This is a genomic window from Leptolyngbya sp. GB1-A1, assembly GCF_039962475.1.
In the GTDB taxonomy this organism is placed as follows: domain Bacteria; phylum Cyanobacteriota; class Cyanobacteriia; order Elainellales; family Elainellaceae; genus Leptolyngbya_A.
This window is the reverse complement of record NZ_JAMPLI010000005.1, coordinates 173,015-287,784: the sequence shown is the minus strand read 5'-3', so window position 1 is coordinate 287,784 and position 114,770 is coordinate 173,015. Positions and strand designations below refer to the sequence as shown.

At 52.3% G+C, this 114,770-nt stretch carries 102 protein-coding genes, 1 tRNA gene, 1 other RNA gene and 1 pseudogene (2 of these 105 running past the window's edge); 58 read left to right on the top strand and 47 right to left on the bottom strand.

Annotated features, from left to right (window positions below; all coding sequences use genetic code 11):
• The 6 genes in view from NDI45_RS08120 to NDI45_RS08095 are tightly spaced (at most 14 nt apart) and all read left to right on the top strand, a layout consistent with a single transcriptional unit that may run on beyond the window.
• A protein-coding gene (locus NDI45_RS08120) for a hypothetical protein (protein WP_348246984.1) crosses the window boundary here: on the top strand, positions 1–641 show its 3' portion. It extends 172 nt beyond the left edge of the window; only the last 641 of its 813 coding nucleotides appear in the window; the start codon falls outside the window, past its left edge; it ends in the stop codon at positions 639–641.
• Positions 628–774, top strand: a complete 147-nt coding sequence (locus NDI45_RS08115; protein WP_348246983.1) for a hypothetical protein — start codon at positions 628–630, stop codon at positions 772–774. The genes NDI45_RS08120 and NDI45_RS08115 overlap by 14 nt, the downstream gene beginning before the upstream one ends.
• A gap of 14 nt (positions 775–788) precedes the next feature.
• On the top strand, positions 789–1,496 hold the full coding sequence (locus tag NDI45_RS08110; RefSeq protein ID WP_348246982.1) for a hypothetical protein: 708 nt from the start codon (positions 789–791) through the stop codon (positions 1,494–1,496).
• Positions 1,493–1,984 (top strand): ASCH domain-containing protein, encoded by a 492-nt coding sequence (locus tag NDI45_RS08105; protein ID WP_348246981.1) that lies wholly within the window; start codon positions 1,493–1,495, stop codon positions 1,982–1,984. The genes NDI45_RS08110 and NDI45_RS08105 overlap by 4 nt, the downstream gene beginning before the upstream one ends.
• On the top strand, positions 1,981–2,505 hold the full coding sequence (locus NDI45_RS08100) for a hypothetical protein (RefSeq protein ID WP_348246980.1): 525 nt from the start codon (positions 1,981–1,983) through the stop codon (positions 2,503–2,505). Before NDI45_RS08105 ends, NDI45_RS08100 begins: the two co-directional genes overlap by 4 nt.
• Positions 2,498–2,857, top strand: coding sequence for a helix-turn-helix domain-containing protein (locus tag NDI45_RS08095; RefSeq protein WP_348246979.1), 360 nt, complete (start codon positions 2,498–2,500; stop codon positions 2,855–2,857). The genes NDI45_RS08100 and NDI45_RS08095 overlap by 8 nt, the downstream gene beginning before the upstream one ends.
• Before the next feature lie 3 nt (positions 2,858–2,860).
• On the opposite strand, the gene NDI45_RS08090 is transcribed toward NDI45_RS08095, so the two are convergent.
• Both NDI45_RS08090 and NDI45_RS08085 read right to left on the bottom strand, forming a co-directional pair.
• Positions 2,861–3,961, bottom strand: coding sequence for a tyrosine-type recombinase/integrase (locus NDI45_RS08090; RefSeq protein ID WP_348246978.1), 1,101 nt, complete (start codon positions 3,959–3,961; stop codon positions 2,861–2,863).
• A 170-nt stretch (positions 3,962–4,131) separates the two neighbouring features.
• Positions 4,132–4,205: transfer RNA gene (locus tag NDI45_RS08085), tRNA-Val, on the bottom strand.
• 787 nt (positions 4,206–4,992) lie between these two features.
• Between NDI45_RS08085 and speY the strand changes: the two genes are divergently transcribed.
• A complete protein-coding gene (speY, locus tag NDI45_RS08080; protein ID WP_348246977.1) occupies positions 4,993–6,231 on the top strand; it encodes a deoxyhypusine synthase in 1,239 nt (412 codons plus the stop codon).
• Positions 6,232–6,251: 20 nt separating this feature from the next.
• Here the strand turns inward: speY and NDI45_RS08075 are convergent, their stop codons facing one another.
• Positions 6,252–7,601, bottom strand: coding sequence for an ATP-binding cassette domain-containing protein (locus NDI45_RS08075; protein WP_190790977.1), 1,350 nt, complete (start codon positions 7,599–7,601; stop codon positions 6,252–6,254).
• Between the two features lie 269 nt (positions 7,602–7,870).
• Here NDI45_RS08075 and NDI45_RS08070 point away from each other — a divergent pair, with 269 nt between their 5' ends.
• Together NDI45_RS08070 and NDI45_RS08065 are read left to right on the top strand one after the other, a co-directional pair.
• A complete protein-coding gene (locus NDI45_RS08070; RefSeq protein ID WP_190790990.1) occupies positions 7,871–8,689 on the top strand; it encodes a dienelactone hydrolase family protein in 819 nt (272 codons plus the stop codon).
• Between the two features lie 34 nt (positions 8,690–8,723).
• Positions 8,724–9,131 carry a PPC domain-containing DNA-binding protein gene (locus NDI45_RS08065; protein WP_242067220.1) on the top strand — a complete coding sequence of 136 codons (408 nt, stop codon included), beginning with the start codon at positions 8,724–8,726 and terminating at the stop codon, positions 9,129–9,131.
• A 324-nt stretch (positions 9,132–9,455) separates the two neighbouring features.
• Here NDI45_RS08065 and mtnA read toward each other — a convergent pair whose 3' ends face one another.
• The 5 genes from mtnA to efp form a co-directional block, all read right to left on the bottom strand.
• On the bottom strand, positions 9,456–10,514 hold the full coding sequence (gene mtnA / locus NDI45_RS08060) for an S-methyl-5-thioribose-1-phosphate isomerase (RefSeq protein WP_190790976.1): 1,059 nt from the start codon (positions 10,512–10,514) through the stop codon (positions 9,456–9,458).
• A 64-nt stretch (positions 10,515–10,578) separates the two neighbouring features.
• Positions 10,579–11,583 carry a hypothetical protein gene (locus NDI45_RS08055; protein WP_348246976.1) on the bottom strand — a complete coding sequence of 335 codons (1,005 nt, stop codon included), beginning with the start codon at positions 11,581–11,583 and terminating at the stop codon, positions 10,579–10,581.
• A 112-nt stretch (positions 11,584–11,695) separates the two neighbouring features.
• Positions 11,696–11,983 (bottom strand): hypothetical protein, encoded by a 288-nt coding sequence (locus NDI45_RS08050; RefSeq protein WP_348246975.1) that lies wholly within the window; start codon positions 11,981–11,983, stop codon positions 11,696–11,698.
• A gap of 124 nt (positions 11,984–12,107) precedes the next feature.
• The gene (gene accB / locus NDI45_RS08045) at positions 12,108–12,608 is read right to left on the bottom strand and encodes an acetyl-CoA carboxylase biotin carboxyl carrier protein (protein WP_190790974.1); all 501 of its coding nucleotides are present in this window, start codon (positions 12,606–12,608) and stop codon (positions 12,108–12,110) included.
• Between the two features lie 222 nt (positions 12,609–12,830).
• The gene (gene efp / locus NDI45_RS08040) at positions 12,831–13,388 is read right to left on the bottom strand and encodes an elongation factor P (protein WP_190790973.1); all 558 of its coding nucleotides are present in this window, start codon (positions 13,386–13,388) and stop codon (positions 12,831–12,833) included.
• A gap of 261 nt (positions 13,389–13,649) precedes the next feature.
• Here efp and NDI45_RS08035 point away from each other — a divergent pair, with 261 nt between their 5' ends.
• Together NDI45_RS08035 and thiL are read left to right on the top strand one after the other, a co-directional pair.
• Complete coding sequence (locus NDI45_RS08035) at positions 13,650–14,846, top strand: peptidylprolyl isomerase (RefSeq protein WP_348246974.1); 1,197 nt, start codon at positions 13,650–13,652, stop codon at positions 14,844–14,846.
• A 15-nt stretch (positions 14,847–14,861) separates the two neighbouring features.
• Complete coding sequence (gene thiL, locus NDI45_RS08030) at positions 14,862–15,869, top strand: thiamine-phosphate kinase (protein ID WP_348246973.1); 1,008 nt, start codon at positions 14,862–14,864, stop codon at positions 15,867–15,869.
• A 148-nt stretch (positions 15,870–16,017) separates the two neighbouring features.
• Here thiL and NDI45_RS08025 read toward each other — a convergent pair whose 3' ends face one another.
• Positions 16,018–17,007, bottom strand: coding sequence for a ribose-phosphate pyrophosphokinase (locus NDI45_RS08025; protein WP_190790969.1), 990 nt, complete (start codon positions 17,005–17,007; stop codon positions 16,018–16,020).
• Positions 17,008–17,614: 607 nt separating this feature from the next.
• Positions 17,615–17,746 carry a photosystem II reaction center protein Ycf12 gene (locus tag NDI45_RS08020; protein WP_190790968.1) on the bottom strand — a complete coding sequence of 44 codons (132 nt, stop codon included), beginning with the start codon at positions 17,744–17,746 and terminating at the stop codon, positions 17,615–17,617.
• Positions 17,747–17,958: 212 nt separating this feature from the next.
• On the opposite strand from NDI45_RS08020, the gene NDI45_RS08015 reads away from it, so the two are divergent.
• The 11 genes from NDI45_RS08015 to NDI45_RS07965 all read left to right on the top strand — a co-directional run bounded on the left by NDI45_RS08015 (position 17,959) and on the right by NDI45_RS07965 (position 27,664).
• Complete coding sequence (locus tag NDI45_RS08015; RefSeq protein WP_190791973.1) at positions 17,959–18,312, top strand: YkgJ family cysteine cluster protein; 354 nt, start codon at positions 17,959–17,961, stop codon at positions 18,310–18,312.
• Between the two features lie 99 nt (positions 18,313–18,411).
• On the top strand, positions 18,412–18,882 hold the full coding sequence (locus tag NDI45_RS08010; protein WP_348246972.1) for a TMEM165/GDT1 family protein: 471 nt from the start codon (positions 18,412–18,414) through the stop codon (positions 18,880–18,882).
• 49 nt (positions 18,883–18,931) lie between these two features.
• Positions 18,932–19,249 carry a TMEM165/GDT1 family protein gene (locus NDI45_RS08005; RefSeq protein ID WP_348247027.1) on the top strand — a complete coding sequence of 106 codons (318 nt, stop codon included), beginning with the start codon at positions 18,932–18,934 and terminating at the stop codon, positions 19,247–19,249.
• A 174-nt stretch (positions 19,250–19,423) separates the two neighbouring features.
• Positions 19,424–20,128 (top strand): HAD family hydrolase, encoded by a 705-nt coding sequence (locus NDI45_RS08000; RefSeq protein ID WP_348246971.1) that lies wholly within the window; start codon positions 19,424–19,426, stop codon positions 20,126–20,128.
• A 75-nt stretch (positions 20,129–20,203) separates the two neighbouring features.
• The gene (gene corA, locus NDI45_RS07995) at positions 20,204–21,400 is read left to right on the top strand and encodes a magnesium/cobalt transporter CorA (protein ID WP_348246970.1); all 1,197 of its coding nucleotides are present in this window, start codon (positions 20,204–20,206) and stop codon (positions 21,398–21,400) included.
• A gap of 166 nt (positions 21,401–21,566) precedes the next feature.
• Complete coding sequence (locus tag NDI45_RS07990; protein ID WP_190791841.1) at positions 21,567–22,079, top strand: adenine phosphoribosyltransferase; 513 nt, start codon at positions 21,567–21,569, stop codon at positions 22,077–22,079.
• 75 nt (positions 22,080–22,154) lie between these two features.
• The gene (locus tag NDI45_RS07985) at positions 22,155–23,210 is read left to right on the top strand and encodes an ABC transporter permease (protein ID WP_348246969.1); all 1,056 of its coding nucleotides are present in this window, start codon (positions 22,155–22,157) and stop codon (positions 23,208–23,210) included.
• A gap of 300 nt (positions 23,211–23,510) precedes the next feature.
• On the top strand, positions 23,511–23,756 hold the full coding sequence (acpP, locus tag NDI45_RS07980) for an acyl carrier protein (RefSeq protein ID WP_190791843.1): 246 nt from the start codon (positions 23,511–23,513) through the stop codon (positions 23,754–23,756).
• 224 nt (positions 23,757–23,980) lie between these two features.
• The gene (fabF, locus tag NDI45_RS07975; RefSeq protein WP_190791844.1) at positions 23,981–25,240 is read left to right on the top strand and encodes a beta-ketoacyl-ACP synthase II; all 1,260 of its coding nucleotides are present in this window, start codon (positions 23,981–23,983) and stop codon (positions 25,238–25,240) included.
• A 253-nt stretch (positions 25,241–25,493) separates the two neighbouring features.
• Positions 25,494–27,398, top strand: coding sequence for a transketolase C-terminal domain-containing protein (locus tag NDI45_RS07970; protein WP_190791845.1), 1,905 nt, complete (start codon positions 25,494–25,496; stop codon positions 27,396–27,398).
• Between the two features lie 32 nt (positions 27,399–27,430).
• Positions 27,431–27,664 (top strand): hypothetical protein, encoded by a 234-nt coding sequence (locus NDI45_RS07965; protein WP_348246968.1) that lies wholly within the window; start codon positions 27,431–27,433, stop codon positions 27,662–27,664.
• 53 nt (positions 27,665–27,717) lie between these two features.
• On the opposite strand, the gene NDI45_RS07960 is transcribed toward NDI45_RS07965, so the two are convergent.
• Positions 27,718–28,179, bottom strand: a complete 462-nt coding sequence (locus NDI45_RS07960; RefSeq protein ID WP_348246967.1) for a helix-turn-helix domain-containing protein — start codon at positions 28,177–28,179, stop codon at positions 27,718–27,720.
• Positions 28,180–28,226: 47 nt separating this feature from the next.
• Here NDI45_RS07960 and NDI45_RS07955 point away from each other — a divergent pair, with 47 nt between their 5' ends.
• Positions 28,227–28,649 carry a nuclear transport factor 2 family protein gene (locus NDI45_RS07955; RefSeq protein ID WP_190794711.1) on the top strand — a complete coding sequence of 141 codons (423 nt, stop codon included), beginning with the start codon at positions 28,227–28,229 and terminating at the stop codon, positions 28,647–28,649.
• The gene (locus NDI45_RS07950) at positions 28,624–29,094 is read left to right on the top strand and encodes a cupin domain-containing protein (RefSeq protein ID WP_348246966.1); all 471 of its coding nucleotides are present in this window, start codon (positions 28,624–28,626) and stop codon (positions 29,092–29,094) included. Before NDI45_RS07955 ends, NDI45_RS07950 begins: the two co-directional genes overlap by 26 nt.
• Before the next feature lie 670 nt (positions 29,095–29,764).
• Here NDI45_RS07950 and NDI45_RS07945 read toward each other — a convergent pair.
• Positions 29,765–32,143: a S8 family serine peptidase gene (locus tag NDI45_RS07945; protein WP_348246965.1), complete on the bottom strand. Its 2,379-nt coding sequence runs from the start codon at positions 32,141–32,143 to the stop codon at positions 29,765–29,767.
• Positions 32,144–33,210: 1,067 nt separating this feature from the next.
• Between NDI45_RS07945 and NDI45_RS07940 the strand changes: the two genes are divergently transcribed.
• The 3 genes and pseudogenes from NDI45_RS07940 to NDI45_RS07930 all read left to right on the top strand — a co-directional run bounded on the left by NDI45_RS07940 (position 33,211) and on the right by NDI45_RS07930 (position 35,170).
• Complete coding sequence (locus NDI45_RS07940) at positions 33,211–33,585, top strand: hypothetical protein (protein ID WP_348246964.1); 375 nt, start codon at positions 33,211–33,213, stop codon at positions 33,583–33,585.
• Between the two features lie 232 nt (positions 33,586–33,817).
• A pseudogene (locus NDI45_RS07935) lies at positions 33,818–33,903 on the top strand (nucleotidyltransferase); the annotation flags it as partial.
• A gap of 124 nt (positions 33,904–34,027) precedes the next feature.
• Positions 34,028–35,170 carry an alpha/beta hydrolase gene (locus NDI45_RS07930; RefSeq protein ID WP_348246963.1) on the top strand — a complete coding sequence of 381 codons (1,143 nt, stop codon included), beginning with the start codon at positions 34,028–34,030 and terminating at the stop codon, positions 35,168–35,170.
• Positions 35,171–35,186: 16 nt separating this feature from the next.
• Here the strand turns inward: NDI45_RS07930 and NDI45_RS07925 are convergent, their stop codons facing one another.
• Complete coding sequence (locus NDI45_RS07925) at positions 35,187–36,299, bottom strand: pentapeptide repeat-containing protein (protein ID WP_348247026.1); 1,113 nt, start codon at positions 36,297–36,299, stop codon at positions 35,187–35,189.
• Between the two features lie 178 nt (positions 36,300–36,477).
• Between NDI45_RS07925 and ybaK the strand changes: the two genes are divergently transcribed.
• The gene (ybaK, locus tag NDI45_RS07920; RefSeq protein WP_348247025.1) at positions 36,478–36,954 is read left to right on the top strand and encodes a Cys-tRNA(Pro) deacylase; all 477 of its coding nucleotides are present in this window, start codon (positions 36,478–36,480) and stop codon (positions 36,952–36,954) included.
• A gap of 27 nt (positions 36,955–36,981) precedes the next feature.
• On the opposite strand, the gene NDI45_RS07915 is transcribed toward ybaK, so the two are convergent.
• Positions 36,982–37,350, bottom strand: a complete 369-nt coding sequence (locus NDI45_RS07915; protein ID WP_348246962.1) for a hypothetical protein — start codon at positions 37,348–37,350, stop codon at positions 36,982–36,984.
• Positions 37,351–37,374: 24 nt separating this feature from the next.
• The gene (locus NDI45_RS07910; protein ID WP_348246961.1) at positions 37,375–38,091 is read right to left on the bottom strand and encodes a DJ-1/PfpI family protein; all 717 of its coding nucleotides are present in this window, start codon (positions 38,089–38,091) and stop codon (positions 37,375–37,377) included.
• A gap of 135 nt (positions 38,092–38,226) precedes the next feature.
• On the opposite strand from NDI45_RS07910, the gene NDI45_RS07905 reads away from it, so the two are divergent.
• Together NDI45_RS07905 and NDI45_RS07900 are read left to right on the top strand one after the other, a co-directional pair.
• Positions 38,227–38,943 (top strand): LuxR C-terminal-related transcriptional regulator, encoded by a 717-nt coding sequence (locus NDI45_RS07905; RefSeq protein ID WP_348246960.1) that lies wholly within the window; start codon positions 38,227–38,229, stop codon positions 38,941–38,943.
• A 131-nt stretch (positions 38,944–39,074) separates the two neighbouring features.
• Positions 39,075–40,025: a DMT family transporter gene (locus NDI45_RS07900; RefSeq protein ID WP_190792134.1), complete on the top strand. Its 951-nt coding sequence runs from the start codon at positions 39,075–39,077 to the stop codon at positions 40,023–40,025.
• Between the two features lie 7 nt (positions 40,026–40,032).
• On the opposite strand, the gene recG is transcribed toward NDI45_RS07900, so the two are convergent.
• The 4 genes from recG to rpsB all read right to left on the bottom strand — a co-directional run bounded on the left by recG (position 40,033) and on the right by rpsB (position 45,648).
• The gene (gene recG / locus NDI45_RS07895) at positions 40,033–42,582 is read right to left on the bottom strand and encodes an ATP-dependent DNA helicase RecG (RefSeq protein ID WP_348246959.1); all 2,550 of its coding nucleotides are present in this window, start codon (positions 42,580–42,582) and stop codon (positions 40,033–40,035) included.
• A 20-nt stretch (positions 42,583–42,602) separates the two neighbouring features.
• Positions 42,603–43,685 carry a hypothetical protein gene (locus NDI45_RS07890; protein ID WP_348246958.1) on the bottom strand — a complete coding sequence of 361 codons (1,083 nt, stop codon included), beginning with the start codon at positions 43,683–43,685 and terminating at the stop codon, positions 42,603–42,605.
• A 184-nt stretch (positions 43,686–43,869) separates the two neighbouring features.
• The gene (gene tsf / locus NDI45_RS07885) at positions 43,870–44,532 is read right to left on the bottom strand and encodes a translation elongation factor Ts (RefSeq protein WP_190792131.1); all 663 of its coding nucleotides are present in this window, start codon (positions 44,530–44,532) and stop codon (positions 43,870–43,872) included.
• A 330-nt stretch (positions 44,533–44,862) separates the two neighbouring features.
• Entirely contained in the window at positions 44,863–45,648 is a 786-nt protein-coding gene (rpsB, locus tag NDI45_RS07880) for a 30S ribosomal protein S2 (protein ID WP_190792130.1), read from the bottom strand.
• Positions 45,649–46,221: 573 nt separating this feature from the next.
• Here rpsB and NDI45_RS07875 point away from each other — a divergent pair.
• Positions 46,222–48,081, top strand: a complete 1,860-nt coding sequence (locus NDI45_RS07875) for a chloride channel protein (protein WP_242067346.1) — start codon at positions 46,222–46,224, stop codon at positions 48,079–48,081.
• A gap of 9 nt (positions 48,082–48,090) precedes the next feature.
• Here NDI45_RS07875 and NDI45_RS07870 read toward each other — a convergent pair whose 3' ends face one another.
• Positions 48,091–48,531: a secondary thiamine-phosphate synthase enzyme YjbQ gene (locus tag NDI45_RS07870; RefSeq protein WP_190792128.1), complete on the bottom strand. Its 441-nt coding sequence runs from the start codon at positions 48,529–48,531 to the stop codon at positions 48,091–48,093.
• Positions 48,532–48,829: 298 nt separating this feature from the next.
• Between NDI45_RS07870 and NDI45_RS07865 the strand changes: the two genes are divergently transcribed.
• Entirely contained in the window at positions 48,830–49,168 is a 339-nt protein-coding gene (locus NDI45_RS07865; protein ID WP_190792127.1) for a P-II family nitrogen regulator, read from the top strand.
• On the opposite strand, the gene rdgB is transcribed toward NDI45_RS07865, so the two are convergent.
• Positions 49,165–49,779, bottom strand: a complete 615-nt coding sequence (gene rdgB / locus NDI45_RS07860; RefSeq protein WP_348246957.1) for an RdgB/HAM1 family non-canonical purine NTP pyrophosphatase — start codon at positions 49,777–49,779, stop codon at positions 49,165–49,167. The two genes, NDI45_RS07865 and rdgB, sit on opposite strands and share 4 nt — an antisense overlap.
• A gap of 602 nt (positions 49,780–50,381) precedes the next feature.
• On the opposite strand from rdgB, the gene NDI45_RS07855 reads away from it, so the two are divergent.
• Both NDI45_RS07855 and NDI45_RS07850 read left to right on the top strand, forming a co-directional pair.
• Entirely contained in the window at positions 50,382–51,014 is a 633-nt protein-coding gene (locus NDI45_RS07855; RefSeq protein WP_348246956.1) for an NAAT family transporter, read from the top strand.
• Between the two features lie 15 nt (positions 51,015–51,029).
• The gene (locus tag NDI45_RS07850; protein WP_190793304.1) at positions 51,030–51,818 is read left to right on the top strand and encodes an SAM-dependent chlorinase/fluorinase; all 789 of its coding nucleotides are present in this window, start codon (positions 51,030–51,032) and stop codon (positions 51,816–51,818) included.
• Positions 51,819–52,030: 212 nt separating this feature from the next.
• Here NDI45_RS07850 and NDI45_RS07845 read toward each other — a convergent pair whose 3' ends face one another.
• Positions 52,031–52,711, bottom strand: a complete 681-nt coding sequence (locus tag NDI45_RS07845) for an SDR family oxidoreductase (RefSeq protein WP_190793305.1) — start codon at positions 52,709–52,711, stop codon at positions 52,031–52,033.
• Positions 52,712–52,958: 247 nt separating this feature from the next.
• Here NDI45_RS07845 and NDI45_RS07840 point away from each other — a divergent pair, with 247 nt between their 5' ends.
• The 8 genes from NDI45_RS07840 (at position 52,959) to NDI45_RS07805 (ending at position 61,406) form a co-directional block, all read left to right on the top strand.
• Complete coding sequence (locus NDI45_RS07840) at positions 52,959–53,456, top strand: DUF2231 domain-containing protein (protein WP_190793306.1); 498 nt, start codon at positions 52,959–52,961, stop codon at positions 53,454–53,456.
• Positions 53,453–54,076, top strand: coding sequence for a DUF2231 domain-containing protein (locus NDI45_RS07835; RefSeq protein ID WP_190793307.1), 624 nt, complete (start codon positions 53,453–53,455; stop codon positions 54,074–54,076). Before NDI45_RS07840 ends, NDI45_RS07835 begins: the two co-directional genes overlap by 4 nt.
• 117 nt (positions 54,077–54,193) lie before the next feature.
• Complete coding sequence (locus NDI45_RS07830; protein ID WP_190793308.1) at positions 54,194–55,252, top strand: cytochrome c oxidase subunit II; 1,059 nt, start codon at positions 54,194–54,196, stop codon at positions 55,250–55,252.
• Positions 55,253–55,342: 90 nt separating this feature from the next.
• Positions 55,343–57,037 (top strand): cytochrome c oxidase subunit I, encoded by a 1,695-nt coding sequence (gene ctaD, locus NDI45_RS07825; protein ID WP_190793309.1) that lies wholly within the window; start codon positions 55,343–55,345, stop codon positions 57,035–57,037.
• 73 nt (positions 57,038–57,110) lie between these two features.
• Entirely contained in the window at positions 57,111–57,722 is a 612-nt protein-coding gene (locus NDI45_RS07820; protein WP_190793310.1) for a heme-copper oxidase subunit III, read from the top strand.
• A gap of 9 nt (positions 57,723–57,731) precedes the next feature.
• Positions 57,732–59,237: a GMC family oxidoreductase gene (locus NDI45_RS07815; RefSeq protein ID WP_348246955.1), complete on the top strand. Its 1,506-nt coding sequence runs from the start codon at positions 57,732–57,734 to the stop codon at positions 59,235–59,237.
• A 222-nt stretch (positions 59,238–59,459) separates the two neighbouring features.
• Positions 59,460–61,010 (top strand): peptide ligase PGM1-related protein, encoded by a 1,551-nt coding sequence (locus NDI45_RS07810; protein ID WP_190793316.1) that lies wholly within the window; start codon positions 59,460–59,462, stop codon positions 61,008–61,010.
• Positions 61,011–61,211: 201 nt separating this feature from the next.
• The gene (locus NDI45_RS07805; RefSeq protein ID WP_190793312.1) at positions 61,212–61,406 is read left to right on the top strand and encodes a hypothetical protein; all 195 of its coding nucleotides are present in this window, start codon (positions 61,212–61,214) and stop codon (positions 61,404–61,406) included.
• Here NDI45_RS07805 and NDI45_RS07800 read toward each other — a convergent pair.
• Positions 61,403–62,284 carry a hypothetical protein gene (locus NDI45_RS07800; RefSeq protein WP_190793313.1) on the bottom strand — a complete coding sequence of 294 codons (882 nt, stop codon included), beginning with the start codon at positions 62,282–62,284 and terminating at the stop codon, positions 61,403–61,405. The genes NDI45_RS07805 and NDI45_RS07800 overlap by 4 nt on opposite strands.
• Before the next feature lie 319 nt (positions 62,285–62,603).
• Here NDI45_RS07800 and NDI45_RS07795 point away from each other — a divergent pair, with 319 nt between their 5' ends.
• The 5 genes from NDI45_RS07795 (at position 62,604) to NDI45_RS07775 (ending at position 73,845) form a co-directional block, all read left to right on the top strand.
• Complete coding sequence (locus tag NDI45_RS07795) at positions 62,604–62,888, top strand: helix-turn-helix transcriptional regulator (protein WP_190793314.1); 285 nt, start codon at positions 62,604–62,606, stop codon at positions 62,886–62,888.
• Positions 62,889–63,136: 248 nt separating this feature from the next.
• Positions 63,137–63,583 (top strand): hypothetical protein, encoded by a 447-nt coding sequence (locus NDI45_RS07790; protein ID WP_190793315.1) that lies wholly within the window; start codon positions 63,137–63,139, stop codon positions 63,581–63,583.
• 49 nt (positions 63,584–63,632) lie between these two features.
• Positions 63,633–67,298, top strand: a complete 3,666-nt coding sequence (locus tag NDI45_RS07785) for a response regulator (protein ID WP_348246954.1) — start codon at positions 63,633–63,635, stop codon at positions 67,296–67,298.
• Between the two features lie 214 nt (positions 67,299–67,512).
• Positions 67,513–69,705 carry a response regulator gene (locus NDI45_RS07780; protein WP_348246953.1) on the top strand — a complete coding sequence of 731 codons (2,193 nt, stop codon included), beginning with the start codon at positions 67,513–67,515 and terminating at the stop codon, positions 69,703–69,705.
• Between the two features lie 318 nt (positions 69,706–70,023).
• Positions 70,024–73,845 (top strand): response regulator, encoded by a 3,822-nt coding sequence (locus NDI45_RS07775; protein WP_348246952.1) that lies wholly within the window; start codon positions 70,024–70,026, stop codon positions 73,843–73,845.
• A gap of 102 nt (positions 73,846–73,947) precedes the next feature.
• Here the strand turns inward: NDI45_RS07775 and NDI45_RS07770 are convergent, their stop codons facing one another.
• The 9 genes from NDI45_RS07770 to hetZ all read right to left on the bottom strand — a co-directional run bounded on the left by NDI45_RS07770 (position 73,948) and on the right by hetZ (position 82,023).
• The gene (locus tag NDI45_RS07770; protein ID WP_348246951.1) at positions 73,948–74,721 is read right to left on the bottom strand and encodes an MBL fold metallo-hydrolase; all 774 of its coding nucleotides are present in this window, start codon (positions 74,719–74,721) and stop codon (positions 73,948–73,950) included.
• Between the two features lie 119 nt (positions 74,722–74,840).
• Complete coding sequence (locus NDI45_RS07765) at positions 74,841–75,449, bottom strand: aminodeoxychorismate/anthranilate synthase component II (RefSeq protein WP_190791619.1); 609 nt, start codon at positions 75,447–75,449, stop codon at positions 74,841–74,843.
• 39 nt (positions 75,450–75,488) lie between these two features.
• On the bottom strand, positions 75,489–75,962 hold the full coding sequence (locus NDI45_RS07760) for a diacylglycerol kinase family protein (protein ID WP_190791618.1): 474 nt from the start codon (positions 75,960–75,962) through the stop codon (positions 75,489–75,491).
• A 174-nt stretch (positions 75,963–76,136) separates the two neighbouring features.
• Positions 76,137–76,664 carry an rRNA maturation RNase YbeY gene (ybeY, locus tag NDI45_RS07755; protein WP_190791622.1) on the bottom strand — a complete coding sequence of 176 codons (528 nt, stop codon included), beginning with the start codon at positions 76,662–76,664 and terminating at the stop codon, positions 76,137–76,139.
• Positions 76,665–76,736: 72 nt separating this feature from the next.
• Positions 76,737–76,952 carry a DUF3285 domain-containing protein gene (locus tag NDI45_RS07750; protein WP_190791617.1) on the bottom strand — a complete coding sequence of 72 codons (216 nt, stop codon included), beginning with the start codon at positions 76,950–76,952 and terminating at the stop codon, positions 76,737–76,739.
• A 3-nt stretch (positions 76,953–76,955) separates the two neighbouring features.
• The gene (locus tag NDI45_RS07745; protein WP_190791616.1) at positions 76,956–77,222 is read right to left on the bottom strand and encodes a hypothetical protein; all 267 of its coding nucleotides are present in this window, start codon (positions 77,220–77,222) and stop codon (positions 76,956–76,958) included.
• A 17-nt stretch (positions 77,223–77,239) separates the two neighbouring features.
• A complete protein-coding gene (locus NDI45_RS07740) occupies positions 77,240–79,558 on the bottom strand; it encodes a transglutaminaseTgpA domain-containing protein (protein WP_348246950.1) in 2,319 nt (772 codons plus the stop codon).
• A gap of 121 nt (positions 79,559–79,679) precedes the next feature.
• Entirely contained in the window at positions 79,680–80,825 is a 1,146-nt protein-coding gene (locus NDI45_RS07735; protein WP_190791614.1) for a hypothetical protein, read from the bottom strand.
• Entirely contained in the window at positions 80,818–82,023 is a 1,206-nt protein-coding gene (gene hetZ / locus NDI45_RS07730) for a heterocyst differentiation protein HetZ (RefSeq protein ID WP_190791613.1), read from the bottom strand. Before hetZ ends, NDI45_RS07735 begins: the two co-directional genes overlap by 8 nt.
• A gap of 295 nt (positions 82,024–82,318) precedes the next feature.
• On the opposite strand from hetZ, the gene NDI45_RS07725 reads away from it, so the two are divergent.
• Complete coding sequence (locus tag NDI45_RS07725) at positions 82,319–82,789, top strand: hypothetical protein (RefSeq protein ID WP_190791612.1); 471 nt, start codon at positions 82,319–82,321, stop codon at positions 82,787–82,789.
• Between the two features lie 55 nt (positions 82,790–82,844).
• Here NDI45_RS07725 and rnc read toward each other — a convergent pair whose 3' ends face one another.
• The 5 genes from rnc to NDI45_RS07700 all read right to left on the bottom strand — a co-directional run bounded on the left by rnc (position 82,845) and on the right by NDI45_RS07700 (position 87,183).
• Positions 82,845–83,573 carry a ribonuclease III gene (gene rnc / locus NDI45_RS07720; RefSeq protein ID WP_348246949.1) on the bottom strand — a complete coding sequence of 243 codons (729 nt, stop codon included), beginning with the start codon at positions 83,571–83,573 and terminating at the stop codon, positions 82,845–82,847.
• 30 nt (positions 83,574–83,603) lie between these two features.
• An RNA gene (gene rnpB, locus NDI45_RS07715) (RNase P RNA component class A) lies at positions 83,604–84,003 on the bottom strand.
• A gap of 48 nt (positions 84,004–84,051) precedes the next feature.
• Positions 84,052–84,744: a hypothetical protein gene (locus NDI45_RS07710; protein ID WP_348246948.1), complete on the bottom strand. Its 693-nt coding sequence runs from the start codon at positions 84,742–84,744 to the stop codon at positions 84,052–84,054.
• Positions 84,741–85,211, bottom strand: coding sequence for a nitrate reductase associated protein (locus NDI45_RS07705; RefSeq protein ID WP_348246947.1), 471 nt, complete (start codon positions 85,209–85,211; stop codon positions 84,741–84,743). Before NDI45_RS07705 ends, NDI45_RS07710 begins: the two co-directional genes overlap by 4 nt.
• A 130-nt stretch (positions 85,212–85,341) precedes the next feature.
• Positions 85,342–87,183 carry a PPC domain-containing protein gene (locus tag NDI45_RS07700; protein ID WP_348246946.1) on the bottom strand — a complete coding sequence of 614 codons (1,842 nt, stop codon included), beginning with the start codon at positions 87,181–87,183 and terminating at the stop codon, positions 85,342–85,344.
• 293 nt (positions 87,184–87,476) lie between these two features.
• Here NDI45_RS07700 and NDI45_RS07695 point away from each other — a divergent pair, with 293 nt between their 5' ends.
• From NDI45_RS07695 to NDI45_RS07685, 3 genes are all read left to right on the top strand, one after another.
• Complete coding sequence (locus tag NDI45_RS07695; protein WP_190791608.1) at positions 87,477–89,123, top strand: CTP synthase; 1,647 nt, start codon at positions 87,477–87,479, stop codon at positions 89,121–89,123.
• A gap of 191 nt (positions 89,124–89,314) precedes the next feature.
• Positions 89,315–90,559: an ABC transporter substrate-binding protein gene (locus tag NDI45_RS07690; protein ID WP_348246945.1), complete on the top strand. Its 1,245-nt coding sequence runs from the start codon at positions 89,315–89,317 to the stop codon at positions 90,557–90,559.
• A 43-nt stretch (positions 90,560–90,602) separates the two neighbouring features.
• The gene (locus tag NDI45_RS07685; RefSeq protein ID WP_190789613.1) at positions 90,603–91,097 is read left to right on the top strand and encodes a glutathione peroxidase; all 495 of its coding nucleotides are present in this window, start codon (positions 90,603–90,605) and stop codon (positions 91,095–91,097) included.
• A gap of 54 nt (positions 91,098–91,151) precedes the next feature.
• On the opposite strand, the gene NDI45_RS07680 is transcribed toward NDI45_RS07685, so the two are convergent.
• The gene (locus NDI45_RS07680) at positions 91,152–92,207 is read right to left on the bottom strand and encodes a glucokinase (RefSeq protein ID WP_348246944.1); all 1,056 of its coding nucleotides are present in this window, start codon (positions 92,205–92,207) and stop codon (positions 91,152–91,154) included.
• A 159-nt stretch (positions 92,208–92,366) separates the two neighbouring features.
• Between NDI45_RS07680 and NDI45_RS07675 the strand changes: the two genes are divergently transcribed.
• Positions 92,367–93,083 (top strand): N-acetylmannosamine-6-phosphate 2-epimerase, encoded by a 717-nt coding sequence (locus NDI45_RS07675; RefSeq protein WP_348246943.1) that lies wholly within the window; start codon positions 92,367–92,369, stop codon positions 93,081–93,083.
• 400 nt (positions 93,084–93,483) lie between these two features.
• On the top strand, positions 93,484–95,970 hold the full coding sequence (locus NDI45_RS07670) for an EAL domain-containing protein (protein WP_348246942.1): 2,487 nt from the start codon (positions 93,484–93,486) through the stop codon (positions 95,968–95,970).
• 41 nt (positions 95,971–96,011) lie between these two features.
• Here the strand turns inward: NDI45_RS07670 and NDI45_RS07665 are convergent, their stop codons facing one another.
• Entirely contained in the window at positions 96,012–96,776 is a 765-nt protein-coding gene (locus NDI45_RS07665) for a sirohydrochlorin chelatase (RefSeq protein WP_348246941.1), read from the bottom strand.
• Between the two features lie 3 nt (positions 96,777–96,779).
• Positions 96,780–99,653: an isoleucine--tRNA ligase gene (ileS, locus tag NDI45_RS07660; protein WP_348247024.1), complete on the bottom strand. Its 2,874-nt coding sequence runs from the start codon at positions 99,651–99,653 to the stop codon at positions 96,780–96,782.
• A 164-nt stretch (positions 99,654–99,817) separates the two neighbouring features.
• Between ileS and NDI45_RS07655 the strand changes: the two genes are divergently transcribed.
• Together NDI45_RS07655 and NDI45_RS07650 are read left to right on the top strand one after the other, a co-directional pair.
• Positions 99,818–101,371 (top strand): S8 family peptidase, encoded by a 1,554-nt coding sequence (locus NDI45_RS07655; RefSeq protein WP_348246940.1) that lies wholly within the window; start codon positions 99,818–99,820, stop codon positions 101,369–101,371.
• Between the two features lie 218 nt (positions 101,372–101,589).
• Entirely contained in the window at positions 101,590–103,566 is a 1,977-nt protein-coding gene (locus NDI45_RS07650) for a S8 family serine peptidase (protein WP_348246939.1), read from the top strand.
• Positions 103,567–103,626: 60 nt separating this feature from the next.
• Here the strand turns inward: NDI45_RS07650 and NDI45_RS07645 are convergent, their stop codons facing one another.
• Positions 103,627–104,484 carry a Ycf66 family protein gene (locus NDI45_RS07645; RefSeq protein ID WP_190791814.1) on the bottom strand — a complete coding sequence of 286 codons (858 nt, stop codon included), beginning with the start codon at positions 104,482–104,484 and terminating at the stop codon, positions 103,627–103,629.
• A 233-nt stretch (positions 104,485–104,717) separates the two neighbouring features.
• On the opposite strand from NDI45_RS07645, the gene NDI45_RS07640 reads away from it, so the two are divergent.
• A complete protein-coding gene (locus NDI45_RS07640; protein ID WP_348246938.1) occupies positions 104,718–104,930 on the top strand; it encodes a hypothetical protein in 213 nt (70 codons plus the stop codon).
• Here the strand turns inward: NDI45_RS07640 and NDI45_RS07635 are convergent.
• The 3 genes from NDI45_RS07635 to NDI45_RS07625 are packed head-to-tail and all read right to left on the bottom strand — an operon-like array spanning position 104,915 to position 109,235.
• Positions 104,915–106,534, bottom strand: coding sequence for a glycosyltransferase family 39 protein (locus tag NDI45_RS07635; RefSeq protein WP_348246937.1), 1,620 nt, complete (start codon positions 106,532–106,534; stop codon positions 104,915–104,917). The genes NDI45_RS07640 and NDI45_RS07635 overlap by 16 nt on opposite strands.
• Positions 106,531–108,321, bottom strand: coding sequence for a glycosyltransferase family 39 protein (locus NDI45_RS07630; RefSeq protein WP_348246936.1), 1,791 nt, complete (start codon positions 108,319–108,321; stop codon positions 106,531–106,533). Before NDI45_RS07630 ends, NDI45_RS07635 begins: the two co-directional genes overlap by 4 nt.
• Positions 108,322–108,344: 23 nt before the next feature.
• Positions 108,345–109,235, bottom strand: a complete 891-nt coding sequence (locus NDI45_RS07625) for an alpha/beta hydrolase (protein ID WP_348246935.1) — start codon at positions 109,233–109,235, stop codon at positions 108,345–108,347.
• Between the two features lie 337 nt (positions 109,236–109,572).
• Between NDI45_RS07625 and NDI45_RS07620 the strand changes: the two genes are divergently transcribed.
• Complete coding sequence (locus NDI45_RS07620) at positions 109,573–110,220, top strand: metalloregulator ArsR/SmtB family transcription factor (RefSeq protein WP_190791810.1); 648 nt, start codon at positions 109,573–109,575, stop codon at positions 110,218–110,220.
• Between the two features lie 15 nt (positions 110,221–110,235).
• On the opposite strand, the gene NDI45_RS07615 is transcribed toward NDI45_RS07620, so the two are convergent.
• Entirely contained in the window at positions 110,236–110,553 is a 318-nt protein-coding gene (locus tag NDI45_RS07615) for a hypothetical protein (protein ID WP_348246934.1), read from the bottom strand.
• Positions 110,554–110,771: 218 nt separating this feature from the next.
• Here NDI45_RS07615 and NDI45_RS07610 point away from each other — a divergent pair, with 218 nt between their 5' ends.
• Positions 110,772–111,731, top strand: coding sequence for a methyltransferase domain-containing protein (locus NDI45_RS07610; protein ID WP_348246933.1), 960 nt, complete (start codon positions 110,772–110,774; stop codon positions 111,729–111,731).
• 75 nt (positions 111,732–111,806) lie between these two features.
• On the opposite strand, the gene NDI45_RS07605 is transcribed toward NDI45_RS07610, so the two are convergent.
• Together NDI45_RS07605 and NDI45_RS07600 are read right to left on the bottom strand one after the other, a co-directional pair.
• A complete protein-coding gene (locus NDI45_RS07605; protein ID WP_348246932.1) occupies positions 111,807–113,672 on the bottom strand; it encodes a beta-ketoacyl synthase N-terminal-like domain-containing protein in 1,866 nt (621 codons plus the stop codon).
• Positions 113,673–113,674: 2 nt separating this feature from the next.
• Positions 113,675–114,770, bottom strand: the 3' portion of a protein-coding gene (locus tag NDI45_RS07600) for an SDR family NAD(P)-dependent oxidoreductase (RefSeq protein ID WP_348246931.1). 8,036 nt of this gene lie beyond the right edge of the window; 1,096 of the gene's 9,132 nt are visible here — the last part of the coding sequence; its start codon lies off the right edge, out of view; its stop codon occupies positions 113,675–113,677.

Sequence of the window (114,770 nt, the reverse complement as noted above, 5' to 3'; positions counted from 1 at the left end):
GGATAGGGCGATCGACCTTCTACAAAGCGAAAGCTGCCTTAATCGCCGGAGGCTGGCTGCAAGAAGAGATTATCGGTTCGCTTGATTTGTGGGTTCCAACTGATAAGGGTGTGACGGTCGAAGATGCACCTGTGCCAGTGTCTACGAATGGACGCACACTGTCTACGAATGGATGCACGTTGTCCACGATCGGAAACACACAGTCTACGAATGGACGCACAGACACCCCTCAAACGCAAACAGAGCAAGCGTCCTGCAACTCTACAGATCTTTTCTCTGATCCTTTCTCTGATCTCTCACTCTCCCCGCCGCCCACCCCAGAGAGAGAGCTTTTGGATTTTGTGATCCGGAGGCTTAAAGGGACGGAATTAATTCGCAACGAGCGAGCCTACGCCCTCAAAGTGATCGAGCGGGATAGAGCGCATTGGGAAGAAGAATATCGGAAGCACCAGCAGCGCACGGCACAGACTGATCTTCCACCGCCCGTTCCGCCGCCTGAAATTTTTGATGAACGAGAAAGCCTGATGGGTTTAATCAGGCACTACCAGGACCAGCAGAAGCCAGTCTCTGCTGTGGTAAAACAACGCGCCCAGGAATTAGGAATTCGCCTTACAGGAGCATCTACCGATGGAAATGATTAGCATCATCGCCGAGATACCAGCCCCTCTCTACAGGCTGCTACGCAAGGCACTAGACGAGAATCCAGAGCTGAACTACGATCGCCTCATCTCTGAAGGCATCGCCCACTGTCTCAACCTAAATCAGCAAAATTAGGGAGAGCAGTACCAATGGAACTATTTGACACAAGCCAATATGTGACAGCCAAGCCTCCTGGCCTGGAAGGATACGATCCGGACTGGGACAAACCTTCTCTCACGATTGTTATCCCCAGAACAACCACACCGACTCCAGAACCAGGAACTACGATCGCCACCCGCTCAGGATCAGCAGTAGTGACCCGAACCGAGGTTCTGGGGATAGAGCCTGTGATCTGGGCGAACTATGGTGGAGCAGGGGTAGAGCAGCCCCATACGATTGAAGATTTATTGCCGTTTCAGGTTGGTGATGTGGTTCAGTATCACTCTGGCGGAACTACACACCAGGGCACGATCGATCGCCTTCTGGGCAGCGGAGCCAGTATCAACGAGGGACATTCCTACAAAACCTGGGTGGAGTTCAAGCACCTGAAGCTCGTCCAGCGATTATCCCCAGAACAACCGCAGCAGGGAGACGGGAAGCGAAAGCGGCGATACTCCCCTAAAGGAAAAGCGGTGGGCTGGATCGAGGAACGAAAGGGGAATCTCAAGCGCAAGAATCCCTCACTGTCCTATTACTACTGCTGGATGGACGATGGCAGGAAGCGATCCACTTACATTCCAGTCAGTCAAATTCACCGAATTCGAGCAATGGTGGACGATCGCTGTTCTGGGGATGACATTCTAGCAGCGATTACGAAGCAGCCCAAGCCTCACTGCACGGAGACTTCAAAGCCATGAAGATCATCACACTCCATCAACCCTGGGCTTCACTTATTGCGTTGGGGCTAAAGAGATACGAAACCCGGCACTGGTCAACGGATTATCGGGGAGAGCTACTGATCCATGCAGCCAAGACCAAAGCAACCGTTGAGACAATGGCTGTTTTTTGGAATGCACTGGTACTGGCAGGCGTTGATCGGAATCAGTTTCTCGCCTTTGATTCCTCTGACAAAGCAGGAAGGGATGTTCACCCCCTACACCCACAGCACACCTATGGGCAAATCATCGCAGCATCTAATCTGACAGGCTGCCTGAAGATGACCGATCGCTTTATCGAGGAACAGACCGAGCTAGAACGATCGGTTGGCTTTTGGGAAGTTGGACGCTTTGCCCTACGGCTAGACGATGTTAGACCACTGCCCAGCCCAATTCCCTTCAAGTCGCGCCAAGGGAAGCTGCTGGACGCATCGGGGGAAATCATTGAACAGCTAGGGAGGACAGTATGAGTGACAAGGATGGATGGATCAAGCTATCGGCTAAAACAACCTGGGACCAGGAGCAGCCAGAGCAGCCGCCCACGTTAAAACTACGAGTTGAGTTGACGCAGTACACCTCCCGCTCTCAGATGGCAGACACGATGCGGCGATTAGCGAACTGTCTAGACGAGGGACTGACCCATCCTTTGATATATCGACTGAAGATGCAACTTATCGCGGTAAGTGGAATGACGAGGAGAACGTCTTTCGGGTTTACCGGGAAGACAATGAGGAGGGCGATCGCCATGCCTAAACATCAACTCAGCAAGCAGGAGAAGCAATGGTACTGCTCTGTCTGTTACCAAGGCTGGAAAGGTAAGCCAAGAGCGGAGGTCTTGAAGTTCTCTGATATGCCAAGAAGCCAGCCAATCTTCATACTGAGTTTGAGCTACAGAAAGCAGATTTTCAATTGTTCAAGAGAGCTGGAGCTAATCGGATTTATGGAGCGCAGCACGGGAAGTTTTGCAGCATCAGGAGGCGATCGTGATTGACCCATCCCCTAACCTCGCTGATGCTCTCCTCAAGCTTGCCGCTTCACAGGAGCGGATTGCAGATGTACTAGAACAGATTAATCAAAAACTTGATGTTGCACTGCCAGAAACTGGAAGTAAGCAGGATGCAGCCAATCTTTTGGGTATCTCTATCAGAACCCTCGATCGCCGTATGGATCAGTTTCAGGAGGGCATCCACTACTGGGGGGAAGGCAGTAAGCTAATCTTTGACCTGGAGTTACTGCGCGATTGGCAGCGCAACCGTCACAATCCTGCAGCCCATCAACGAGCGATCGAGCTACGTCGCAAACAGCTTCTCAGCCAGCAAAAGCAGCAGCGCAAAAGCAGTTAGGCTCTACTCCCACAGTTCAGGCAGTTGAGCCTTGCCTGCTACTCCCAAATAGTTTTGCATTAAAGTTTTTGGCGAATTGCCCACAATCTCTGCCACTTCTGCCGGGTTATGCCCCTCTGCAATAGCCCGACTAATAAACGAATGGCGAGAATTACGCGGCATCCGATATTCCACTCCAACCTGCTTCAAAATAGGCTTCCACGCTCGATTTCTGAAGTTGTGGTCATCGATTGCCCCTCCCCTGGGAGCTGGGAACACGTAATCTGTTAACTCTACACCCTCCGGCTTCCGTTCCAACAGCATTTGTTGAATCCGTGGAGAGAGTTTGAAAGCTCTGGATCGGTTCGTTTTCGTTGCCTTCTGCTTGCCCCGACTCCAAGTTTCACCAATCCAGAGAGAGCTGCAATCTTCACTCAGATGCCCCCATTTCAAGCCTGCCGCTTCTCCAATCCGACAACCTAGCGCCAGTAAAAACTCTACAAAATCGGCATAGTAACTGTAGGTTGAATCGCTTCTAAAACCCTCCAAAATTTTCTGGCACTCCGTCTTACTAAATGGGCGAGGTCGCTGCTTTGGTGGTACTTTCAGCTTTACGTCTAACCAGGGATTGACCTGCACTAAGCGCCGCTTTTGTCCCCAGGTCCAGCAAGCTCGCAGCAGTCCCAGTCGCTCAGAAACCGTCACGGGCTGAATTGATTTGAGCAGTCGATCGCGAAACTGAAATGCCTGATCTTCGGTGATCTGATCGGCAAATTGGTTTCTAAAAAACTGCTTTATGTACCCCATCAGCCCCACATACTTTGCCAGCGTTGCCGGGTCAATTTGCCGTCGCTTGTGTTCAGTGAACTGCTCAAACAACGCAACTGCTGTTACTCGCTCAGCCTGAGAAGGTTGCGATCGGTATTTGGAAAGCGTTTCGTCAAACTGCTCCAGTCGAATGTCTGACTGAATAATTTCCGCTTTGCGTTGAGCGATCGACCGATTCGTTGAGTCGTCCGGAAGTCCCAGTGCCAATGTGAACCGCTTGCCGCTCCAACTCCACCTGAGACGCAACCAGCCTTTGTCTGATTCAATTTTGACTGCGCCCTTTTTAGACCGCTCCATACCCAAACTGATCGAAATCTGGTCTACCACTGGTCTACCAATTCTCTACCAGTTGTGACGTGATTTGGCGTAAAAATGGCATGATTTGGCGTAACCAGAGCCGAGCGAATCTTCATTTCGTCGCCCCCTTTAAAAGCCGAAAACCCTCATAGAAACAAGGGTTTAGGTGATGGACACAACTGGACTCGAACCAGTGACCCCTACGATGTCAACGTAGTGCTCTAACCAACTGAGCTATGCGTCCGAACAGTATCAGACTATAGCATAGATATTGTAGAAGACGCAAATATTGCCTCGATCGTTCACCCAGCCTCTAATTCTAGAGAAAACCCTTCCTACTTTGGATTAAAGTCTCCCAATTTCGTTTTGTGGGATTTAGGGAACTGTAAAACTGCTCACACTGATCAAACCATCCCAAGAAAAACTTCACCCGATCGCCAACAGGGAGGAAATCACTCCGCAATCTTACAGAAGCCATACCATAAATTAGTGTTAAGGTAATAGGGTTAAACCATTAATTCTTCCCTAGACGGGTTGTAGTGCGTTGAAACAGTTTTCATTTACTGGAAACCCCAGGAAGCCCTTGTGGTGTCTGGAAGTGAAATTACAGCGCAGACGGTTGACTGACCCGGCTCTCTCCTGGGCAGACCGCTGTGAAGGACCTAGTATGAGCTGATCGACCTGTAACTGTAGGTTTGTGGGTTGGGGGCAAAATTGCCCGCGAAGTAGCTAGTTGGGTTTAGACCCGGAACTAGCGACCTGACAAACTCGGTCGATCGAGACTCGCTTTAGAGTTTTTGCAAATCGATTTAATGCAACAGGAAAACTGCGTCTGCGGTAGCCTGCTGATTTCTCTCATGTCATGGCTGAAGGAAGTCAGGGCGATCGGAGTTGGTTCAGTTTTCTAGTGAGACATGTGCAGAGGGTGGGAACCCTTCTAGCAGTCTTTCGCATCGGTTTGCAGCTTCACGCTTTTGGGTCTGCATTAATTTCTTTTTCACCGAAATTCCAGCGAATTTGGAGAGCGAGCAATGTCGAAAATTCTCAGCCATAAGATTTCCCCTGCACCGATGCCTGCTGAAATTAGCGTCGTCGATTTGATCGACGGGTATTTCACCGCGTATAACTCCGCCCGCTTACGCGAAATTTGCCACCTGTTGAGCCGTGAAGTCATGCAGGAAGGCGTTACCGTTGCCGTCAGTTTGTCTGGTGCGCTGACTCCTGCCGGATTGGGTGGCTCTGTGCTGGCTCCGCTGATGCAGCACGGCATGATCGATTGGATGATCAGCACCGGAGCGAACCTGTATCACGACATTCACTACGGACTCGGACTGGATCTGTATGCCAGCCATCCGTTTGTCGATGACGTGAAACTGCGCCAGGAAGGGCGGATTCGCATCTACGATATTGTGTTTGGCTATGATGTGCTGCTCGAAACCGATGCGTTTATTCGCGAACTGCTGAAGGCAGAACCCTTCCAGAAGCGCATGAGCACGGCAGAGTTTCACCATTTACTGGGCCAATATCTGTACGAAGTCGAGCAGCAGTTAGGCTTAAAGCACTCCTGCCTGCTGTCTATGGCTTACCAGTGCGGCGTCCCAATCTACACCTCCTCGCCTGGAGATAGTTCGATTGGCATGAATGTGGCAGCTCTGGCACTGGAAGGCTATCAGCTCATGATCGACCCGTCACTGGACGTGAACGAAACCGCAGCGATCGCCTACGCAGCCCGTCAAACCTCCTCTGGTGAAGAAGCCAAGAGCGCAGCAGTGATCCTGGGCGGCGGCAGTCCCAAAAACTTCCTGCTGCAAACCCAGCCCCAGATTCACGAAGTCCTGGGACTCGAAGAGCGCGGACACGATTACTTTGTGCAAATCACCGATGCCCGTCCCGATACAGGCGGACTGTCTGGTGCAACCCCCTCCGAAGCCGTAAGCTGGGGCAAAGTCGACCCCGAAGAGCTACCCAGCACGATCGTCTGCTATACCGACAGCACGATCGCTCTCCCAATCCTCTCTGCCTACATCCTCAGCCAGTGTGAGCCGCGTCCGCTGAAGCGATTGTACGATCGCCGCGAGGAAATGCTCGAAACCCTGCGTCGGGATTATCTGACCGCCCAGGCACAGCAGCCAGCCCAACCGACGATCGCGATCGCCCAAACCGTGAAGCAAGCCGTCACTGCTCCACAGCCGATTGCAACTTATCCCTGTGGCACTCCGATTCGCAAAGAGCACCGCAACGGATATCGGCGGGAGTCGATCGAGGTTTAGCAGGGGTTTGAGCAACCTGATTAAACGATCGCCCGCCCTGTACTGTCATCAAACAGATGAATTTTGTCGGGCGCGATCGTCAGCCAGAGTTCCTCTCCCACAAAAACCGGGCGATCGGGTTCGATTCTCACCTGGAGGGGCAAGATTTCACCGGAGCGGTCTGGAGTCACCAGACTGACGCTGAGATAAGTTTCGCTGCCCAGTGCCTCGACGCGCTCGACCCGGACAGGGATATTTTTGGGCGCAGGCAAACCAACGCTGAGATGCTCTGGACGGATGCCTAGGGTAATCGATCGCCCGTCATAAAGCCGCAGCCGCGCTTCCCAGTCGTGGGGCAGAGTGAGGCGAAATTGAGGGTGCTGAATCAGCAGGGGAGCTTTGACCTGAACCGGAATAAAGTTCATGGGCGGTGAACCGATGAACTCCGCCACAAAGCGATTTGCCGGACGGTTGTAAAGATCGAGCGGACGCGCCACCTGCTGAATTTGTCCGGCATTCATCACCGCAATGCGATCGCCCATGGTCATGGCTTCGGTCTGATCATGGGTGACGTAGATTGTGGTCGTGCCCAGCTTGCGCTGAAGGTTAACAATCTGGCCGCGGGTTTCAGTCCGCAGTTTGGCATCCAGGTTCGAGAGCGGCTCATCCATCAGAAACACCTGGGGATTGCGTGCCATTGCCCGACCCAGCGCGACTCTTTGCTTTTGTCCGCCCGAAAGCTGTTTGGGCAGGCGATCGATCAGCGATTCGATCTGGAGCATCTGAGCCACCGTTTTGACGCGGCGATCGATCAGCTTTTCTTCGGCTGACCAGTAGCGCAAACCGCGCGGCAGCGATCGGGTGGCACTGACGAAAAGTCGCTCCATCCATTCTGGGCGATTAGAAGGCTTTGCCTCGCTTTCATCGATCGTCCAGGTGCGCCGCAGCCCAAACGCCAGATTTTCATACACCGTCATGTGTGGATAAAGCGCGTAGCTCTGAAACACCATCGCGATATCGCGGGCTTTGGGTGGCAGATCGTTGACGAGGCGATCGCCCACAGAAATATTGCCGCCTGTGAGGGCTTCCAGTCCGGCAATCAGGCGCAGCAGCGTACTTTTACCGCAGCCCGATGGACCCACCAGCACCATAAATTCACCGTCGTGAATCGTCAGGTTGATTCGCCGTAGTACGCTCACGCTCTGAGCTGTGCCAGTTTCCGTTTCGGGGTCAATTGCCAGTGCGGTTGCTCCTACGGAGGCGGCGTTTGGAGCGATTCCCCCCGCAGAACGCTTCTGGATGGAGTGACCGGAGGACTGACCGGAGGAACTGGCTTTACCCGTGCGGTGAGGAAAACTTTTGTAGATGTTTTCGAGTACAACTTGCGCCACAGTGGTTTGAAATGAGTTCTGCTAAATGAATGTTGAGCGTGACTCCCAAAATCAATTCAGGGAGAATGGCAGGCTAACCTGTCGTAAGCTTCCCCAAATTCTACCAAGCTTGTTTGCGATCGACCGCGCCTCATCAGCAGGATTGCAGCAACATAGCTTGATCGAAGTGATTGCGATATCTTAATACTGTTTAACCTTTTGCAATCATTCTTTTGCGAAAGCATCTTCAATCGTTCGGGTTAACGGAGGTCAACATGGCAGACGGCAGTATGAAACGACGGCATTTTGTGATGGCAACGCTAGCCGCCGGATTTGCAATGGCAGTTCGCCCTGTTTCTGCTGAAACGATCATCACGGATACAGAGGGATTGATGGTAGGGGCGATCGAGATTCCGACACAAGATGGAGTCATTCCCGGCTATCACGCGATGCCTGAAACGGGAACTGATTTTCCGGTCGTCCTGGTGGTGCAGGAAATCTTTGGCGTTCACGAATATATCCAGGATATGTGTCGGCGGTTTGCTCAGTTGGGCTATCTAGCAATCGCACCCGAACTGTTTGTGCGGCAGGGGGATGTGTCGAAGTTGAGCAGCATCGACGAGATTCGCCCGATCGTCTCCAGCGTGCCCGATGCTCAGGTGATGTCCGATCTGGATGCGGCGGTCAACTGGGCGAAAAATTCCGGGAAGGGCGATGTCGATCGGGTTGGGATTACAGGCTTTTGCTGGGGCGGTCGAATTGTTTGGCTTTATGCCGCGCACAATCCTCAGCTCAAGGCGGGGGTGGCCTGGTATGGACGCCTGGTTGGGCAATCAACCGAACTCCAGCCCAAGTTTCCGATCGATGTGGCAGGCACGCTCAAAGCCCCCGTTCTGGGACTGTACGGCGGTAAGGATGATGGCATTCCGCTCACTAGCGTTGACCAGATGAAGCAAGCCCTCGCTGCCGCCAATAGTCCCTCGGAAATCATCGTCTATCCCGATGCGCCCCACGGTTTCCACGCCGACTATCGACCCTCTTATCGGCAGGTAGATGCAGAGGATGGCTGGGAGAAGCTTCAGGCTTGGTTTAAGCAATATGGAGTCTAGGGATAGGAAGATGAGGACATAGGGAGATAAGGGAATGTTTTCTTCAATGCAGGTGGCAGCTTTACGGTTGAAGCCAGGGCAAGACTTGAAGCTTGAGCTGGAGCAGTTTGTCCAGGATCACCGTTTGGAAGCTGCCTGCATTGTCACCTGTGTTGGCAGTCTCACTCAGGCAATGCTACGGCTGGCAAATCAATCTGAAGGAACGATCTATCAGGGACATCTTGAGATTGTGTCGCTGATGGGCGTAATGTCCTGTCACGGGTCGCACTATCATCTGTCAATCGCCGAGCGGACAGGGCAAACCTTTGGCGGTCATTTGCTGGAGGGCTGCCGCATCTACACCACCGCAGAAATTGTGATTGGCATTATGCCAGAACTGCGCTTTCGACGAGAGCATGATCTCGATTCGGGCTATCGGGAATTGACGATCGAGGATTTTTGAAAGTCGATTTCCCCAGAAGGAGAATAGCCCGGCATCAAGAAACCAGCTTTTGTTTTCGGTTATTGATACTGGAGTTGCATCACCGCCACTGATCTGAACCGTCTATTCCAGCCGTTTGAGCAGCGAGAAAGCAGACTCGATCGCCGTCATGAAGGCATAGGACTGGGGCTGGCTTTATCCCACCGCTTTGCTGCCCTAATGAGCGGCGAAATTATCGTTGTGTCCAAACATCAGACAGGAAGGCTGTTTTAGGCTGGGCTGACCGATTGCCCCCTAAAGGGAACTGATTTACACCGCCGATTGCCGCTAACGCCGCAAATTTGTCTAAACCACCTGCTTAAACTGAAGCTGAATCAGCTCCTCCGGTCGGACTGCCCCATGCTCGGTGATGATGGCAGTAATGAGCTCGGCAGGCGTTACATCAAACGCCGGATTGTAAAATTCAACGCCCGGCGGACAAATGCGCGTATCGCCAATCTGGTAAACCTCTTCGGGGTCGCGTTCCTCGATCGGAATCTGGCTACCGGTCGAGAGGGAAAAATCGATTGTTGAAAGCGGAGCTGCCACATAAAAAGGAATATTGTGTGCTCTGGCAATCAGCGCAACGCTATAAGTGCCAATTTTGTTCGCCGCATCTCCGTTTGCCGCAATTCGATCGGCTCCCACCACGACCGCATCAATCATGCCCTGCTTCATACAGTGCGCCGCCATATTGTCAGTAATCAGCGTCACGGGAATGCCTTCCTGCACACATTCCCAGGTAGTGAGCTTTGCGCCCTGCATCCGGGGACGAGTTTCGTCGGCATAGACTCGCTCTAGTCGTCCTTCGCGCCAAGCCGATCGCACTACACCCAGAGCCGTACCGTAGCCTGCAGTTGCCAGTGCGCCTGCATTGCAGTGGGTTAAAAGCCGCAACTGACCCGGCGGCTGGGGCAGAACGGTCAAGCCCGCTTCGCCAATCGCCTGACAAGTTTCAATGTCTTCCTCGCGAATTGTATGGGCTGCCTGCAAAATAGCTTCTTTGATATAATCCACGCTGCCCAGGGTTTGCCGCGCTATCTTCAGGGTTCGATCGATCGCCCAGAACAAATTCACAGCAGTGGGGCGAGTTGCCTTGAGCTTTTGCGCCACCTGCTCTAGCTGAGCTAAAAACGGCTCTCGCTGGGTTGCCTCAATTTCGCGCGCACCCAGATATAGCCCATACGCTGCCGCTACGCCGATCGCAGGCGCACCTCGCACAATCATGGTTTTGATCGCCAGTGCCATATCGTCTGAGCGGCTAATTTCTACCACGCCGTACTCCTGCGGCAATCGCGTTTGGTCAATCAGCCGCACATGGTCTTGATACCAATAAACCGGAAATACTTGAGAAGAGAATGACATGACGCACGCTCACCAGCAGAACAAGGATCTAGTCTACTCTATATAGCTGATCGAGCTATAGGGCTTATCGAACTCTATCACCTCGACAAGGTGATCCAGTTAGCGAATCAGCCCCGGCAGCATACACCCTAACCGATTGGGGATCGATCGTGTCGCGCTCCATGCCGTAATCCTGTAGGGCATATTCAAGCTGCAAAATCAGGCGATCGTGTTTTTGAGGCGGGCTTGCCCGATGAAAGCAGAACGTATCTTCGGCAAAGCCAAAGCCTGATTCGCCGCAAACTGTGATCACATTTGCCGAACCATAGGCACGCTCGATCGCTGCTTCAGAAAACTTTTTGCCAAACCATTCATGAAACCAGCGTTTGTGCAGATGCGTGCCGCGAACGCAAATATGCGGACCCGCCCACTCATCGACATCAGTGAGATAGAAAAAGAATTTGAGAAACCCGTAATCGTCCAGATCATAGTGAAACATCTGGGCAGATTTTCGCCGATCGCGCACGGTTGCCCGACTGGGAAAACTCCACCACAGGCGACTGCTAATCAAAACGGGTTCTGCCCCCAAATAGCGAGCCGCGATCGATCGCAAGACTGGATCTTGTCCCAGTTTGGCGATTGCTGGACAGGTCAAAGCGGTATTAAAGTAGCTCGCCGTCACAAATGCGGTTTGATAGTGTGCCTCTGCCTGTGCTTTTTCGGCGTAATAAAAGCCTGTGTCGGGATAGCGATTTCCTAGGCAGGGCTGCTGATTCGCAAAGTCAAGGATTGATCGCACAATCGACAAGGGAAGCTGTAGACCCAGAAAATATCCGTCTTGCTGAATCGACTGCACAACCTGATCGATCGCCACATCAGGAAAAATAGACCGATCGATCGCTGTTTCACAAGGCTCAGCACAGAGAGCAAGCCGCTGTTTTACCACTGACTGCTTTATCCAACAGCGAATCTTCGTAAAGCGACTGAGCTGCCGCATTAGCAGCCATTTCCGGTTATGCGTCAGTCCCCGATACCAAGCATGGGCAGTCTCGTAGCCCTCGTAGTACAGATCACGCAGAAAACTGACCATTTTTCCCAGCACGATTTTAGCAACTGTTTAGAGACGGACAGACTAGACACGGACAAATACTACCCAGTTTCCATACCCAGCTACCATGCGAAACACTTCCCCTCTAGGGGGATCAAACTCCTGTTGCTACGAGTTCAATCCGACAAAATGCCTTGCGTTTTCTTGCCGGAAAGGGACATTTCCCTGATGCATCTGAATTGAAATGCTGACTGATCCAGCTTTTGGGAGTTCTTTCCCTATCTTCGGAGGATTCTGAACCCATCAGGAGAAGCTGACAGGAATGTCTGATATTGAGCTGATCGAATCCTTCGGGTCGAGTTTGAGTTTGTAAAGCGGGCGATCGGGCTTCGACAGCGTTTAGCCCTTCAACATTCCAGCACTCTGTCTGGGAGCCCGTCATTTTGATTGGCGGGGTGCAAGGGTTCAGCCCTACCGGAGGCAACGCCCCCACATTCCCCCTTACCCGTCAGAATTTGCTTCACAAAACACTAGCTTGATGGATTGCCTGGATGAATTGGCTTTGACTATGCTGGATTCACCCGCATCAAGGGCTGACCAAACTCAACAGGCTCGCCGTTTTGAACCAGGATTTCGACAATTTCGCCGCTGATTTCTGCCTCGATTTCATTCATCAGCTTCATGGCTTCAATAATGCAGACTGTCTGACCATTTCGGACTCGATCGCCCACATTTACAAACGCAGCTTCATCAGGAGCCGGAGCACGATAAAAGGTGCCGACCATTGGCGAGACGATTTCGACAAACTTCTCGGTCGAGCGGGGTGGCGGGGTTGGCGTTGGGGGAACGACGATCGGTGTGGCAGACGCGCTGGGCAGGGAGGGAATCGGAGCCAGGGCAACGGCAGTATCCGTCGATGGAGCCGGAGAAGTCGCCGGAGTATCACCGGGTTGAACGCCCTTACGAATTACCAGTTCAAAATCGCCGCTTTTGAGCGTAAATTCTGCAATATCAGTTTGATTAATAACTGTTAATAAATCTCGGAGTTCGCTAAAGTTCAGTTCCACGCTTGTTTTAACCGTTCTAGTCGAATGATTTTAAATGAGATGGCGTAGCGACTAACAGTTGCGGAAAAGCAGGAGTGGAAAGGAATGTAAAGGCACGAGAAGTCCTGCATCACCACAATCGAACGATCGCGACATTTGACCTCAAGTTGCCTTCAATCTGCCTTGAAACTGATAGCTGGCTAACTGTTAATCGCTAAACGGATCGCGACGACGATCGCCAAACTACTCCCGTCCCAGGTAGGTATCTGTGCGAGTATCAACTTTGATGCGTTCGCCTATCGAAATAAACAGAGGAACCATGACTTGCGCCCCGGTTTCGACGATCGCAGGTTTGGTACCACCCGTTGCCGTATCGCCCTTTACGCCGGGGTCGGCTTGCACGACTTCCAGTACAACTGAGTTGGGCAGTTCAACGTCAAGCACCTGGTTATTCCAGCGCACCACGTTGACTTCCATCCCTTCTTTTAGGTACTTCACGCGATCGCCAATTTGCTTGGCATTCAGGCGACCTTCTTCGTAAGTTTCCATGTCCATAAAGACGTAATCGTCGCCGTCCTTATAGGTGTGCTGCATCGTATTCTTTTCGATGACTGCCTGCGGGACAGTCTCTCCTGCCCGGAACGTTCGCTCAACTACGTTCCCGTTCTGCATATTTTTGAGCTTGGTTCGCACGAAAGCGGAGCCTTTACCAGGTTTCACATGGAGGAATTCCACAACCCGCCAGACGTTTCCGTCAAGCTCAATACTGACCCCGGGGCGAAAATCATTACTGGAAATCATGAATCTTGCTGTGTTGGCAAAACGATCGGCAATTTATTTTACCGCTCCGAGGGAGACATATCACGAAAGGCAGAAGGAATTTGTTCACGCGCGATCGAAATCCTGCTGGGTTCGGCTCGGCAGGTCGAGATGAAATCCCTTCCATCGTTATGGGAAGATGATGAGTGAAGTTTCTGGCTTGTGCGAATTTGAGTTCTGCAAACAGAAACCTCTTCAACGCAGTCCTGCTGAGCTATTTTGTTGAGCTTTTTAAAAATTTTCATGAGTAGAACGCTTGCCCCTCTCAAAACCCTGATCGAGCGTCCGTCCTCCCAGTGCGGCAAAGGGTTTGCTTTCATTAGCCGTCTATTGAAAACAGGCATATCGCTGGTGCTGCTGATCGGGTTGCTCTGGAGCAGTGGAATCATCCTGCCGCCCGGAAGCCTGTTTGGTCTGGAGTGGAATCAATCTGCGCTGGCACTGCCACCCGGAAATGCAATCACCGACGGTAAAGCTCTCCTGCGCTACGCCCTGCCGATCGACAATAAGCCCGTGCGCGATTTGCAGGTCAGCCTGGAGAGTATGTCGGAAGCACTGCGGGGTCGGCGGAAGGTGAGCGCGATCAATCGCAATCTGGATACTGCCGATCGCATCCTGAACATCAAACGTGATCCCCTGCTGGCAAGCGTCCCTGATGAGCATAAAGCAGAAGCAGAAGCCGCGATCGATCGGCTCAAGGCAGGCGTTACCGACATACGATCGGCTGTCGAAAAGCAGGACAAGGAAGCAATCTGGACAAAGCGCGGTCAGCTTCTCGATCAGGTGGGACAGCTAGAAGAACTGATGGTTGCCCAGTTTCCCTATGAAGTGCCAGAGGAATACAGCAATCTGCCGCAGCTTAAAGGACGGGCAACCGTTGAGGTGCAAACCACTAAGGGTGATATGACACTGGTGGTCGACGGCTACAATGCGCCCATTACAGCAGGAAACTTTGTCGATCTGGTGCAGCGCGGCTTTTATAACGGACTGGAGTTCGTTCGCGCTGAAGACTTTTATGTAGCGCAGATCGGTGATCCCCCCGGCAAGGAAGAGGGCTTTGTCGATCCGAAAACGGGCAACTATCGGGCTGTTCCCCTGGAAATTATGGTGCAGGGCGACAAGGAACCGACTTACGGGGTCACGCTGGAAGAAGCCGGACGCTATCTCGACCAGCCTGTGCTGCCTTTCTCGGCTTATGGCACGCTGGGCATGGCACGACCGGGAGAAGATAACAACGGCGGCTCATCGCAGTTCTTCTTCTTCCTGTTTGAGCCGGAACTCACTCCCGCCGGACTTAATCTGCTGGACGGTCGCTATGCTGTCTTTGGTTATGTGACGGAAAACAAAGAAGTGCTGGATAAAATTCGGGCAGGCGACAAAATTGTTTCTGCCAGAGTCGTGAAAGGCGCGGAAAATCTGGTTGAGCCAGAGTCGGCTTGATCGATCCCGTCAATCATGACCAAGGAAATTCGCGTACAGGATATCGGCGAACAGGGACTTTTGCAAAGACTGCAAAGCTTCTGTCCGCCGGATTTAATCGGGGATGACGCAGCCCTGCTCTCGATCGCCGCAGGACATTCGCTGGTCGTCACAACCGATACGCTGGTAGACGGCGTTCACTTTAGTGACCGAACCACCTCCCCTGCAGATGTAGGTTGGCGCGCTGTTGCTGCAAATTTGTCTGACCTAGCCGCAATGGGCGCAGAGCCGATCGCCCTCACCGTCGGGCTGAGCCTGCCGGGAAGCGTAACTGTGAACTGGGTTGAGCAGCTTTATCAAGGCATGATTGACGGTTTGCAGCCCTTTCAAACCCCGATTGTCGGAGGCGATATTTGTCGATCGTCCGTGATTAGTCTGGCAATCACCGCATTAGGACAGGTCAGACCCGCAGAAGCAATTCGGCGATCGATCGCCCAACCGGGAGATGCAATTCTGATCACCGGATACCATGGAGCTTCCAGAGCCGGACTAGAGCTGCTGCTGAATTCCGAATTGGGCAATGCCCTGGAAAAAACGGCTTTCGATCGATTGGTTCAAGCCCATCAGCGTCCAATTCCGCGTTTGGATGTTGTTACCCTGCTCACAGACCTGCGAACCCAATATCCCGATCTGCGGGTTGCAGGTATGGACAGCAGTGATGGTTTAGCCGATGCGATCGTGCAAATTTGCCGCGCTAGCAGAGTGGGAGCCACGGTGAAGCGGGATCAAATTCCTGTTCCGCCTGAATTCACTCCTTGGGTCAGCAATGCTCAGGCGATCGAGTGGATGCTTTACGGCGGTGAAGATTTTGAACTCGTGCTGTGTCTGCCGATCGAGATTGCAGAAAAGCTGCTGGTGCAATTAGGAGATGGGGCAGCGATCGTGGGAAAGATTACTGCTGAGCAAACGGTTTCACTGCAAAACAAGGATGCGATCGTTGAGCTTTCCCTTAATAGAGGATTTCAGCATTTTTCCGTCCGCTAGCTGCTTCAAAAGATTTAAACCTGCTGTCCTTGCCCGAACCTATCCGCCAATCTAATTTATTCTGATTTACAAAAAGGTCTGCAATAAAAAAGGGGCTTTTGCCCCCGATTGTCTCTATCTTTTCAAGCAGTAGAACTGACGCTAAAGCCTAGCGAAACATACTGCTTACCGAACTGTCTTCATGAATCCGCCAGATTGCCTCACCCAGCAAATTTGCCACCGAAAGCACAGTAAGCTGCGGGAAGCGTCGGTCTTCAGTGACCGGAATTGTGTTGGTGACAATGATTTCTTCAAATAGTCCTGCCGAAAGTCGATCGATGGCTGGAGGCGAGAACACGGCATGAGTAGCACAGGCATAAACCTGGCTTGCGCCCTGCTGTCGCAGAATTCTTGCGCCCTCGCAAATCGTTCCTGCCGTATCAATCATGTCGTCTACCAAGATTGCCGTTTTGCCAGCGACATCCCCGATCACGTTCATGACTTCAGCAACGTTATGAGCTTGACGGCGTTTATCAATAATGGCAAGCGGGGCATCATTCAGCTTTTTGGCAAAGGCTCTTGCCCGTGCCACACCGCCCACGTCTGGCGAAACGACTACCACATCGCTCAGATTCTTGGCGTTCAGGTAATCCAGAATCACCGGAGAACCGTAAACGTGATCAAAGGGAATGTCAAAGTAGCCCTGGATTTGGGCTGAGTGCAGATCCATTGCCAGAATTCGGTTTGCGCCTGCCTGGGTAATCAAATTGGCAACCAGTTTGGCTGTGATCGATTCTCGTCCGGCAGTTTTGCGATCGGCTCTCGCATAGCCGTAGTAAGGAATGACGGCCGTAATTTGACGCGCCGAAGCACGACGGCAGGCATCAATCATAATGAGCAACTCCATCAGGTGATCGTTCACCGGACAGCAGCTGGGTTGCATCAAGTAGACATCACAGCCGCGAATCGACTCTTGGATCTGGATATAGATTTCGCCGTCTGCAAACCGTTTGCGAACCATCGGACCCAAATCCATCCCCAAGTAATGGGCAACTTCATGGGCTAGCGGCAAATTAGCAGATCCAGAAAACAACCGAAGGCGATGATCTGAGAGATCAATACGAGGATGCTGAAGGGTAAGAGTTGCAGTGCTGATCACGACAGTTCCTCAGGCGACAGTCAGGGAAATATTAGCATCATCGGAGCAGTATCATCTCTTGGTAGTTGTACGGATACTAAAAAGTGAATTGACACTAGCACTGTACTTTGATTGCTGCAGGCGGCTAAAGATTCCGCAATCAACAAGATTGAAGTTATCTTCCAGGCTTCTGCTGCCAAATCGTTTGACATTCGTAAAAACTGACCTTCTTAAGCTGAAAGCCAGAGTAGTAACGCCTTGAAAAGAAACAATCGAATCCTGCTATAACCAAATCTCGCGCTAAGCCTAATACAGACCAGTTTAAAACTCTAAAGAAACAATAAAACTGCTTTGAAGATTTTAAGTGAACTGAATCACTCTTTTACTTTACCAACTCAACCTTCTGAATGGGAGAAGGCAAACAATTTATATAGAATTTATAATGCTGAGCAGCAATTCTATAGAGTATGAGAGGAATAACGAAACAGATCGTGACGCAAAAACTGGATTGCCGTTACTTATCGGTCCGCAATCCCTCTCAACCCACCAAACTGAGCTTGTTGCGTGACTTACTCGGTTTAACCCGATCGTCTTAGCTTGATCAAACGACCTTGATCACTCGATCAACTTACAGATCGCCGCCCCGAAAAGCCAGCACAAAAATCACTGCCGGACCTGCAATCACAATCAGCGCTAGCATGGTGAGCTGCGCGATCGTCTCAAAGTTAATGTTGCCAAGAACACTCGTAATGAAATCCATTGCTCCTCCCGACTAACCCGAATAATTGATTGTTATTTGAACAGCTTATCTGGATTGTATTTTACACGGTTCTTGCCCTCTTGCAGGTAGAGAATTCTGATCGAGCTAACTTCAGGCAAATTGCCACAAACCATGAGCAGCAATCTAATGGCAGACTCACACTCAGAACCGCTAAGCTCGAATAGAGATATTCAATGGGGTAGACCAGAGCAATGGCGACTTGGCAATGTGTAAAGCAGTGTGGTGCGTGCTGCCAGCTTGATCCAGACGATCGACCCGATTTAGAAACATACCTTGCGCCAGAAGAACTCCTGCTCTATATGAGTTTGGTCGGTGAAGACGGCTGGTGCATTCACTTTGATCATGCGCTGCGCGAATGCCGTATTTACGCCGATCGTCCCCGTTTCTGCCGGGTGCAGCCGGATGTATTTCAAGATCTCTACGACGTGGAGCCAGAGGAATTAAGCGATTTTGCGATCGACTGCTGCGTTCAGCAAATTGAAGCAGTATATGGTGATAGAAGTCTAGAGCTGCTGCGGTTTGAGCGATCGATCGAGCAGGACTGAGCTGTAAAGAAATGAGGGAAAAGTTCAGCGGGGGATTGCTTTTCTAGTCACAGTCAGACAAAATGAAAAGAAAATGAAATGGCTGAGGTGTACTGACTCGTGCAATCTCTCTCTGTCCCTTCCACCACCGCTGAAACCTCTTTGGATCGTTTAGAAGCTGCGCTTTCTCACTCTGAGGCGATTGTTATTGAGTCTGATGCCGAGTCGAGTTTGACAGAATCTGCTGCAAACCAGTCGGAGAGCCGGTCTAACCCAGTCATTGCTGATTCCGCTGAAGAACCCGCCTGGAAACTGCACCTGAAAGTTTTTACCTCCACCTTTTTTACGATCTTCCTGGCTGAACTGGGCGACAAAACTCAGGTGACAACCCTGCTGATGGCGGCAGAATCTCACTCGCCCTGGATTGTGTTTGCCGGAGCAGGCGCGGCACTGGTTGCAACGAGCGCGATCGGAGTTTGCCTGGGTTGCTGGTTGGCAAAGCGCGTTGCGCCCCGCGTGCTAGAGCGATCGGTCGGCATCCTGCTGCTGGGAATTTCGGCGCTGCTGATATTGGATGTCGTCCAGGGTTAAGGCAAGAGGCGAAGCACACACAGGCGAAGCACACACAGGCGAAGCAAAAATGGAATGGCACTTGCTGGGATTGAGCTTTATTACCGTGTTTTTGTCGGAGCTGGGCGATAAAAGCCAGCTTGCTGCAATTGCGCTGAGCGGTCGATCGCGATCAATCAAAGCAGTCTTTCTGGGAACTGTTGCGGCTCTGGTACTGGCGAGTTTCCTGGGGGTGCTGCTGGGTGGCGGACTGTCTCAGCTTTTGCCTGTGCGGTGGGTTAAAGCAGTGGCAGCGATTGGATTTTCGATCATGGCGATCAGACTGCTACGAGGAACGGCTGAAGCTTCGTCTGATTGTGATGAGCATTCTCCTGAACTACTGGAGTAATCCCGATTAGGGTGAAAGTAGGGCAGAAATGAGTTTTGCAGCACCATTTGCACCGCCAGAAGCATTGCAGTCTTGAGGCGATCGCCCCTGGGTGAAATTGACGAACCAATCGACTTGAATCAAAGCTAAAGTTTTAATTAAAGTTAAGAAGCTTTGAAGCGAGTCTTTCCCAGAATGCTGCGAATCATCACCGATTTCGATGGTCCGATCATGGATGTCTCCGAGCGGTACTACCGGGTGTATCAGTTTTGCCTGGAAAGTATCCGGCGGGCGGAGCAGCCGATTCACATCCTGACCAAAGCAGAATTTTGGCACTGCAAACGATCGCAGATTCCCGAACGCGAGATTGGCAGACGATCGGGACTGGACGAAACGCAGGCACTTGAATTTGCCCGGCTACGAAAGCAAACCGTTCACACGCTGCCTTATCTGGTGCATGATGTCGTCGTGCCGGGGGCGATCGAAGGTCTGGAGCGGATTCAGCAGGCAAAGATTGAGCTGGTGGTGATGACGATGCGACGGGTGCAGGAGCTAGATGCTGCGCTGCATCAGTACAGTTTAGAACGCTTTTTTCCGCTGCGCTGCCGCTATTGCCTCAGCAACGACTATGCCAAAACCAGCGACGTGCAGGACAAGACGCTGCTCATGGGTCAGGCACTGCTGGAGCTGCCGCCTGTGCCGCAAACCTGGATGATTGGCGATACCGAAGCCGACATTCTCTCTGCTCAAGCACATGGGCTTCCGGTGGTGGCAGTGTTATCAGGGATTCGCGATCGAACTCAGCTTGCCCAACACCACCCGAACGCGATCGTTAGTCATCTGGGAGCCGCGCTAGACTACATTTTGAATCATGCGTCGCTGACAGCAATCAGCAGCTAACTGTCCTTCCTGCTGGGCTGGCACGATCGCTCACGCTTGCGTAAAATCGCCTTAACTGTACTCCAGGCTGAATGTATGACCAGCAGACCGTCTCGATCGCCTTCCAAACTGAGTTTCACCGCTTCCCCGACTGCATCCACCACGGTTAATGCTGCGGTAGAGGAAGAGGATTCCTACTTGGATGACTACTATTTTGATGAGCCGGGCAGCATGCCAGGGACTTTGACGATCGAGGCAGATGCGTCGCCGCCCACGATTTTTCTAATCGACTACAAAGAGGACAATGCCGTTCGTCTCAAAATCGACGCGCCTGAGGAATGTACGCCTTATCTAGATACCGAATCCGTGTCCTGGGTGGATGTGCAGGGGTTGGGCAGCGAGAATGTCCTGCGGCGATTGGGTCAGGTTTTTGATCTGCATCCGCTGGTGCTTGAGGATGTGGTTAACGTGCCGCAGCGTCCCAAAGTCGAAGAATACGACGATCAGCTTTTATTTATTGCCCGCATGGTTTGCCTGAAGGATGATGAGCGCGGCTTTGTCAGTGAACAGGTGAGCTTTATTTTGGGTAAACATTATCTGCTCACTGTGCAGGAAGAACCGGACTACGACTCGTTTGGTCCAGTTCGAGAGCGGATTCGCGGCAACAAGGGCACGATTCGCAAACACGGCGCAGATTACCTTGCCTATGCCCTGCTCGACGCGTTGATCGATGGCTTCTTTCCAGTTCTAGAGGCCTACGGTGAAGCACTTGAGGAGCTGGAGGATGAGGTTGTCTCTAATCCCACCCGGCAAAGTCTGGAAAAGATTCACCGAATTAAGCGAGAACTGTTAGCCCTGCGGCGTGCCATTTGGCCCCAGCGAGACGCAATCAGCGTTTTGATTCGCGACAGCAATGATTTAGTCAGCAGCGAGGTGCAGGTGTACTTGCGAGACTGCTATGACCATGCCGTTCAGGTTCTAGATATGGTGGAAACCTATCGAGAAGTGGCATCGAGCCTGATGGATGTGTATGTTTCTTCGGTTGGCAACCGCATGAATGAAGTGATGAAGCTGCTGACGATGATTTCGACCGTTTTTATTCCCCTCACCTTTATTGTCGGGATCTACGGGATGAACTTCAATACTGAAAAATCGCCACTGAACATGCCGGAGCTGAACTGGTACTGGGGCTATCCTGTCTGTCTTGCAGTAATGGCGGTTATTGCGGCAGCTCTGATCTTCTATTTTTATCGACGTGGCTGGTTTGAGAATTTCTCAGGCATCAAGGAGTAGCGCGATGCGAAGCAGTTTTCCCTGCCGAGTGATTGGTAAGCGGATCACTGGAAAGCTCCTAAAGCGATCGAAAACAGAATCGTTCACTGAAATCAAAGACCGCTCGACTAAGAATGATAGGATCTCAAACTGCAAGCCCGAATTTTAGAAGAACTCCGAAAACTCTATGGATCTGCAGTCTCTAATCCGCGAAATTCCTGACTTTCCGAAACCCGGCATTCTATTTAAAGACATCACCACGTTGCTGCGAAACCCGGAAGGCTTGCGCTACACGATCGACACCCTGGCAGATAAATGCGCTGGTTTTGCAGTCGATTATGTGGTCGGCATGGAATCACGAGGGTTTATCTTTGGCGCACCGCTTGCCTATCGCATGGGAGTCGGTTTCATTCCGGTTCGCAAACCCGGTAAGCTCCCTGCTGCGGTTCACACAATCGAATATGCCCTCGAATACGGAACCGATCGCCTGGAAATGCACCAGGATGCCCTGCACGACGGCGCAAAAGTGCTGATCGTCGATGACCTGATTGCCACCGGAGGCACGGCTGGAGCAACCGCTCAGCTCATCCAGAAAACGGGCTGTGAAATCGCTGCCTATGCCTTCATCATTGAACTGGTTGACCTGAAGGGACGGGAGAATTTGCCCAAAGCCCCGATCGTCACGCTGGTGCAGTATTAGTAAATCATTACAATGAGGAACTAACAGGCAAATCATCTGGTGAGTCACTCCCTCCCCTCACCCCCTCCTCTCCCTATGACCTCCTCCTCTTTCCCTCAACGTGCCCGATCGCTGTACGGCTCGATCGTTGCTTTCTTCACCAGTGAAACAGTTGGCTATGTGGTCAAGCGGCTGCTTCAGGCGTTGATTACGCTGCTGCTCGCTTCGGCACTCAGCTTTTTTGTAATTCAGCTTTCGCCGGGCAGTTTTCTGGACAACTTGCGGGACAATCCGCAGATTTCGGAGGAAACTCTGAAACAGTTTCAGCAGCAGTTTGGGCTGGATAAGCCCGTCGTGGAGCAATATTTTCTCTGGGTGCGGCAGATTTTCACCCGGCTAGATTTTGGCGTGAGTTTTGCCTATGCTCAGCGTCCAGTGACGGAGATTTTATGGGAGCGGATTCCCGCAACGCTGCTGCTCTCGATCGCTTCTTTGATCTTGACCTGGACGATTGCGATTCCGATGGGCATCGTGGGGGCGGTGCAGCAAAATCGAAAAGCCGATCGCTTCCTGCGAGTGATTAGCTATATCGGGCAGGGCTTTCCGACGCTGATTACCGGATTACTGCTGCTATTCTTCGCGCAGGTGACTTCGCCGCTGTTTCCGGTGGGGGGGATGACGAGCATCGATCATGCAGATCTGACCCCGATCGGCAAAATTCTTGATATTGCCTGGCACATGATTTTGCCGACGCTGGCACTCAGTATCACCAGCTTTGCCGGGCTTCAGCGGATTATGCGCGGCGAACTGCTGGACGTGCTGCGGCAAGACTATATTCAAACCGCACGGGCAAAGGGGCTGCCCGAAAATCGAGTAATTTACGTCCACGCGCTGCGAAATGCGGTCAATCCGCTGGTGACGCTGCTGGGCTTTGAGTTTGCAGGACTGCTGGGCGGTTCCTTTATCACCGAAAACTATTTCAACTGGCCCGGACTGGGACGATTAATTCTTCAGGCGGTGCAGGCAAAGGATCTGTATCTGGTGATGGCGAGTCTGATCATGGGTGCGTTTTTGCTGATTCTGGGCAACCTGCTGGCGGATTTGCTTTTGAAGGTGGTTGATCCACGCATTAAGCTGACCGATATGAACTAGCACGGCAGCCAGAAACGATTGACGAAGCCATTGGGGCTAAAGGGCAAAGTAAAAGTATTCGTGTCTTTTTGTATTTCAAAGCAATGCCTTTTGCAAATCTTTGCGATTTTTGGCACAAATGCTTCGCGCTTGTGCGCTGCTTCATCCCGTCCCCTTTCAAGTAAGATGAAGAGATGCCTGACTCTTCGATCGCTCTAACGTAGGTCTTAACTCAGGGCGAAAGCCTTGCCGATCAGGTGAGGAGTGGATTGCAACAGTTAGGCAACTGTATAGAAAGTCGCATCTTGGCAAAGGGAACGTATGAGCGAGCAAGAAATTTTTGACAAAGTGAAGAAAATTGTGGCAGACCAGTTGAGCGTTGATCCGGAGCAAGTAACTTCGGAAGCAAGCTTTGCCAATGACTTGGGCGCGGATTCACTGGATACGGTTGAGCTAGTGATGGCACTGGAAGAAGAATTTGATATTGAGATTCCTGACGAAGCGGCTGAAGGCATTGCAACGGTAGGATCTGCTGTGAAATACATCCAGGACAAAGCGGCTGCTTAAGGCGATCGACAGGCAAAAAGAAGGGTTGGGCGCTGTTGCTGACCGGACTGCTCCAGCCCATTTATTATTCAGTCTGTTATTGATTCGGTCTGTTATTAAGTTCTGTTTTCGCTGAATTTCTTGCTAAGCCTTACAGGTTTACTTCTCAATTTCACTGTTTGAAATTAACTGTCTGAGTTTACTGTTGTGCATTCCGGGTAGATTAAACCCTTGAAGCTGCTGTCATGACAAATTTAGGTTCTGAACTCAAGCGGGTTGTAGTGACGGGTCTGGGCGCAATCACCCCGATCGGCAATACCCTGGCGGAGTACTGGGAGGGGTTGCTGAGCGGTCGGAATGGCATTGGTCCGATCACGTTGTTTGATGCGTCTAAGCACGACTGTCGCATTGCGGGTGAGGTCAAGGGATTTGACCCCCAGGACTATATGGATCGCAAGGAAGCCAAGCGGATGGATCGCTTTGCCCAGTTTGCGGTTGCCGCCAGCAAGCAAGCCCTTGCAGATGCCGGATTTGTGATTAATGACCTGAATGCCGAGCAAGTCGGCGTGGTGATCGGGACGGGCATCGGTGGCTTAAAGGTGATGGAGGACCAGCAGGAGATTTACCTCAATCGCGGCCCCGATCGCTGTAGCCCCTTCATGGTTCCGATGATGATCGCGAACATGGCAGCCGGGTTAACGGCAATTCACACGGGCGCAAAAGGTCCGAATAACTGCACCGTTACGGCTTGCGCGGCAGGATCGAATGCGATCGGCGATGCCTTTCGACTGGTGCAGCGCGGCTATGCTCAGGCAATGATCTGCGGTGGCACAGAAGCAGCCGTAACTCCCCTATCGCTGGCAGGGTTTGCGGCTTGCAAGGCACTCTCCACCCGCAACGATGACCCCGTTCATGCCTGTCGTCCGTTTGATATCGGTCGCGATGGCTTTGTGATGGGCGAAGGCGCAGGAATTTTGATCCTGGAAGAATTAGAACATGCCCTGAGCCGAGGGGCAAAAATCTACGGCGAAATCATCGGCTACGGCATGACCTGCGATGCCTATCACATGACCTCTCCAGTTCCGGGCGGCGAAGGCGCAGCGAGAGCAATTCAGCTTGCCCTTAAGGATGCAGGCATTACTCCCGACCAGGTTCACTACATCAACGCCCACGGCACCAGTACGCCTGCCAACGATTCGACTGAGACGGCAGCGATCAAGACTGCGCTGGGTGAAACTGCTCATACAGTGGCAATTAGCTCTACGAAGTCGATGACCGGACACCTGCTCGGCGGCTCCGGCGGCATTGAAGGAGTGGCAACCGCACTGGCGGTTTATCACGACAAGCTACCTCCCACGATCAATCTGGAAAATCCCGATCCGGCTTGTGACCTGGACTACGTGGCAAATGCGAGCCGATCGCAGAAAGTAGAAGTTGCGCTGTCCAATTCCTTTGGCTTTGGCGGACACAATGTGACCCTAGCGTTCCGCAAATATCACGGCTAAGAAACCTGAATCAGCCTTCTTGTGGTGGGCATCTTGCCTGCCCGCTTGAGGAGACAAATCTCTAGCTACTTATTGTGGGGTAGGCATCTTGCCCGCCTAGTCCAGGAGGCATCTTAACGGTCTGGTGAGTATCGAGAGATGTTGCAATGGGCAGGGGAGGACACCCACCCCATAAGAAATTTTTGCAAGCAATGAAGTCTGTGAGTCTAAGCCCTCTTTTAAGTCCACCCTTACACCTGCCTTTAAACCTGTCATGACTACTGCTTTTCCGATCGATCTCAGTGCCTATAAAACCGTTCAGCTTGATCCTCAAAATTCGACCCTGACTGACGAGCAGCGGGAAGCACTTAAAGCCAATATCCAGCTTTGTCGTGATGCGATCGTCTTTTTTACTGCAACCGGAGCCGCAACTGGAATGGGCGGACACACGGGTGGACCCTATGACACCGTGCCGGAAGTGGTAATTCTAGATGCGCTGTTTCGCAGTCAGCCCAATCAGTTTGTGCCGATTTTCTTTGACGAAGCCGGACACCGGGTGGGGACACAATATCTAATGTCTGTCCTGCGCGGTCAAATGCCTGCGGAACAGTTGGTGAACTATCGTCAGGCAAACTCGAAGCTACCCGGACACCCGGAACTGGGGTTAACTCCGGGCGTGCAGTTCAGTTCGGGGCGATTGGGACACATGTGGCCCTATGTGAACGGTGTAGCATTGGCGCATCCTGGCAAAGCGGTCTTCTGTCTCGGTTCAGACGGTTCGCAGCAGGAAGGCAACGACGCAGAAGCGGCAAGGCTGGCAGTGGCACAGCACCTCAACGTGAAGCTGCTGATTGACGATAATGATGTGACGATCGCCGGACACCCCTCGCAGTATTTGCCCGGATTTAGCGTTCGCAAAACGCTGGAAGGACACGGCATGAAAGTGCTGGAAGGCGACGGCGAAGACATTGACGGACTCTATAGCCGGATTTGCGAGGCAATTAACACACCCGGACCGATCGCCGTGATCAATAAGCGTCCGATGTGCCCCGGCATTACCGGGCTGGAAGGCTCCAACCACGGGCATGACGTAATCTCGGTGAAGCTGGCACTCACTTACTTGCAAGAGCACGGACACCAGGCAGCCGTCGATTACCTCAACAACATCCAGAAGCCGAAGCACGAATACGCCTTCCAGGGTGTTAGCGACAAGTGGGACTCCAACCGGAATGTCTTCGGGGATGCGGTTGTAACCGTGCTGGGACGGATGAGCGAAGAAGAGCGCAAATCTAAAGTAGTCGTGATCGACAGCGACCTGGAAGGTTCCTGTGGTCTGAAGAAAATCCACGATGCCCACCCCGAAGTCTTCATTCCCTCAGGGATTATGGAGCGGGGCAATTTGTCCGCAGCGGCGGGCTTTGGTATGGAAGAAGGCAAGCAGGGCATTTTTGCCACCTTTGCCGCTTTCCTGGAGATGTGTATCTCGGAAATCACGATGGCACGGCTCAATTACTCGAATCTGCTGTGCCACTTCTCCCACTCTGGCATCGATGACATGGCAGACAACACCTGCCACTTCGGACTCAACAACTTCTTTGCCGACAACGGGCTGGACGACGGCTACGAAACGCGCCTTTATTTCCCAGCAGACGCGAACCAGATGAAAGCCTGCGTCGAATCGGTGTTCTTTAATAAGGGAATGCGGTTTATCTTCTCGACGCGATCGAAAACGCCGATGATCCTGGACGCGAACGGCAACGAAATGTTTGCGGGCAACTATCAGTTCGTTCCCGGCAAAGATGAACTGGTGCGCGACGGCAGCGCGGGTTACATTGTTACCTTTGGCGACTCGCTCTATCGCGCGGTGGATGCTGCAGAACGCCTGAAGCAGGAAGGCATCGAAGTCGGCGTGATCAACAAATCAACGCTGAACGTGGTAGACGAAGAAATGATGGCAAAAATCGGCAAAGCTCCCTTCGTCCTCGTCACCGAACCCTTCAACCGCAGAACTGGACTGGGCAGCCGCTTTGGAACCTGGTTGCTGGAGCGTAGCTATACGCCTAAATATGCCCACATCGGCACTTACGAAGAAGGCTGCGGCGGCTTATGGGAACAGTACCCGCATCAGGGCATCGATCCCGATGGCATTATCAAGAAGGTGAAATCGTTGATTGGTTAATCAGATTTAGTAGGGCGATCGCCCCATTCATCATGAAGACTGCTTCTCAGAAATGGGAGGCAGTTTTTTTAACGCTGCAGGATTGCGATCGCTACAAGCGACTGCGGTTTAGCTCGATCGAGTCAAGGCAATTCGCAGCCGCTCTGGTTGGATCAGGACAATTGGATCAAAGTCAGGGAAAGTTAGAGGGGAATTCGCTGCACGGTGGGCGGATACCAGCGTTTGTACAGCCGCATTTGCTCACCCGGGCGGTTAAAAAGCGCTAGTGCTGAGTTTGAGTGATCTGCCGCCGCTGATTTAAGTCGTTTTGCTGCCTATTTTATTCCCCGGCGAATGTATCCTCCGCTAGTAGATGCATAACCTTACGCCATGTACTCTCCCCTTCTCGTCCGACAACTTCAAACACCCGCGCAAAACGTTGTCGTTGATCGCCGGATAATTGGCTCTCCAAACATAAGCCCGATGGTGTAAGGGTTAGGCGTTTGATTCGGCGATCGGTGGTGTCAATATTAGATTCGACTAGCCCTAATTGGGTCAGTTGCCGTAATGGACTGTTCAAAGACTGTTTACTGATTCCGAGAGTCGCCAGTAATTCGTTAACGCTTAATCCTGGCTTGCGACCAATAAAATATAGAATCCGATGATGGACACGCGAGAGACCACGCTCAGCAAGTATGGCATCTGGCTTTGCAACAACTGCGCGAAAAGCAAAGTGCAACGCTTCCAGAGCCTCGTTAAGTTCTTTTTCCCGATCGCTTGGCGAACTATTTAGGTCAGTCATGTTGACATATTAATCGATGTTCAGCTAATTTGAATATGTCAACCTAGATGACCTATTTTGTAACCATGCCGATCCTCAACGCAGATTTCGCATTAAGCTTTGCCCGCAGTTGGATCGAGGGCTGGAATCAACATGACATCGATGCTGTCCTGAGCCACTACACGGATGACTTCGAGTTGGCTTCCCCTTTGATCCCCTCTATTGCTGGAGAATCTAGCGGCATTCTACATGGCAAGGCGGATGTGAGAGTTTACTGGAAGAAGGGGTTAGCGCAAATCCCTGACCTTCATTTTGAACTGAAAGAAGTCTTGACGGGTGTCGATAGCATCACGCTCTATTACCGAGGGCATCGGGGCATGGTGACTGAAGTACTATGGTTCGACGGTAGTGGAAAGGTAAAGAAAGCTTGGGCTTGTTACGCCATTAACATCACAAGGGAGGGTTATGAAGCAATCGCCAATTTCAGCTGAATCGATTTCAGCACCGCTCGGTAAGACGATCTATCCAGAACCTTATGCTTCCCTTTTGAAGGGACGACAAAAGCGAAAACTGGGTGAGTATTTTGGGTTGACTCATTTTGGAGTTAATTTAACCCATCTCTCACCCGGTGCAATTTCTGCTCTTGCTCACAGCCACTCAAAGCAAGAAGAATTTATCCTGGTATTGGAAGGCAGCCCAACGCTGGTACTTGGTGAAGAGGAATTCGTTTTGCATCCCGGTGATTGCTATGGATTTAAGGCAGGCACAGGTATCGCCCATCAACTGATTAACCGATCTGAAGAAAACGTAACCTATCTTGAGGTTGGCGATCGCCCTGAGGGAGATGAGGTCGAATACCCAAATGATGATCTCAAAGCAACACAATTGCCGAATGGTGAATGGGTTTTAACGCACAAAGATGGTCGCGCATATTAGTAGCACCGCCTAACAGCCCTTGCAGCGGACGGATTTAGGTGATGGTGTTGATGCAAAGGTCTTCTGCTGTCGCTGAAGGGGAACGTTACTACCTCTATGATTGCCGAAAATGATTAGTCTCGGCAGGGTTCCTAGTCTGCATCCTAGGCATTACAAGGCTCTAAGGCATACTACACACGATCGCTTCAGGTTTATTTTCGAACAATTGAGCTGTTGCTGAATTTTTGTTGTTCTTGTGCAAGTTTTGGATTGAGTTGCCAAAGATATGTTTGTCTGGCTGGCCCCTCAAATCATTAGTATCTGGACGTTTACAACATTTCAGCATGGAAGTTGTCCTAGAGTTGCCTGATAGAGATAAGTGAAGTTGTTTCTACCTAAATCCTCTGCAACTTTCCCTTCGACAATGAATTCCTTATCCTCGCCTTTATATAGCAGCAGAAAAAAAATGGTCGCTCAGGCTGAAAGCTTTTTGAGTTGGGCATGCCAGCGATCGCTTCAATTGTATGTTTAATGAGTTGAACTGTCCCGTTTTTGGCTGTTTCTGGGACAGTTGATGCTGTAGAAGCTTGATTTTCATTGTTTTAGCCTTCCTACTGCAACTAGACCAAACACCGTAAGTGGGACATTTGGTCCTTAGCGACCATTTTTTCTCATTTGCTATACAAAGGTGTTATGCAAATAGGGAACGACCATTGTAAAGGCTAGCAAGTTCAACGTTTCGAGCTAGTGCCCATGCCCGTCGAACGGCTGCATCTGCATTCACCAGTCCATGTCCAAAGTATAAGTCTCGACCTGCAGATCCCAAATCCATTGCTGTGTCGGTTAGAATCTGCCGCAGTTCCCCTCCAGTTAAATTCGTGTTCACACTCCAGACTAGGGAAGCAATTGCCGCCATATTTGGATTTGCACAAGACGTTCCACCAAAGTAATCTAGCTGCCCTAGCGTATTCATTACAGGAGAGTCAGTTGCTGCCATCATCGTTAGCTTGCTGCCATAGTTGGAGTAACCTGCTCGCCTAACTGCAGCTGCATTCAACAGTCCGTTGATGATCTGTACGTCCGATCGCGCCAGTGCGCCAACTGACATCACGTTACTATGATTCGCCTCCAGACGACCAATTCCACCGCTTTCCCAAAAATTAGTAGGGTCATCCATGTCTACATTGCCGTTTCCGGCTGCCATTGCAAATACGGCAATGTCTGCACAGTCAGAAAAGATTTGTTCAAGTTCTGCTTGCGTACCACCGTTAGTCAACCAGAGTTCGCCCGCAATACCTCCCTGAAGTACCACGCGCTTGTGGTTTGCACGGGCATAACTAATAGCATCTTTAATGCTTTGTTGAAGTGTAATTTCCCCATAGGGTTTGGTTACATAAACATTGCTGTTCCAGTTAATTCCCGTGATGCCTTCAGCATTATTTGGTGTGGCAGACATAACGCTAATCGCAGAGTGTCCATGTCCAGCACCAATTGATTGGTCATCGTCGGTGGGGTCAGTAATCAGGCGAGTAGAAGCGAGATCTACAAGGCTACCTTCGGGCGTATTTGTCAGGGGAACTCCAGAATCAATCGAAACTAGCAGCACATCTTTGGAGCCTTTGGTAAACCGCCAGGCGCTTTCAACATCTGAAGCTCGCAAATTCCATTGCTGGCTATAGTACGGGTCATTTGGCCGCACTTGAAGTTCTAGCATCGTGTCATTTGAGAATCGTAGGGCTTCAATGCCCTGGAAGTAGATTTCTCGTCCATCGATCAGCTTAACGGAATCAAACGCCGTGCCGCGCAAGATTGCCTGATGCGCGATCGCCTGTGGATCGAAGGCACTCAAATCAAGACCATTAATGCTGGAAATACTCGATCGCTCGATATTTAGATGTAAGACATCAGTTCCACCTCGTCCTAGAATGACGCTGCCTGTGCCAATTGGGGCTGCATAATCTAGGGTTTCACCTACAGCCGTTCCAGCCACTAGGTTCCAGGGCAGTACCTTCATAGACTGCCGATCTGAGACAATTTCTCGACCTTCGATTGTTTGAGCAACTGCCCGAAACTCATAGTCGCCGCTTAGCCCAGCAACGTTTGCTAGATTGACCAACCCACGAGAAAGTGATGCACCTGTCCAGCTTCCCAAAGTAGTAATGCTACCGTCCTTAAGGGCTTCCAGACGCACTTTTGCCAACCGTGACCCGTTTGCTAGACTGTAGCTTAGCTGCACGGCTCCTTCCTGAAAAACTGTATTTTCGGAAGTGTCTCCCGATGCATCCTGAAGGCTAAAACCAGTGAAGCTAGGCAGCAAACTCACCTGAATGGTGCTGGAATCAAGCGGCGTTCCCTGATTGCGGTTGTTTGCCTTGTTAGATTCTGCTACCTGATTCGCAGGATCAACAACCATGCTGATGTAATACGTTCCTTCACCCTGCCAAAAAGCATCGGATTGGTTAGGTAAAGTGACGGTTGCTGTCAACTGTCCTGTTGTACGATTACCTGCTAATCCAGCGATCGCTTGGCTGCCCAGCAGCCGATCGCTGCTATCTAAAGTGCGATCGGTAGACAGGTAGAAATCGACTCCAAAACCTCCGGCAACAGTAGCGTTTGCATTTTCTAGGTGAAAGGTGAGAGCGGCTGTGTCTCCCATACTCAAGAATTGTGGGCTATTGAAGGAAATGCCGCGCAAATCTGGCAGGCTAGATGAGCTAGGAGAATTTGGAGTTGCGGACAGAGTTAGCTGATAGGTTGTTTCTGTTCGCTGTTGGGAATAGACCCGAATGTAATACGTTCCTGAACCTAAATCGAGATTTAAACGCTCCGCTGCTTTACCGCGACGGGCTGCCGTCTGAATCACTCGACCTTTGGAGTTAAGGATCTGAAGATTTGCATTTGCCTTGAGGCGATCGAGCTTGAGAGAAAGGCTACTTCGATCGTGCAGTCGCAGCCGCAAATAATCGTTTTTGTCTAATTTGCCAATCGAATCTTTAAAGTAACTGATTTTTGAGCCAAGTCTAATGGATTTAGCATGCCTCAACGTATTCCCAGCCCGATCGATTTCCATAACAGCAAGCTCAATGATTCTAGATGCACGAAAAGCGTAAAATTCATCATCTCCTGATTCTAAGTAAATCGTGCATCCGTTGCATCAAAAATTACATATGCTTCACATCAACAGAAGCAGTTTTTTGCTAGCAATCGATTATGGCAGGAGTTCTCTCAGCCGCTAGGCAAGGAGCGAAAAAACTTAATATCGGCTACAGGCAGAAACAATTGAAGTAGAACCACAGGGCAATAATTCCTCAATCTATGGGACCGTGTTGCTGGATAGTTGTTTGGCGCTTTCAGTGAAAACACTGATTCCGCTACTCACTTTGTTTCCTATCGTATTCTGTCGTTCAGCCATTTCCTGTCGCTTTAAACGACAAGATTTGCCGTGTTTGGATAGGGCATTGCTCTCCCAACCGGAAGGCAATTTAGATACTGTGGAGTGAGCTAGCGTAGGGTGAAGAAATAAGTGTCTTTAACGAAGAATTAAAGGTCACAGAGGAGTTTTTAACTCTTTCCAACTTCCAAAGGAAGGACGCATTGGGTATCTAAAGGTTTGTTCCTATAGCTTATTTCAGCTATGGAATTTTTAAGAGAAGCTTCAAACCTTAGCAAAGCCTGAATTGAAAGGATCACACGGACTTGACACATAATTCTTCGTTAAGAACACTTATTTCTTCGCTCTACAAGATTGTGCTGAACCGGAACAGGGTATAGATTACGTGTTGGGCTGCAAAGTTTGTTTCCGTCCGGTTAGCTCAAACGTTGTGCCGCCGACCCTTGGTGGGGCGTGACTGCAAGCCGATCGGTTAGTGACTATTGGCAACTATGTTTTTGAGGAACTGACTTTCCTGAAATACGTTCTACTAGTGGGAGCGGGTTGTAGTGAACAGTTTTTTGGGGATGCCTCACAGCAAAGCTTCTACACAATTGATGTGTTCATCAAATATCGCGCTCAGTCATAAAAAGGTAACTGCTTTCATTAGTAAACATTGCTAAGGCGATCGGAATGAATTCAAATTTTTATTGCATGTTGGAGCCTAGCATCACATTGGAGACGCGCTCATGCGAACACGTATAAACATGACCGCGTACTGGTTTGCCATCGGCATTGCGCTCGCGGCAGCATTCATCCTCGTCTGGCTAAGCCTTGGCGTTGGCATCATCGGGAAGGACGGCGATCCCGCCAACCTGATGTATTTCGGGGTGCTCGCTGTCGGAATTATCGGTGCCATCATCGCGCGCCTCCAACCCCAAGGGATGGCACGTGCGTTGGTCGCGACGGCGATTGCTCAGGCATTGGTTGCTGCGATCGCGCTAATCGCAAGGTTAGGTCTTCCGTGGAGCGGACCGGCAGAGATCCTGGTGCTAAATGGGTTCTTCATCGCGTTGTTTGCCGGATCAGCCTGGCTGTTTCAGCGTGCTGGGCGTGGGCGACCTGAACGGGGCAGCGCCTAACCATCTGCTTGCACACCGACCACAGTAGGGTTAATTGCTAAGAGTGAGAAGTATGCTGCGGCAGGTGAAGCGGAACGTTCTGCTGCAAACCCTCAGTGGAGACGGTTCTTGGAGTTTATCTGTTAGTCTTTGATATCTAGACGCTTTGAATTTATCCAGGAGCGCAAAGCACTTCAGCCGCTATAACGAGGACTAGCAAAGCTTATGCTTTAGGCAGGTAACAGAACTTGCCCTGTTTCGTTCCGTTCTATGCAACATCACCCCGATAGCGATATTGATGTGATGGTGAGATTTCATCCAGATACTCATCCTACCTACATTCTCCCGGCACCTTGAGAATCGCTGAAGACTCCGTTTATGCCTATCCTGAGAGGGTTACGATCGCCCCGATTTTTCCTTTAGTCTCGGCTTAATTTGTCGCGCCTGAAGGTGGAAGTTCGCTATGTTTATGCCGATCGACTTCATACTTCGTTTGTTGTCTAGTGTGCTGTCCGTTTTCATACTTGGAGGTGGGGCATACATTCTCTATCAGTGGCATGAAGGAGAGTTGGTGAGCGATCGCTGGCTATACCTGGGAGTGGGAATGTTGGTGTGGTCGTTTCTAGGTTTGCTGCCGATTCTGCTGCTGCACCGTGCCGGGCGCGATGAACCGAAACCGTTTCGCAGCGATCGGGTTCAGCGACTTTCTCGACCAGACGGCAGTGAGATTCAGGTGGAGTTTTATGAGCCTGGTTTCTCGACGGCGGAAACGGCTTCGTATCCTGTGCCAACGATCATCCTGACGCATGGATGGGGACCGGATAGCACGGTCTGGTACTACGCCAAGAAGCAGTTGACCGAGCAGTTTCGCGTGATTACCTGGGATCTTCCAGGCTTGGGCAAATCTCGCAAGCCGCGGAATCGAGACTATTCGCTGGAGAAATATGCGCGTGATTTGAATGCGGTGATCGAGGCGGCGGGGAATCAGCCTGTGATTTTGCTGGGGCATAGTATGGGCGCGATGATTCTGCTGACTTTTAGCCGATTGTTTCCAGAACGGTTAGGCGATCGCGTGGCAGGTTTGATTCTGGTAGACGGCACTTATACAAATCCCTTGAGAACAACGACTTTGAGCAAGCTGCTGCTGGCACTGCAAAAGCCTTTGCTCGAACCACTGCTGCATCTGGCGATCGTCTTTTCTCCGGTGCTGTGGTTGACAAGCTGGCTGAGCTATCTGAACGGTTCAACGCTGCTAACGACCGAGATTTCTGGCTTTACGGGCAGGGAAACACGCGGACAGCTTAATTTTTCCAGTTTGATCGGCATCAAAGCACCGCCAGGAATTTTGGCGCGCGGCGTTCTGGCCATGTTGAAGTTTGAAGAGACCCAGACGCTTCCCACTATCTCAGTTCCAACCCTGGTTGTGGTGGGCAAGTCGGATATTGCAACTCGACGGTTTGCCAGCGATCGAATGAGTCAGGCCATTCCTGGGGCAGAGCTGAGTGTTATCGCTCCGGGTGGGCACATGGCATTGATGGAACGCAATGCTCAGTTTGCAGAAATTGTTCAGTCGTTTAGTCGTGCCTGCCTGAGCTTAAAGGCATAAGCAAGGGTTTGTATTTTCAGGAGATAGATTCCTGAGTGGATCGCCCGCTCCAGCCGCCTGGCAGATCTTCCAGGATCGCGCCTCTTGCCTTCAAATTAATTCGGTCGCTGTGGGTTAATCCGGGGTTTTTGTTGAATCTTGCGCCTTTCACCAGTACCACGCCCAGATCCACCTGATCCAGATCTACGCCTTGCAGCAATGCTTCACGAAAATCGGCTCCGCTGAGGTCAGCTCCGCTAAGGGTCGCTTCTTTGAGCCTGGCACGGCTAAGATTTGCCCAGCTTAGATTGGCATCGCTGAGATTAGCGCGATTGATTTTTGCCCAGCTCAGGTTTGCGGCAGTGAGATTGGCCCGGCAAAGGCTCGCGTCCCGCAGATCGGTATCGCTGAGAATCGCATCGCTGAGTTCAGCATCGCTCAGGTCTACGCCAGGAAGGATAGCGTCACTCAGGTCGGCTCCTGTGAGATCTGCTCCACTCAGGTCGGCTCCACTCAGATCCGCTCCGCGCAAAATCGCTTCTCGCAAATTGGCATTTCTCAGATTCGATCGGTTCAGGTGGGCATCGCGCAGATCAATTCGGCTCAGGTTCGCATGGCTCAGATTTGCCCCACTCAAATCGGCATTGCTTAGATCGACCCGGCTCAAAATTGCCCATAGAAGAAACAAGATATTGGGATTTGCCCAGACGATCGCCGTTCTCCCTGGCTGTGCTGCGATCGTCATTGCCCAGATCAGGGTTGCCCAAACTAAGCCGATGCCAATTAGAATTGGCAGGTTAAAGCTGCCGCGTCGAGGAACGGCTACCTTGAGCATGACTTCTCGCAGGTTGATCCAGACCAGAATCGTCCAGAGCAGGTTTGCCCAGATTAGAATGACGCCTGCAACGCCTGCCTCGGTCAATTGCAGCCATAGCAAGACTGCCCAGCCAAAGTTTGCCCATAGCAGTAGCGTTCCAATAAAATCAACTCGGCTGAGATCAACGCCCTGCAAATTTGCGCCGCCAAAGGTTTTTTTGCCGCGCCACACTTTGAGCCTGATTCGGAGTCCTGCAGAAATGTGGCTGTACCAGGGAGGACGATCGGGCGGCGAAGTAGACGAGGTAGAGGGCGTTAGTGACGATCGGCGCATAGGATTCACAGGATTGGCGGGCAGGAGGATGAAGAGACAAACTCACTAAACCGTCTGGATCATAGCCAATCGGAAAGACCAACCGCCAGTGTATTCGACTGCAAAAATTGCCTGTAGTGGGCTGTGAATGGCGAATGCAAAAGGAATTGCGAAGCGAGCAGGAGCGCAAGAAGGTGAAATGAAAACAAACGCCGTGCGGATTCTTGACAGTTTAGAAATTGGATATCAGCTTTTAAACTACGAGGTTGATCCTGAAGATCTCGCCGCCGAAAGCACTGCCGCGAAGCTTAATCTGCCGCCGGAACAGGTGTTTAAGACGCTCGTGACCAAAGGCGATCGCACTGGAATTTGTCTTGCCGTGATTCCGGGCAATGCTCATCTCGACCTTAAAGCCCTGGCAAAGCTAAGCGGCAATCGTAAAACTGAACCTGTGCCGCTAAAGGATGTGCAGCCGTTGACTGGGTATATTCGGGGCGGTGTAACTGCCCTGGCGTGCAAAAAGCCTTACCCTGTCTATGTCGATGAAACGATCGATTTATTCGATCAGGTTGCGGTTTCTGCTGGAATGCGCGGACTGATGATTTTTCTATCGCCTGCTGACTATTTGCAAGCGGTTAACGGCACGATCGGGGCGATCGCTCAGGACAAAGCGTAATCCTTTTAACTGCGAATTAGCTGCAAATTAGCTGCGAACATCGCTGCGCTTTGCTTTGAGTTTGAACTTTGGAAAGAACATTCGACCGCCTAAACTCTGAAAATAAATGCCGCCAACCGTTGCTAAAAACAGGATGTATGCGATCGCCTGCACCTGATAAAGCTGCTGTGTATAGCCAAACAGCGCACTCAACAGAAGCCCCAGAAAGCGATCGTCCGGCAGCACTTTCGACAGATTCCGGACCGTCGGATCCAGGATGCAGGAATGGTTCCAGGTGAAGCGTTCATAGTAAAAGCAGAGCGACTCCGAGGCGCGATCCCGGCTGGCAAGAGTCTGCATGACCGTGTCGAAATGCCCTAACGCCGTTACCATCAATCCGGCAATCAGCAGCAGCACCTTCGACCCTGCGTAAACCTGCTACTACACTTCGGTTTGCTTGCTGAGCCTGCTTAGTTTCAGTTGGGCTGAGGTTTCTCTGGTTTGCGCCAGAAACGCATCGAGCAGCGGTTTGCCAAACTGCACTAATGATTCTACGATTTCTGCGCCTGCGGCTTCGGGTGTGCCTGCATCAAACGGCGGCTCAGGCTTGTACTCCATCATCAGCTGCGTCGCTTTCGCCGTCTTTTCTCCGTGAAGCAATCTCACCAGCGTCAAGCCAAAATCAAGCCCAGATGTCACCCCCGCACCTATCAGCCGATTCCGGTCAATTACAACGCGATCGCGGACAACCTCTACCCCAAGCATCGCAAGCTGATCGCGGAATGCCCAATGACAGGTTGCTTTGTAGCCCTGTAACAATCCCGCCGCCGCTAAAATCATTGAGCCAGTGCAGACGCTCGTCACATATTGGGCAGTTAAACTTTGCGCTTTCAAAAAATCGAGAACTTCTGGATCTTTCATGACTTCAACCTGCCCAAGCCCACCGCCAGGAACACAAATGACATCCAGAGGAGGACAATTCTCAAAGGTTGCAGTAGGAATCAGCGTCAAACCTTCATTGCTGGTCACTGGCTTGAGCGTTTTCCAGATCAAATGAAGCTGCGTATTAGGTGGAAATGCCAGAACTTGATACGCTCCCAGAACATCAAGCTGAACGACATCAGGATAGATTAAAAAGCCGATATGCAGTTGAGTCATCGCTCCGCCTTTAAAGTTCAATTTGAAGGTCAATTTGTCTGAAATTCAATATGATGGAACGATCGTAAGAAGCAGCGTTTACCTTTGCTAGTCCTCACTTGGGTACACTTTGAGCGAAATTGTTTTAGTGAAATTATGGGCAGTTCCCTCCATTCTCTCTTTCAAGCGATCGCAACTGCACCCACTGAACAAGCACTGCGACATCGATTTATGGATGGAGTGAGCAACTATTTTGGAGCGAATCGATGGGGAATTTATCTGTTAAATGATAAGGATCAGCTAGCAAGTGTGGATGTCGAAGGGGTTTCTGATCGCTTCGTGGAACAGTATGAAAAGATTGGTAGATCGGTTGATCCTGTTTTGAAATATGTGCTTGAGTATCATGCGCCAGCCCATGAAGCGATCGTTTTACCCGCGGGAGGCTGGAAACAGAGTGAACTGTATCAAAGATGCTGTGCCGAGCAGGATCACGAACATATCATGACGGGGCCGATCGTGGGTCGTGGTCATTTGATTGGCACGGTTCATTTTGCGCGTGTAGGGGAAACTCCTGCCTTTAATGCACAGGATTTAGCAAACCTGGGCGCAGTGTGTACTCATTTGTCAGCTTGCCTTGCTGAACTGCGAAGACCTGCGATCGCTTCAAATTCAAAGTTGAACTGCCTGACCGCAAGAGAAATTCAAATCGCAAATCTTGTGGCGCAGGGACTCACGAATGCAGAAATCGGAGCAGAGCTGTGGATTACTCAAAATTCGGTAAAGCAAGCTTTAAAGCGGATGTTTCGAAAATTAGAGGTTTCTGCACGAACAGAAATGGTGGCGAAATTGCGAGATATTTTGTGGAGAGATTGATACAGCGTTTTCTACTCCCATAAGGTACGGGGGTTGTGGGGGCTTTCTCCCCGTACAGGTTCCGCCCCTGCACCCCATCTTTTGTCCTTCAATTGTCTGTCCTTCAATTGCCTGAACAGGGCTGTAAATGAATGTTTGGTTTTTTGATTGTTTTATTATCTTCTGTTTTCTTTTGTTTTCAAAACGTTCTGGTTAGAGTCCTGTTTAAAGAGCATGATATTTTAGGTCTTTTTACAACAGGAGGTTTTGTCACCCCATCCTTGCCGAGTTCGTTTCTGCTCATGTTCATGCGGACGCTGCTCGTGATGCCTTTAACGTCCTCGTTTGCTCCAGTTTTGCACTCTAGCATCTGGTCTGATTTGCGTCACCTTGGCGATCGATCGAATCGTTCTCTACTCTGGCAATCGCTGGGTGGCGGGATGCTGATGTTTTTATATCTGGCATTGCTTTATATTGCGATCGGTACAATTCCTACCGGGATCGCACTAACGCTGTTTTTTACCTATCCTGTTTTTACTGCGTTGTTGTCTTGGCGGTGGTTTGGCAATCGTCCCAGTCGGTTGAGCTGGATTGTGATGGGTATTGTGCTGATTGGCAGCTATTTCACCATGCCTGTGATCAATGCTCAAATCGATCGATCGAGCTTAATTGGTATTCTTGCCGGCTTAGGGTCGGGTATCACCTATGCTTTCTACGCGGTAATTGCCCAAAAGAGCTTCGAGCGGATTCATCCTTTTTCCTACACCTGGATCAGTTTTGGAACCACAATGATTCTCTCTGGGATGAGTCTGCTGCTGTGGAACTTTCACAGTCAGTCATTACCCTGGACGGCTCTTTGGATTGCGGGGTTGTTATCGGCGATCGTTTCCTTCGGCGGTCACCTGCTCAATAACTTTGGCATTCGCTATCTGGGTGCGACGGCGGCAGCGATCGTAGCTGCGACCAATCCGGCTCTCACTGCTCTGCTTGCCTGGTTAACAATTCAGGAAACGCTAAACGGCATTCAGATTATGGGTGTGCTGACTGTGACGCTGAGTGTGGCTTTGCTCAGTCGAGAACTCAAGTCTGAGAAGCAGGGTTAGATGAAATTCAGGTCAAAATCATGCCGCCCAGAAGCTTGCGATAGCGATATTCCAGCTCGGTTTTCATCAGGCTCCAGCGTTCCAGCGAAGCATCTCTTTCCATCACGGCTTCTGCTGCGTCACGGGCTACCTGCAAAACGTCTTGATCTTCCACCAGTCTTGCCAGGGCAAAATCGGGCAAGCCAGACTGCCGCATTCCCAGCACTTCACCAGGTCCACGAAAACGCAGATCCATTTCTGAAATAAAGAAGCCGTCTTGAGATTGCTCCAGAACTTTGAGCCGCTGAGCTGCTGTTTGATTTTTTGAGGTATTCATCAGCAGACAGAAAGATTGATTGCCGCCTCTGCCGACCCGTCCGCGAAGCTGGTGAAGCTGGGACAGCCCAAAGCGATCGGCGTGTTCGATCAGCATGACTGTGGCATTCGGAACATCCACTCCCACCTCAATGACCGTGGTTGAGACAATAATTTGGGTTTCGTTATCGCGAAATTTGCCGATCGCCTCATCTTTCTCTGCCGAACTCATGCGCCCGTGCAGCAGTCCCACCGAGAATTCAGGAAAGACCCCTTCGCTTAAGTGCTGATATTCCTCGATCGCCGACTTCAAATCGAGTTTTTCTGATTCCTCGACCAGCGGCAGCACTACATACACCTGCCGTCCCTGCGCGACTTCCCGCTTGATCAGTTCATAGGCATGGTTGCGATCGCGTCCCGTCAGCACCGTGGTTTGAATCGCTTTGCGTCCGGGCGGCAGTTCATCGATCTGGCTTACGTCTAAGTCTCCGTGCAGCGTCAGAGCCAGAGTGCGGGGAATGGGCGTTGCTGTCATGGTCAGGACATGGGGATAATCGCCTTTTTGCTGAAGTTTTGCTCGCTGTCCCACGCCAAAGCGATGCTGCTCATCGATCACGACCAAGCCCAATCGCTGAAACTGTACCGGGTCTTCGATCAGTGCATGGGTTCCCACCAGCAGGGGTAATTCTCCAGTCGATAGCTCAGCGAGCAGTTTGCGCCGTTTCGCGACCTTTGTTGATCCGGTTAATAGCTCGACAGGCAAATGCAGCAGGTTAAACCAGCTCACCAGCTTATGATAGTGCTGCTCCGCCAGAACTTCGGTGGGAGCCATTAACGCTGCCTGATATCCCGACTGAATCGCTGCCAGAATTGCCACCACTGCCACCACTGTTTTTCCCGATCCGACATCGCCCTGCACGAGTCGATTCATCGGTGTTGGCTTTTGCAGATCGGTAAGGATTTCGTTGACGACGCGCTGTTGGGCATCGGTGAAGCGGAAGGGCAGCACTTCGTAAAACTGCTCGATCAACTGTCCGGTGGGGGCAAGCGTGGCAGTCGTTTCCTTTTTTTGCTGCTGTTTGCGCCGCAGTAATCCGAGCTGCAAATAGAAAAATTCATCAAACACCAGACGACGGCGGGCGTCATTCAGAGCCGCTTCATCAGCCGGATAGTGGATCGAGCCGATCGCCCCTTTCAGCTCAATCAGCTCATATTTTTGCCGCAAGCCATCGGGCAGCGGATCTTGAATCTGGGAAATGGCGGGTAACGCTGCAACGACTGCCTTCCGCACGATATCGGCTTCTACGCCATCGGTAAGCGGATAAATTGGCACAATTCGCCCGACTTTCAGTGAATCGATCGACGCCCCCGAATGATCCATTACCTCAATCTGCGGATCTTCCAGCGTTGCTCCATACTTATCTTTTTTCACCAGGCCCGAAGCAGCAATCACGGCTCCCGGTGGATACATTCGCTTTTGCTGCTCCTGCCAGCCACGGGTATAGCGAGTTCCGGCAAAGAAACGGCTGAGCTTGAGTCGTCCCGTGTGATCTGCCACCGTCAGTTGAAAGATGGTGAGCTTCTTGTTTTTAGGACTGGTAAAGCAGGTGCAGCTTTTCACGGTGGCAACCAGCGTCACGGTCTCGCCCGGTTCCAGCGATCGAATATTGACCTGACGCGCATAATTAATGTGGTCACGCGGATAGTAAAACAGCAGATCGCGCACCGTATCAATGCCCAGCCTTGCCAGCTTTTCGCTGTTTTTCGGGCCAATTCCCGGTAGGTAGGTCACTGCCTGATCGAGGGCGATTTTGCCTTTGCGATCGGAACTGACCAGCGGCACAGTACGTGGAGCTTTAACCGCCTGACCGCCTGACTTTGCCGCAGATTCTGAACTGGAAGCAGGGCTGGTCGTTTTGCCATTGGACTCAGCAGCAGATGGCGCAGCAGCAATGCTTTGCAGTTCTCCCCTGGGAGGAATCGAAGCTAACTCAGCTTGCTCGACCTGCTTGCGGGCACTGTGCAGCAAACGGCGTGCCTCAGCAATTAAATGCTGACGTTGAGAAAATGACAGGTCGGTGTATTCCGTAAACTGGTCGGCGATCTCGCGAAACCGCCTGCGCTCTGCCACGGGCAATCCGGTCGGCGGCTGATTCAGGCTGAGGCTGAGAAATTCGCTGAAGCGATACTGATTGCCCCGCAAATCATTAAACCCGTTTTCCGCCTCAACTGAGAGTGCTTTTTGCAGTCTGAGCCAATCCATAGTCTGCGTTACTGACTCCGCTAGTCCTCATACCAGCTCGATCGCCATGCGGCTTCTGCCTGCGCGGTCGAGCGCTCTTTTTGCTTTTGATAATAGTCTCGTCCAATCTTACTGAGTCGGGCAGAAAGTTCACGAATTCGCGATCGCCACACGCTCAAACTTCCATTGGAAAACTCTATCTCAGATAGCCGCAGCCGTACTGCAGTAATCGTAGTCATGCTCGGTCGTTTGCTGCTTTCCGATCGAGTTTCGATCATCAGGCTCAGCAGATTAGGCAGACTTGCCGTTGTCTCAGCACTAAGTTCTGCTTTGGTTGCGACTTCCAAAAGTGGTTCTGGAAGCTGACGGGGCAGCAGCTCAGCTCGATACAGCAGTCGGTTGGTCGCATGGGACCAGTGATACAGCATTTCCATCACTGATTCTTCAAGCCTGTGCTGCCAGTAGAGCAGGTCTTTGGGCGTGAGCGGTCGGTCTTCGATCGGGGGTTCGTCGTCTTGCTCGTCGTCAGGTTCGTTTTCAAATTGGGAATCTGGGGAATCTGGGGAATCTGGGGAGTTATCCTCTGAAGAATCTTGCTGGGCGTCGGCTACTTTGGCTGGGTCGGGCTGCATGGCAGCTTGAAGGAATCGAAGGGCAGTGGGCAAATCGAGATCAGAAGCACCTATCAGAAATGCCTGGTCAGTTCCCATCTCAACCCGATCGATCGATTCCTCTAGCTCCTCGTCTCCTTCGTCTTCTTCATCTCCCTCATCCCCCTCCTCTCCTTCGTCCCCCTCTTCTAGTTCCTCCTCTTCCGTTTCCCCCGACAAATCACGCGGCACGATCGGCTGAAGCACACTCCTCATTTCCGTCTGTGCCTGCTTTGCTAACTGTCGCAGCCTTTGCTGAAGTTCCTGTCGCTGATTAAACGTAAGACTGAGAAATGCTTCGGGATAGCCATGGGTGCAGAGGTGATAGCAAGCCAGAATGAGCTGCTGCCGGACTGCCTGTCCCAGCGCGTCCAGGTATTCACCATAGGCATCATGAAATTCTTCTGCGATCGATGCAACCGCTTGCTGGAGGGCTGCCATCTCCTGTTCGATCTGGTTAAGGCTTCTCACCATCGATCCTTATTTTCCCCTTTTCTGCTTTCCAGGATAGCGATTTCTTTCAGAAGCACTGCCCTCACCCGGTTCTGCTTTTAGAGGGCAAAGCAAAATGGGCAACGAACGATCGGAGAAAATGACCTTCTCGATCGCCCATCGCCCAATCCGTATCAGAACGCCAAATCAGAACCCAGGCTCAGGCTTATGCCTTTCCACCTGTTTGCGCTGCCACTTCTGCGGCGAAGTCTTCTTCTTTCTTTTCAATGCCTTCGCCCATCACATAGCGGACAAAGCGACGCACCTGGATATTTTCGCCGATGCTGGCGATTTTTTGCTTCAGCAGATCGCCCACTGTAATCGTCTGGTCTTTGATATAGGGCTGATCCATCAGCGACAGTTCTTTCAACCGCTTTTCGATCCGTCCTGCCACGATCTTCTCGCGGACGGCTTCCGGTTTATTGCCCAAGTCGTCTTTGCCCATTTCGATCGACTTTTCTTTTTCGATCACGTCTGGCGGAATATCTTCTACCCGGACGTACTCTACGTTCTGGTAAGCGGCGATCTGCATGGCAATGTCTTTCACCAATCCCTGAAACTCTTCGTTTCGCGCCACAAAGTCAGTCTGGCAGTTGACTTCGACCAGAACGCCAACCCGTCCGCCGATGTGGATATAGCTGCCGACCAAGCCTTCAGCCGTGATCTTGCCTGAAGCTTTTTCTGCCTTTGTAATCCCTTTTTGACGGAGCCATTCGATCGCCTTTTCCATATCGCCATCGGTGGCTTCCAGGGCTTTCTTGCAGTCACCGAACCCTGCGTTCGTCTTGTCGCGCAATTGCTTGACGAGTTTTGCTGGTATCTCCGCCATGATGCTTCAATTCCTAACTAGATATGCTTTGGATGAGATTTGCATAATTCATTCTGTGAGATGCCTCAGAAAGCTGTTCGGTCGGTCTGCGCTCCGAACCGCCCCTCGTCTCCCAAGGCTAAGGAGAGCCTACTGACCCCTGGGGTTTCAAAGTTCCCTAGCATTAGGAATTTGGGGGGCAATATAGCACCTAAAACACCCCTCAAACACCCTCTTGAGTTCATCTCCAGAACGATCGCTCACAGATAAACCTACCGGAAAAGAGACAGGATAAGGCAAGTCTTCGGCAACACACACGACAGATTCTGCTCTCACCCTGTCCCGCGCCAATTACGCTTCTGTTTCTTCTTCTTCTTCGACAAGCTCGGTTTCGTCGTACTCGAACTCTTCTTCTGCGCCTTCGTAGTCTTCGTAGTCTTCTTCAGCGTCGAGCTGACCGTGACGACCTTCATAGATCGCGTCTGCCAGTTTGCCCACGATGAGCTTGATCGATCGAATCGCGTCATCGTTTGCGGGGATCGGAATATCCGCCGTATCGGGATCGCAGTTCGTATCCAGCAGTGAGACGATCGGAATATCGAGCTTCTGGCACTCCTGAACGGCGTTATATTCGCGCCGCTGGTCTACCAGAACCACAATATCGGGCAGTTTCCGCATTCCCTGAATGCCGCCGAGGTACTTCTGCAGCTTTTCGAGTTCACGCCGCAGCACTGCCGCTTCTTTTTTAGGCAACAGATCGAGTGCGCCCGTTTCCTGTCTGCGCTCCAGTTCCTTGAGGCGATCGACGCGGGTTTTGATCGTTGTCCAGTTGGTTAGCATTCCGCCCAGCCAACGCTGGTTGACGTAGAACGCACCGCAGCGGCTTGCTTCCTGAGCAATGATTCCGGCTGCCTGACGCTTTGTACCGATAAACAGAACGCGCTTGCCTTGCTCCGACGCATTGCGGAGGTAGGTGTACGCTTCCTCCATCAGCTGAGCGGTCTGCACCAAGTCAATGATGTGAACGCCATTTCGAGCCGTGTAGATGTAGGGAGCCATCTTGGGGTTCCAGCGACGTGTCTGATGACCAAAGTGAACCCCTGACTCTAATAATTGAGCCAATGAAACAACAGGCATGATTTTCTCCTTTCGGGTTAATCCGCCATCCAGTTGTATCTTTGCCGCTTGCTTCGCAGTTTCTCGAAGAGGTAATCGTCGCTATGACTTATTTCTCTGTCACTTATTTCTAAGGAAGAATGAGCTTGGGCAGACGAAAACAGCGCAAAAACACCCGAAATACTGAATGTGTGAATTTTTGACAACTCTACTAGGTTAGCACAGGCGCAACCCGTTTATGGCAGAAGAATAGACTGCGCTAAGGTACGGATCTCACCCTAATTTTAGAGTTGAGGAAACCTGATAAAAAAACCTCAGATGCAAGTCAGAAAGTGGCTTAGAGAACAACCTATTCTGCCGCCCAATCACGCAAAATAGAGTGAAGAATATTGCTATTCTCCGATCGGTGTCGCATCTGCTGGGGTGCGTCCTGCTTTTGCTTATTTGTTTGCTGATTCATTTAGGCTGATTCGTTTAGTTTAGTAAGAACGCTGTACCTCGATCGCCTGCTTCAGGAATTCGTCCTGCTTAAAGTTGCTCGATCTAGTTCCCTGACTTTGCCGCTCAACCCTGCCCCAATGTCCGATGAAGCCCATGACTGAATCCGAGGGGCATCTACGCCCGTCTGCTGCTACGCCTGAACCGCCACCGCTCAAACAATTCCTCAAACAGCTCCAGCCCACCCCAGAGGCGATCGTATTGCTATTGGCGGTTCTGGTGGGAACAGGAGCGGGAGCGGGGGTAGTTTTGTTTCGAGCATTGATTCAGTGGACCCATGATCTGATGTTTGGCGAGGTGTCCAGCTTTTTGTCAATCTGGGGACACTGGACGATCGCCCTGATTCCCCTGCTGGGTGGGGTGATTGTGGGGCTGATGCGCTGGCGAATGCAGGATTTTGGTCCGGGACTGACCACGCTGGTAGAAGTGGTCCAGGAAAGCCGCGAGCTGCTGCTGATTAATCCCGTGACTAAGATGGTTGCCGCCTCGATTTCGCTGGGGAGTGGGGCATCGCTAGGTCCAGAAGGTCCGAGTGTGGAAATTGGAGCGTACTTTAGTTTGTTGCTGGGGCAAGTGCTTCAGGTATCGCAGGAGCGGCGGCGATTGTTGCTGAGTGCAGGGGCGGCGGCAGGATTGGCGGCAGGATTTAATGCACCGATCGCCGGAGTCTTTTTTGCGCTGGAAGTCGTCATGGGCACTACGTTTGCAGCATCGGCGGCGAGTGTTGTGCTGTTGGCGGCGGTCGTAGCGGCGTGGATTGCCCGAATTGGAATGGGGGCACAGCCTGCGTTCACGTTGCCCGCCTACGAAGTGCGAAGTGTGCTGGAACTGCCGCTGTACGTTGGACTGGGGCTGCTGGCAAGTCTGCTGTCGCTGATTCACATTCGCGCCCTGCGGCTGTCTCAACGCTGCTTTCAGGGGCAAATTGCCGGACTGGAATGGATCGGTCAAATTCCCCAACCGTTCCATCCGGTCATTGGCGGAGCCGTGCTGGGGTTGGTTGCTCTGAAGCTGCCGCAAATTTTGGGCGTGGGCTATGAAACCGTTGAGTCGATGCTGCAAGACGTGCAGTTTCCGCTTCCGTTGGTGGTAGCTCTGCTAGTGATGAAGCTGATTATGACGGCGATTAGCTTTGGCAGTGGCTTTGTGGGCGGGGTGTTTGCGCCTGCGCTGTTCCTGGGGGCATCGCTGGGATCAGTTTACGGGAAGGTTTTGGCGATCGGCTTACCGATGCTGCACGACTACATGGCTTCTCCTCCGGCTTATGCGATGGTGGGCATGGCGGCATTTCTGGCGGCGAGTGTGCGTGCCCCGCTGACGGCAATTTTGCTGCTGTTTGAACTCACCAACGATTACCGGATTGTGTTGCCTCTGATGGCAGCAGTAGGCTTGAGCATCTGGACGGCTGAATATTTGGAGCCGAAAGTCGTGATTGACAACGCGGCACAGAATGAACCTGTTGAAGCTGTTCTCCATCCTGATGTGTCTCGCCTCACCGTTGCAGACGTCATGCACCCGGCTCCGCTTCAGCTCAGGAGCGATTTTACCCTGGCGATCGCCGCCCAACAATTTGTCCAGTATCGCTGTCACAGTGCCCTGGTTATTGACGCTGAGAATCAGCTTGTCGGCATCTTCACCCTGAATGACATTACCCGCATAGTGACGCGATCGAAATCTGCTGAAGACCGCATCATGCTATTACAGCAGCCGATCGCTGATCTTTGCACCACTAAAATGGTCTACGCTTATCCCGATGAATCCCTGACGGAAGCCACCGATCGCATGACCACCAGAGGACTGCATCAGCTTCCCGTTGTCGATCGGGATCATCCCCAGCAGGCGATCGGACTCCTAACCCAGGCAGATATCGATCTTGCTGCCAGCCTCGCCCAAACCCGCCAGGTATTAGAACAATACGGCCCTCCCCAGCCAGAAGCACTTGCCTTGCTGAATTAATTGACTCCTTCACTCCCCCCAAACCTGACAAAACACCGATCGCCGCCTTGGACCATCCAGCTCAAACAGCAGTACCGCTTGGTAGGTTCCCAGGGTCAGCTTGCCGTTTGCGATCGGGACAATCTCGCTGGTGCTGAGCGTCATTGCCATCAAGTGAGCGTGGGCGTTCACTGGCTCGTCGGGGGGAATGTTGGGGCGCAGGTGCAGATCGTTGTGCAGGTAGGGATCGGCTTCGGGAGCGAGTTTTCGCAGATAGGCTTTCACATCCTGCATCAGGCGCGGCTCGAATTCATTGATGGCTAAAGCGGTGGTGGTGTGGCGCGAAAAGATTAACGCCTGTCCGTTTTGAAGGTTCGATTTTGAAACGATCGCCTGAATGTGTGCCGTAATGTCGTACACTTCGATTCCGGCTGTGGTTTCTAGTTCAATAATGTGATTGACGATCGCCATCGCCTCGTTCCTCACGCGAATGCACTGGACAGCTTGCTTTCTAATATTCTGAGGGGAATGTGCTGAAAATGAAATCGGATATTGAGCTTTACTTCAGTGCTGCTTTAAGGAGAATTGAAATTGATTAAAGCTGTATATCGCCTCATGAATCGCAGATTATTCAGTAGAAAATAAGAGGAATTGTCTCCGCTAAGCAAACCGTAGCTTATACTACAAAATTATTTTTGGTAGCGGTGATAGAAACAGTCAGGCAACCCAGCCTGCAATGCACTAAGAACTAAGGGAGCTTACAAAGTCCATGAAAAAAGTTGAAGCAATCATTCGTCCTTTTAAACTTGATGAAGTCAAGATCGCGCTGGTGAATGCCGGGATTGTTGGGATGACGGTTTCTGAAGTACGCGGCTTTGGTCGGCAGAAGGGACAAACCGAACGCTATCGCGGCTCTGAATACACGGTTGAATTTCTGCAAAAGCTAAAAGTTGAAATCGTTGTCGAAGACGATCAGCTAGACATGGTGGTAGACAAAATCATCTCGGCTGCACGAACTGGGGAAATCGGCGACGGTAAAATCTTCATCTCCCCTGTCGATCAAATTGTGCGAATTCGGACAGGGGAAAAGAACCAGGAAGCGATTTAAGATTCCGGGTTGATTTCTTTAAGCTGAGGCAAGAGTGCCTCAAATGCTTTCCCCCGGTGGCTGACGCGATGTTTCAGTTCCGGGGGCATTTCAGCAAAAGTCATGCCTGCTTCCGGCACGTAAAAAATCGGGTCATAGCCAAAGCCGCCTGAACCTCGCGGCGCGCTGATAATTTCTCCCACGCAAATCCCCTCGGTGTGCAGGGCGATCGATCCATCGGGACGTGCCAGCGCGATCGCACAAACAAACTGCGCCTGTCGATGCGAAGCAGTTCCTCCTGCAGGAGAATCAGGCTGATGGTCTAATTCTCGCAAAAGCCGCGCAATTCGATCGGCATCAGTATCAGCATAGCGGGCAGAGTAAATTCCCGGTGCGCCGTTTAGCGCATTGACCATCAAGCCTGAATCATCGGCGATCGACCATTGCCCCAAAGCTTTTGCCACCTGAGACGCTTTCAAACAGGCATTTTCTAAAAAGGTGGTTCCGGTTTCTTCGATTTCCAGTGCTTTGGGCTTCAGGCTCAGCTCCCACGGCAACGATGGATCGGTGAGGTATGCCTGCATTTCCGTTAACTTACCGGGATTACTGGTGGCAACGACGAGAAGAGTCATAGCAAAGAGAAGCGGTTCTTGAAAGGTCTTATTGGGGATCATAGGGGATCGCATTTGCTTCTAGCCAATCGATTGCGATTTGTTCTAAAGCGGTTTGTCGATCGCGGCTTCAATCTCAGTGCAAAATTGCTTCATGATGACCTGTTCGTGAATCTTAATTCGTGAATCCTCATGAACTGGGAAGCCGTAGATAGTCATCAGATTCTAGTTTTTTTGCGCTTTCTGAATTGTGTCTTTCAGATTGCGTCTTCCAGTTTCAATCAGCAGCGGCGTCGTCTTCTGAATCAGCCGCTTAAAAGTCATTCTGGCTAACCGTGACCGATTTACCTGTCTGTTGATTGAGACAGGCAAACAGCTTGTGATTAAGTGTAACCATTTCGTTTACCCTATCTCGAACTTTAACGACTAAAGCCATTCCTCACGACTTTCTCAACGAAGTTTAGAAATACTACAGGATGAAACTGATTTTTGCTACTTTGTAACTCAAAATCAGCCGTGAGACGCAAGAAGTTCGCTGCGATCGGATTTAGGTTTGCACTAGGTAAACGCTTCAATTTTCCTTCTAGTCCCATTTCTTTGTACTGGAAACCCTCCTGAAGCAGATGGCATTTTTGGTTAAAGCTTTTCTGACGCTGTTTGTGGTGATTGATCCGGTCGGGCTAACGCCGATCTTTATTACGCTGGCTGGCAAGTATTCGGCGGCTCAGCAAGTTCGGATTGCCCGTCAAGCAGTGTTAGTCGCTGGGGTAATTCTGCTCGTGTTTGCGCTGGTTGGCAACTGGCTACTGCGCTATCTGGGGATCACGATCGAGGCATTTCAGGTAGCGGCGGGGCTGCTGCTGCTCAAGATTGCGCTAGACATGGTATTTGCCCATCGGGAGCGCGAGACGGAAGAGGAAGAGCAGGAGGCACAGCTCAGGGAAGATATCAGCGTTTTTCCGCTGGCGATTCCGCTGTTGGCAGGACCGGGAACTCTGGCAAGCGTTTTGATTTTAACGAACGATCGGAGTGTGCAAAATCATAGTTTTGGTGTGGTAGTGATTCTGGCGATCGCCGCCTTTGTGCTTTTCATTGCCTACACGCTCTTTTGTCTATCAAAGCAGCTTGCTAAAATGCTAGGGCAAACCGGGGTTAATGTCGTAACCCGCGTCCTAGGAATTTTGCTTGCTGCTTTAGCGGTGCAATACATTACTGACGGCGCAACGGCTGCAATCAAAATGGCAATGGTTCGTTAAAGATTAGGCATCCCTATGTTTATTACCCTCATTGCGGACTACGGAACCGGAGATCCTGCCTTTGCAGAAGTTAAGCAGCGGTTGCTGATGGCACTGCCTCAAGCGCAAATACACGATCTTTCCGTGCCGCCCTTTAGCACCCTGGCGACCGGATTTTGGATTGCTCAGCTTGGACTCAATCCTGGCTCAGCGAATCGCCTGATTTATCACAACTGCGCTCCCCGGCAGGATGATCCCGAAGCCCGACGCGACAACGAAGGCGAAGGCTTAACCTATGCGTTGCTGCCCAACGGGGTGAAAGTGGTCGGCGTGAATGCGGGGTATACACTGTCGTTTATCAAGTCGCAGGCAAAGGGATTACATACGGTAGATGTGTCGCGGGGCGGTTCTCAGTTTCGATCGCGGGATGTGTTTCCGCCTGCGGCTGCGGCAATTGCTCAGGATGATTTGAGCGTGTTAGGCGATGTGCTGAAACCCGATCAAATTCCCGATGTGCCGTTCGATCGCATTGCCTGGATTGACGGCTACGGCAACATTAAAACCACGATCCCCGCAGACACAATTTCGCTACCCACCGAGACCAAAATTGCGATTCGACTTGGCGATGTGGTGAGCGATGCAATCTATTCAGACGGCAGTTTCCGCGTTCCCGAAGGTACGCTTGCGTTTGCACCAGGTAGCTCTGGCTGGAAAACAGTAGAGGGTAGAACGCTGCGCTGGATGGAGCTGTTCCTGCGGGGTGGAAGTGCCTGGGAGCGGTTTGGCAGACCAAGAGTAAATCAGAAGATCGCGCTGTTGGGTTGACCCTCCTCATCTCCCAGCCCCTTTTCGCTTCTACCGGGTTTTCTCTTTTACAGCGAGACGAAGGAGAGCCGGAGCCGTTTAGCGTTTTGTAAGCACCATTTGTGAGCACCAGGAGTTTGGACTGACCAAGGAGTTTGTACAAGCAATTTGTGCTCACTTCAATCTCTTGCGCTTACCTTATGCTTATGTGCCTACCTTGTGCTTACAAGGATTCAATCAGGATAAATCACATCAATCTCGCGCTGTACCGAGAGCCGCTGCCGATCGACTGCCGACAAAATTGCATTAGTGACGCGATCGGACGAAAGGCACCGACAAACCAGCTCTGCCACGTCTCCGCGGGTGATTGACCCAGCGATCGTGTGATCCGGGGTTAAAATGCCCGACCCTGAAGGTGGCTCGGAGAGCAGTCCGCCCGGTCGAATAATTGTGTAGGTTAAACCGCTTTTGAGCAGGTGCTGTTCTGCCTGGTCTTTTTCGGCAAGCACAGGTCCGAGTGCCTCCAGCACATGAGGCGGCAGAGCTACTTTGCTTTTACCTGCGCCGATCGACGTAATCAGAATAAATTTTTGAACGTTAGCTTTGATGGCAGCATCAATCAAGTTTTTGTTGCCTAAATAGTCCGATCGCTGTCCTTCCGGGGGTTGACCGCCGATCGTGCTAATCACGGCACTGATGGGCTGATTCAGCATCGCGGCTTCTATCTCTGCCGGATTGAGGGCATCTCCCATGACCGTCTTGATCCCCAAAGCTTCAAGCTGAACCTGAGCGGCAGATGATCGCAACAGGGCGACGACAGGTTGGGATTGCTTCGCTAATCGTTGGGCAACTTCCCGCCCGACTCCTCGACTTGCCCCCGCCAAAAACACAGCACCAGACGTAGCACCAGACATCGTTTAATCTCCTCGCGACTCACACTATCCCTAATCTACCGAATTTTTACCGTTAAATCGGCAATGTAAACTCCGGGTAAACCCCTTGCGCTGCCTTTTTTCTCTCTCTTTAGATGGATTAAGCGATCGTAAGGATATGGATACCCTCCAAGCAGGGGCTTAAGGGACTAAAACACTAGGCTCTTATTGGTTATTCAAAACTAAACCCCGTTCTGACCTCTGCTGCATCAGGCAATTGTGAGATCCCGTGTTTAACTACCTTCCACCGCTCAACGAGCATAACCTCCCTTATCCTGATCCCATCCATCCGATCGTCATTCATTTTGTGATCGCGATGGTGTACTTTGCTGTTCTTTGCGATTTCATCGCTTATTTCAACAAAAACTCTCGCTTGTATGAAGTGAGTTGGTGGAATTTAGCCTTTGCAACCGTCTCTATTTTTATTGCCGTTATTTTTGGTTCGATCGAGGCAGGTTTGGCAGAACCCTATGCTGCATCTGCTTCAACGCTCAATGCGCATACTGTTTTGGGATGGACGCTTCCGGCGATTTTATCAGGAATTACTGGATGGCGTTATGTGCTGCGGCTGCAAAATAAACCCAAATTGCCTGTTGCTTATATGGGAGCAAGTGTCGTGCTGTTTGCCCTGGTCACGGTTCAGGCTTACCTGGGAACGCTGCTCGCCTGGGTGTATGGCTTGCACTCGGTTCCTGTTGTGGATGCGATTCGAGGAGGGCTAACATGAATCCCGAACTGCTTCAACAGTGGGGCGATCGGATTGGCATCAACGGTTTGCCCTACCCCGTTCCACTTCATCCCCTGTTTGTTCACCTGACGCTGGGGCTGTTTATAGTAGCGATCGCTTTTGATATTGTCGCTGCGCTATTTCCGGTGGAAAAGCCTGTGTTTAAGTGGCTCGCAATTCCGGCAACGCGATCGGGCTTGTTTGATGTCGGCTGGTACAACATGATCGCTGCTGCAATTATCACCTTCTTTACTGTGGCTGCAGGCTTTTTTGAAATTTCCCTGGCAGTGCCGCTCGCCGACGTGAAAAGCACCTGGGGCTTTCAGGCGCTCGAAACCATGATCGCCCACGGGTTTGGTGGGGTCACAATCCTATCATTGATTGTTGGCATGACTGTTTGGCGGGGCTTTCAACGTTTCCGCTGGCGCAAAGATATGGCTCGACAGGTGCAGTGGAGCTATTTGCTAGTGGGGCTACTGGTCTTTGGCTTGATGTTTATTCAGGGAACGCTGGGCGCGCACTTGGGCGGTGAATTTGGGATTCACGTTACGGCAGATCAAATGCTGCACCTGGGAATCGATCCCAACAACATTGAACCCTCTGAGCTACTGGGTCTCTAGTTGGTTTTCTAACCGGTTCTCTGATTGGTTTTCTAATTGCTTTTCTAACTGGCTCTTTAAATTGTCTAAGTCGGTTTCGGTTTTCTTTTGCGATCGATTGCCCACGGGTAGGAAGATATGAAACTCCGCGCAGTGATTACCATCACGATTTACTCCATTCTAGTTATCCTGTTTAGCTTCTGGATGGCAAAGCAGTCCTATTCCTGGTTGCCGCCCGAAGCTTCGGCAGAGTCGAAACTGACAGACGATTTGTTCAGCCTGTTTACCGGACTGGGAACCGCCGTTTATTTCGGCACAATGGGACCGTTCCTTTACTCGCTGATTTTCCACCGGGCGGGTAAGTATGACATGGAAGATGGTCCGCACATTGAGGGTAATAACATTCTGGAGATTACCTGGACGGCAACGCCCCTGCTGATCGTGCTCATGCTCGCAGCCATTAGCTATCGCACCTACGAGAAGATGGCGATCGGTGGTCCAATGGAGCTGGTGCATTTGCATGTGCCACAAGTTGTCGAGCCTGCCTACGCGGAACCCTTCGATAGCACCCCACAGCAGCAAATTCAGGAAGCCGTTGAAACCGAACCCATTGAAAATATTGAAGTGACGGCGCGGCAGTGGTCTTGGACTTTCTATTACCCGAAAGAGAAGGTCACCAGCACCGAGCTTCACCTTCCGGTCGATCGACGGGCAAAATTTACGCTGCGCTCTGAAGATGTGCTGCACGGCTTTTATATTCCGGCGTTTCGGGTGGGGCAATACGTGGTTCCCAATCAAGAAATTGAGTACGAATTGACTCCCATCAAAACCGGAACCTATCGCCTGCGAGACTCGATGCACAGCGGCACTTACTTTGCCTCAAACCAGGCAGATGTTGTCGTCCAGCCTCTGGATGAATACGAGCGATGGCTTGCCGATGCAGCTGCCCAAACCCCCAGCTCAGCCTTTAACCAGGCGGTCTACGAGTACAGCCAATCTAACGAGCCGGGCGCAGGCAACACGAAAGATAAAGTTGCCATTCGCGGCTGGGAAACGATTCCCCCTGCCCCACCCCCCGTTGTCAACTTCTCCCCCAAACACTCCCCAGACAGCCCTGCCACCGGAGGCAATGCTGCGATCGGACAGACGACTCAATCGGCCTCTCGCCAAGTCCCTGATCCCTCTACCCGCAACTAACCCGCGATCGCAATCCGAAGCGACTGATCCACAGAAACGCGAGCGAAACCCTCCCCAACTTCTTCCCACCCCCTGTTATCCACAGAACCCATGACCAACATCTCCATTGACCCCACTGAGCTGACCCGTGGACAGCCCTACCCTGGCGCACCGGATAACTGGAAGCGATTTTTTACCTTTAGCACCGATCACAAAGTCATTGGCATTCAGTACATCGTCACGTCCTTCTTTTTCTTTTTGGTGGGCGGCGCGTTTGCGATGATTATGCGAAGTGAGCTGATCACGCCAGAAGCCGATCTGGTTGATCGCACCGTATATAACGCGCTATTTACGATGCACGGTTCGCTAATGATCTTTTTCTGGACGTTTCCGGTCCTGGTGGGGCTGGGAAATTATCTGGTGCCGTTGATGATTGGGGCGCGAGACATGGCATTCCCCCGACTGAACGCCGTTTCCTTTTGGATGGTGCCAATCGCCGGATTTTTGATGCTGGCAAGCTTTCTGATTCCCGGAGGTCCGGCTCAGTCGGGCTGGTGGTCTTATCCGCCGGTGAGCTTGCAGAATCCGACCGGGAATTTGATCAACGGACAGGTGATCTGGATTCTGGCGGTGGCGATTAACGGCGTGTCCTCGATTATGGGCGCGGTGAATTTCGTTACGACGATTTTCAAAATGCGTGCCCCTGGCATGACCTGGTTTAGAATGCCTGCGTTTTGCTGGGCAGTGCTGGCGGCACAGTTGATTCAGCTTTATGGACTGCCTGCTTTGACCGGGGGTGCGGTGATGCTGCTGCTGGATCTAACGATCGGCACGAGTTTCTTTACGCCAGAGCGCGGGGGAAATCCGATCGTCTATCAGCACTTCTTCTGGTTTTATTCCCATCCGGCAGTGTATGTGATGGTGCTTCCCGCCTTTGGGATGTTTTCAGAAATTCTGCCGGTTCATGCCAGGAAACCGCTGTTTGGTTATCGGGTGATTGCGGCTTCGTCGATCGTCATTACCCTGATTAGCGGCTGCGTCTGGGTCCATCATATGTTTGCCAGCGCAACGCCCCCCTGGATGCGGATGTTTTTCATGGTGACCACGATGCTGGTTGCAGTGCCGTCTGGAATCAAGGTGTTTGGCTGGGTGGCAACGATCTGGGGCGGCAAGATCCGATTCACGACACCAATGCTGTTTGCGCTGGGTGGCATTAGCAACTGGGTCTTCGCAGGCATCACTGGAATCTTCCTCGGATCAGTTCCGATCGATCTCCACGTTCACAATACCTATTTTGTTGTCGGTCACTTTCACTATGTGTTGTACGGAACGATCGTCATGGGTATCTACGCAGGTATCTATCACTGGTTCCCCAAAATGACCGGACGAATGTATTACGAAGGGCTTGGAAAGCTGCACTTTGCCCTCACCTACATTGGAACTCAGCTTATCTTTTTGCCGATGCACCCGCTCGGACTCCAGGGAATGCCGCGCCGCGTTGCGTCCTATGATCCAGAGTTTGCCTTCTGGAATGTGGTAGCAAGCATTGGCGGATTTATTTTGGGAATGTCAGTGTTGCCCTTCCTGCTTAACATTGTGAGTGCCTGGATTCGGGGCGAAAAGGCGGGAAATAATCCCTGGCGGGCATACGGTTTAGAGTGGCTAACGACCTCGCCGCCCCCCGTCGAGAACTTTGAGGAAATTCCGGTGGTGGTGTCTGGTCCTTACGGCTACGGCAGAAATCAGCCGCTCGTGGCAAATCAGTCTTTGTTAGGGACGATCGAATCTCCAGAGCCAGCGCAGTAGGTATAGCTGTAGGTATAAGCAATAGGTCAAATCGGTTGAGCGGGTCGAGCAGGTCGAACACGGAGAGCAAACAATGACAGCAGAACGAGCCATTGCACAGGATATCGAATCAGAAGTCCGGCATGAGCAGGAGCATGACGAAGCAGGCAATAGTAAATTCGGCTTCATTGTGTTTCTGCTGTCGGAAAGCGTAATTTTCATCAGCTTTTTTGTCGGCTACGCGATTTTCAAAACCACTCCTGTCGGGGATTGGTATCCCCCTGGCGTGACGGGAATCGAAACCAGAGAGCCGCTAATTAACACGATCGTCTTAGTCTCCAGCAGTTTCGTCATTTATGTCGCAGAACGATATTTACATGATAAAAAGCTGTGGGGCTTTCGCATCTTTATGCTGATCACGATGCTGATGGGCGGCTATTTTCTCTATGGTCAGGCAGTGGAATGGAGCGGGTTGCCCTTTACTGTTCAGTCGGGCATCTTTGGCGGTATGTTCTACATGCTCACCGGGTTTCACGGCTTACACGTTCTCACAGGCATCATTCTACAAACCACAATGCTGCGGCGATCGTTTGTCCCTGGCAATTACGACAATGGTTATTTTGGTGTAGAAGCAACGTCGCTGTTTTGGCACTTTGTCGATGTGATTTGGATTGTGTTGTACATCCTGATTTATGTGTGGCAGTAGGGAGAAATCATGATTATTGACGATCAGGTTTATGACGTAATTATTATTGGCACAGGTGCGGGTGGCGGAACACTGGCGCGAAAGCTAGCTCCCACGGGAAAGAAGATTCTCATCCTGGAGCGGGGTGAACTGATTTATCGGGAAAGCTCGGAGCTAACCGGTACAGAGGTGTTTAAGAAAGAGCAATATTACGCCCCGGAACCCTGGTTTGACAAAGCCGGAGAGCCGTTTTATCCGCAGACGAAATACGGAGTGGGTGGCAATACCAAGCTTTGGTACGGCGTGCTGATGCGAATGCGCGAACGCGACTTTGAAGCCGTTCCCCATCAAGACGGGCTTTCGCCAGAGTGGGCACTGAAATACGCGGATTTTGAGCCTTACTACACCGAAGCCGAAAAGCTGTATCAGGTTCACGGGCGATCGGGCGAAGACCCCACCGAACCGCACCACAGCGAAGCCTATCCCTGTGCAGAAGTGGCCCATGAGCCGTTCCTTCAGCCCCTATTCGATACGCTTTCCAAGCAGGGATTGCATCCGGCGCATTTGCCGATCGGATTAGGCGATCAGGGCAGAACGGACTCAGAAGATACAGGTGTTACGCCCGCCCTCAAATCGGACAATGTGACGCTAAAAACCTCGGCGAACGTCCTCTGGCTTCATACCAATCCGTCTGGGACGGAAATTAAGGCAGTTCAGGCGAAGATTGGCGATCAAACGTTTCTGTTTATGGGTCATCTTGTGGTGCTTGCCTGCGGCGCGATTAATTCAGCGGCACTGCTGCTGCGATCGGCAAACGAAAAGCATCCCAAAGGCATTGCCAACGGCTCAGATCAGGTGGGGCGCAATCTGATGAAGCAGCTTTTGTCGGTGGTGGTGCAGGTGACTTCAACCGCAAACTCAGGAATGTTTCCCCGCACGATCGGCATCAACGATTTTTACGGGGGTGACGATAACTTTCACTATCCGATGGGGCACATTCAAAACTCCGGCGGCATCTTCCAGGACGTGCTGTTCTCCGAAGCTCCACCGATTTTATCGGGACTGTCCCGTTTCTTCCCCAACTTTGGCTTGCGGCAGCTCGCCACGCACTCGATCGGCTGGTGGATGCAAACAGAGGATTTGCCGAATTCCAACAATCGCATTTACTACCTTAACGATCGAATGCGGGTAGAATACGAGCCGAATAACGTGGAAGCACACGATCGCCTGGTGTACAAATGGTTTGATGTGCTCAAGAGCGTGGAATCTGCCCAGCCTTCTATGTTTAATCGTGGCGCAACTCATCCCCGCAGCGATATGCCGATGTCGGTCGTTGCCCATCAGTGTGGAACTTGTCGCTTTGGCACTGATCCAGAGACTTCGGTGCTGGATCTCAACTGCCGCGCCCATGAGGTCGATAATCTCTATGTCGTAGACAGCAGCTTTTTCCCGTCCAACACCAGCGTCAGTCCGGCGTTAACCGTGATGGCAAATGCGCTGCGCGTCGGGGAGCATCTGATCGATCGATTGGGATAGGGCTTGAGCTTGAGGATTTGCTGACGAGCCTGCGGAGGATGGGTTAGGCATCGCCGGAATGCATCCCCTTGATCTGCCGGATTGATGTGCTACGCTGCGTTAGCTCATCCTTCAACTCCTATCTTGCTGGGGATTACAAACTCGTAGAAATCGGTAAAATCTCTTTATCTAGCCCTGATCAATCCTCATTTATCTATCTGCGAGTCTGAAGCCATGCCCGGTATGCCCCTTTTGCCTGACCATGCTCAAGCGCAATTCTTTCGTCAGCTTCAGTTGCAGCTTCGCGATCGATGGCAGGCGATCGAGCATTCCGAAGAAGGCGACTGCGACATCTTGGTGATTCCGTCGCTCAGTCTAGATCAGCAAGAGCTGCACAAGATCAAAGGCGTGTATCACTACGAAGAGCGGCTGCTGTTTTCTCTGATTCGGCTGCGCCATCCCCGTACCCGACTGATCTACGTCACCTCTCAGCCGATTCACCCCAGCGTCATCGAATACTATTTGCAGCTTCTCCCCGGCATTCCCTTTTCCCACGCCCGCGAACGGCTGGTGCTGCTCTGCACCTACGATGCTTCCCCTAAACCCCTAACCCAAAAAATTCTGGAGCGTCCCCGCCTGCTGGCTCGACTTCAGGGCGCGATTCGGCGCGATCGGGCCTATATGACGTGCTTTAACTCCACAAATCTGGAGCGTGAGTTGTCGGTCAAGCTGGGTGTGCCGTTGCTGGCAGTCGATCCCGATTTGCTTTACTGGGGCACGAAAAGCGGTAGCCGCGAAATTTTCAAAGAGGCAGAAATTCCTTTCCCAGACGGCAGCGATCTGGTCTGGAGTAGCGAAGACTTAGCTGCCGCCGCCGCCGACCTTTGGGAACGCCAGTCCCACCTGAAGCGAATTGTGGTCAAGCTGAACGAAGGCTTTTCCGGCGGGGGAAACGCGCTGCTCGATTTGCGTCCCTTAGAAAACATGGCTCCTGGCTCGGCTTCAACCCGTGAGCGCACTCAGGCGATCGCCGATCGGTTGCCCAAACTCAGCTTTCAGTGCGAAACCGACTGGGAAAACTACAGCCGCCAAATTCCCGAACTGGGAGCGATCGTCGAAGCGTTTGTGGAAGGCAACGAAAAGCGATCGCCCAGCGTCCAGGGACGAATCACCCCCCACGCCGAAGTCGAAATTCTTTCCACTCACGATCAAATTCTGGGCGGACCCGATGGGCAAGTGTTTCTCGGCTGTAGTTTTCCCGCGGATGATGCCTATCGCCTACAGCTTCAGGAATACGGCATGCGCGTCGGTGAGGTTCTCGCCCGCAAAGGCGCACTGGAGCGATACGGCCTCGACTTTATCGCCGTGCATCAGCCCGAAAATGTTCAGCAGCCCTGGGACTTGCAGGCGATCGAAATTAACCTGCGAAAAGGCGGCACGACTCACCCCTTTATGACGCTCAAGCTGCTGACCTACGGCGTTTACGACGAAAAAACCGGACTCTTTTTCAGTCAGCAGGGCAAACCCAAATACTACATCGCCACCGACAACCTCTATAGCAAGCAATACCACGGACTGCTGCCCCGTGACCTGATGGACATCATCGCCCAGCACCATCTCCACTTCAACAGCACCACGGAGACTGGAACCGTTTTTCACCTGATCGGCTGCCTCTCGGAATTCGGCAAACTTGGCGTGACCAGTATTGGCAACTCGCCGGAAGAAGCACAGGAGATTTACGATCGGGTGATTGATGCGCTGGATAAGGAAACGCAGTGTGGGGATGAGGGGTAATCCGTTTTCAAAAAATCCTGATCGCCCGGAACCTTTCTTGAAAACTGATCGTCAGAGCTGTCGGGTGTGCGGTAATTGCTCCCCCTAGTTCGTGTATGGCAGTTCAAACGCAGGTTTGAATTTCCGGCGGGACAAGTCCTTTCGCGAGGGCTGCTCTGGCGAGATTGTCCTGCACTGACCGAATCTGTGGAGGAAGGAAAGATGCTAATTCGTGAGCTGGTTCATCAGGCTTTGGCAACGGGTTATCTGAGCGTGATGGCAGAAAATAAGCTGCGATCGCTGCTGCAAAGCAAGTATGAGCATGAAGATTTGTGTGCTTTCATGCAGCTTCAGAAGGCGGCGATGGAGGGTTTGGTCAAGCAGGAATCTCGCGATCGAATTCAGGCTTGTGACTAGTTGCCAATAGGTCGAAGGTCATTTGTCTGTAGGATAACGGCATCACCCCGGCGAACGGTCAGGGTAGTCGCTTTCGTTTGCCGTGCAGTGCTGTCTACAGCTTCGATCGGGCTTTGCAAGCTGTAGAAATAATCTCCGTTTTGCCAGCCGATCGCGCAGATTCCATCGCGGCAGCTCATGCGTCCGCCCTGAAGTTGCAGGCATTCGTTCTGGCGGTTGCAGCCATTGTAGGTGAGATCGCCCGTGTTGTTCACGCCTGACCAGGACTGAATATTGCCTACCGTAATGGTCCATTCGCCGTTCGTGAGGGTGTAACGATCAGCGGATTGGGCGGGAGGTGTGCCGGAGGTGGCATCTGGATCAATGCGCTCCATCCGGCTGATTAACAGGGCGGGGCGGCTGTTGCCACAGGGTTCTGCACTCTCGCAATCGCTGACTGAAACAGGTTCATAGAAAAACCGCACGCGCTGGTTTAAAAAGCTGGTTTGCTCACACACTTCAAAGGTTGCACCCAGCCGACGGGTCGTGCCGCGATCGTCTTGCATTGTCAGATAACACATTAAGTCGCCTGCGACCATTTCTTGAACCGTGCCCGTGCTGGGTAGCGTTGAAGTTTGAAAGATGTCTACGGTTTGCGGAGTGGCTTGAGCCACAGGTGAAGGGGCAGAAGCTGCGGTCGGCTCAGGTTTTGTGGAAGGCGCAGAAGGGGCACTCGCCCCAGCAGATAAGGTCTGGACAGGTTGTGAGGTGACTGGCTCAGTCGATCGTCCGTGGGATTGTAGCCCGACTGCCAGACTAATTAATCCTCCACTAAAGATTGACGCTCCCAGAAGAACTGGCATAAACCGCTTTGAAGACGACTCAGGATGGTGTGACATAAGATGCTGTGACGATGCCTTAACAAGTTTGAACAGGAGTAGTGCAGCTCAGCATGGCTACCGATTCGCAGCGATCAATTCCAGAATTCTACTAGGGTCAGCGATAAAGCAGCTGAAGCAGCAAGGGCTGGTTTAACCAGATGTTTGGTTTGACTAGATGTTTAGAGAGTCCTAACGCTTACCCAAACCCCCTTTTGCATGAGAAGCCATAGGAAGTGAATCGACCATTGGCAATACCTCTTTAGGCTGAGTCTGAGCGTACCCATCAAGTGATATATCTACCCTGTATCGATCAGTTTATTTTTGCCGTATTTTGCCTATGAAAAGTCAATTTCTCCAAAGTACTACCGTAGAAGGGGCACAAGTTGTTCTTCCAGGTTTAATTCGCCAAACTCGGCAGTGTTTAGGGCTAACTCAGACTCAATTTGCTGCAAAGTTAGGCGTTTCATTTTTGAGCGTCAATCGCTGGGAGAACGGACATCATCAGCCGTTGCCGATCGTCCTAAAACAAATTGAGGCATTGCTGCATGAAATGGGGGCAGAAGGGCAGGATCTGCTGAAGCAGTATTACGCGAGAATTGCGGGTCTCAATATCAGTGATTAGCATGGAAAAAAGTTGGGCATTGAAGCGATCCCAGCATTCTTTCAGCTCTTCACTTTCGGTGCTCTAGTTCGTGCCTGTTTTCGCTGCGGCTTGAAACGCTGTGCAGCCTTCAGACTCAGCTACAGCTCTTATTGAAAAATAATTCTTCAAAAATAGTTTAGTTTCAACACTTCTCATCGCATTCAACTCTATATCAACTTTATAAATCTAAATTTTAGAGACTTTGATCTTGCCCAAGTGCGACCAGCATGACTGATTCCCTGAACAATTCTGCCAGACAAACCGCTATTCAAGCATCGCTCCAGCCGCCAACAGAATCGTTGACCGATGTTGGAATCGTTTTGCAGTGGGCAGATGGTCTTTGTTTTCCGACTGGGCACTGGAGCCGATTCAATGTTGGTTCTGAGCTTTTGTTTGCAGCCAGTCAGCTTCAGGAAAATCAAGCTGTTCCTTATGCGATCGTCACGACGTTGGCCCCGATTTATCCGATCAATCAACTAACTAATCAATCAACTAATCAATCAACTAATCAACAGATTGATCAGCTCATTGATCAGCTCATCGATCGCTCAATCCATCAGCAAGCTCTCCAAGCCAGGTTCCAGCGACCCATCCCCAAATCCATCGACGCCAGAGCCGTCATCCCCCCCATCCTTGACCTCATCTGCTCCTCGCCACTCCCGCAAAGCAACTAACTCCACCCTCAACCCCTCAACCCCTCAACCCCTCAACCCCTCCTCCAAAATGCTGCAAACCCGTCAGGGCAACAACTCCTTTTACGCCACGATCGCGCTTGCCCTTGCCATTTCAGCCACGCTGCTCTACCCGGGACTGGCGCAAAATTTATTGAATGCGACTGGATTCATTCCGCACGGTCACTGCTATCTGTGGAAGCCGGAGCTGGTTTGGCTGCACGTTAGCACAGACACAATCATTGGCGTGTGCTATGTGTCAATTTCCTCGACGCTAGCTTACCTGGTTTATCGAACGCGGAAGGAAATCCCTTTTCACTGGATGTTTCTGGTGTTTGGGGCGTTTATTATTGCCTGTGGCACAACGCACTTTGTGGAGGTCATCACGCTCTGGCATCCTATCTACTGGCTATCGGGTGACGTGAAGCTGATTACTGCGCTGGCTTCGGTCTCTGCTGCGCTAACGCTGCCGCCACTGGTTCCCAAGGTGGAGGGTTTGCTGGCAACACTGAAGCTGGCAGAAGAACGTCGTCAGCAGCTTGAACTGGCAAAACAGAGCGACGAAGAGCAAACCTGGCTCAAGACCAACGTGGCAGACCTGACCCGAATGCTGCAAGGACAGCGCAATCTAACCAACGCTGCTTCCCTGATCCTGACGCGGATCTGTTCGCTCTTAGAGGCTCAGCAGGGCGTGTTTTATTGGCTTGATCGCAGTGCCAACCCTCCGATGCTGGAGCGACTCAGCCAATATGCAACGCCAGAATCAGCTCAGTTAAAGCCTCGCTTGCATTTAGGGGAAGGCTTGATCGGGCAATGCGCGATCGATCAAAAACCGTATTTGCTCAGCAATGTGCCCAGCGAGTATGTGCGAATCGGGTCGGGCTTGGGCGATGCGGCTCCGCGTCATTTGATCGTGCTGCCAATTTTGTTTGAAACGCAGGTGGTGGCAGTGATCGAGCTGGCTTCGCTAAAGCCGTTTAGCGAATTGTCGTTCCAGTTTCTGAATGAATCCTGTGATTTGCTCGGTGTGGTGCTGACAACGATCGCCGCAACGGCTCGCACCACAGACTTACTGATGCAATCCCAGTCGTTAACCGAGGAACTTCAGCAGCAGCAAGCTGAACTCCAGGAAACCAACTGCCGCCTAGAAGAACAGGCAAACGAACTCCAGCGATCGGAGGCACAGCTTCGAGAACAGCAGGAAGAATTGCAGCAAACCAACGAGCAGTTGCAGCAGCTCAATCTGGAGCTAGAAGAGAAAGCCAATCAGCTTAAGGAACGCAATCGCGAAGTCGAGCGCAAAAATCGGGAGGTGGAACACGCGCGGCAGGCACTCGAAGAAAAAGCCACCCAGCTTGCTCTGAGTTCGCGCTATAAGTCAGAATTTCTGGCGAATATGTCGCATGAACTGCGAACCCCACTCAACAGCTTGTTGATTCTTGCCAATTTGCTGAGCCAGAACCGCGATCGAAATTTGACGGAAAAGCAAATCGAATACAGTCAAACTATCTATGCGGCGGGGAATGATTTGCTGGATCTGATTAATGATATTCTCGATCTCGCCAAAATTGAATCGGGCAAACTGTCGATCGAGCCGCAGATCGTTCTGTTTACCGAGCTAAAAACCTCGCTGGAAAACATCTTTAATCAGGTAGCGCATACCAAAGGACTGGATTTCGCGATCGCCCTCAATCCCCAATTGCCAACCTCCTTCATCACCGATTCAAAACGGCTACAACAAATTCTCAGAAATCTGCTGTCGAATGCGTTTAAGTTCACGGCAAGCGGCAGCGTCACCCTGAGCATGATCCCGGTTACACCCGATCCAAGCTTGAACGAACGATCGCTTGTCGTTGCGTTTTCAGTCACCGATACGGGAATCGGCATTTCCCCAGAGAAACAGGTGGCAATCTTTGAGGCATTTCAGCAGGCAGATGGAACCACCAGCCGCAAATATGGCGGTACCGGACTAGGACTCTCGATCAGTCGGGAACTCGCGCATCTGCTAGGCGGACAGCTCACCGTCAAAAGCCAGGAAGGACAGGGCAGCACGTTCACGGTATATTTGCCCAGCTACGACACGCTTTATTCTGCTGCGATCGAAGTATCATCAAAAACTACATCAGAATCATCAGAAAACTCATCAGAGCTGCCATCAAGAGATGTATTTCAGGAATCATCCCAGGAATCCTCGATAACGAAACAAATGTTGATCGATCGCATGAGCGATCCGATCGCTCCAAATCGTTCGGAATACGCTGTAAATGGCTCAGCAAATGTTGTGAATCGTTCTGATTATTTCAGCGGCAATAACAACGGCAATATTAATGGGGATATCAATGGGAATAACAACGGCAATATTAATGGGAGTATCAAAGGTTATACGAACGGCGATTCTCTAGCTGATCATGCCATTGAGGACGATCGGGCGGATCTTCAGTCTGGAGATAACGTGTTGCTGATCATTGAAGACGATTTAAACTTTGCCCATAGCCTGCTTCAGATCGCGCACCAGCAGGGCTTTAAGGGCTTGGTTTCAACGCGCAGCGATACCGGACTGGAGCTAGTGCGGCATATTCAGCCTGTGGCAATTATGCTGAATATTCGTTTGGCAGATGGCTGGGGCTGGCAATTGCTGGAGCAGCTCAAAAGCAATGCCCAAACCAGAGGCATTCCCGTTTATGTGCTTTCAGTAGATGATCATCTAGAGCGCAGTTTGCAGCTTGGAGCCGTTGCCTATTTGCAAAAACCTGTCACACCAGAGTCACTGAATGACACCTTTTCAGCCTTGCGGCAGTTTATGGAACAGCAGGTTAAACAGCTTCTTGTGGTTGAAGACGATCGCACTCAGGCACAAACCATTTGCGAGCTGCTCGGGCAAAACAGCCTGCAGCCCACGATCGCCGCATCAGGGGCGCAGGCACTCGACTTCCTGCAGTCGGGCGAGTTTGACTGTGCCGTGCTGGATCTCATCCTGCCGGACATGAATGGATTTGATTTGCTGGAGCAGATCAAAGAGGCTTATCCTACTCTGCCGATCGTGGTTTATACCGGAAAGGAACTCACGCTAGAAGAAGAAACCCACCTGAAGCGATTCACCGAGACGATCATCATTAAAGACGTTCGATCGCTAGAGCGGTTATTCGATGAGATAATGCTCTTTCTGTATCAGGTGCAAACGCGATCGTCTCAACAAACATCACCAATTTCATCACCATTGTTACCGTCGCCATCATTAGCATCGCCACTGTCAATGTCAGTACCGTCTCCGTCAATTCAGACGAACGCTGCAAGTCGTGCTTCTGAAGGTAATCCAAACCGCTTGGCTGCTAGGGATGCAGTGTTGGCAGGCAAAAAAGTGCTGATTATCGATGATGATGTGCGCAATATTTTTGCAATTACCAGTTTGCTAGAAGAATACGACGTGGAAGTGTTTTACGCGGAAAATGGTCAGGCTGGTCTGCGTGTGCTGAATCAGCATCCAGAAATTCATCTGGTCCTGATGGATGTGATGATGCCCGAAATGGATGGCTATGAGGCAACCCGCGCAATTCGATCGCAAAATGCCTTTCGATCACTGCCGATTATTGCCCTGACCGCCAAAGCCATGCAAGGCGATCGAGAAAAATGTCTGGAAGTGGGAGCATCAGACTACATCACAAAGCCTGTGAATCCTGACCAGCTCATTTCGCTGCTGCGGGTTTGGCTTTATGGTTGATATTAAGGTTAATATCTAGGGTTGATGGAAGGGGTTAGAGCATGGTTTAGAGGCTCTGCGAAGAGTAGCTTGATCGGGTTCAATCCTCCTCAATCCCGCTTAAAAAGCGGAACTAGGAGTGGTTCGGTTCCCGCCTTTTGCAGGGGGCTAGGGGAGATCAAAAGCATTTGAAACATGCTCTGGGGAAAAGCGATCGCGTTTTGCGGAAAACCTTATGCAGTCAGATTTTACGGTCAATATTCTTCTTGTAGACGATCACCCGGAGAACCTGCTGTCGCTGGAGGCTATTCTGGAACCGCTAGGCGCGAATTTAGTGCGATCGAATTCGGGTGAGGAGGCTCTGCGGGTTTTGCTCGAACGAGACTTTGCCCTGATTTTGCTCGATGTGCAAATGCCAAGAATGGATGGGTTTGAGACGGCAAGCCTGATTCGCCAACGTCGGCGATCGCGCCAAACGCCGATTATTTTTCTGACGGCATTTAGTGCCACTTTTGAGATGCTGTCGAAAGGCTATTCGCTGGGAGCGGTGGACTATTTACACAAACCGATCGATCCAGTCATGCTTTTATCGAAGGCAACGGTATTCGTCGATCTGTTCAAAAAAACGCAGGCAATTCAGCAGCAAAGCCTTGTGCTCGAACGCCAGGCTGCCCAACTCGCAACGGCAAACACCCAGCTTAGACAAAGCGAAGAACAGTTTCGGCTGCTGAGCGAAGGTTCACCGATTGGCATTTTCTTAACGAACCCCGCTGGAACATTGACCTACACCAATCCGCGCTTCGATGCGATCTGCGGCATCAGTGCCCCTGCTTCGCTGCAAGTCGATTTGCTGCAAACGATCCACCCTGAAGATCGATCGCCCATGACAGCACAATGGATGGCTTACCTGAGCGGCGAGCAGGAATTGTCAGCCGAATTCCGATTGCTCAATCCAGACCTGCACTGGATTAATCTTCGATCGCGCCCTCTGTATTCAAAGCAGCATTCAGAGCAGCGTTCAGGGCAGTCATTTTCAGAACAGCGTGAACTGCTCGGACATTTAGGCACGATCGAAGACATCACCGAGCGCAAACAGGCAGAAGCGATACGCGCCGAAATGATTCGAGCACAAATTGCCCGCCAGGAAGCCGAAGCCATTAACCGCATGAAAGACGAATTTCTGGCAGTGCTGTCCCACGAGCTTCGCACGCCGCTCAACGCCATGCTAGGCTGGGCAAAAATCCTGAGCGATAGCTTTGTTCCACAGAGCGTTCGTCGTCTAGATGAAGCAACCGTCGCTCGTGGCTTAAGCATTATCCAGCGCAACGCCCAGTCCCAAACCCAGCTCATTGAAGATTTGCTCGATGTTTCGCGCATTATTCAGGGCAAATTCTCCCTGAAAATGGCCCCAATCCAGCTTCCGCCCGTGATTGAAGCGGCGATCGAATCTGTGCGTCCGCAGGCACAAGCCAAAGCCATACATCTCACGGTTCACCTCACGCTTGACGAAATTCAAGTGATGGGGGATGCCGTCCGCTTACAGCAGGTCGTTCTAAACCTCCTCTCCAACGCGATCAAATTTACGCCCGATGGCGGCAAAGTCAAGGTGGAATTAGAACGAGTCGAGGAGGAAGATTGGGAGATCGGGAGATCGGGAGATCGGGAGGTGGAAAGTCATGAACTTGGCTCAACCGCTGACCCAATTTTCTCTCACCCCTCACCCCCTCCACTCCTTTGCCCTTACGCTCAAATCACCATCACCGATACAGGCATCGGCATTGCCCCCGACTTCCTGCCCCACGTCTTCGATCGCTTTCGGCAGGCAGATAGCTCCACGACGCGATCCTATACGGGATTGGGGCTAGGGTTGGCAATCGTGCGACATTTGGTTGAGCTGCATGGCGGGATGGTGCAGGTAGAAAGTGAAGGCATCGATCGAGGAGCGGTGTTTACGGTTGGGCTGCCGCTGCATCAGGCGATCGATTATCAAAAGGACACTTTAGAAGCAGTTTCACCGATCGAAGCGGGAATTGCCGGACAAAAAATTTTGCTGGTCGATGACGAAGCCGATAGCCGCGAGTTGCTGGCGTTTATGCTGGAGCAGCAGGGCGCAGTGGTAACAGTTGCTGAGAGTGCCGCGCAAGCGATTGCGGCTTTAGAAGTTCAGCCATTCAACGGTTTGATCAGCGATATCAGTATGCCGAACTTAGATGGCTATGATCTGATCCAGAAAGTTCGATCGCTTCAGGACAATCTGAATGCAGGCATTCCCGCAATTGCGCTTACTGCCCATGCCAGCGAAGCCGATCAACAGCGTGTTCTTGCGGCTGGATTTCAGGCTCACGTTGCAAAACCGATCGAGCCAGAACAATTTTTGGAAACCCTTGTGAATCTCCTGCGTCCTCAGTCCGGAAATTGCGGTCGCTAACTTATTACTCAAGGAATATTAGCGACTCATCCTTGGGGTGTATTCTCATCTTAGAAGAATGATTGTTCCGCTGTTTTGGGAACCGATGGGATGAGTAGAACCAGGATTGACAGAATGATGAATTAGATGATGAATTCGCGAAATCTACATCAATTCGCATAGTCTACTAAATCAACAGCTCAGTTGCTGAATGGGTTTTGTCGCTGTCTTCCCGATCGCCGCCAAGGAGTCCTGTGTCCTGATTTCGACCCGCCTTAAACCACCCGTGGCAGATGCTTTAGACCCGATCGTGACTTAATCTTTTCCCGGAAAATCTCTATGGCAGTCCCCCCCTGCACCGTCCTCATTGTTGAAAACTTTCTGCCAGACCGAGAACTCTATCGCCGCTCTCTGCTTACCGATACAAGCTGCGGCTATCGTTTGCTAGAAGTGGATACGGCAATGGAGGGGTTGGAGTTGTGCCGTACCGAATCAATCGACGCAATTTTGCTGGACTATTTGCTGCCCGATTGCGATGGGCTGGAGTTTCTGCAAGCCCTGCATGCCCAAAATAGCGAAGACAGTCCGCCTGTGGTGATTGTCACCGGACAAGGCGATGAAAGTATTGCGGTGCAGGCACTCAAGCTGGGGGCGGAAGATTATCTGGTGAAGCGTCGGCTCACGCCCGATCTGCTGCGGCTCACGGTGCGAAGCGCGATCGAAAATGCCCGACTGCGGCTCCAACTGCGCGAGAGTGACGATCGGTTTCGGGTGTCGATCGAAAATATGCTCGACTGCTTTGGCATCTTTTCAGCCATTCGAGACAGCGGGGGGCAGATCCTTGATTTTCAGATTAGTTATCTGAATGCCGCTGCTTTGCAAAACCATCAAATGACTACCGCAGGCATCAATGTAAAACTGGGTGAAGTGCTGCCCGCCACTCGAGAAACGGGGCAGTTTGACCAGTATTGTCGCGTCGTGGAAACCGGAGAACCGCTCGTCAAAGAAGAACCGATCTACATCGATGGCTTTGGCACACCGTTGCTGTATCGTGCCTTTGATATCCGTGCCAGCAAATTCAATGATGGCTTTGTTGCCTCCTGGCGCGATGTCACTGCTCGAAAACAGGCAGAACTGGAGCGGCAGCAGCAGCTTGAGCGAGAGCAAATTGTCCATCAAATCACGCAGCAAATTCGCCAATCGCTGGATCTGAAGGACGTGCTGCATACGGCAGTTACTGAAGTTCGCGAGTTTCTCAGCAGCGATCGCGCCTTTATTTATCGCTTTAACCCCGACTTTAGTGGCACGATCGTGGTGGAGTCGGTCAGCGATGGGCTGCCTGCGGCGATCGATGCCCGCGTACAAGATACCTACTTCCTCGAAACCCACGGTGAAGACTATCGCCAGGGCAGAATTCAGGTGGTCGAAGATATCTACACCGCAGGGCTAACCGACTGTCATGTTGAAATGCTGGCGCAGTTTCAGATCCGGGCAAATCTGATTGTGCCAATTTTGCAGGGAGAGCAGCTCTGGGGCTTGCTGGTGCTGAGTCAGTGCGCCTGTCCGCGTCAATGGCAGCCCGTCGAAATTGATCTGCTCCGGCAAATTGCCGCCCAGCTTGGCATTGCGCTAAAACAGGCAGAGCTGTACGAGCAGGCACGGGCAGAACTGACAGAACGCCAGCGAGCAGAATCTGCCCTTCAGCAAAGCCACGATCGCTTTGAGCTAGCGGCGGCGGCAGTCAATTGCCTGATTTATGACTGGGATTTACAGCGCAATCGCGTCGAGCGTACCCAGGGACTCTACGAAGTCACCGGATATCTGCTGGAAGAGGCTGATCCGTCTCCTGAGTGGTGGCTTGACCTGATCCACCCGGACGATCGCCCCAAGAAAAACGATGAAAGCGTGTTTTCAGACCTGGCAAAGCTGGGTCGCTACTGCAATGAATACCGTGTCCTGCACAAAAACGGGCATTACCTCTGGGTCGAGGACTGGGGCACGGTTCTCAAAGACGATTCTGGGCAACCCGTTCGGATCGTCGGCAGCACCAGAGCGATTCACAAACGCAAACTCACTGAACAACGTCTGCACCAGTCTGAGGAGCAGTTACAGCTCGGGGTGCAGGTGGCAGGGGTTGCCCTCGTTCGATTTGACTACGCGACCGATCGCGCCAGGCTCTCTTCCGAAGCGTCAGCCATGTTTGGCATTCCTGCTGAAGAGACTCTAATCGCCGACGACCTCGTAGTGAGTATCGATCGACTGTATGCCGTCTTCCACCCCAGAGAACGCAGAGAACTGCTGGAAATGATGCAGCAAGTGCTTGATCCGGCAGGGAAAGGCTATCTCGCCCACGAGCATCGCGTCCTTTGGCAAACCGGGGAAGTGCGCTGGTTGAGCATTCGCAAACAGGTCTTCTTTGATCGATCGACTCAGCCTCCTCGTCCTGATTACGGTATTCTGGCAGCGATCGACATCACCGAACGCAAACGGGCTGAAGCAACCGTTCAAGCGCAGCTCGCCCAGATTGAAGCCATTTATGCGACTGCCCCGATCGGACTGTGCTTTTTAGACCGGGAGCGGCGGTTTGTGCAGCTTAATGAGCGATTGGCAGAAATGAATGGGCTGTCGGTTTCTGACCATTTGGGGCGAACTATTCGAGAACTTTTACCAGAATTGGCAGAAGTTCAGGAGCCAATTTTTGAACAAGTACTGCAAACGGGTGTCCCGGTTCTAGATGTTGAAGTTCAGGGCACAACCCCAGCACAGCCGGGAATCGAGCGCCATTGGCTGGTCAGCTACTACCCACTAATCGCAGCAGCAGGGCGAGTGCTCGGCATCAACATCATGGTGCAGGAAATTACCGGGCGCAAGCGCGTCGAGGATGAACGCAAACGAGCTGAACTTGAACGCGATCGACTGCTGGCAGAAGCCGAAGCCGCAAACCGCAGCAAAGACGAATTTGTCGCCCTCGTTGCCCACGAACTGCGATCGCCGCTCAACGCAATTTTAGGCTGGGCAAAACTAATGCAAACGCGCCGTCTCGACCCCGCAACAACCGCTAAAGCCTTGGAGACGATCGCCCGCAATACCCAGGCGCAAGTCCAACTTGTCGAAGACCTGCTCGATGTCTCCCGCATGGTGCGCGGCACACTCAAACTAACGCTGGCATCGGTCAATCTGCTCGAAGTGATGGAAGCTGCGATCGAAACCGTCCACCCCCTGGCTGAAACCAAACTGCTCCAGCTCAAAATGCAGCTCGACAAAACTGCCCCCATCTCCGGCGACTTCAACCGCCTCCAGCAAATTGTCCTCAACCTGTTAACTAACGCGATCAAATTCACTCCACAAGGAGGCAGCGTTGAAGTGAGATTAGAGCAGGTTGGGAACAGGCATGAAGAGACGAACAGTCGTGCAGCAAGCAACATTGCCGATCAAACCTCTGCTAACGCCTTACCCCTCACCCCCTCGCTTCCTCACTCCTACGCCCAAATCACCATCACTGACACAGGCATTGGCATCGCCCCCGACTTCCTGCCTCAAGTGTTTCAGCGATTCTGTCAGGATTCGCAGAATGTGAACGCGAAAGAAGGGCTAGGCTTGGGTTTGGCGATCGTCAAATATCTGGTCGAGCTGCACGGTGGTACGGTCACGGTCGCCAGCGGTGGAAAAGGGCAGGGGACAACGTTTGTTGTGAGGCTGCCGCTTCTGAAACGTGAGAACGATCTAGGAGCAGAACAAAGCCTGGAGCAAGTCCCTCTTGCTTCTGATGGGTCGCTGGCGGGTGTGCGGGTGCTGCTGGTGGATGACCAGCCCGATATGCTGGACTTAACCACCTTTGCCCTAGAGGAGTACGGCGCGATCGTGGAAACAGCGAGTAGTGCGACGACTGCACTTGAGAAACTGCCGCAGTTTAAGCCGCAGATTTTGCTCAGCGATATTGCCATGCCCCAGCAAGATGGCTACGGGCTACTGCAACAGGTGCGCTCGATCTATCCCGAAGGACAAATTCCGGCGATCGCCCTGACTGCTTATGCCAGCTACACGCGGCGTGAGGCAGCCTTTCGAGCAGGTTTTCAGGAGTATCTCACCAAACCCCTCGAGCCTGAGCAATTAGTCAGCACCATTCAGGCTTTAATCAAGCATTCTGGGTTCAATTCATGACGTAGGCAAGGCAGCCTCAGCCAGAGCAACCCCTTCCGGCGATCGTTCTGAGTGCCTTTGCCTACTGCCAAAGATCAGCAGTGGGCGATCGAATCTGACGACTCAAAACGCATAGCTCAAAACCTGAATCTCGGTTCCTTCTGCGGGTAAATTGCCCGATCGCAGCGTCACGCTGTCACTGCCGACCCGTCGCACCGTTGCACCCTGAACCAAGTTCAGGAAATTGTCGATCGGCAGAATATCGCAGTTTGCCGCATCCGCTGCCTGCGTCCGATACTGGGTGGGAATCACAATTTTGGGGTTAAGCCGCTGAATCGCCGCCTGCGCCTCTTCGGGGGTAAACACTTTAGGACCATTGCCGATCGGAACCATTGCCACATCGGGACGACCCATAAGAATTTGCTGTTCGGTGGTAATCGGAGCCGCCGCGCCGCCCAAGTGCAGCACATTTACCCCGCCCTGTCGCCATCGCCACACCACGTTCGTGCCAAAGCGTCTGCCGCCTAAATCATCGTGCGGTGTCCGAATGCCCTGAAGCTGAAGTCCGCGAAACTCAAATACGCCCGGTTCAAACAGCACACGCGGGTTTCCGGGCAGCCCATCGACGACCCCTTCATCTAGCAGACGGCTACTAATCAGCACCAGATCCGCCTCCACTTGCGGAGCACGGTAGCCCGCCGTACAACCGATCGGACGAAATGGATTGACCAGAATTCGCAGCCCGGTCCCGCTGAACAAAAAGCAGCTATGGCCCAGCCACCGAACCGATAAACTCTCTGCCCCCTGAGCTAGCCCCGGTGAAACTTTCCCGATCGCCCCCAGCCCTGCCGTCGCCAACCCTGCAGCCGCAGACTGTATAAACTGTCGTCGCTTCATAAATTCCTCACTCCAAAACGCGCTGGGGCTGCTGACGGGCAAATCCCTGCAAGCCATTTAACCACAGCGAGCTCCCAGACGGAAACCGATGTGAACCAGTTTCCGCGATAGCGGAATTGCTATACCCCCACCGCGACCCGATCGATCGATTTGAGGAAATTCTTTAGCAGAGCCTTGCCCGATCCAGTCAGCACGCTTTCCGGGTGAAACTGCACGCCTTGCAGATGAGGATAGTCACGATGGCGCACTCCCATGATCGTTCCGTCTTCGACCCATGCAGTGATTTCTAGCTCTGGCGGGCAGGTGGTGCGATCGATAATCAGGCTGTGGTAGCGCGTAGCGGTAAAGGGATTCTCCAGTCCCTCAAACACGCCAACGCCCGTGTGATAGACCGGGGAGGTTTTGCCATGCATCAGTTCCGGGGCAGCGGTAATCTTGCCATGATGCACATAGCCAATCCCCTGATGACCCAGGCACACGCCCAGCACAGGCAGCTTAGAACCCAAAACCCGAATCACCTCTAGCGATACGCCTGAGTCTTCAGGGCGACCCGGACCCGGCGAAATCACAATGCCGTCTGGCTGAAGCTGCTCGATTTCTGCCAGGGAAATTTTGTCGTTGCGATACACCCGAATGTCGGCGGCGACCAGATGTTCTGCCCCCAGTTCTCCCAGATACTGCACCAGGTTGTAGGTAAAGCTGTCGTAATTATCGATTACAAGAAGCATGGTAAATCGAGAAGCGAGGGGGAATAGGGAATTAGAAAATTAATTAGGGAATTCGGGGAGGGAGATGGTCGATCGCACCACTTCCAGCAGCGGGGGCAACAGCAGCGATCCTGCCACAATGACTGCCGCAAGCGCGGAAACTAGAACTGCACCTGCCGCACAGTCTTTAGCAATCTTAGCGAGTTCGTGATAGGTCTGTCTGACAGTGAGATCTACCACGGATTCGATCGCCGTATTCAGCAGCTCCATCGTCAACACCACGCCGCTCGTCAAGCCAATGATTGCAATTTCAACCCGGCTCAAACCCAGGAGAATGCTGAGCAGGAGCGCGACCGTGCCCATTGCCAGGTGAATCCGAAAGTTGCGCTGCGTTTGAAAGGTATAGCTCAAGCCCGCCCAGGCATAGCGAAAACTCACAAACAAGTTGGATGCCACCCGCCAGGAAAGCGATCGGTTCGGGGAAGGTTTCACCGATTGACGGGGTGGAGCTTCGGTAGATAGGTTTTGAGTCATAAAGGCGGCTGGGCAATGAGCGTGTCAAGAATAGCGTAGGTCAGAAGAAGCATTTGCAGTGTAATCAGGGACGCATATCCACAAGTTTTCCCATGCATGGGCTGAGCGAATGGTTTGACGGTAATCGATCTCGCTGCAGGATGGCATCCCCCCAACTGGGCTTGAGCTAAATCTTCACGATCGGGCTGTTTTTTCCTGGGCTTTTCCCTGCCACTCTGGGGTAATCTGCACCCTTTGAAGCAGAGTGTCCTGCTGGTCGAGCATTTGCTGAAGGCTTTCCTCATCGGGGTGATCCCACCCTACTAGATGCAACAGCCCGTGAGCGGCTAGCCACGACAATTCGTAAGCAAGAGAATGTCCTCGCTCTTGTGCTTGTGCGGCTGCCGTCTCGACTGAAATAATAATGTCCCCAAGGTAGAGCGGCATCGCTGCCTGCATCTCTTCTGATTGGGGATAGTCTACCTCCAGCGCAGCAAATGCCAGTACATCAGTCGGCTGATCTTTCTGGCGATATTGCGCGTTTAAGGTCTGAATTTCGGCATCATCCGTCAGGCGCAGGCTCAGCTCATAGGCAAACCGGGGCGGTAGATCTGCCTGGAGGCAACTGAGCCACTGCGAAAACCATTTCTCCCAAGTTAATTCGGCAATGGGAGCCGTTTCATCGTCAAAATAAGCATCCTGAACGCTCACTTCGATCGCCATCTCCCCTCCCATGCTTCCTAAAACTGCTTCATCTGGGGAGCTGCTGGATAAATTTTCCGTCATGCGCTGCTCCTAGCGCGTTAGATAGGCAAGACCGACCAGCACGGTCAGTAAGCCGACCGTTGTCAGGGCAAAGTGATAAATCGATGTGCCCCGCTTTCGCACCATGTTTCGCATTGCCAGCTTCACATAGCTTGGCTGTGGCTTTATTGCCGGAACTGCTGCCGCGCTATCTTCGGTGTTAGCGGGGGAATGAACGCTGGCATTAACTTCAGAAGGCTGATTCATAACTCAAGCCGCTTTGTCGGCATCGACAGGTTTATTGTCTCGTTGCTGCTTACCGCTTTGCAGGTAGGCTAGTCGCTCCTTCGCAGACCGGAAGATAGGGTCATCCGTTACGAGTAGAGGCTTTATTACTGGAAGTGGCTTCCTGCGTGAATTATAGCTTACCGACGATCGCTGCTTCATGCCGATCGCTTTGCGGTCAAACCTGCTGAAACCAGAGCCGTGGGAGAACGAGTTAAACCCGGTTTGCTGGCTTGAGTCACTTGGCGACATCAGCGATCGCTTGAGGATTAGGGTCGCCCCAATTTACGCTGCATCTGTCGGAGACACTGCTTGAGATAAGGCAAATTAGGAGTTTCTCCACCGTATCGCCAGCACACATAAGCCTCGGTAATTTCTTCGATCGCTTTTGCCCGGTCGAGCGAATAGCGGCTGTGGCAGGCGTGAGCATATTCTAGGGGCGTTTGGGCGATCGGCTTGCGAAATCCCTGATGGTCGAGCCAGCGCAGCATTTGCTGATAAATTGCTTCCATCGGCGGCAAACGCTTGAGCCAGCGTTGATATCGCCACTGCTGCCAGCCCTGCCAGAGTAGCCAACCCAGAAAACCAAGTCCGGTCAGGAGTCCTGCACCCAGCAATAACCCAAGCCAGCCTTGCGTAAATAGTCCCATCATCCAGCCGATCGCCCATCCAGCAATTCTCATGAACCATTCAAAAACACCGTTGAGCCAGCCTGTGAGCGGCGAAGGTAGCCATCCGGCGATCCAGTTCCAGAACTGCTGCAACACGCCAAACACGCTGGATTCTTCGATCGATGGCGGAACCAGCGGATGTCCGGGAATCGGGTCAAAGCTGAACCAGCCGAATTTGTGAAAATACACTTCGGTCATGGCGTGAGCATCGGTGTTGCGAACCACATAGTATCCGGTCAAGGGATTGAATTTTCCCGGAGAAAAGCCCACCACTAATCGAGCCGGAATGCCGATCGATCGCAGCATCACTGTTAGCGTTGTCGCAAAGTGATCGGGATAGCCGCCCTCGTACTTGAATAAAAAGGCTTCTGCTAGATCTTCCCCATCCGCCAGAAACGGCAAATCCGGCTGAATGCGGTAGTTTTGCTTGAGATACTGCGTCAGGAACAGCGTCTTTTCGTAGGAAGCGGTTAAGGGTTTTGGCGATCGTGCCAGAATTGCCTCTGTTTCTTGACGAATTTGCCTGGCTACAGCCGCAGGGAGCTGCATATAGTTTTCTAGTTCGCCGGGATAGTTCCCAGGTGCCGACTGCAGCCGAGTTCGATCGCGATAAGGCACGGCTGAAATAACGGTGTAAGTCAGCCCTTCAGATAAGGGAACGGGCGATCGCAGTCCACTTTCTCGATCGATCGCAACTTGATTGGTCGGAAAGTACAGTTCTTTCACTTCATACAGTGCCGGAATCAAATTGGGCAGATCGGCAACCACCGTGTAGGACTGCACCACTTCCCGAGTCCGATTTAGCGTCACTGACCACGGCAAGTTAAAACGAAACGTCCAGCTCGGACGCTCGACCTGCTGGATGTCTGCGTCTTGATTGCGCGAAATTTCCCAGCCCTGCCCGCTATAGCGATCAAACGCCAGCACCCGCCAGAAGCCCGGAGCCTGCGATCGAATTCGCATTACCACCTGCGGCTGCATCATGCCGCGCAGATTTTGATTGATTTTGGAATTGAAGCCGTAATAAGACTGGGGGTTAACTGTGCCTGCGCCTTCGGTGGGAGCCAGTCCGCCTGACCCGTTATTTCCTTTTTCTTCTCCTGCTTCTGGCGATCGTCCGGGCTGCACATAGCCGGAATTGATAATTTGGCTCTGCTTGAACTCTTCTTGAAGCGAGATCGGCGCACTCACCGGAAATGTGCGAATTTGATAGCCGGGAAAGCGCGGCAGCAACAGAAAAATTCCCAGTCCCAAACCCAGTACTGCCAGCAGCACCCATCCCATGCGTTTTGGAGCCAGATCCGCCCGAACTCGATTCAGCGTGGGAGTTACCAAGCCGATTTGCGATCGATAGTTGAGGATCAGCACCGGAACCGCCAGCCCCAGAAACAGCAGCAGCACAGGCGCAAATGCCAGCGTTTGGCTCAGGGTCGCCGCGACCCCAATCAAAATCAGTCCGATCACTGCTGAATAGCCCAAATCCTTCCGACGGGGCGTATCAAAGCTGTGAAACACCTGGAGATGAATCAGCAGCGTTGCCAGCGCGATCCGCGTATCGTTGCGCTCCACCCAGATCCGCATAAAAAAGATCGCTAGAGCCACCAGCATCCCGATCGCAATACAAAACTTCACCGGAATATTGCGTTTTCGGCGGTGATAGTGGCTCCAAACCGCTCCCACCACACTGACCGGAACTGCCCACAGGCTCAAACCCTGAGCATCGGTACTGTCTGCAGCAGCCACATCGATCGCCACAATACCCACCGTAACAAGCCCCTGGATCAGCACCCGCAGCGGAATTGAATCTTCTGGTTCCGGTAAAGGCTGAGACTCGATCCGCTGCCAAATCTGACGGAGCAGCGGCAGCTTCAGAATCGGATTGAGAGAGGCTTGAGATTTCCGGGCAGGAGAAGACATAAACCGCGATCGCAATTTTCGCTTCTATGCTAACCAGACCTGCCCATGGAACGGGAGAGCGATCAACAAAATTCGGTAGATTCCGCAAACTTTCAGAACCCGAACTGTAATGCCATTGGAACTATGGCTCAAGCGGCAAACGCACGGCAAACACCAGCGGCGCATCGGATTTTGCTAACTCAATCGTGAGCGTCATAGACTGCTCTATGCAGATCGGGCTGAGACTAACGCTCAAATTGCCCGCCTGCGTGCAGGAAGCGATCGATTCAAGGGCGGCTTGCTGAAACCGCACCGTGCCACCTGTGGGAAGCTGGGCATCGATTCGCACCGTACCGGATTCTGGATGGTACTGCACCTCCAGCATGATTGCTCCTGCATCGGTCAGCCAGGAGCGACGAATAGCGGCACGGGGCGAAAGCGTGAGCGTCATTGCCTCAAACATCTCGCGGGCTGCTAGCAGCGACAGCACCATTTGCTGCGGACGAGATGCCTGATTGTAATCGGTGAGAAAGCCTGGGTTGGCGATCGCTGGCTTTGGCTCAGTCGAGGTTCCGCCCCGAACTGGGGAAGCGAGAACCATCCCTGCCAGCTCATTCAGCACTGCTCCTTCTTCGGGAAACAGCGATTCGACTGCCTGGACGAGTCGCCGCCCTTCACGGAGAGAAGACTGCATTAAATGGCAGCACTGCTCAAACAAGGATTGCAGCACCGAGTCGGGTAGGGCGATCGGCAAATTGAGTGTCTTGAGGTGAGCAGCCCAGATCGGGACAGGTTCTTGAACAGGGAAGCTTAATCGCTCTCCCGTGTGAGGCTGCTCAGCGTCAGGGTAGGCGTAGGATTCAGAATCGTATGGAGAGTCGTAGTGGTAATCGTGCTGCTCAGTTTCCCAGGGGAATCGCGGCGGATTGCGCTCAATTTCTGTTTTGAGCTTGTTCTTCAGCAGCGCGTGAAAACGATGTTGCACAGCAGGTATGTCTCCGAATGCAAGTTGCGAAGGGTCCTCATCAAGCGGCATACTCGTGTTCTCTGGGTTGGAAGTCGGTTGACCTGTTCGATCGATTCGATCGCTGGGGTCATTAGCATTCCTCAGAATGCCCTCCGCGCCAGCAGAACTGAGTGGCTCAGCAGAAAATTGCAGGTTCACTGACCCGGTTTGTTCAGGCTCCGCTGCCTGATTCCAATCCCCTGATGGCGCACCACTTGCCGGGTCTAGTGTTTGCAACAGCCACACAACGAACTGCTGTATGGCTTCTGCTTCATTATTCATTGGTAGAAGTCCCTGCTCCGGATATTAAATTGTTGCGAATTTCCCAGGCTTGTTCAAGTAATTTAGACCATTGTTTTTGCAGTTGGGTCGGGGTAATGCTGAGAGCCTGGGCGATCGACGCGTCTGCCATGCCTGCCTGCTTACGGCTCAGGAGTTCCTGCTGGCGGGGCGTGAGGCGATCAGCAAACTGCTGCCACTGCTGCGGCGTTAGCCCGAAATTGCGCTCCAGGTCGGCTTCCAGCCATTGATGCACAAGTTCCCACTGGTGGGACAGCGCAAAGCGAATCAGGTGATATTTAAATCGCTGCTGCAAATAGTCTCGCTGACGGGCAGTAAGTCCCAAAATCGCCTCGATCTCACTGGTGGGTAAATCTTTTAGCCGCAGCGCGAAATAGTCGGCGCAGTCTTGCTGCTGTCGCTCCTCTAGGTAATTCATCAGCTCGGCGATCACCGTATTTCGCAGCGTATCTTCCTGCAATTCTGGCTCTTGCGCCACCATTTGTTCCCTGACCTGAGGCATGGAAACGGTGCTGCGCGAAGTATCGCTTTCGTTGAGCGTGCCCTCGGCTGCTTGCTCCATGTCCACCATTGTTTCAGGCGGCTGCTGCTGCGAGAAAGTTTGTGCTCGCAGAATAATGAGCTGCTGGCTGCGGCGACCTGGAAGGGGAATGCGACGTTTGCCGTACCGTTCTGTGAAAGCCATATACTCTGCCAACTCCAGCAAGGTGCGGGGACGATAGGTGGCAGGTAACTGGTTTTCGCGCCGGAAGGCATTCAGCGATTCGATATAAAATCCCTGCAAAAAGTCTTCGATCAGGGTCAGACGTGCCTGATAGCTGGACTGTACCTGAGGGGGGGTGATGTAGCGGTAAACTACCGCGCTCAACGTGCTGTGTAACTCGATCCTGCCCCGGTGTGACCCCAAGTCATAGTATTTGAGACACTGTTTCAGGCGATGCTTTGCCAGTGTGGTAGACCAGGTTTCGACTTCACCCGACGCCTGAATCCGCTGGCTTTCTGAGCAGATGCGGGAAACTTCTTCGGTCAGCCGATCGGCAACTGCTCGACATTGAGCTGCGGGCGATCGAGTTGACTGCTGAAGTTCCTGGAACAGAATCTTAAAGATTGCTTCCACACAACTACTAGGCTTTTCCCGCTGGAAGATCGACACAACGTTCGCACACTGAAGCTTGTGCATAAGGCAGTAATGAGATGCGATAAACAGGTATCCGTTTCCAAGGCAGTTTTGGGAGCATACAAAACTCCTAACTGCCAGGAATCAGCCCTGATGGACAAGATAATAAGGTCTTAAAGCCGAGCTTGAAATTTTCGTTTCGAGCTTTTCGTTTCGAGCTTTTTATTGGGGTCTCCCGGATATTGTCTTGCCGCTTGGAAGAATGCGGTAGTTGCGTCGCCTGATTGTGTCGCCTTGTGGTAGAGCGGTCTAGACTGGGAGGACACCCTTCAATAAGATTGCTACACCCCGATCCAGTATGAAGCTTGACGAACAGATTCAGGTACTAATTGATGAAGCTCCTCGCTATGGAGCAGAGCCAACCGATGTAAATTATGTTGCACCTGTCCTGAAAGCCATCGCCGAACGGTTAAAGCACCCTCAGTATTATATTTTACAGAACCTTGAGCAGGAGTGGCTCACGATAACCATTGCCGACCAGACTCAGCCAGAAGTGACCAAGACGGTCGTATATGCTTTTCCCAGCCTGGAGGCTGCTAAAGCCAACACCAGTACACTCCATGATCCGCAGCTCGTTGCTTTACCGATTCCAGTGATTCATTTGCTATTCCAGATGCTAGCAATGAAGCCGATCGATAGCATCGTCTTTTTTGAGACTTCAGCAAATCTGCAATCTGGAATGGAGTTAAGCAGACAAAATCTTCAAATTTTAATTGAACAGCACCTACAGAGTCTAAGAGGTGCTAACATACCACCCGACATCGCGTGAATCTAGCGTAATTTCACACAGGGCAATAAAGTTTCGATTAAAGCAGTGCGTGGAATCACCCAGAAGGATTGGAGCTGAGGTGAGTCTGGAGGGCAAAAAATGCTTCCTGGGCTGCCGCCTGTTCTGCCGTCTTTTTGGATTGTCCGCGACCTTGCCCCCAGCATTGACCGTTGATCCAGACTTCGGCAGCGAATCGCTCGCTGTCGCCATGCACCGGGTTTAGCTCCGTCACGCGATACTCCGGTAAGCCCTGATGCTGGCTTTGGGTCATGGTTTGCAGTGCCCCTTTATAGTTGTGCAGGGCAGGGTCGCTGCGAATCACTTCCCCAAGCTGATGGAGATGGCTGTCCAGCCAGGGATGAATCAAACTCAAATTCTGGGTGCTGAGATACAGGGCGGCAAGAATTGCTTCCAGGGCAGCCGCCAAGCGGGTATCCAGTCCGATGCGATCGATCAAGGCACTGTGGGAAAGGATCAGATAGCGATCGATCCCGTAGCTTTTGGCAATCTGGGCAAGCAGACGATCGCTCACTAGAATGCTGCGAATGGCAGACAGTTCGCCTTCGGAAACGTCAGGATATTGCCTGTACAAAAACTCGCCTGCTGCCAGTTTCACCACCGCGTCGCCTACAAACTCCAGCCGCTCATAGTTTGCTGTGGCAGAAGCAGTCGGATCGGTAAGGGCCAGATCGAGCAGTACCCAATTGACGGGACTCTCTGCGGGTAGTCCGAGTTTGAGAATAAGCTGCTGAAGCTGTTTCTGGCGGCGGGGGTCAGCAAGCATCGCACCGAGGCAGTTTTTTCAAAATTAATCGGGAAGAGGCGGTCATAAGCCGGGTTCTGTCTCTTGGAACGATTCGCCCCAAGGAGCAGTTATCTATCTGGGATGCCTGTTACCAGACACCTCTAGCGGATTTCGCAGCGTCCAAGAACGCTACCCGGAGCGGGAAAAAGACCAACCCTTGCTCCTTCAACCTTGCTTCCGACCGGGGTTTACCGAGCCAACGCCTCTCGACGTTGCTGGTGCGCTCTTACCGCACCTTTGCACCCTTACCAGGAATAATCCAGAATTTTGAGTTCTAAACTGTCCTGGCGGTATGTTTCTGTGGCACTCTCCTCACGCTTGCGCGCACTGGGCGTTACCCAGCAAGTCTGGTCTTTCGGAAGCCCGGACTTTCCTCAGGCAAAATGCCCGCAACTGCCTCGCCTCCTCTTCCCTTGATTCCAGTCTATTACTTGTTGTGGCTTGTCACTGGGATAGGTTAGTCGGGGAGCCAGGGAAAATATTCCATCAGCGACGCTTTTTCAATAATGAATTGGCAGGGCACATAAGCCCAATATTCGCGCTTCGCCCCGTCGGCAATGTTAACAATTTGAAACAATAGCCGCGCTGTGAATTTGAGTGAGGCTTGGCGTTCACTAAATAGGGCAAACTGTCCGGCATTTGCTTTCTCGACCTGCGCCAGATCGATGATCGCCCCCTTTGCCACCAGCGTTGTGCGATCGTCATTGGGTTTTACCAGATCTTCGGGTGTGAGAACGGCTTGCAGACTGCGACCGGGGGGAATCGTGCTTTTAATTTGCGGTTCAGAGAGGCTATCGGGCGTGAGGTCAGGAATGAGGTGAATGACGCGCCGGACTTTTCCTGCAAAATTTGTCATGGAGCTGCTGTCCCAGTCGATCGCGATCGTTGCTGTAGCAGACTTATTTTGAATAATGCCTGTCACGGTGGCGGGTTGATCTGAAAAGTTATAGCGACCTTTGAAGCTAAAGTTGATGTCGAGAAACTGGCTGAGCGGTGTATCAGCAATTCGCTGTTCGCTGAGCTCCTGGGCTAAAGCTGCTTTATCGAACCGGATGATCGTTTGCTCTTCCAGCGAGTCGATCGCCCTGTAAATCACATAGGCGATGCTAATCAGATAAACCGCCAGAATAATCAGATCGGTCTGGTTCATGACGAAGCCAGGTGAAATTCGCGCAGGGCGGGCAAAAAGTTTTTATTTTCGTGCTGCGATCGACTGAGCTTAATCAGGGCAAATCGCTGGAGTGGCGTTAAACTTGCCCATTGTTCTGGGGCGAGCAGCACTCCCACAGACTCACCTTGAGCTTTCACACTTTCGGGAATTTGCGTCGCGTTTTGCCAGTCGGGATGGGGATCGATCGCCAGATCCGAAGGGGTTTCGCCGGAGTGCGCCTGAACCATCTGCTGGAGATGCGACCGATAGGTCTGAATTTCTGTGGAGGTTTCGCAGGGCAATTCGACCAGTGTTTGGCGATCGGTCTGGGAGAGCTGATTCCAGTGGGGCAGCTTCAATTTCACCCCGCAGGTATCAAGCTTGTAGCGCACACACATGGGAATGCAGCGCAGCGAATCGACAAAATCAGACTCAAACTGGAAAAAGTCGGATATAGAGTCGGGCATGGCGCAGAGCATGAAGAGGGGAATGAAGGGGGATGACAGGTAAGTTTGACGTACTCCCCCCGCTAAATCAAGGGGCTTCTGACACTCCGCTCATTTGCTCATCCACCCCTCAACTCATTTCCTCGTTCCCTCAAACCTCGACCGTGCCCAAGTTCCAATCGACGATCGCCAGTTTCGGGGCTTTGCTATCGTCAAACCAGCTCACCAATTTAGCAAGATCGGTTTTGTTGAGAATACCGATACAGCCTGCCGTTCCGGGCATTCCGACGGGGGCGTTGTTGTCGAGGTGGAAGCCTATGCCAGTGCGTTCTGTAGTAAACAAAGGATTCATCGTGATCCAGACTGGGCCCAAGCCGTCGTTTGGATCTGCCCAACTGCGCGTGTAGTCGCCTTTGGTGCCGCTTGCCCACTCCACAACGCCGAGCGACCAATAGCCTTCGGGCAGCGGTTCCATTGAGCCAGATTTACTGAGTTCCCCTGTGCGGAATGCCTGTCGGCTGCCTACGCCAGAAATCGCAGGCAGTTGATCGACGATCGCCCCGTTTCGCGTCAAAGCCACTTGAAGTTCGACCAAGCCGTTTGCGCTGGTTTTGCTGGTGCGGTTTATTCGCACAACGGACTCGCTTCCGGCAGCGTTGAAGTTGGTTTTCAAGCTGTAATTAATGGTTTGAGTGCCATCGCCTGCGACCTGCAAGAAATAAGTTCCGCGATCGAGATAGCGTCTCACGCTCGCAGATAAATTGGTTTTGGTCGAAAGCACCTCCCCAGCATCGATCGTCCCATTGTTGTTGGCATCGCGGATCAGGCGCATTCCTGTTTGATTGGCGGCTCCGGTTAAGTCTGCGGAAAAGATGCCCGCCTGGGTCAGGTTGAACTGAAATAAGTCATCGCGGTCGGTTGCGGAAACCTGGTCACTGCGGGAAAAGATGGGGGAAGCGATCGTTTCTGCACCGCTTAAACTTCCAGTTACAGAGCTGTTACTGGAGCCATTGCCAGAATTACTGCCGGAACCGTTTGCAAAATCCCCTCCACTGCCATTTCCAGAGCTTGCCACGACTTCAGTAGACATTCCTAGCGAATAGCGCGTCAGTCCTTCATCAAACGCATTCACTTTAACGTAATAGGTTCCAGCACTAAGCTGTTGCCGGATGGATTCGTTGGTGCGTCCGTGTCGGCTTGATTCTGCAATTTCATCTCCGGCTGCATTCAGCAATAGGATATCAGCATCATTACTCAGACGATTCAGCGTGAAATTCACCCTTGCTGTTTCTGTGATATTCACGCGATACATATCTACTGCATCAAAGCTCGAAATGCGGTTGCGATAGGTGCGTTTCATCTGGTTGAGGTTGCCCGCATCCAGAGCCGTTCTCATTGCGTCGCCACCGTCTGCAGTGTTGCCTTTGCCGTTCAGATTGAGCGAGTAGTTGACGCTGGTATTTCCATCAGTGGACACCTGGATGTAATAGGTCCCGGCACTGAGACGCTGATTGATCGACTCACTGCTGAGATTTGCCCGCAGCGATCGACCCAGTTCTTTACTGTCAATATTAAGCAGCCTTAGATCAGCATTGCCCGAAAGCTGACCCAGCTCTAACTTAATCTGGCTGCTGCGCGACAGGTCAAACCGAAAGAAGTGATTTTTGCTGCTGCCGCCCACAGCATCCGACCATTTAAATTGCGTATTGCCGCTCAAGTTTCCTAAATTTGCTGCATTGCTGGTTGCAGTTCCAACCGAAGCGGGTAAACCATTACGGCGGGAAGTATCCACAGGCTCAATATTCAGTCCGCTTTCCAGTCCACCCAGCCGAATAAATCGAAAGCCATTGCTCGATCGTGACTGGGTTCGGTGAGCCGATCGCAAAGATTCCGAATGAAGCGCATCCTGAGCCAGTACCGCAGCAGACGATAAACGAGACGACAAAGACCCTTCGCGCAGCCGGGAAGGTTGAGCAGCAAAATTCGATCGCATATCTTTCTCTGAATTACCTAAGCAGCAAGCAGCACCTCGCTTTCACCAGCCCGGAAATCTCAAAGATTTCGCTCTTAGGAAAGCAAGTCTGCGGTTTGAAAGTAATGACTGGCGATCGAGCAGAGAGTTCCGCTCAGAGTAAATCTCGATCGGGGATAGTTTCGATCGGGGATGGTTTCGATTGAGAAAGAATTCGCTGACCCTAAATCAATGCCCTATGCCAAAATGTATGGGTTATGCATGGCGATCAGCTTCAGCAGCAAGGCTTTAACAGGCGGTAATTCAGCAGACCTATGACGAAATTTGTATTTGTAACGGGCGGAGTCGTTTCGAGCATCGGCAAAGGCATTGTGGCGGCGAGTCTGGGACGCCTCTTGAAGTCACGCGACTACTCGGTGTCGATTTTGAAGCTTGATCCCTATATCAACGTAGACCCCGGCACGATGAGCCCATTTCAGCACGGTGAAGTGTTTGTGACGCGAGACGGCGCAGAAACCGACCTGGATCTGGGACACTACGAGCGATTTACCGATACCTCTATGTCGCGGCTCAACAGCGTGACCACCGGTTCGATCTATCAGGCAGTCATCAACAAAGAGCGGCGCGGTGACTACAATGGCGGCACGGTGCAGGTGATTCCCCACATCACCAACGAGATTAAAGAGCGAGTGATGCGCGTTGCCAACGATACAAATCCTGATGTAGTCATCACAGAAATCGGCGGCACGGTCGGCGATATTGAGTCGCTGCCCTTTTTGGAGGCCATCCGGCAGCTTCGTAAAGAAGTGGGGCGCAAAAATATTCTCTATATTCATGTGACGCTGGTTCCCTGGATTCCGTCAGCGGGTGAGATGAAAACCAAGCCGACTCAGCATTCGGTCAAGGAACTGCGATCGATTGGGATACAGCCCGATATTCTAGTGTGTCGCTGCGATCGTCCCTTGCCGAAGGGATTGAAGGAAAAGATGTCTGAGTTCTGCGATGTGCCTGTGGAGTGCGTGATTACGTCCCCGGATGCCAGCAGCATTTATGAAGTGCCTCTAATTCTGGAACGGGAAGGCTTGGCCCAGCAGGCGATTGATATCCTCCAGCTAGAGCAGCGTCGGCCGGATCTGCGCCAGTGGCAAACGCTGGTCGATCGGCTTCATCATCCCAAGCAGCCGTTTGAGATTGCGATCGTCGGGAAATATGTGCAGCTCAACGATGCCTACCTGTCGGTGAGTGAAGCCCTGCGTCATGCGGCATTGGCATTGGGTGGTGACCTGAATCTGCGCTGGATTAACTCTGAAGAAGTCGATGAAAATTCAGTCGATCGCTTGCTGGGCGGCGTACAGGGCATCTTGGTTCCGGGTGGGTTTGGCTCTCGCGGCATCGACGGCAAAATTACGGCGATTCAGTACGCTCGTGAACACAAGCTTCCGTTCCTTGGTCTTTGCTTGGGAATGCAGTGTTCGGTGATAGAGTGGGCGCGGCATGTGGCAAAGCTGAGTGACGCTAACAGTGCAGAGTTTGATGCCAACTGCCAGAATCCCATCATCAACTTGCTGCCCGAACAGCAGGACGTGGTGGACTTAGGCGGTACGATGCGTCTAGGACTTTACCCCTGCCGAATCACGCCAAATACCTTGACCGCCAAACTCTATGGGCAGGAGGTGGTGTACGAGCGGCATCGGCATCGCTACGAGTTTAACAACACCTATCGGACGCTGTTCCTGGAGTCGGGCTATCAGGTGAGCGGTACGTCGCCCGATGGTCGCTTAGTGGAAATTGTGGAGTTACCGGGGCATCCGTTCTTTGTTGCCACTCAGTTTCACCCAGAGTTTCAGTCGCGCCCCAGCCAACCTCACCCGTTGTTTCAGGGCTTGGTGCAGGCAGCATTGGATCTATTGAAGCCGTCGATCGATCGCGTAGAATCCCTGAGCATGGAAATGACGAGCTAGCATCATTAGAAACAATAAGAAGAAACAATAAAAACCCCCAAACACTGGTGCTGAGGGCTGGAGTTCCTGAAAATCGTCACTGGAAACATCATGGCAAGCGATCGAGAGGGGCACAAGAGGGGCGATACCCTTCATCTAAAAAAAAATGTACCCCTGTATTCCTACGCGGGTAATATTACACAGGCTGCAAAATGCGACTGCTATATCGGCTGCTAATTGTTTGCTTCTGTAGCCTACTGCTGGGTTGCCAGCCTGCCGTTTCGGATGGTGCAATTCATCTGACGCTCTGGCATGGAGTGAATCCGCCGGAAAATCGGGAAGTGCTGCAAAAGTTAGTCGATCGCTTTAACGAAGTCCATCCTGCTATCCAGGTGGAATCGCTTTATGTGGGACAGGGCGACCAGCAGATTCCCAAAATTCTGGCTGCGGTGGTGGGCAATGCGCCGCCTAATCTCTTGTGGTACGCGCCTACTCTAACGGGACAGTTAATTGAGCTAGGGGCGATCGCGCCATTAGACCCTTGGTGGTCGAGCTTTTCAGGTAAAGCGGCAGTTGATCTAGCCCTGCGATCGTCGATGGAATGGGAAGATCATCTGTGGTCAATTCCCTTTAGCACCAATAACATCGGCATTTTCTACCGTCCCAGCCTGTTTGCCGCCGCTGGAATCACCGAACTGCCTCACACCTGGACCGAACTACGTCAGGTTGCCCAAAGGCTGACCGATCCGACAAAGGGAAAATATGGAATGCTGCTGCCTCTGGGCAAAGGCGAATGGACGGTGTTTATGTGGCTCCCTTTTCTCTGGAGCGCAGGCGGCGAAATTCAGCTTGACTCCCTGGCAAGTCCTGCTGCAATTCAGGCTCTCCAGTTCTGGCGAGATTTACTGGACGATCGCACTGCCATTTTGTCACCCCCCGAACGGGGCTATGAGCTAGAAGCGTTTTTGTCTGGCAAAGTCGCGATGCAGCTTACCGGACCCTGGACGCTCCGACCCCTCCAGCAAAGCGGTGTGGATTTTGACGTGATGCCTATTCCAGCCCAAACCACCCCTGCAACCAGCATCGGTGGCGAAAACCTGTTCTTGTTCAAAACGACCCCCGCCGAAGAACAGGCTGCCCTCACGTTCCTGGAATACGTCCTTAGCGAATCGTTTCAGACCGAATGGGCGATCGAAACAGGCTATCTGCCCGTGAATCTTGCCTCCCGCCAAAGCAAGCCCTACCAGAACTTTATTGCCCAGCAGCCCGTCATGCAGGTATTCCTCGACCAGGCACAACATGGACAATCGCGCCCGATCTTTCCCGGCTACAGCCGCTTGTCTGATGCGTTGGGGCGGGCGATCGAGTCGGTGTTACTGGGTAAAGCCACTCCAGAAGAAGCTTTGCGGAGAGCAGAGGAGCGATTGCATCGCCCTATCTTCCAACCAACTTCATGAAGAACTGTAAAATTATAGAGAAGTAATCATCCCAGGGGACGCTATGACTGCTCAAACTTCTCCGTCGATCTACGACTTTTCTGCCACCAGTATCGAGGGCAATCCGATCGCCCTAGAAACCTTCAAAGGCAAAGTGCTGCTGATTGTGAACACTGCTAGCCAGTGTGGATTTACGCCGCAGTACCAGGGGCTTCAGACCCTCCAGAGCAAATTTGCCGATCGGGAGTTTTCAGTGCTGGGGTTTCCGTGCAATCAGTTTGGCGCACAAGAGCCAGGAAGCGCGAATGAGATCCAGTCTTTCTGTGAAACCCGCTATGGCGTTTCCTTTCCGCTCTTTGAAAAAATTGACGTGAACGGCAGCAACGCCCATCCGCTCTACCAGTACCTTACCAAAGCCGCCCCTGGAATTTTAGGAACCGAAGGGATCAAGTGGAACTTTACGAAGTTTCTGATCGATCGCAACGGTAACGTGGTCAAACGCTATCCGCCGACGGCAAAGCCCGAAGACATCGAGAAAGACATCCAAAAGCTGCTCTGATCGACCTGCAATTCGCCTAGCAGTGCTTCTCAACCCATTCAAACTCCAAACTCTTCACAATCGAGCAGCAATCAAAGCGGCTCCCAGCAAGCCAACCTGCTCATTCAAAATCAGGTGAACGGGGATGCGTTCCATTAACGAGCGCATTCTGCCTTTGTCGCACATTGCCTTCAGGAAAATGCCGGACTTCATGAGTTCCAGATTTTTGGCAGCGACTCCGCCTGCAATATAAAGTCCGCCGTAGGGCAGCAGCTTCAGTGCCAGATTGCCTGCTTCTGCGCCGTAGGCGGCAACGAAGAATTCCATCGTTTCCTGGCAAAGCAAATCTCGCTTTTCAGCGGCAGCTTTACCAATCATTGCGCCCGGATCGACCGACTTTTCCGATTTTCCGGCTTCCTGCTCCCAGGTGCGAAAGGCTTGAGCAATGTCCGGCGACTCGATGCTGCCCTGCCGATCGCGCAAAAACTGATAAATTGCCGCAATGCCCATGCCCGAAACAACCCGCTCGACCGAGACGCGACCCAATTCATGCTTGTCGCGCAGATATTTCAGCAGCAAAAACTCCATCTCAGATCGCGGTGCAAAGTCGGCGTGCCCCCCTTCGGTGCCAAACACCTGATACTGGCTACCCTGCCGAATCACAAATCCCTGCCCTAATCCTGTTCCGGCTCCAATGACGGCGATCGGAGCAGCAGGATCGGGTTCTCCGGTTTGCAGGGTCAGAATATCGTCGGGTGCGAGTGCTTCGATTCCGTGTCCGACAGCAGCAAAGTCGTTGAGTAGGCGAATCTGGGCGATCGATAAATCTTGCTGAAGCCGATCGGCACTCAGAATCCAGGACAAATTGGTGAGGGTGCAGGTGTTGGCGACCACCGGACCCGCGATCGAAAAGCAGGCTTTCTGGGGATTGGGTTTCGTGCCGATCGCCGCAGTCGCATTCTCAAAAAAACGGCGTACCAGTGGCGCGAGGTCATCAAACTCTCTGCTGGTAAAGCGTTCAGCATAAAGGGTTTTAAAGGCAACGCCCGTCCGAGCCGAACAGGGTTGAGCCTCCATCAGATACAAAAGGGTTTTAGTGCCGCCTGTATCGCCTGCCAGAATTTGAGTCATGGGTGTGCAAAGGATCGTGAGTAATCAAATGGGTAATCGAATCGATAATCGAATGGGTAATTGACAGAATAATTGACAATAAACAGATTCGCTGTCGAACTGCGACCCTCTAAAGTTTAAAATCTAGTTACATTAAACACCGTTTCTGTGGGTTCCTCCATGTCTGCTGCCTCTGCCGTTCAGTCCCTCGCTGGAGGGCTTGTTGTTTCTTGTCAAGCTCCTGCTGACTCTCCACTCCACGACCCGATCGTGATTGCAGCGATGGCAGAAGCCGCCGTTAATCAAGGGGCGATCGGCGTTCGGATCGATACTCCGGCACATATCAAAGCGGTGCGGCAGCGGGTCACTGTACCCATTATCGGACTCTGGAAACGGCAGATTCCTGGCTATGAGGTGTATATCACGCCTTTGTTTGAGCAGGCTCAAGCAGTGGCAACGGCAGGGGCAGACATTATTGCCATTGATGCTACCCTGCGCGATCGTCCGCAAGGCACAACAGTAGCGGAGTTGATCGATCGCATTCATCAGGAACTTGGCAAAGCTGTGATGGCAGATGTCGATACGCTGGAAGCCGCCCTGGAAGCCGCCGCTGCCGGAGCCGATCTGGTGGGCACAACGCTTTATGGCTACACCTCGGCAACAAAGCATCTAAAGCCGCCGGGGTTTGAGCTACTGAGCCAGATGGTTAACGCGCTCTCGGTTCCGATCGTGTGTGAAGGCGGCATTGCCTCTCCGCAGATGGCACAGGAAGCGTTAAAGCTGGGAGCTTCTGCGCTCGTCGTTGGCACAGCGATTACGGGTGTTGATGCGCTGGTGCAGGTTTATCAGTCCGCGATTGGCAGCCGTTCACCCGAAGAAAAGGCTCTCCGGGAATAGAGCAACGTGCAAATCAATTGCTTCAAAGTTTAGAACCTAAACCTTGAAGCATCAGACGCGCATTCTTACATGAACAAGGAATATTGGTACAAAAAAGGGAACGTTTAATAAGCCAGGCAAAGCCAGTTTTTAAACGATCGCAATTCAGTCTAGGACGAAAGATAGGGAACAATCTTTTATCGGGCTCCTATTGATTTCTTGCTTATAAAGTTCATTCCTGCCTGCTGTCTTTATTAAGCCAGGCCAGGGGTAGAAACCTGAGGGCTGTCTTCTCCCAGCTTAGGGGAGAACCCCTGCATCCCTCTTACAGTAGATTAATGGTAAATATAGAATTCGCTTAGTTTTAATCTTTTAATTCTTTCAAAATCCCTAGGACAAAGTATCGTTGACAGGCATTCCTATGGTTAACGCTGCGATTCAAGTTCTTCTTGTCGAGGACGATGAAGATGACTACATCACTACTCGTAGCTTACTGCTCAATCTTCAAGACAAAGAGTGGGAGTTGGAGTGGGCGCAGACCTATGCCGATGCCCTGACGTACATGATTCAGCGTCGTCATGATATTTATTTGGTCAACTATCAGCTTGATACCCACAATGGGCTACATCTGCTGCAGGAAGCGATCGGCAAAGGCTGTGATGCCCCCATCATTCTGCTGGGAAAAGAGGCTGATCGGGCGATCGGTTTGGCAGCGATGCAGGCAGGCGCGGCGGATTATCTAATTAAGGCAGAGCTAAACGAGTGGGTCATTGAGCGATCGATCTGCTATGCGCTACAGCATCACCGCACCCTGGCTCAACTGCAAGCAACGCTGGCACAAAAAGATCAGCTAGCTCAGGCAATTGCCAGTATCACAACGGGCGTGATGATCACTGATCCCAATCAGCCGGGAAATCCGGTGGTGTTTGTCAATCCTGCCTTTACTGCCCTGACTGGATATTCCAGCGAAGAAGTGTTGGGTACGGGCTGTCACTTTCTTCAGGGAACCGACACCGATCGCACCATTATCAACCAAATCCACATGGCGATCGCTGCACGTCAGTCGATTACCCGCACCCTGGTCAACTACCGCAAAGATGGAACGCCTTTCTGGAACGAACTCAGCATTCATCCAGTGTTTAATGACCAGGGAAAACTGAGTCACTTTATTGGCTTCCAGACCGATGTATCTGCCCGAAAGCTGGCAGAAGCCGCCCTCTCTGAGAGCGAAGAGCGCCACACGCTAGCGATTCAGGGAGCTAACGACGGCATCTGGGACTGGAACCTGCAAACAAAACAGGTCTACTTTTCGCCGCGCTGGAAAGCCCTGCTGGGCTATGAGGAATCCGGCATCAGCGATCGGCTAGAGGAATGGTTCGATCGGGTTCATCCCGAAGACCTGTACTGGCTCAAGCGGCAAATCAAGGCTCATGTGAATGGCGTCACGTCTCATTTTGAGTACGAATACCGAATGCAGCATCAAGACGGTCGCTATCGCTGGATGTTGAGCCGAGGGCTGGCATTGCGCGATGCAGCGGGTCAGGCAACACGCATGGCGGGTTTTCAAACTGATACCACCACCTGGAAGCAAGCCGAGGAAAAGCTGGTTCACGATGCGTTTTACGATACGCTGACGGGTTTACCGAATCGAATGCTGCTTACCGAGCGAATGCGTCATGCGATTCAGCTTGCCCAGCGCAACCCTGACTTGATGTTTGCCGTCCTATTTATTGACCTCGATCGCTTTAAAGTAATCAACGACAGCCTGGGGCACATGCTGGGTGATCAGCTTTTGATTGCGATCGCCAATCGCTTTTTGCAGTGCTTACGTCCGATCGACATGGTGGCTCGGCTGGGGGGCGATGAGTTTGTGGTGCTGCTGGAAGAAGTCAAAGACACTGCCACCGTGATTGCGTTTGCCGATCGCATTCAGAGTGAGCTGGCGCAGTCGTTTGACCTAGAGGGGCATGAAGTCTACACGGCTGTCAGCATTGGAATTGCCTTTAGCACCGTTGGCTACGAGCGACCAGAGGACTTGCTGCGCGACGCAGACACAGCAATGTATCGGGCAAAGGCACAGGGACGGGGACGCTACGAGATTTTTCAGCCAGGAATGCACACGAATGCAATGGCATTGCTTCAGCTCGAAACAGACTTGCGGCGGGCGATCGAGCGACAGGAACTCTGCTTGCACTATCAGCCAATCGTCTCGCTGAGAACCTGCCAGATTGTGGGCGTTGAGGCACTGGTGCGATGGCATCATCCGCAGCGTGGGCTAATTTCTCCCGGTGAGTTTATTCCGCTTGCCGAAGAGACCGGGCTGATTGTACCGATCGGAAGCTGGGTGCTGCGCGAAGCCTGTCAGCAGGTTCACGAATGGCAGTTGCAGAGCCGCCGAGAAGAGTTGCTGATTGTCCATGTCAATTTGTCCGGCAGACACTTTAGCTCCGGGATTGCTGAGGAAGTTCGTCAAGTGCTGCAAGATACCCAGCTTCTGCCGCAGCAGCTCAAGCTAGAGATTACCGAAACGGTGTTGATGGAAAACGCAGAATCGGCGATTAAAACGCTCAACCAGCTGCGACAACTCGGCGTTCAGCTTGCGATCGATGACTTTGGCACAGGCTACTCGTCGCTCAGCTACCTGCACCGCTTACCCATTGATACTTTGAAAATCGATCGCTCCTTTACCAGCAAAATCGATTTTGACGGCGAGCAGTTGGCGATCGTCCGTACCATTATTACCCTTGCTTGGAATGTGGGCATGGAAGTGATTGCAGAAGGCATCGAAACCCCAAAACAGCTTGCCCAACTCCGGGCACTGCACTGTGAATATGGACAGGGCTACTTTTTCGCAAAGCCTTTTGCCTCTTTGCTGACGGGGCTACCAACAATTGAGAACTGTAGCTGATGAAAACTGTAGCCGATCGCCCATGCCTTGAATAGAGCAGATCACCTGATCAAAGTCATTAGAAAATCTGCAAGTGCCTGAGTTGCACCGATCGGTCGTGCTAGTTTAAACCGCACCTCAGGGAACTGCTGGGAAAACCGCTGCACCTGCTGTTCGATCGCATCAGTGATGCCCCCCTCAAACAAAAAGTAGGGCAAAATCTGAATTGCTCGACAGCCCTGTTTGATCTGGCTCATCACTTGGCTTTCTAAATCGGGAGCCACTGACCAGAAAGCAGGCGTTGCCTCAATCTGAGCCGCAATCTCAACGATCGCCTGATTTGCCGCCATGCGCCGACTCCCGTGCGCCAGCAAAATTTTCCCTGCCAGGGATGCGCCAATCTCATCGACGGGATGGATCAGCAGCTTCCAGAAATCCTGGTATTGACCCGCATAGGGCAAAATTTCGATCGCCAGATTCGGCTCTTGCACCGGGTCAAAGCTCTCCCGCAGGGCTAAACGCGCCAGGTTCACTTCTGCCGGAATGTCTTCCATGACGTGAACGCCCGCCAGCAAAAACAGCGGCAGAATTTGCACACGGGTCTTTCCGCGATCGGCGGCAAGCTGGGCAAAGCGAAGAATCTGCTGATGCAGCGGATCGGGAGCAAGTTCAAGCTGACCTGTGCCAATCAGCGACGGAGATGCCGTTCCCCGATCGCCGTCATCAGCCATAAGCTTGACCAGATGATCCAGCGCAATTTGCGGACGCGGATCGCGGCTTCCGTGCGTCACCAGCAGACAGGCGGAGTCAGAGAAATCAAGCTTCACAGGTTAAAACTTGCCATCCAGCGCAGGAATACAGCGTTCGCATAGCAATGAATGCAGCGAAGATTTGCCGACCTGAAGCGAGTAGTTCCAGCAGCGATCGCACTTTTGCCCGTCTGCGTCCGTTACGCCAATCCCTAGCCCGTCGGTCTGCGACTGATATTTCAGCTCTGCCAGCGGTGCGGGTGCCTCCAGCAGTTCCACCTGGGAGGTAATCAGCAGATAGCGCAGTTCGTCTACTCCGTTCCCCAACAGGCTATTGGGTGGGTTCATGCTCCCAAGCGTTTGCCGTAGTTCCAGATCGCCCACATACAGCATCACTTTGGCTTCCAGCGAGGAACCGATCGCCTTATCCGCTCGAGCCTTTTCCAGCACCCGGTTGACTTCATCGCGAATCTGGCGCAACTGTTCCCACTTGTCTGCAAGTTCTGGTCGTTTCCAGGCGTTGTCGATTTGCATCCAGCCGGACTCAAATACCGATTGGTACGGAGTTGGATAGGGAATCGCCTGCCAAATGTCTTCGGCTAAGTGAGATAGAACCGGAGCAATCGATCGGGCGAGGTTTTCCAGGGCGATCGCCAGCACGGTTTGACAGCTTTGGCGACGCGACGAATTGGCTGCGCTGATGTAGAGCCGATCTTTGGCGATGTCCAGATAAAAGTTCGACAAATCGACGACGCAGAAATTCTGCACAGTCTGGAAGAAGCGATAAAACTGATAGGTATCGTAAGCGTCAGTGACTTCGGCGAATACCTCGGTCATGCGGTGCAGCAGATAGCGATCGAGTTCGGGAAGCTGATCGTAAGGAACTGCATCCTTTGCCGGGTTGAAGTCGTGCAGGTTGCCCAGCAAAAACCGCGCGGTGTTGCGGATCTTGCGGTAGACATCCGCCATTTGCTTCAGGATGTTTTTGCTCACCGCCACGTCCGAGGAATAGTCTACCGACGACACCCACAGTCGCAGCACGTCTGCGCCGTAGGGAGGCTCCTCTTTCTGGTTTTTGCCGCCCTCGATCACGATCGCCGGATCGATGACATTCCCCAGCGATTTGCTCATTTTGCGTCCCTGCTCATCGAGCGTAAAGCCGTGGGTCAGGACGGTTTTATAGGGCGCGGTGCCATTCACTGCCACGCTCGTCAGCAAACTGGACTGGAACCAGCCTCGGTGCTGGTCAGAGCCTTCCAGGTAGATATCTACTGGGTAGCCTAGTCCTCGCGCTTTTGCCACTGCCGCCCAGGAGGAGCCGGAGTCGAACCAGACATCCATTGTGTCCATCCCTTTGCGGTAGGTGCGTCCGTTGTTGCGGTACGCTTGCGGCAATAGCTCCTCGATCGGCAGTTCCCACCAGGCATCCGAGCCTTTTTCGGCGAAGATCTTCTGGATGTAGTCGATCGTCTCCGCGTTCAATAACGGCTCATTGGTTTCCTCGTCATAGAACACCGGAATCGGTACGCCCCAGCTTCTTTGCCGCGAGATACACCAGTCCGATCGCTCCGAGACCATTGCTGTGATGCGGTTTTCGCCCTGTTCGGGAATCCATTTGACTTCGGCGATCGATCGCATTGCCTCTTCACGGAAGCCGTCTACCGAAGCGAACCACTGTTCCGTAGCGCGATAAATCACGGGCTTTTTGGTGCGCCAGTCGTAGGGATAGCGGTGGGCATAGGTTTCTTCTTTCAGCAGCGCATGGGCATCGCTCAATGCCTGGATAATGGCTTCATTTGCGTCTTTCAGAACATTGAGTCCCTGAAACTGTCCCGCTTCGGCGGTAAAGTTACCGACATCATCGACCGGAGACAGCACAGGCAGACTATATCGCTGACCCACGATAAAGTCATCCATTCCGTGACCGGGAGCCGTATGCACCAACCCTGTACCCGATTCCGTCGTGATGTAGTCGCCGCCGACCACGATCGGACTGGTGCGATCGAACAAAGGATGCTGATAGCTAGAAAACTCTAGAGCTTTGCCGCTCAAAGTCGCCTTCACCGTCAGTTCGGTTTCAAACAGCTTCGAGAGGCGTTCGACCAGTTCGGTCGCGACGATCAGATATTTCACGGGCAATTTGTCATCGGCAGCTTCGACGATCGAATATTTCAGATCGCCATTCACCGCGACTGCCAGGTTCGCCGGAATTGTCCAGGGCGTCGTCGTCCAGACTGCCACACCCAACTGCGGCAAATAGGGTGCAAATTCTGCTGCGCTGTCCGCCAGGCTAACGACGCGAAACGCTGCATAAACGCTGCGCGACGTGTGACCTTCGGGATATTCCAGCTCCGCTTCTGCCAGTGCTGTCTGAGAACTCGGACTCCAGTACACCGGCTTCAAGCCCCGGTAGATGTAGCCCTTGAGTGCCATTTGTCCAAATACACTAATCTGCGCTGCTTCATAGTCGGGCGTCAGCGTCAGATAGGGATGCTCCCAGTCTCCCCACACACCGTAACGCTGGAAGCCTTTTGCCTGCGCTTGCTGCTGCTCAATCGCCCAGGTTTTTGCCCGCTTGCGAAGTTCGATCGGGGTGAGGTGCGATCGAACTTCGGGCTTCATCGCTTGCAGCACTTTCAGTTCGATCGGTAGCCCGTGGCAGTCCCAGCCGGGAACGTAGCGCACCTTGCGACCGCGCAAAAGCTGATATTTATTAATCGTGTCTTTCAGAATCTTATTGAGCGCGTGCCCGATGTGGAGCGAGCCGTTTGCATAAGGAGGACCGTCGTGCAGAATGAAGGGTTCGCCCGGATTGCGCTCTGACAGCGTTTCGTAAATTTGATGCTCTGCCCAAAACTGCTGAAGTTCGGGTTCGCGCTTGGTGGCGTTTGCCCGCATATCAAATTTTGTTTGCGGCAAATTAACCGTGTCTTTGTAGCTTCCGGGTTCTGTCACTGTCACAGCAAATTCTGAGTAATGCGATAGGGATAGTCACGATTGTATCGAATCATGCTCGATCGCGGCTGGTTTTGGGCATGGTGAGTCTGTCACCAAGTAAGTTAATTTAGATTCGGTCTCTTGCTCCCGGCATATTCTGCGGTTTTATGCTGCCTTTTTTTATGCTTCCTTTTAAAGGCTCTAACGATTGCTTCCCAGTCTCCCAAAGGGGTAGTCGTCCCTTTCCAAATCTTTCAGCCCCGTCTGCTACTTTTCCCCAGACTGCTTTCCAGGAATCGTTCCAGGCTCCTGCTCAAGCTGTGCCCCTGGCTCGTACTCAGCGACGGGCAACCCAACAGCGCATCTCCTCGTCGGGGAAAGCGAATTCCTTGCGATCGGCTCAGCGACTCCGGGGCGTTCTAAAGCAGGGCGATCGATTTAGCTTTGGGCTGTCATCGTTTATTGACGAATACGAACTACGCGGCATTCAGCCCGGACAACAAATTGAAATTAATCTTAAATCAAACCAGTTTGATGCCTATCTCGAACTGCGGGACGTTCGTTCTGGACGGGCATTGCTGTATGGCGAAAGCATCGATGCCTTTAACTCCGATGCGCGGCTGGTATTTACGGCTCAGCCTGGAGTGCGTTATCGGGTGCGCGTCAGTGTGTCTCCAAACCCCATTTCCGGATCGCAGGGCGAAGGACGATACAGCCTGCGAACCCAGAAGATTTCACCTGTTTCCGGTTTTAACTTTTTCTATGGCTACGGCTTAGTGAATGCAGCGGCGGCAGTGGCTCAAGCCATTGGGCAACCCGTGCCGATCGCCAAACCCACAAACAGCCCGAACTGGGGCACCAATGCGATCGGGGCAGCCGCACCCTGGGCAAAAGGTTTTGAAGGACAGGATGTGGTAGTGGCAGTGCTGGATACCGGAGTCGATTATCAGCATCCAGAGCTGGCGCAAAACCTGTGGAGAAATGCAAACGAGATTCCCGCAAACGGGATCGATGACGACCAAAATGGCTTTATTGATGATGTCAACGGCTGGGATTTTGCCGCCCAGGACAATGACCCAAACGACTCTGATGGTCACGGAACTGCCGTTGCCGGAATTATTGCCGCTTCATCAACTGCTCAGGCAAAAGGCACTGCATCCCGTGCTCGCCTTATGCCCGTACGCGTCCTGAGCGACAACGAAGAAACTGAAGACAGTGACGCAGTCGCCCAAGGCATTCGCTACGCCATCCGCAACGGGGCAAAGGTAATCAACATGAGCCTTAGCTCTTCACAAGGCAGCTCACTGTTCCAGCCATTGTCCGAAAATATCGCTGCCCTGCAAGAAGCGGCTCAAGCAGGCGTGACCGTGATTTTTGCAGCCGGAAACGATCGCCAAACCTACGGCGCACTGCGTCCCCTGGAGCCTGCATACACTGCCCTTCAGGGATTGGGCATTGCCGTTGGCGCAATCGATCGAAACCGCCAGCTCGCAGATTTCTCGAATCCCGCAGGCAATCGCCGCATGCCCTTTGTGGTGGCTCCCGGTGTTGATATCTTCTCAACCGATCGCGGCAACAGTCACCGTTCAGATAATAGCGGCACGTCCTTTGCAGCTCCCTTTGTTTCTGGTATCGCCGCCCTGATGCTGAGCGCAAATCCCACCCTCACCCCCGCCCAAATCGCCAGCATCCTCACGACAACCGCCACAACCCAGGGGCTTAACCTCTCTCTGTAGGAGTTTGGAAGAGAGTGAGGGAGCCGAAGGAGCTTAGGAAGAAGGAGCTTAGAAAATTGAAGGGAGTTGAAGCAAGCCCTACCCCTGGCTCTCCTGGCTCTCCTGCCCCACCTCGCTCCCTCATCTCCCCCAATCACAAACTTTCCTCAACTTCCCCCCCTTCCCCCTTAGAATTAACCAGGCATGAAGAGCCGCCCGCGATCGGCAAAGCAGGAAACATGGTTGGAAGAATTACGAGTGAGGGCGATCGGGCGATGCGCTCTGATGTTGCCCGTCGGCTTTTTGGGTTAACCGGGAAAGGAATCACGATCGGCATTATTTCCGACAGCTTTAATGTCCTGGGAGGTGCAGGAAGAGATGTGCGAGGCGGTGACTTACCGGGAAAGGGCAATCCGTTTGGCTTGAGGCAGCGCGTGAAAGTGTTGAGAGAGGATCAAGCGGGCATCGACGAAGGGCGGGCGATGGCGCAGATTGTGCACGACGTTGCGCCGGGGGCAAAGCTGCTGTTTCATCGATCGGGCGCAACCGAAACCGAATTTGCAGGCGCGATTCGACGGCTGGCACAGGCAGGAGCCGATGTAATCGTAGACGATATTGGCTATTCGACTGCGCTATTGTTGCAAGACGGCATTGCGGCTCAAGCGGTGGATGAGGTGGCAGGTCAGGGAGTGCTGTATTTTTCTGCCGCAGGTAACGATGGCAACCGATCGTATGAAAGTCCTTTTATTCCCAGCAGCACATTTGACTTTCGCGGCACAACCTATACGGCTCATGATTTTGCGGCTGGGACTCCTGCCACAGCGGAACCAGATTTGTTTCAAGACATTAAAATTCCTGGCTTTAATCCAATCGGGCTGTTGTTGAACTGGGATCAGCCTGCCGGACGAATCAGCTCCGATATCGAACTCTTTTTGCTCGATCGCCCTGTCCCTCCCGGTCAGGGTTCCAGCATTCTGGCACAGGGCGTTCTGCCTACCTTGGGACTGATAGATCCTGCGCTGCAAAACAATCCGGGAAAGCTGCTGGTCTATCAAAATCAGCAGTCGATGCCCCAAACGGTTTACCTGATGCTTGCCCTCCGCACGTCTGCCAGTTTGCCCTTTCCGTCTTTGATGAAGTGGATCAGCGTTGCGAACGGGGGAGACAGCGACACCGCTTACCAGTACGTCAACGATCAGCCAAACGCAGCCGGAGGATCAACCGTTTATGGACACCCGAATGCGGCAGGTGCGATCGCCGTTGGTTCTGCCTTTTATCGCCGGACACCTGAATTTGGGGTGAATCCTCCCCTGTTAGACAAGGACTCAAGCCGGGGGGGGTCGCCAATTGTGCTGAGTCCGGCAGGCGATCGATTGCCCGCAAGCCAGGCGCGGCTCAAACCAGAAATTGTGGGCCCAAACGGGGTTTCAACGACTGTATTTGGGTTTGCGCCCTTTTTCGGTACTTCGGCGGCAGCTCCCCATCTGGCGGCAGTCGCGGCACTGATGCTGCAACGCGCCGGGGGCAGAAAGAGCCTGACCCTATCTCGAACCATTACAGACCTGCAACAAACGGCAATCCAGATCGCTGCGGTTCCGGGTCTGAATCCACAAGTGGGCTTTGTACAGGCAGAAGCGGCAGTGCTGAGCGCGTTTCAGTTTCGACAGGCTGGCTCAACCCGATCGGACACCCTGCAAGGCACAATTCAGGCAGATAATTTGCTCGGATTAGAGGGAGCTGACCGACTGTTGGGCAACAAGGGGTTTGATTGGCTTAATGGCAATGCGGGAGCCGATCGCCTGCGAGGGCAGCAGGGCAATGATCTTTTGACCGGGGGCACAGGAGCCGATCGCTTGGAAGGTGGAGCAGGCAACGATACGCTTATTGGCGGCATGAGTCGGGATGTTTTGCTGGGCGGCAGAGGAGCTGATCTGCTGTGGGGTGGCGCAGGTTGCAATCGCCTAATCGATGGGCAGGGCAAAAATACTTTTGTGCTGAGTCGAGGCGGATTTGCCAGAATTACCGACTTCCAGCCGGGACGCGATCGTCTGGGGCTAGCCGACATTCCCTTTGCCCGTCTGACGATTCGCCAGCAGGAACAGGACAGCCTGATTCAGCTCGGACGCAAAACGCTGGCAAGCCTGGAGGAGATCGACGCGACGCTCCTGATCCGAAAGACTTTCCTGGCGGTAAATTTGCCAGAAGCGATCGGGTAATTTCTTTTGGGAAATGCTTTGAAATTCCTTATTTTGAGATTCCTAACAAAGCCGATTTGATCAATCGAGATCAGGTCTACGAATGGCATCAAACGATCGCCGAGGTCGCTTGACTGCATCGGGAATCGATTCGATCGAGCCGTCGATTGTTTCCATTTCCGGGTCGCTGTCAAAGTCCAGATCGCTCCATTCGGCAGCCAGCTCAGGCTGGGGAGAGCTATCGACTTCGATCCGAACAGTGGCGATTTCGGGAGAGCTGGAATTTCTGTCTCTGCTAGAATCCATGTCTTTAGAGGGGGAACTGACAGGGAAGCTACTTTGAGGAGGAAAGACCGTCTGGGGAGGAAAGACAGAGGGCTGAACCGCTGCGGCAGGAGAAGAGGAAGACGGAGCGGAATTTTGGGGAGGCTGAATGGTTTCGCTGACTGTTGTACTCATCAGAGCCCCAATCCAGATTCGTAGCCGATCGAGGGCAGAGACCGTATTTTCAACCAGGCGATCGAGGTTGACTAGAACCGAGGAAGGCTCGGAATTTTGGCGCAGCCGCAACCGATACTGAGCAATTCGCGCTTTGATCACATCCGCCGGGGCAATTGGAGAAGCAGAACTGGGCGATAAGCTATTGCTTGGATGAGAAGGTTTTGCCTGTCCTGAAGTTTCTATTCTTGAAGTTTCGACCAGGCGCAGCTTCAGGGTTTGCCAGCCAAACCAGCCGATCAGAGAAACGCTAGCAACCTGCCCCAGCAGCACCCCGCCTGTCATTCGTCCTGCACACACCCACAGCACCAGCCCGTAAAACAGCCCTACACCGCTCCAGATCAGGTCGTATTTGCGATGGACTTCCGGCAGCAAGAAAGCAGCGAGATACAAACTCAGGCTTCCCAAAGCGACTGCGATCGCCAGAATATAGGCAAGCATTTTTTTCTCCGATTTCAGGCACTCTCCGATCGAGCTTACTCTACCGTACTTGCTTTGTGCTTGTCCTGCTTATCGCAAATCACCCTGATGAGCCACCGCTCTGGAGGAAGACTGCTTTACAAAAAATCATGTATTACATTACATTAATAAATCTATCTATTTCGGTTTTGATTCAGTCTGTGCTGTTGTTATCTCTACAACTTTCAGCTTAACCTCACCTGATTGATTGAGCTATGCTATTTTTCACTGCTCTCTGTATTACCGTCGGAGCCGCGCTTCTGTCCGACCGGGTAGTTCACAGCTTTCCTGAAGTTGCTGTTGGCTGCCTCTCGATCGCTCTTTTGGCACTGGTGATCACGCTTGTTTCTGCTCCCTGGCAAGTTCAGCTTTTGCTAGCGGTTGCGGCGATCGTGTCTTACCGTTCGCTCAATCAGATCAGCGGATAGGCGCAGCGTTGATTCGCTTTGGCGGGCTGAACTTGCCAGAGGGAAAGACTCATTTCAGTTGGCACAAGCGGCTGAGGCTGGTAGCGATTCCTGAGCAGAATGCCCTGCTGCTGAAAAAGTTGCTTTAAAGGCGCAGACGGGTTAAACAAAAACGTGGTTTGACAGGAATTTGCCCAGTTTAAGACGGTCTCAGCAGGCGCGATTCGTATCTGAACTTCGGGCTTGAGCAAATGGCTGATCGATAGCAGATCCATCACTTGGGACGCTTCTGCCAGCAAGAGGGGCGCATTTGCCTGGTTGATCACTGCTGCGATCGCTGGATTGCTGAGACTGCGCGTTTTGTGATAGCGGGAGGGCTGCTGAAGCTGAAACAAACATGAACAAATGCTGATCGCAATTAACCCCACTAAAACACCCGACCAGAATCGCTGTCGGAACGGATGCTTGAATAAGTCAGGAATGCGATCGGACAGGAAAAAGGCGATCGTTAGCAGAACGCCCAGAAGCACGGGCATCATATAGCGCGGAGCCGTCGAAAGCCGCCCGTTTGCGAATAAATCAAACACAATGAGAGGAACGGGAAGGGCAGCCCAAAAGACCACGACAAACAGCCAGACTTCTCGAGGCGTTTTTTGAATTAGCTCTCGTAGCGCAAAGCCCATTAGCCCTACGAGGATAGCAGCGATCGTTACCTGGGCCATTCCTACAATCGGTGGATTGAGCACGACAGGAACATCAAAAAATAGCACTGCCAGCGTATAAATCCAGGTTGCGAGCATTGGCAGCAGTCCCAACGGCAGCCGCGTCCAGGTAGTGTTGTCGTGTAGGGTGGTCAACTGGGAAAGGATCACCCCGATCCAGGGAGAAAATAGCAGCACTGCCCCGATCGCCGCTCTAATCCACCAAAGTCGTTGCTTGCCCCAGCAGAGGGAAACATAAATTCCCTGTCCGCCCAACACCAGCAGCGACAGCAGCGATGTATAAAGTCCGATCGCAGCAGCGACAGCATACAGCAGCCAATCTTGACGCTGTTGCGTTCGCACTGCCCTTAGTAACGTCGCTCCCATCAAGAGCAGCGTCAAACTCCACAAGCTATAGGGACGCGCTTCCTGAGCATACGCCACAAAAAACGGCGACACCGACAGCAGCATCACTCCGATCCAACTCGTGCGACGCGAATGAAACAGCTCTTCGCACAGCCAGAACAGCGCCGGCAGAGACAGCAGACTGAACAACACCGAGAGCGATCGAATCTGAGCAATGCCATTGCCGGTCAGCTGAAGCCAGAACCGGGCGAGGAGGAAGTACAGAGGAGCGTGTTCAGGGCTATGGTAAAGAGCGGCAAGGGTGGCAGACCAGGGAAGGGCAGGATGAAGCTGTTGGACATCCAGGAGGTGCTGCACGGTAAGCAGTTGTCCGGTGGCAAGCTGCTGGGTGAGCAGTGCTTTGGTGGTTCCGGCAATGCGAATCGAGGTGGCAACTTCATCCACCCAGTACACTTTGGCTTCCAGATGAATGAACCGAAAAAAGATGCCCAGCAGCACGGGAAGGGCAAGTAGCCAAATCCACGATCGATTCAATTTCCAATTCACGTTCGGACTCATTGTGCCGTTCCCTGCTCACACCCACTGCCGTTCTGCTGAGTTTGCCCGTTTTGAACCTGTTTGTTTTGAACCTGTTTGTTTTGGAGCTGCCACAGCGATAAGTGAATATCTTCCGGGGTCAGCAGTTCCGGTTGATAGATTTCCTTTAGCGTGAATGGTGTGTTATTGCTCAGGCGATCGACCAAACCTGGGGTGGGATTAAACAAAAAATTAGTGTTACAGAAATTGAGCGAAATATCTGAATCAATGGAAGGAAAGATTTGCAGTGTGGCTGGTCGCAAACTGTGACTGAGTGACAGCAAATTCATTGTATTTGCCGCCTCACTCAGGATGAATGGACGATTCGCCTGATTGATAATGGCAGAGATCGGCAGATTAAACCGATTATGCGCCTTTTGATAATCTGGAATCCGATTCAGATTCGATATGCAAGACATCAAACAGAATCCAATCAGCAAGATAAAGATGAACGGCTTGAGAGAACGTCGCGATCGATTGACAACAATTCCAGCGTGATTTTTTTTCCAACCCTGAAAGGAACCGTTCAGCCAATGACTCATCACAAACAAAACCACAAGCTGAAGCGGCAAAAGATAGCGCGGCGTTGCCGAAGCCTGCCCCTGCGAAATCAAATCAATGAACAACAGGACGATCGGAATCGGCAGCGCAAAAGTCAGCAAAAATAGCCGGGTCGATTTTGATGATCTGCGAAGCGAATTAAGTGCAATCCCAATCAACGCCAAAATAAATAGTGCAGTGAATGCTTTGGCGATCGTTTCAACACTCAGCGACACCGACACAGGCAAATCAAAAAAGAGAACCACAACGCTATAAAGCCAGATTGCCAGCATTGCGATCGGTGACAAAGGAATTCGTGCCCAGGTGGTATTGTCTTGAAGCATTGTCCACTGCTGCAAAATCACAATTATCCAGGGGCTAAACAGCAGCACTGCAACACCCGCAGCCCTGATCCATTGCTGCAAAATTCCTGAGTCTTGTTGCCGTCTCAGTGCGACATAAATTCCCTGTCCGCCCAACACCAGCAGCGACAGCAGCGATGTATAAAGTCCGATCGCAGCAGCGACAGCATACAGCAGCCAATCTTGACGCTGTTGCGTTCGCACTGCCCTTAGTAACGTCGCTCCCATCAAGAGCAGCGTCAAACTCCACAAGCTATAGGGACGCGCTTCCTGAGCATACGCCACAAAAAACGGCGACACCGACAGCAGCATCACTCCGATCCAACTCGTGCGACGCGAATGAAACAGCTCTTCGCACAGCCAGAACAGCGCCGGCAGAGACAGCAGACTGAACAACACCGAGAGCGATCGAATCTGAGCAATGCCATTGCCGGTCAGCTGAAGCCAGAACCGGGCGAGGAGGAAGTACAGAGGAGCGTGTTCAGGGCTATGGTAAAGAGCGGCAAGGGTGGCAGACCAGGGAAGGGCAGGATGAAGCTGTTGGACATCCAGGAGGTGCTGCACGGTAAGCAGTTGTCCGGTGGCAAGCTGCTGGGTGAGCAGTGCTTTGGTGGTTCCGGCAATGCGAATCGAGGTGGCAACTTCATCCACCCAGTACACTTTGGCTTCCAGGTTTGCCCACCGAAAAGAAACGCCGAGTATCAGCACAACGAGCAGCCCGATTACCCCAAAGGGGGAACTGCTTCGCATTGCTTCTGCAATCCAAATTCCTTGTTGTTTCTTTTTCTGCTGCAACCGATCGTCCCCGGCAGGAAACTGCTTTGCATCGCCCATAACCCTTGCTCGATCGCGAACTTTGACACCCACTCCTGAGGAGGTACTTTATCAGGTTATTGCGCCTGCTGTGGACGCGCATATTTCTGGATAAATTGCTGAATCGCTTGCCAGTAAATTCGATCGCCGACCCGTGAGACATCGTTGTGCGTTGCGCTAGGAATCAGCAATAGCTGCTTGGGCTGAGGGGCAGCCTCGTAAAGGCTCTGGCTCATAACGGTGGGAACGGTGCGATCAGCAGTGCCGTGAATCAGCAAAATTGGAGACCGAAGCGATCGAACTTTCGTGAGTGAATCAAAGGATTGCGTCAGCAGCCAGTCGACCGGCAAAAAACGTGAATAGCCTCCTACATCTGCCATTTGTCGCATCGACGAAAACGTACTTTCAACAATGATTCCCCCTAGCGTCGACTGACGGCTTGCCAGATCGATCGCCACCGCGCCCCCGATCGATTGTCCAAACAAGAAAATGCGATCGGGCGAAATCTGGCGTGTTTGGGTGAGATAGTTCCAGCTAGCGATCGCATCTTCATAAACGCTTGCCTCCGAGGGAAACCCGCCTGTACTCGCCCCATAGCCGCGATAGTCGATCAGCAGCACCGCTGACCCCATCTGATGAAACTGTGCCGCCCGATTCACCAAATCACCAATATTGCTGCCATTTCCGTGAAAATAAAGCAACACAGGCGCATTTGGCTGCCTTGCCGGAATCCACCACCCGGTAACGGTTCCTTTAGGGTTTCGCTCTGCGCTAATCGCATTCTCGATCGGTAACTCGACGGTTTCATAAGCCAGGTTCACGGTCGCAGGAGTGGCATCAAGCGATCGGGGTGGAAAGAAAATTAGCCGAGTTTGCCCAAAATACAAAGCCAGACAGAACCCGGCATACAGCAGCAAAATCACCAGCCCTAAAGAGCGCAGCAGCGACAGGAATTTTAGGAGCACCATGCGATCGTCCATTAATCGTTTAATTGTTCATTAATAGTCGTTTGCAGTCATTTGCAGTCGTTCAATTGTAGAAGCACGCTGGCGATCGGAATTTAGAATAACGCTAAGCAGGCAGGGCAGCATTCCCTAAATTAACGTTCCACCCCCAACCGAGATTCGCGGGCAATGAATTCATCGCTTTTGCTAGAGACTTTTCGGTTAGGGCATTCTGAAAGTAGGATGGAGTCGATTACCTCGAAGAGAGAACGGCGAAGCGATCGCAGAATACGGGATGAAGAAGTCCAGGATGCAGAAACAGCGCAAGGCGCATTTTTCAGGGAGTTAGGGGGAAAAGACAATGACTGAGCTACTGGAAAGCGACAAACTCAAAGCCAAAAATCAAATTCTGCATTTGCTCAAGCTGCATGGACCGCAAACTGCCGCCGTTTTAGCCGCTCAGCTTCAGGTGTCTGCAATGGCAATTCGGCAACACCTCCAGACATTGCAGGCAGATAACCTGGTTACTTATCAAGAAGAACGCCGTCCGGTTGGTCGCCCGATCAAGCAGTGGCAGCTCACCGAAAAGGCAGCAAAACGCTTTCCCGATAATCATGCCGAACTGCTGGTGAATGTTCTGCAGGGCGTTGAGCAGCTTTTTGGTCAGGACGGACTGGACGCTTTGCTTGCCAAACGCACCCAACAGCAAATCGACAACTATCAGGCACAGCTTCCCGAAGATGGCTGGCAGGCGCAAGTGAAGACGATCGCTCAACTTCGTGCCCAGGAAGGCTATATGGCAGAAGTTGTGCAGGAAGCGGAAGACGCAGTGCTGCTAATCGAAAACCACTGTGCAATTCACTCGGCAGCCCGGACATGCAGCCAGATTTGTGCTTCAGAGCTACAGGTTTTTTCGGCACTGCTGGGATCAGACGTGAAAATTGAGCGAGTTGAGCATCTGATTGCGGGCGATCGTCGCTGTGCCTATCGTATCTCGTCCGCAGAATAGACTTTCTGAAGCCCCCTATAACGAATCAACGCGGTGCAGTGACTCAATCAGCTCCTCGATCTCTTCATCGTCCTGGCACTGCTTCACCTGCGATCGAAACCACGTCAACTCTTCTGGCTCAATCTCCTGCGACTGATAAACCAGCAGCGTGCCTGCCAGGCGTGCCAGCGTAATCGGTTCCCAGGCAATGTGATCCAGCAGTCCCAGAGCATCTTGATAAAGCTGCTGCGCTTCGGCTTCGTCGATCGGCTGTCCCAGGTCGACGGCGATCGCCTGTAGGCTGTCTTGGATCGTTAATTGCAGTTCGGAGTCTGGAGCAGAAAAGTGAGTCATGGGGCTTGGGAATGGATTTCAGATTTTCATGCACCTTCCATCATGCCGTGAACCCGGAGTGTTCAGGGCTTGGCGTAGCACGTTCCACAAGCCGATTACCCCATCGGGAGAACTGCCTCGCATCGCCCAATCGCCAGCCCTAACCCCCCTTCAACCTGCAATCCCGCAATACAATAAAATTGTTAAGAAAATGTCACAAGAATGAAGGCTTGATCTCAATGAGTTTGTTTTTTGCGGCGATCGGAATTGTCCTGTTCCTGCTGATCCTGGGGATAGGGGTTTATCTCCTAACGGCTCGCCGCTATCAATCTGCTGATTCGGTCGCTCATTCCTACGATGAATGGACTGAAGACGGCATTCTAGAGTTCTACTGGGGCGAGCATATTCACCTGGGACATTACGGTTCGCCGCCAAAACGCAAGGATTTTCTGGAGGCAAAAGCAGACTTTGTGCATGAAATGGTGGGCTGGGGCGGCTTAGATCGGTTGCCTGCGGGCACAACGGTGCTAGATGTGGGTTGTGGCATTGGCGGCAGCAGCCGCATTTTGGCGCGAGACTACGGGTTTGCTGTCACCGGAGTGACCATCAGCCCTCAGCAGGTGAAACGTGCTCAGGAGCTCACGCCCGCCGATTTAAATGTGCAGTTTCAGGTGGATGATGCAATGGCACTGTCGTTTCCCGATGCCCGTTTTGATGTGGTTTGGTCGATCGAAGCCGGACCCCATATGCCTGACAAAGCCATTTTCGCCAAAGAACTCATGCGGGTTGTCAAGCCGGGAGGCATCATGGTTATGGCAGATTGGAACCAGCGAGACGATCGCCAGAAGCCGCTTAATTTCTGGGAAAGACCCGTGATGCGCCAACTCCTGGATCAGTGGTCGCACCCGGCATTCTCCAGCATTGAAGGCTTTGCTGAACTTTTGCAAGCAACCAGGTTAGTTGAAGGCGAAGTCGTCACTGCCAACTGGACAGAACCTACCCTTCCTTCCTGGCTGGATTCGATCTGGCAGGGTATTGCTCGACCGGCAGGACTGGTGCGGTTTGGTCCATCGGGCTTGATTAAATCGCTGCGAGAAGTGCCAACACTGCTGCTGATGCGGCTTGCCTTTGGTACAGGTCTTTGCCGTTTTGGGATGTTTCGGGCAGTGCGATCCGAAGCAGTTCCCCCGTTAGGGTAATCGAACGGACAGCCCCAGAAGCCGGAAACCCGTTCAACCCAGCCAGCTCAGGTTTGCCGATTCGCGAGCAATGCCCTATCCTTGATATCGCTGACGCTGAAAGGCATAAAAAGGCAAAACCACCTTCTGTCGCCGAACTGGATCAATTTGCTCCCAGTCGATCGTTTCTCCCTGAACATACTGCTGAGCGAATCCGGTTAGCTCCTGCACGATCGCTTCCCCGCCTTTCTCGATTAAATTGTTTTGGCTCGCCGCACTGCTCTGGAAGAAACCCATTACAGATTGACCCGATCGCCATGCCGTCAGTTTTGCCTGAAGGTCAGAACTTGAAGTCATCACCACGGCTATCCGGTGAGCAAAATGCGATCGTCCGGTGTAGGCAGTAAAGCAAAGGTCGGCGATCGATTGTTCAGGATGATGGCTCAGGTGAACGATGTAGCGATCGACTAGCTGATGCAGGGCAGTTTCGCTGCGGGCAGAGAGGGTAAACAGATGTTGGGTTGGAACCGGGGCAGGCTGAGGGCGATCGCTCACGGGTGGGTCTGCGATCACAATATGGGCATTGCTGCCGTTAAACCCAAAGGCACTGATTCCGGCGGTTCTGGGCTGATTGAGGGGCTGGTCTTGCCTTGTCCAGGAAACGGGATCGATCGGCACTTTCACCGGGAGCCGTTGCCAGTCGATGTGGGGATTGGGGGTTTGGAAATGCAGATTGGGCGGAATTTCTCCATGCTGAAGTGCCAGCACGGTTTTGATAAGTCCGGCAATTCCAGCGGCAGCTTCCAGGTGTCCAATATTCGTTTTGACCGAGCCGAGCCAGAGTGGAGCCGATCGATCCTGCCCAAAAACTTCCGCGATCGCATTCACTTCGATGGGATCTCCGATCGCCGTTCCGGTTCCGTGGGCTTCAAGGTAACTGACCTGCTCGGGCGGAATCCGGCTATTGCTTAACGCCTGACGAATGGCTGCCTGCTGGGCAATGCTGCTGGGAACGGTTAAGCCGCTGGTGCGCCCGTCGTGGTTGGTGGCTGATCCTAAAATTACGGCATCAATGCGATCGCCCGCTGCTACTGCATCCCGGTAGCGTTTTAGCACAATCAAGCCGCAGCCTTCTGCCCGCACAAAGCCGTTTGCTGCCGCGTCGAAACTTTTACAGCGATCGTCGGGGGAAAGCATTCGCGCCTTAGAAAAATTGATGTTGGTTTCGGGGGTAAGAATCCGATTGACGCCGCCTGCCAATGCCACCGAACATTCCCCCTGCCGCAAACTTTGACAGGCGAGATGAACCGCCGTGAGTGACGAAGCGCAGGCTGTATCGATCGATAAACTCGGTCCTGTCCAGCCCAGCAAATAGGCAAGCCGCCCGGATGCGGTGCTATGGGTATTGCCGGTGGTGAGATAAGCGTCGATCTGAGCCCGATCGCGGCTGAGCAACTGCTGCCAATAGTCAATGCTGCAAATGCCGACAAACACGCCGCCCTGAGTTCCAATCAGATGATCGGCTGACAGTCCGGCGGATTCCAGTGCCTCCCAGCCCACTTCGAGCAAAAGCCGCTGCTGCGGGTCGAGGCTGATCGCTTCGCGGGGGGCAATCCGAAAGAAGGGCGCGTCAAAGTCGTACGGGTGGGGCACAAAGCCGCCTTCACGGGTGTAGAGCTTACCGGGAGCCTGCGGGTCAGCGCTGTAAAGATCATCAGTTTGCCAGCGATCATCTGGAACCGGGGTAATGGCATCGGTGCGGCTGCGAAGCAGTTTCCAGAAATCCTCAGGCGTATCTGCACTGGGAAAGCGACAGCCCATGCCGATAATGGCGATCGGTTCGTGCTGTGCCTGCTCTAGGGCGTCAAGTTTTGCCTGAAGCTGCTGAATTGCGAGGAGGGCGCGCTGAGTTGGCGTTCGGGTTTCGGTTGCTTTTTCTGTCATTGCGATCGGGCTGTGCATTCCTATAAGTTAAGCTGCTCCAGGGTTTGCAGCAGTAAGGCTTCGGCTTCTGCATCCGAAAGGGACTCAATCTCGGACGGCAGATCGATTCCCCCACTCGGGGAAGTACTTTGCATTGCTGGAGTTTCCCTTCCTTCAGGAAAGGAACTTTGTTCTATCGCCGTCCCAAATAGCCATTGCAGCAGATGATCGGTCAGTGTGGTGATTGTCGGATAATCATACAGCAGCGCGACCGACAACGGTTTTCCCAGACTAGTTTGCAGCCGATTTCTCAGCTCTACGATCGTCAAAGAATCCATGCCCATTTCGGAGAATCCCTGATGCAGATCGGTCAGCGTCTCTGCATGAACGCCCAAGATTTTTGCGATGTGGGCTTTTACATGATGGGTGATGAGGTGAGGGCGATCGTCTGACGGGGCATTGACCAGAGTTTGATAAAAGTCTTCAGCGTCCTTGAAAACAGTGGGGGGATGAGGACGTGAAGAAGGGGAGGAAGGAGGAGAGGCTTGAGCAGAGCATGGTGCGACGAGGGGCTTGAGTGCCGCAGGCGGATTCCAATTTGCCCAATCGATCGGCAAAACGCCGACCTGCGCGGATGATTGGTTCAAGAGGGTTTCCAGGATAATGAGTCCGATTTCGGGGGAGATTACCCCAACGGGGAAAGCGCTTTGCATCGTCTCTCTTCCCTCAGCCTGAGCCGTTCTAGAACGGGCTGCCATTCCTGTGGATTCCCACGCTGCCCAGTGAATGCTGAGTCCGGGTAAGCCAAGCGATCGTCTAACCTGAGCCAGCGCATCCATAAAACCGTTTGCTGCTGCGTAGCTGGACTGTCCGCCTGATCCCAGAAGCGAAGCCGCTGAGGAAAACATCACAAAGCAGTCGATCGGGTGATGCTGCGTTAGCTCGTGCAGATTTAAGGCTCCCCGAACTTTGGGGGATAGGACGGACTGGAAGCGATCGGCGGTCTGGTGCTGGAGAATGCCGTCATTAAGGATGCCTGCAGCGTGGAAGATGCCGAGCAGGGGCGGAGGGGAAGGGAGGCGGGTGGATGAGTGGAGGTAGGGAGTGAGAAGGGTTTGGAGGGATTGTTGATCCGTG

Excerpts from the sequence above, each read along its gene's own strand:
- NDI45_RS08115 (WP_348246983.1), top strand. The coding sequence starts at position 628 with ATGGAAATGATTAGCATCATCGCCGAGATACCAGCCCCTCTCTACAGG.
- NDI45_RS08110 (WP_348246982.1), top strand. The coding sequence starts at position 789 with ATGGAACTATTTGACACAAGCCAATATGTGACAGCCAAGCCTCCTGGC.
- NDI45_RS08105 (WP_348246981.1), top strand. The coding sequence starts at position 1,493 with ATGAAGATCATCACACTCCATCAACCCTGGGCTTCACTTATTGCGTTG.
- NDI45_RS08100 (WP_348246980.1), top strand. The coding sequence starts at position 1,981 with ATGAGTGACAAGGATGGATGGATCAAGCTATCGGCTAAAACAACCTGG.
- NDI45_RS08090 (WP_348246978.1), bottom strand. The coding sequence starts at position 3,961 with ATGGAGCGGTCTAAAAAGGGCGCAGTCAAAATTGAATCAGACAAAGGC.
- speY (WP_348246977.1), top strand. The coding sequence starts at position 4,993 with ATGTCGAAAATTCTCAGCCATAAGATTTCCCCTGCACCGATGCCTGCT.
- NDI45_RS08070 (WP_190790990.1), top strand. The coding sequence starts at position 7,871 with ATGAAACGACGGCATTTTGTGATGGCAACGCTAGCCGCCGGATTTGCA.
- NDI45_RS08065 (WP_242067220.1), top strand. The coding sequence starts at position 8,724 with ATGTTTTCTTCAATGCAGGTGGCAGCTTTACGGTTGAAGCCAGGGCAA.
- mtnA (WP_190790976.1), bottom strand. The coding sequence starts at position 10,514 with ATGTCATTCTCTTCTCAAGTATTTCCGGTTTATTGGTATCAAGACCAT.
- NDI45_RS08055 (WP_348246976.1), bottom strand. The coding sequence starts at position 11,583 with ATGGTCAGTTTTCTGCGTGATCTGTACTACGAGGGCTACGAGACTGCC.
- NDI45_RS08050 (WP_348246975.1), bottom strand. The coding sequence starts at position 11,983 with ATGACGGGCTCCCAGACAGAGTGCTGGAATGTTGAAGGGCTAAACGCT.
- efp (WP_190790973.1), bottom strand. The coding sequence starts at position 13,388 with ATGATTTCCAGTAATGATTTTCGCCCCGGGGTCAGTATTGAGCTTGAC.
- NDI45_RS08035 (WP_348246974.1), top strand. The coding sequence starts at position 13,650 with ATGAGTAGAACGCTTGCCCCTCTCAAAACCCTGATCGAGCGTCCGTCC.
- thiL (WP_348246973.1), top strand. The coding sequence starts at position 14,862 with ATGACCAAGGAAATTCGCGTACAGGATATCGGCGAACAGGGACTTTTG.
- NDI45_RS08020 (WP_190790968.1), bottom strand. The coding sequence starts at position 17,746 with ATGGATTTCATTACGAGTGTTCTTGGCAACATTAACTTTGAGACGATC.
- NDI45_RS08015 (WP_190791973.1), top strand. The coding sequence starts at position 17,959 with ATGGCGACTTGGCAATGTGTAAAGCAGTGTGGTGCGTGCTGCCAGCTT.
- NDI45_RS08005 (WP_348247027.1), top strand. The coding sequence starts at position 18,932 with ATGGAATGGCACTTGCTGGGATTGAGCTTTATTACCGTGTTTTTGTCG.
- NDI45_RS08000 (WP_348246971.1), top strand. The coding sequence starts at position 19,424 with ATGCTGCGAATCATCACCGATTTCGATGGTCCGATCATGGATGTCTCC.
- corA (WP_348246970.1), top strand. The coding sequence starts at position 20,204 with ATGACCAGCAGACCGTCTCGATCGCCTTCCAAACTGAGTTTCACCGCT.
- NDI45_RS07990 (WP_190791841.1), top strand. The coding sequence starts at position 21,567 with ATGGATCTGCAGTCTCTAATCCGCGAAATTCCTGACTTTCCGAAACCC.
- NDI45_RS07985 (WP_348246969.1), top strand. The coding sequence starts at position 22,155 with ATGACCTCCTCCTCTTTCCCTCAACGTGCCCGATCGCTGTACGGCTCG.
- acpP (WP_190791843.1), top strand. The coding sequence starts at position 23,511 with ATGAGCGAGCAAGAAATTTTTGACAAAGTGAAGAAAATTGTGGCAGAC.
- fabF (WP_190791844.1), top strand. The coding sequence starts at position 23,981 with ATGACAAATTTAGGTTCTGAACTCAAGCGGGTTGTAGTGACGGGTCTG.
- NDI45_RS07970 (WP_190791845.1), top strand. The coding sequence starts at position 25,494 with ATGACTACTGCTTTTCCGATCGATCTCAGTGCCTATAAAACCGTTCAG.
- NDI45_RS07965 (WP_348246968.1), top strand. The coding sequence starts at position 27,431 with ATGAAGACTGCTTCTCAGAAATGGGAGGCAGTTTTTTTAACGCTGCAG.
- NDI45_RS07960 (WP_348246967.1), bottom strand. The coding sequence starts at position 28,179 with ATGACTGACCTAAATAGTTCGCCAAGCGATCGGGAAAAAGAACTTAAC.
- NDI45_RS07955 (WP_190794711.1), top strand. The coding sequence starts at position 28,227 with ATGACCTATTTTGTAACCATGCCGATCCTCAACGCAGATTTCGCATTA.
- NDI45_RS07950 (WP_348246966.1), top strand. The coding sequence starts at position 28,624 with ATGAAGCAATCGCCAATTTCAGCTGAATCGATTTCAGCACCGCTCGGT.
- NDI45_RS07945 (WP_348246965.1), bottom strand. The coding sequence starts at position 32,143 with ATGGAAATCGATCGGGCTGGGAATACGTTGAGGCATGCTAAATCCATT.
- NDI45_RS07940 (WP_348246964.1), top strand. The coding sequence starts at position 33,211 with ATGACCGCGTACTGGTTTGCCATCGGCATTGCGCTCGCGGCAGCATTC.
- NDI45_RS07930 (WP_348246963.1), top strand. The coding sequence starts at position 34,028 with ATGTTTATGCCGATCGACTTCATACTTCGTTTGTTGTCTAGTGTGCTG.
- NDI45_RS07925 (WP_348247026.1), bottom strand. The coding sequence starts at position 36,299 with ATGCGCCGATCGTCACTAACGCCCTCTACCTCGTCTACTTCGCCGCCC.
- ybaK (WP_348247025.1), top strand. The coding sequence starts at position 36,478 with ATGAAAACAAACGCCGTGCGGATTCTTGACAGTTTAGAAATTGGATAT.
- NDI45_RS07910 (WP_348246961.1), bottom strand. The coding sequence starts at position 38,091 with ATGACTCAACTGCATATCGGCTTTTTAATCTATCCTGATGTCGTTCAG.
- NDI45_RS07905 (WP_348246960.1), top strand. The coding sequence starts at position 38,227 with ATGGGCAGTTCCCTCCATTCTCTCTTTCAAGCGATCGCAACTGCACCC.
- NDI45_RS07900 (WP_190792134.1), top strand. The coding sequence starts at position 39,075 with ATGTTTGGTTTTTTGATTGTTTTATTATCTTCTGTTTTCTTTTGTTTT.
- recG (WP_348246959.1), bottom strand. The coding sequence starts at position 42,582 with ATGGATTGGCTCAGACTGCAAAAAGCACTCTCAGTTGAGGCGGAAAAC.
- NDI45_RS07890 (WP_348246958.1), bottom strand. The coding sequence starts at position 43,685 with ATGGTGAGAAGCCTTAACCAGATCGAACAGGAGATGGCAGCCCTCCAG.
- tsf (WP_190792131.1), bottom strand. The coding sequence starts at position 44,532 with ATGGCGGAGATACCAGCAAAACTCGTCAAGCAATTGCGCGACAAGACG.
- rpsB (WP_190792130.1), bottom strand. The coding sequence starts at position 45,648 with ATGCCTGTTGTTTCATTGGCTCAATTATTAGAGTCAGGGGTTCACTTT.
- NDI45_RS07875 (WP_242067346.1), top strand. The coding sequence starts at position 46,222 with ATGACTGAATCCGAGGGGCATCTACGCCCGTCTGCTGCTACGCCTGAA.
- NDI45_RS07870 (WP_190792128.1), bottom strand. The coding sequence starts at position 48,531 with ATGGCGATCGTCAATCACATTATTGAACTAGAAACCACAGCCGGAATC.
- NDI45_RS07865 (WP_190792127.1), top strand. The coding sequence starts at position 48,830 with ATGAAAAAAGTTGAAGCAATCATTCGTCCTTTTAAACTTGATGAAGTC.
- rdgB (WP_348246957.1), bottom strand. The coding sequence starts at position 49,779 with ATGACTCTTCTCGTCGTTGCCACCAGTAATCCCGGTAAGTTAACGGAA.
- NDI45_RS07855 (WP_348246956.1), top strand. The coding sequence starts at position 50,382 with ATGGCATTTTTGGTTAAAGCTTTTCTGACGCTGTTTGTGGTGATTGAT.
- NDI45_RS07850 (WP_190793304.1), top strand. The coding sequence starts at position 51,030 with ATGTTTATTACCCTCATTGCGGACTACGGAACCGGAGATCCTGCCTTT.
- NDI45_RS07845 (WP_190793305.1), bottom strand. The coding sequence starts at position 52,711 with ATGTCTGGTGCTACGTCTGGTGCTGTGTTTTTGGCGGGGGCAAGTCGA.
- NDI45_RS07835 (WP_190793307.1), top strand. The coding sequence starts at position 53,453 with ATGAATCCCGAACTGCTTCAACAGTGGGGCGATCGGATTGGCATCAAC.
- NDI45_RS07830 (WP_190793308.1), top strand. The coding sequence starts at position 54,194 with ATGAAACTCCGCGCAGTGATTACCATCACGATTTACTCCATTCTAGTT.
- ctaD (WP_190793309.1), top strand. The coding sequence starts at position 55,343 with ATGACCAACATCTCCATTGACCCCACTGAGCTGACCCGTGGACAGCCC.
- NDI45_RS07820 (WP_190793310.1), top strand. The coding sequence starts at position 57,111 with ATGACAGCAGAACGAGCCATTGCACAGGATATCGAATCAGAAGTCCGG.
- NDI45_RS07815 (WP_348246955.1), top strand. The coding sequence starts at position 57,732 with ATGATTATTGACGATCAGGTTTATGACGTAATTATTATTGGCACAGGT.
- NDI45_RS07810 (WP_190793316.1), top strand. The coding sequence starts at position 59,460 with ATGCCCCTTTTGCCTGACCATGCTCAAGCGCAATTCTTTCGTCAGCTT.
- NDI45_RS07805 (WP_190793312.1), top strand. The coding sequence starts at position 61,212 with ATGCTAATTCGTGAGCTGGTTCATCAGGCTTTGGCAACGGGTTATCTG.
- NDI45_RS07800 (WP_190793313.1), bottom strand. The coding sequence starts at position 62,284 with ATGTCACACCATCCTGAGTCGTCTTCAAAGCGGTTTATGCCAGTTCTT.
- NDI45_RS07795 (WP_190793314.1), top strand. The coding sequence starts at position 62,604 with ATGAAAAGTCAATTTCTCCAAAGTACTACCGTAGAAGGGGCACAAGTT.
- NDI45_RS07790 (WP_190793315.1), top strand. The coding sequence starts at position 63,137 with ATGACTGATTCCCTGAACAATTCTGCCAGACAAACCGCTATTCAAGCA.
- NDI45_RS07785 (WP_348246954.1), top strand. The coding sequence starts at position 63,633 with ATGCTGCAAACCCGTCAGGGCAACAACTCCTTTTACGCCACGATCGCG.
- NDI45_RS07780 (WP_348246953.1), top strand. The coding sequence starts at position 67,513 with ATGCAGTCAGATTTTACGGTCAATATTCTTCTTGTAGACGATCACCCG.
- NDI45_RS07775 (WP_348246952.1), top strand. The coding sequence starts at position 70,024 with ATGGCAGTCCCCCCCTGCACCGTCCTCATTGTTGAAAACTTTCTGCCA.
- NDI45_RS07770 (WP_348246951.1), bottom strand. The coding sequence starts at position 74,721 with ATGAAGCGACGACAGTTTATACAGTCTGCGGCTGCAGGGTTGGCGACG.
- NDI45_RS07765 (WP_190791619.1), bottom strand. The coding sequence starts at position 75,449 with ATGCTTCTTGTAATCGATAATTACGACAGCTTTACCTACAACCTGGTG.
- NDI45_RS07760 (WP_190791618.1), bottom strand. The coding sequence starts at position 75,962 with ATGACTCAAAACCTATCTACCGAAGCTCCACCCCGTCAATCGGTGAAA.
- ybeY (WP_190791622.1), bottom strand. The coding sequence starts at position 76,664 with ATGGCGATCGAAGTGAGCGTTCAGGATGCTTATTTTGACGATGAAACG.
- NDI45_RS07750 (WP_190791617.1), bottom strand. The coding sequence starts at position 76,952 with ATGAATCAGCCTTCTGAAGTTAATGCCAGCGTTCATTCCCCCGCTAAC.
- NDI45_RS07745 (WP_190791616.1), bottom strand. The coding sequence starts at position 77,222 with ATGTCGCCAAGTGACTCAAGCCAGCAAACCGGGTTTAACTCGTTCTCC.
- NDI45_RS07740 (WP_348246950.1), bottom strand. The coding sequence starts at position 79,558 with ATGTCTTCTCCTGCCCGGAAATCTCAAGCCTCTCTCAATCCGATTCTG.
- NDI45_RS07735 (WP_190791614.1), bottom strand. The coding sequence starts at position 80,825 with ATGAATAATGAAGCAGAAGCCATACAGCAGTTCGTTGTGTGGCTGTTG.
- hetZ (WP_190791613.1), bottom strand. The coding sequence starts at position 82,023 with ATGCACAAGCTTCAGTGTGCGAACGTTGTGTCGATCTTCCAGCGGGAA.
- NDI45_RS07725 (WP_190791612.1), top strand. The coding sequence starts at position 82,319 with ATGAAGCTTGACGAACAGATTCAGGTACTAATTGATGAAGCTCCTCGC.
- rnc (WP_348246949.1), bottom strand. The coding sequence starts at position 83,573 with ATGCTTGCTGACCCCCGCCGCCAGAAACAGCTTCAGCAGCTTATTCTC.
- NDI45_RS07710 (WP_348246948.1), bottom strand. The coding sequence starts at position 84,744 with ATGAACCAGACCGATCTGATTATTCTGGCGGTTTATCTGATTAGCATC.
- NDI45_RS07705 (WP_348246947.1), bottom strand. The coding sequence starts at position 85,211 with ATGCCCGACTCTATATCCGACTTTTTCCAGTTTGAGTCTGATTTTGTC.
- NDI45_RS07700 (WP_348246946.1), bottom strand. The coding sequence starts at position 87,183 with ATGCGATCGAATTTTGCTGCTCAACCTTCCCGGCTGCGCGAAGGGTCT.
- NDI45_RS07695 (WP_190791608.1), top strand. The coding sequence starts at position 87,477 with ATGACGAAATTTGTATTTGTAACGGGCGGAGTCGTTTCGAGCATCGGC.
- NDI45_RS07690 (WP_348246945.1), top strand. The coding sequence starts at position 89,315 with ATGCGACTGCTATATCGGCTGCTAATTGTTTGCTTCTGTAGCCTACTG.
- NDI45_RS07685 (WP_190789613.1), top strand. The coding sequence starts at position 90,603 with ATGACTGCTCAAACTTCTCCGTCGATCTACGACTTTTCTGCCACCAGT.
- NDI45_RS07680 (WP_348246944.1), bottom strand. The coding sequence starts at position 92,207 with ATGACTCAAATTCTGGCAGGCGATACAGGCGGCACTAAAACCCTTTTG.
- NDI45_RS07675 (WP_348246943.1), top strand. The coding sequence starts at position 92,367 with ATGTCTGCTGCCTCTGCCGTTCAGTCCCTCGCTGGAGGGCTTGTTGTT.
- NDI45_RS07670 (WP_348246942.1), top strand. The coding sequence starts at position 93,484 with ATGGTTAACGCTGCGATTCAAGTTCTTCTTGTCGAGGACGATGAAGAT.
- NDI45_RS07655 (WP_348246940.1), top strand. The coding sequence starts at position 99,818 with ATGCTTCCTTTTAAAGGCTCTAACGATTGCTTCCCAGTCTCCCAAAGG.
- NDI45_RS07650 (WP_348246939.1), top strand. The coding sequence starts at position 101,590 with ATGGTTGGAAGAATTACGAGTGAGGGCGATCGGGCGATGCGCTCTGAT.
- NDI45_RS07645 (WP_190791814.1), bottom strand. The coding sequence starts at position 104,484 with ATGCTTGCCTATATTCTGGCGATCGCAGTCGCTTTGGGAAGCCTGAGT.
- NDI45_RS07640 (WP_348246938.1), top strand. The coding sequence starts at position 104,718 with ATGCTATTTTTCACTGCTCTCTGTATTACCGTCGGAGCCGCGCTTCTG.
- NDI45_RS07635 (WP_348246937.1), bottom strand. The coding sequence starts at position 106,534 with ATGAGTCCGAACGTGAATTGGAAATTGAATCGATCGTGGATTTGGCTA.
- NDI45_RS07625 (WP_348246935.1), bottom strand. The coding sequence starts at position 109,235 with ATGGTGCTCCTAAAATTCCTGTCGCTGCTGCGCTCTTTAGGGCTGGTG.
- NDI45_RS07620 (WP_190791810.1), top strand. The coding sequence starts at position 109,573 with ATGACTGAGCTACTGGAAAGCGACAAACTCAAAGCCAAAAATCAAATT.
- NDI45_RS07615 (WP_348246934.1), bottom strand. The coding sequence starts at position 110,553 with ATGACTCACTTTTCTGCTCCAGACTCCGAACTGCAATTAACGATCCAA.
- NDI45_RS07610 (WP_348246933.1), top strand. The coding sequence starts at position 110,772 with ATGAGTTTGTTTTTTGCGGCGATCGGAATTGTCCTGTTCCTGCTGATC.
- NDI45_RS07605 (WP_348246932.1), bottom strand. The coding sequence starts at position 113,672 with ATGCACAGCCCGATCGCAATGACAGAAAAAGCAACCGAAACCCGAACG.